The organism is Paenibacillus lycopersici, from assembly GCF_010119935.1.
Taxonomy (GTDB): domain Bacteria; phylum Bacillota; class Bacilli; order Paenibacillales; family Paenibacillaceae; genus Paenibacillus_Z; species Paenibacillus_Z lycopersici.
Genome location: NZ_CP048209.1, coordinates 1,931,886 through 2,045,232, shown reverse-complemented (window position 1 = coordinate 2,045,232; position 113,347 = coordinate 1,931,886). Strand labels below are relative to the sequence as shown.

The 113,347-nt window shown below is 58.4% G+C and carries 111 protein-coding genes, 7 tRNA genes, 1 pseudogene, 2 riboswitches and 1 other annotated feature (2 of these 122 only partly in view); of the genes and pseudogenes, 34 read left to right on the top strand and 85 right to left on the bottom strand.

Annotated elements, in window-relative coordinates; genetic code table 11:
• From dnaI to GXP70_RS08810, 4 genes are all read right to left on the bottom strand, one after another.
• Positions 1-930, bottom strand: the 5' portion of a protein-coding gene (gene dnaI, locus GXP70_RS08825) for a primosomal protein DnaI (protein WP_162360377.1). Its footprint begins 30 nt before the window's first position; only the first 930 of its 960 coding nucleotides appear in the window; it begins with the start codon at positions 928-930; its stop codon lies off the left edge, out of view.
• A 39-nt stretch (positions 931-969) separates the two neighbouring features.
• Positions 970-2,496, bottom strand: coding sequence for a replication initiation and membrane attachment family protein (locus tag GXP70_RS08820; RefSeq protein WP_162356101.1), 1,527 nt, complete (start codon positions 2,494-2,496; stop codon positions 970-972).
• Between the two features lie 123 nt (positions 2,497-2,619).
• On the bottom strand, positions 2,620-3,534 hold the full coding sequence (locus tag GXP70_RS08815; RefSeq protein WP_162356100.1) for an alpha/beta fold hydrolase: 915 nt from the start codon (positions 3,532-3,534) through the stop codon (positions 2,620-2,622).
• A gap of 115 nt (positions 3,535-3,649) precedes the next feature.
• On the bottom strand, positions 3,650-3,955 hold the full coding sequence (locus GXP70_RS08810) for a YuiB family protein (RefSeq protein WP_162356099.1): 306 nt from the start codon (positions 3,953-3,955) through the stop codon (positions 3,650-3,652).
• 166 nt (positions 3,956-4,121) lie between these two features.
• On the opposite strand from GXP70_RS08810, the gene hemQ reads away from it, so the two are divergent.
• A complete protein-coding gene (gene hemQ, locus GXP70_RS08805) occupies positions 4,122-4,868 on the top strand; it encodes a hydrogen peroxide-dependent heme synthase (RefSeq protein WP_162356098.1) in 747 nt (248 codons plus the stop codon).
• A gap of 97 nt (positions 4,869-4,965) precedes the next feature.
• On the opposite strand, the gene GXP70_RS08800 is transcribed toward hemQ, so the two are convergent.
• The gene (locus tag GXP70_RS08800; protein ID WP_162356097.1) at positions 4,966-5,223 is read right to left on the bottom strand and encodes a hypothetical protein; all 258 of its coding nucleotides are present in this window, start codon (positions 5,221-5,223) and stop codon (positions 4,966-4,968) included.
• The gene (locus tag GXP70_RS08795) at positions 5,223-6,416 is read right to left on the bottom strand and encodes an NAD(P)/FAD-dependent oxidoreductase (RefSeq protein ID WP_162356096.1); all 1,194 of its coding nucleotides are present in this window, start codon (positions 6,414-6,416) and stop codon (positions 5,223-5,225) included. Before GXP70_RS08795 ends, GXP70_RS08800 begins: the two co-directional genes overlap by 1 nt.
• Before the next feature lie 432 nt (positions 6,417-6,848).
• On the opposite strand from GXP70_RS08795, the gene GXP70_RS08790 reads away from it, so the two are divergent.
• Complete coding sequence (locus GXP70_RS08790; protein WP_162356095.1) at positions 6,849-7,862, top strand: NAD(P)/FAD-dependent oxidoreductase; 1,014 nt, start codon at positions 6,849-6,851, stop codon at positions 7,860-7,862.
• Positions 7,863-8,239: 377 nt separating this feature from the next.
• Here GXP70_RS08790 and sda read toward each other — a convergent pair whose 3' ends face one another.
• From sda to GXP70_RS08775, 3 genes are all read right to left on the bottom strand, one after another.
• The gene (gene sda / locus GXP70_RS08785; protein WP_162356094.1) at positions 8,240-8,383 is read right to left on the bottom strand and encodes a sporulation histidine kinase inhibitor Sda; all 144 of its coding nucleotides are present in this window, start codon (positions 8,381-8,383) and stop codon (positions 8,240-8,242) included.
• Positions 8,384-8,672: 289 nt separating this feature from the next.
• Positions 8,673-9,347, bottom strand: coding sequence for a YheC/YheD family protein (locus GXP70_RS08780; protein ID WP_162356093.1), 675 nt, complete (start codon positions 9,345-9,347; stop codon positions 8,673-8,675).
• Positions 9,348-9,601: 254 nt separating this feature from the next.
• Complete coding sequence (locus GXP70_RS08775; RefSeq protein WP_162356092.1) at positions 9,602-10,147, bottom strand: CBO0543 family protein; 546 nt, start codon at positions 10,145-10,147, stop codon at positions 9,602-9,604.
• 204 nt (positions 10,148-10,351) lie between these two features.
• On the opposite strand from GXP70_RS08775, the gene GXP70_RS08770 reads away from it, so the two are divergent.
• Both GXP70_RS08770 and GXP70_RS08765 read left to right on the top strand, forming a co-directional pair.
• Positions 10,352-11,146, top strand: a complete 795-nt coding sequence (locus GXP70_RS08770) for a hypothetical protein (protein ID WP_162356091.1) — start codon at positions 10,352-10,354, stop codon at positions 11,144-11,146.
• A 1-nt stretch (position 11,147) separates the two neighbouring features.
• A complete protein-coding gene (locus GXP70_RS08765; RefSeq protein WP_162360376.1) occupies positions 11,148-11,615 on the top strand; it encodes an MFS transporter in 468 nt (155 codons plus the stop codon).
• Positions 11,616-11,825: 210 nt separating this feature from the next.
• Here GXP70_RS08765 and erpA read toward each other — a convergent pair whose 3' ends face one another.
• A complete protein-coding gene (erpA, locus tag GXP70_RS08760) occupies positions 11,826-12,185 on the bottom strand; it encodes an iron-sulfur cluster insertion protein ErpA (RefSeq protein ID WP_162356090.1) in 360 nt (119 codons plus the stop codon).
• 138 nt (positions 12,186-12,323) lie between these two features.
• Positions 12,324-12,968 carry a PAQR family membrane homeostasis protein TrhA gene (trhA, locus tag GXP70_RS08755; protein ID WP_162356089.1) on the bottom strand — a complete coding sequence of 215 codons (645 nt, stop codon included), beginning with the start codon at positions 12,966-12,968 and terminating at the stop codon, positions 12,324-12,326.
• 386 nt (positions 12,969-13,354) lie between these two features.
• On the opposite strand from trhA, the gene mqnE reads away from it, so the two are divergent.
• Positions 13,355-14,458, top strand: coding sequence for an aminofutalosine synthase MqnE (gene mqnE, locus GXP70_RS08750; RefSeq protein ID WP_162356088.1), 1,104 nt, complete (start codon positions 13,355-13,357; stop codon positions 14,456-14,458).
• 178 nt (positions 14,459-14,636) lie between these two features.
• Complete coding sequence (locus GXP70_RS08745) at positions 14,637-15,704, top strand: NAD(P)/FAD-dependent oxidoreductase (protein WP_162356087.1); 1,068 nt, start codon at positions 14,637-14,639, stop codon at positions 15,702-15,704.
• Positions 15,705-15,771: 67 nt separating this feature from the next.
• On the opposite strand, the gene GXP70_RS08740 is transcribed toward GXP70_RS08745, so the two are convergent.
• Positions 15,772-16,041: a YuzB family protein gene (locus GXP70_RS08740; protein ID WP_162360375.1), complete on the bottom strand. Its 270-nt coding sequence runs from the start codon at positions 16,039-16,041 to the stop codon at positions 15,772-15,774.
• 90 nt (positions 16,042-16,131) lie between these two features.
• Here GXP70_RS08740 and GXP70_RS08735 point away from each other — a divergent pair, with 90 nt between their 5' ends.
• Positions 16,132-16,377: a NifU family protein gene (locus GXP70_RS08735; protein WP_048744982.1), complete on the top strand. Its 246-nt coding sequence runs from the start codon at positions 16,132-16,134 to the stop codon at positions 16,375-16,377.
• 245 nt (positions 16,378-16,622) lie between these two features.
• Here GXP70_RS08735 and GXP70_RS08730 read toward each other — a convergent pair whose 3' ends face one another.
• The 12 genes from GXP70_RS08730 to GXP70_RS08675 form a co-directional block, all read right to left on the bottom strand.
• On the bottom strand, positions 16,623-17,408 hold the full coding sequence (locus GXP70_RS08730; protein ID WP_162360374.1) for an SDR family oxidoreductase: 786 nt from the start codon (positions 17,406-17,408) through the stop codon (positions 16,623-16,625).
• Between the two features lie 26 nt (positions 17,409-17,434).
• Entirely contained in the window at positions 17,435-18,139 is a 705-nt protein-coding gene (locus tag GXP70_RS08725; protein WP_162356086.1) for a Cthe_2314 family HEPN domain-containing protein, read from the bottom strand.
• Positions 18,140-18,178: 39 nt separating this feature from the next.
• Entirely contained in the window at positions 18,179-19,114 is a 936-nt protein-coding gene (locus GXP70_RS08720; RefSeq protein WP_318652418.1) for a COX15/CtaA family protein, read from the bottom strand.
• Between the two features lie 246 nt (positions 19,115-19,360).
• Positions 19,361-19,708, bottom strand: coding sequence for a thioredoxin family protein (locus GXP70_RS08715; RefSeq protein WP_162356085.1), 348 nt, complete (start codon positions 19,706-19,708; stop codon positions 19,361-19,363).
• Positions 19,709-19,786: 78 nt separating this feature from the next.
• Positions 19,787-21,385: a copper amine oxidase N-terminal domain-containing protein gene (locus tag GXP70_RS08710; protein WP_225442727.1), complete on the bottom strand. Its 1,599-nt coding sequence runs from the start codon at positions 21,383-21,385 to the stop codon at positions 19,787-19,789.
• Positions 21,386-21,470: 85 nt separating this feature from the next.
• On the bottom strand, positions 21,471-23,120 hold the full coding sequence (locus GXP70_RS08705) for a putative polysaccharide biosynthesis protein (RefSeq protein WP_162356083.1): 1,650 nt from the start codon (positions 23,118-23,120) through the stop codon (positions 21,471-21,473).
• Positions 23,121-23,149: 29 nt separating this feature from the next.
• Positions 23,150-23,872, bottom strand: a complete 723-nt coding sequence (locus GXP70_RS08700; protein WP_162356082.1) for a ThuA domain-containing protein — start codon at positions 23,870-23,872, stop codon at positions 23,150-23,152.
• Positions 23,873-23,891: 19 nt separating this feature from the next.
• Positions 23,892-24,368: a DUF456 domain-containing protein gene (locus GXP70_RS08695; protein ID WP_162356081.1), complete on the bottom strand. Its 477-nt coding sequence runs from the start codon at positions 24,366-24,368 to the stop codon at positions 23,892-23,894.
• 7 nt (positions 24,369-24,375) lie between these two features.
• Positions 24,376-25,128 carry a Cof-type HAD-IIB family hydrolase gene (locus tag GXP70_RS08690; RefSeq protein ID WP_162356080.1) on the bottom strand — a complete coding sequence of 251 codons (753 nt, stop codon included), beginning with the start codon at positions 25,126-25,128 and terminating at the stop codon, positions 24,376-24,378.
• Between the two features lie 408 nt (positions 25,129-25,536).
• On the bottom strand, positions 25,537-27,585 hold the full coding sequence (locus GXP70_RS08685) for a peptidoglycan D,D-transpeptidase FtsI family protein (protein ID WP_225442726.1): 2,049 nt from the start codon (positions 27,583-27,585) through the stop codon (positions 25,537-25,539).
• A gap of 24 nt (positions 27,586-27,609) precedes the next feature.
• Positions 27,610-28,785, bottom strand: coding sequence for a transglutaminase domain-containing protein (locus GXP70_RS08680; RefSeq protein WP_162356079.1), 1,176 nt, complete (start codon positions 28,783-28,785; stop codon positions 27,610-27,612).
• Positions 28,786-28,851: 66 nt separating this feature from the next.
• On the bottom strand, positions 28,852-29,295 hold the full coding sequence (locus GXP70_RS08675) for a hypothetical protein (protein WP_162356078.1): 444 nt from the start codon (positions 29,293-29,295) through the stop codon (positions 28,852-28,854).
• Positions 29,296-29,506: 211 nt separating this feature from the next.
• Here GXP70_RS08675 and GXP70_RS08670 point away from each other — a divergent pair, with 211 nt between their 5' ends.
• Both GXP70_RS08670 and GXP70_RS08665 read left to right on the top strand, forming a co-directional pair.
• Complete coding sequence (locus GXP70_RS08670; RefSeq protein ID WP_162356077.1) at positions 29,507-30,721, top strand: MFS transporter; 1,215 nt, start codon at positions 29,507-29,509, stop codon at positions 30,719-30,721.
• Positions 30,722-31,104: 383 nt separating this feature from the next.
• Positions 31,105-31,479, top strand: a complete 375-nt coding sequence (locus GXP70_RS08665) for a toprim domain-containing protein (RefSeq protein WP_162356076.1) — start codon at positions 31,105-31,107, stop codon at positions 31,477-31,479.
• A 761-nt stretch (positions 31,480-32,240) separates the two neighbouring features.
• Here the strand turns inward: GXP70_RS08665 and GXP70_RS08660 are convergent.
• The 3 genes from GXP70_RS08660 to cyoE all read right to left on the bottom strand — a co-directional run bounded on the left by GXP70_RS08660 (position 32,241) and on the right by cyoE (position 34,821).
• Positions 32,241-33,185 (bottom strand): AEC family transporter, encoded by a 945-nt coding sequence (locus GXP70_RS08660; RefSeq protein ID WP_162356075.1) that lies wholly within the window; start codon positions 33,183-33,185, stop codon positions 32,241-32,243.
• 5 nt (positions 33,186-33,190) lie between these two features.
• On the bottom strand, positions 33,191-33,811 hold the full coding sequence (locus GXP70_RS08655; protein WP_162356074.1) for an SCO family protein: 621 nt from the start codon (positions 33,809-33,811) through the stop codon (positions 33,191-33,193).
• 146 nt (positions 33,812-33,957) lie between these two features.
• A complete protein-coding gene (gene cyoE / locus GXP70_RS08650) occupies positions 33,958-34,821 on the bottom strand; it encodes a heme o synthase (protein ID WP_263864106.1) in 864 nt (287 codons plus the stop codon).
• Positions 34,822-35,049: 228 nt separating this feature from the next.
• On the opposite strand from cyoE, the gene GXP70_RS08645 reads away from it, so the two are divergent.
• On the top strand, positions 35,050-35,472 hold the full coding sequence (locus GXP70_RS08645) for a cell wall hydrolase (protein WP_162360371.1): 423 nt from the start codon (positions 35,050-35,052) through the stop codon (positions 35,470-35,472).
• Between the two features lie 41 nt (positions 35,473-35,513).
• The gene (gerQ, locus tag GXP70_RS08640; RefSeq protein WP_162356072.1) at positions 35,514-36,098 is read left to right on the top strand and encodes a spore coat protein GerQ; all 585 of its coding nucleotides are present in this window, start codon (positions 35,514-35,516) and stop codon (positions 36,096-36,098) included.
• Here gerQ and GXP70_RS08635 read toward each other — a convergent pair.
• Positions 36,073-36,372, bottom strand: coding sequence for a hypothetical protein (locus tag GXP70_RS08635; RefSeq protein ID WP_162356071.1), 300 nt, complete (start codon positions 36,370-36,372; stop codon positions 36,073-36,075). The genes gerQ and GXP70_RS08635 overlap by 26 nt on opposite strands.
• A 169-nt stretch (positions 36,373-36,541) precedes the next feature.
• On the opposite strand from GXP70_RS08635, the gene GXP70_RS08630 reads away from it, so the two are divergent.
• The gene (locus GXP70_RS08630) at positions 36,542-37,528 is read left to right on the top strand and encodes a metal-dependent hydrolase (protein ID WP_162356070.1); all 987 of its coding nucleotides are present in this window, start codon (positions 36,542-36,544) and stop codon (positions 37,526-37,528) included.
• Positions 37,529-37,767: 239 nt separating this feature from the next.
• Here GXP70_RS08630 and GXP70_RS08625 read toward each other — a convergent pair whose 3' ends face one another.
• Positions 37,768-37,995, bottom strand: coding sequence for an alpha/beta-type small acid-soluble spore protein (locus GXP70_RS08625; protein ID WP_162356069.1), 228 nt, complete (start codon positions 37,993-37,995; stop codon positions 37,768-37,770).
• 118 nt (positions 37,996-38,113) lie between these two features.
• Here GXP70_RS08625 and GXP70_RS08620 point away from each other — a divergent pair, with 118 nt between their 5' ends.
• The gene (locus GXP70_RS08620; protein WP_162356068.1) at positions 38,114-38,290 is read left to right on the top strand and encodes a DUF5325 family protein; all 177 of its coding nucleotides are present in this window, start codon (positions 38,114-38,116) and stop codon (positions 38,288-38,290) included.
• Positions 38,291-38,420: 130 nt separating this feature from the next.
• On the opposite strand, the gene trpS is transcribed toward GXP70_RS08620, so the two are convergent.
• The gene (gene trpS / locus GXP70_RS08615) at positions 38,421-39,407 is read right to left on the bottom strand and encodes a tryptophan--tRNA ligase (RefSeq protein WP_162356067.1); all 987 of its coding nucleotides are present in this window, start codon (positions 39,405-39,407) and stop codon (positions 38,421-38,423) included.
• 45 nt (positions 39,408-39,452) lie between these two features.
• Positions 39,453-39,705: a binding site (T-box leader), on the bottom strand.
• 624 nt (positions 39,706-40,329) lie between these two features.
• On the opposite strand from trpS, the gene GXP70_RS08610 reads away from it, so the two are divergent.
• Positions 40,330-41,334, top strand: a complete 1,005-nt coding sequence (locus tag GXP70_RS08610) for a YihY/virulence factor BrkB family protein (protein WP_225442725.1) — start codon at positions 40,330-40,332, stop codon at positions 41,332-41,334.
• Positions 41,335-42,131: 797 nt separating this feature from the next.
• On the opposite strand, the gene GXP70_RS08605 is transcribed toward GXP70_RS08610, so the two are convergent.
• The gene (locus tag GXP70_RS08605; RefSeq protein ID WP_162356066.1) at positions 42,132-44,045 is read right to left on the bottom strand and encodes a beta-propeller fold lactonase family protein; all 1,914 of its coding nucleotides are present in this window, start codon (positions 44,043-44,045) and stop codon (positions 42,132-42,134) included.
• 49 nt (positions 44,046-44,094) lie between these two features.
• Entirely contained in the window at positions 44,095-46,122 is a 2,028-nt protein-coding gene (locus tag GXP70_RS08600) for a hypothetical protein (RefSeq protein WP_162356065.1), read from the bottom strand.
• 217 nt (positions 46,123-46,339) lie between these two features.
• Here GXP70_RS08600 and GXP70_RS08595 point away from each other — a divergent pair, with 217 nt between their 5' ends.
• The 3 genes from GXP70_RS08595 (at position 46,340) to GXP70_RS08585 (ending at position 47,932) form a co-directional block, all read left to right on the top strand.
• The gene (locus GXP70_RS08595) at positions 46,340-47,266 is read left to right on the top strand and encodes a permease (protein ID WP_162356064.1); all 927 of its coding nucleotides are present in this window, start codon (positions 46,340-46,342) and stop codon (positions 47,264-47,266) included.
• Between the two features lie 13 nt (positions 47,267-47,279).
• On the top strand, positions 47,280-47,606 hold the full coding sequence (locus GXP70_RS08590; protein ID WP_162356063.1) for a DUF1980 domain-containing protein: 327 nt from the start codon (positions 47,280-47,282) through the stop codon (positions 47,604-47,606).
• Between the two features lie 113 nt (positions 47,607-47,719).
• Positions 47,720-47,932: an alpha/beta-type small acid-soluble spore protein gene (locus tag GXP70_RS08585; protein WP_162356062.1), complete on the top strand. Its 213-nt coding sequence runs from the start codon at positions 47,720-47,722 to the stop codon at positions 47,930-47,932.
• A gap of 190 nt (positions 47,933-48,122) precedes the next feature.
• On the opposite strand, the gene GXP70_RS08580 is transcribed toward GXP70_RS08585, so the two are convergent.
• From GXP70_RS08580 to GXP70_RS08570, 3 genes are all read right to left on the bottom strand, one after another.
• On the bottom strand, positions 48,123-48,524 hold the full coding sequence (locus GXP70_RS08580) for an O-methyltransferase (RefSeq protein ID WP_162356061.1): 402 nt from the start codon (positions 48,522-48,524) through the stop codon (positions 48,123-48,125).
• A gap of 320 nt (positions 48,525-48,844) precedes the next feature.
• Complete coding sequence (locus GXP70_RS08575) at positions 48,845-49,504, bottom strand: SGNH/GDSL hydrolase family protein (RefSeq protein ID WP_162356060.1); 660 nt, start codon at positions 49,502-49,504, stop codon at positions 48,845-48,847.
• A gap of 12 nt (positions 49,505-49,516) precedes the next feature.
• Positions 49,517-50,482 carry an acetylxylan esterase gene (locus GXP70_RS08570; RefSeq protein WP_162356059.1) on the bottom strand — a complete coding sequence of 322 codons (966 nt, stop codon included), beginning with the start codon at positions 50,480-50,482 and terminating at the stop codon, positions 49,517-49,519.
• A gap of 134 nt (positions 50,483-50,616) precedes the next feature.
• On the opposite strand from GXP70_RS08570, the gene GXP70_RS08565 reads away from it, so the two are divergent.
• Complete coding sequence (locus tag GXP70_RS08565) at positions 50,617-51,513, top strand: polysaccharide deacetylase family protein (RefSeq protein WP_162356058.1); 897 nt, start codon at positions 50,617-50,619, stop codon at positions 51,511-51,513.
• 178 nt (positions 51,514-51,691) lie between these two features.
• On the opposite strand, the gene GXP70_RS08560 is transcribed toward GXP70_RS08565, so the two are convergent.
• The 6 genes from GXP70_RS08560 to GXP70_RS08535 all read right to left on the bottom strand — a co-directional run bounded on the left by GXP70_RS08560 (position 51,692) and on the right by GXP70_RS08535 (position 58,624).
• Positions 51,692-52,558, bottom strand: a complete 867-nt coding sequence (locus GXP70_RS08560; RefSeq protein ID WP_162356057.1) for a 3D domain-containing protein — start codon at positions 52,556-52,558, stop codon at positions 51,692-51,694.
• A 102-nt stretch (positions 52,559-52,660) separates the two neighbouring features.
• A riboswitch (cyclic di-AMP (ydaO/yuaA leader) is annotated at positions 52,661-52,855 on the bottom strand.
• Between the two features lie 54 nt (positions 52,856-52,909).
• On the bottom strand, positions 52,910-54,058 hold the full coding sequence (locus GXP70_RS08555) for an ATP-binding protein (protein ID WP_162356056.1): 1,149 nt from the start codon (positions 54,056-54,058) through the stop codon (positions 52,910-52,912).
• 84 nt (positions 54,059-54,142) lie between these two features.
• A complete protein-coding gene (locus GXP70_RS08550) occupies positions 54,143-54,790 on the bottom strand; it encodes a TetR/AcrR family transcriptional regulator (RefSeq protein ID WP_162356055.1) in 648 nt (215 codons plus the stop codon).
• A gap of 664 nt (positions 54,791-55,454) precedes the next feature.
• A complete protein-coding gene (locus GXP70_RS08545; protein WP_162356054.1) occupies positions 55,455-56,141 on the bottom strand; it encodes a CAP domain-containing protein in 687 nt (228 codons plus the stop codon).
• A 198-nt stretch (positions 56,142-56,339) separates the two neighbouring features.
• The gene (locus tag GXP70_RS08540; RefSeq protein WP_162356053.1) at positions 56,340-57,710 is read right to left on the bottom strand and encodes an HNH endonuclease; all 1,371 of its coding nucleotides are present in this window, start codon (positions 57,708-57,710) and stop codon (positions 56,340-56,342) included.
• A 35-nt stretch (positions 57,711-57,745) separates the two neighbouring features.
• The gene (locus tag GXP70_RS08535) at positions 57,746-58,624 is read right to left on the bottom strand and encodes an AraC family transcriptional regulator (RefSeq protein ID WP_162356052.1); all 879 of its coding nucleotides are present in this window, start codon (positions 58,622-58,624) and stop codon (positions 57,746-57,748) included.
• A gap of 232 nt (positions 58,625-58,856) precedes the next feature.
• Between GXP70_RS08535 and GXP70_RS08530 the strand changes: the two genes are divergently transcribed.
• Positions 58,857-59,744: a CAP domain-containing protein gene (locus GXP70_RS08530; RefSeq protein ID WP_162356051.1), complete on the top strand. Its 888-nt coding sequence runs from the start codon at positions 58,857-58,859 to the stop codon at positions 59,742-59,744.
• Between the two features lie 31 nt (positions 59,745-59,775).
• On the opposite strand, the gene GXP70_RS08525 is transcribed toward GXP70_RS08530, so the two are convergent.
• Positions 59,776-60,693 carry an AraC family transcriptional regulator gene (locus GXP70_RS08525; protein WP_225442724.1) on the bottom strand — a complete coding sequence of 306 codons (918 nt, stop codon included), beginning with the start codon at positions 60,691-60,693 and terminating at the stop codon, positions 59,776-59,778.
• Positions 60,694-60,877: 184 nt separating this feature from the next.
• On the opposite strand from GXP70_RS08525, the gene GXP70_RS08520 reads away from it, so the two are divergent.
• Both GXP70_RS08520 and GXP70_RS30420 read left to right on the top strand, forming a co-directional pair.
• A complete protein-coding gene (locus GXP70_RS08520; RefSeq protein ID WP_162356050.1) occupies positions 60,878-61,711 on the top strand; it encodes a phytanoyl-CoA dioxygenase family protein in 834 nt (277 codons plus the stop codon).
• Positions 61,712-62,105: 394 nt separating this feature from the next.
• A pseudogene (locus tag GXP70_RS30420) lies at positions 62,106-62,248 on the top strand (transposase); the annotation flags it as partial.
• A gap of 139 nt (positions 62,249-62,387) precedes the next feature.
• On the opposite strand, the gene GXP70_RS08515 reads toward GXP70_RS30420, so the two are convergent.
• Both GXP70_RS08515 and GXP70_RS08510 read right to left on the bottom strand, forming a co-directional pair.
• A complete protein-coding gene (locus tag GXP70_RS08515) occupies positions 62,388-63,407 on the bottom strand; it encodes a Gfo/Idh/MocA family protein (protein WP_162356049.1) in 1,020 nt (339 codons plus the stop codon).
• 88 nt (positions 63,408-63,495) lie between these two features.
• On the bottom strand, positions 63,496-64,263 hold the full coding sequence (locus GXP70_RS08510) for a sugar phosphate isomerase/epimerase family protein (protein ID WP_162356048.1): 768 nt from the start codon (positions 64,261-64,263) through the stop codon (positions 63,496-63,498).
• Positions 64,264-64,421: 158 nt separating this feature from the next.
• Between GXP70_RS08510 and GXP70_RS08505 the strand changes: the two genes are divergently transcribed.
• The gene (locus GXP70_RS08505) at positions 64,422-65,219 is read left to right on the top strand and encodes an AraC family transcriptional regulator (RefSeq protein WP_162356047.1); all 798 of its coding nucleotides are present in this window, start codon (positions 64,422-64,424) and stop codon (positions 65,217-65,219) included.
• A 7-nt stretch (positions 65,220-65,226) separates the two neighbouring features.
• Here the strand turns inward: GXP70_RS08505 and GXP70_RS08500 are convergent, their stop codons facing one another.
• Positions 65,227-65,682 carry a VOC family protein gene (locus GXP70_RS08500; protein WP_162356046.1) on the bottom strand — a complete coding sequence of 152 codons (456 nt, stop codon included), beginning with the start codon at positions 65,680-65,682 and terminating at the stop codon, positions 65,227-65,229.
• Positions 65,683-65,969: 287 nt separating this feature from the next.
• Here GXP70_RS08500 and map point away from each other — a divergent pair, with 287 nt between their 5' ends.
• Positions 65,970-66,716, top strand: a complete 747-nt coding sequence (gene map, locus GXP70_RS08495) for a type I methionyl aminopeptidase (RefSeq protein WP_162356045.1) — start codon at positions 65,970-65,972, stop codon at positions 66,714-66,716.
• A 143-nt stretch (positions 66,717-66,859) separates the two neighbouring features.
• Here map and pyrB read toward each other — a convergent pair whose 3' ends face one another.
• The 3 genes from pyrB to GXP70_RS08480 form a co-directional block, all read right to left on the bottom strand.
• Positions 66,860-67,804 (bottom strand): aspartate carbamoyltransferase, encoded by a 945-nt coding sequence (gene pyrB, locus GXP70_RS08490; protein ID WP_162356044.1) that lies wholly within the window; start codon positions 67,802-67,804, stop codon positions 66,860-66,862.
• A 77-nt stretch (positions 67,805-67,881) separates the two neighbouring features.
• The gene (locus tag GXP70_RS08485) at positions 67,882-69,246 is read right to left on the bottom strand and encodes a TrkH family potassium uptake protein (protein WP_162356043.1); all 1,365 of its coding nucleotides are present in this window, start codon (positions 69,244-69,246) and stop codon (positions 67,882-67,884) included.
• Between the two features lie 105 nt (positions 69,247-69,351).
• Positions 69,352-69,729 carry a hypothetical protein gene (locus GXP70_RS08480; protein WP_162356042.1) on the bottom strand — a complete coding sequence of 126 codons (378 nt, stop codon included), beginning with the start codon at positions 69,727-69,729 and terminating at the stop codon, positions 69,352-69,354.
• Positions 69,730-70,014: 285 nt separating this feature from the next.
• Here GXP70_RS08480 and GXP70_RS08475 point away from each other — a divergent pair, with 285 nt between their 5' ends.
• On the top strand, positions 70,015-71,121 hold the full coding sequence (locus tag GXP70_RS08475) for a glycoside hydrolase family 172 protein (RefSeq protein WP_162356041.1): 1,107 nt from the start codon (positions 70,015-70,017) through the stop codon (positions 71,119-71,121).
• 135 nt (positions 71,122-71,256) lie between these two features.
• Here GXP70_RS08475 and GXP70_RS08470 read toward each other — a convergent pair whose 3' ends face one another.
• The 14 genes from GXP70_RS08470 to GXP70_RS08405 all read right to left on the bottom strand — a co-directional run bounded on the left by GXP70_RS08470 (position 71,257) and on the right by GXP70_RS08405 (position 80,865).
• Positions 71,257-72,909: a response regulator gene (locus GXP70_RS08470; RefSeq protein ID WP_162356040.1), complete on the bottom strand. Its 1,653-nt coding sequence runs from the start codon at positions 72,907-72,909 to the stop codon at positions 71,257-71,259.
• Positions 72,910-72,920: 11 nt separating this feature from the next.
• Entirely contained in the window at positions 72,921-74,705 is a 1,785-nt protein-coding gene (locus tag GXP70_RS08465) for a sensor histidine kinase (protein ID WP_162356039.1), read from the bottom strand.
• A gap of 125 nt (positions 74,706-74,830) precedes the next feature.
• Complete coding sequence (locus GXP70_RS08460) at positions 74,831-75,718, bottom strand: carbohydrate ABC transporter permease (protein ID WP_162356038.1); 888 nt, start codon at positions 75,716-75,718, stop codon at positions 74,831-74,833.
• 24 nt (positions 75,719-75,742) lie between these two features.
• Positions 75,743-76,642, bottom strand: a complete 900-nt coding sequence (locus GXP70_RS08455; protein WP_162356037.1) for an ABC transporter permease — start codon at positions 76,640-76,642, stop codon at positions 75,743-75,745.
• 63 nt (positions 76,643-76,705) lie between these two features.
• A complete protein-coding gene (locus GXP70_RS08450; protein ID WP_162356036.1) occupies positions 76,706-78,472 on the bottom strand; it encodes an extracellular solute-binding protein in 1,767 nt (588 codons plus the stop codon).
• A gap of 166 nt (positions 78,473-78,638) precedes the next feature.
• Positions 78,639-79,136, bottom strand: coding sequence for a hypothetical protein (locus tag GXP70_RS08445; RefSeq protein WP_162356035.1), 498 nt, complete (start codon positions 79,134-79,136; stop codon positions 78,639-78,641).
• Positions 79,137-79,348: 212 nt separating this feature from the next.
• A tRNA-Leu gene (locus GXP70_RS08440) sits at positions 79,349-79,430 on the bottom strand.
• Positions 79,431-79,481: 51 nt separating this feature from the next.
• Positions 79,482-79,554: transfer RNA gene (locus GXP70_RS08435), tRNA-Lys, on the bottom strand.
• A 73-nt stretch (positions 79,555-79,627) separates the two neighbouring features.
• Positions 79,628-79,702 (bottom strand) — tRNA-Glu (locus tag GXP70_RS08430).
• A 209-nt stretch (positions 79,703-79,911) separates the two neighbouring features.
• Positions 79,912-79,996: transfer RNA gene (locus tag GXP70_RS08425), tRNA-Leu, on the bottom strand.
• A 42-nt stretch (positions 79,997-80,038) separates the two neighbouring features.
• Positions 80,039-80,113: transfer RNA gene (locus GXP70_RS08420), tRNA-Glu, on the bottom strand.
• Positions 80,114-80,184: 71 nt separating this feature from the next.
• A tRNA-Ser gene (locus GXP70_RS08415) sits at positions 80,185-80,275 on the bottom strand.
• A gap of 6 nt (positions 80,276-80,281) precedes the next feature.
• A tRNA-Asn gene (locus GXP70_RS08410) sits at positions 80,282-80,357 on the bottom strand.
• Between the two features lie 28 nt (positions 80,358-80,385).
• On the bottom strand, positions 80,386-80,865 hold the full coding sequence (locus GXP70_RS08405; RefSeq protein ID WP_162356034.1) for a SprT family protein: 480 nt from the start codon (positions 80,863-80,865) through the stop codon (positions 80,386-80,388).
• Between the two features lie 110 nt (positions 80,866-80,975).
• On the opposite strand from GXP70_RS08405, the gene GXP70_RS08400 reads away from it, so the two are divergent.
• Both GXP70_RS08400 and cmpA read left to right on the top strand, forming a co-directional pair.
• The gene (locus GXP70_RS08400; protein ID WP_162356033.1) at positions 80,976-81,329 is read left to right on the top strand and encodes a hydrolase/acyltransferase; all 354 of its coding nucleotides are present in this window, start codon (positions 80,976-80,978) and stop codon (positions 81,327-81,329) included.
• A gap of 116 nt (positions 81,330-81,445) precedes the next feature.
• On the top strand, positions 81,446-81,580 hold the full coding sequence (gene cmpA / locus GXP70_RS08395) for a cortex morphogenetic protein CmpA (RefSeq protein ID WP_162356032.1): 135 nt from the start codon (positions 81,446-81,448) through the stop codon (positions 81,578-81,580).
• 230 nt (positions 81,581-81,810) lie between these two features.
• On the opposite strand, the gene GXP70_RS08390 is transcribed toward cmpA, so the two are convergent.
• The 4 genes from GXP70_RS08390 to GXP70_RS08375 form a co-directional block, all read right to left on the bottom strand.
• A complete protein-coding gene (locus GXP70_RS08390) occupies positions 81,811-84,087 on the bottom strand; it encodes a Tex family protein (RefSeq protein WP_162360368.1) in 2,277 nt (758 codons plus the stop codon).
• A gap of 31 nt (positions 84,088-84,118) precedes the next feature.
• Complete coding sequence (locus tag GXP70_RS08385; protein ID WP_162356031.1) at positions 84,119-84,751, bottom strand: MBL fold metallo-hydrolase; 633 nt, start codon at positions 84,749-84,751, stop codon at positions 84,119-84,121.
• 4 nt (positions 84,752-84,755) lie between these two features.
• Positions 84,756-85,322, bottom strand: a complete 567-nt coding sequence (locus tag GXP70_RS08380) for a thioredoxin family protein (protein WP_162356030.1) — start codon at positions 85,320-85,322, stop codon at positions 84,756-84,758.
• A gap of 110 nt (positions 85,323-85,432) precedes the next feature.
• Positions 85,433-86,041: an undecaprenyl phosphate transporter UptA gene (locus tag GXP70_RS08375; RefSeq protein ID WP_162356029.1), complete on the bottom strand. Its 609-nt coding sequence runs from the start codon at positions 86,039-86,041 to the stop codon at positions 85,433-85,435.
• A gap of 363 nt (positions 86,042-86,404) precedes the next feature.
• Between GXP70_RS08375 and GXP70_RS08370 the strand changes: the two genes are divergently transcribed.
• Together GXP70_RS08370 and GXP70_RS08365 are read left to right on the top strand one after the other, a co-directional pair.
• On the top strand, positions 86,405-86,842 hold the full coding sequence (locus GXP70_RS08370; RefSeq protein ID WP_162360367.1) for a cupredoxin domain-containing protein: 438 nt from the start codon (positions 86,405-86,407) through the stop codon (positions 86,840-86,842).
• A gap of 182 nt (positions 86,843-87,024) precedes the next feature.
• Complete coding sequence (locus GXP70_RS08365; RefSeq protein WP_162356028.1) at positions 87,025-87,342, top strand: dehydrogenase; 318 nt, start codon at positions 87,025-87,027, stop codon at positions 87,340-87,342.
• 132 nt (positions 87,343-87,474) lie between these two features.
• Here GXP70_RS08365 and GXP70_RS08360 read toward each other — a convergent pair whose 3' ends face one another.
• The 10 genes from GXP70_RS08360 to yyaC form a co-directional block, all read right to left on the bottom strand.
• On the bottom strand, positions 87,475-87,834 hold the full coding sequence (locus GXP70_RS08360) for a hypothetical protein (protein ID WP_404822322.1): 360 nt from the start codon (positions 87,832-87,834) through the stop codon (positions 87,475-87,477).
• Between the two features lie 142 nt (positions 87,835-87,976).
• Positions 87,977-90,304 carry an O-antigen ligase family protein gene (locus GXP70_RS08355; protein ID WP_162356027.1) on the bottom strand — a complete coding sequence of 776 codons (2,328 nt, stop codon included), beginning with the start codon at positions 90,302-90,304 and terminating at the stop codon, positions 87,977-87,979.
• A 92-nt stretch (positions 90,305-90,396) separates the two neighbouring features.
• Positions 90,397-91,110, bottom strand: coding sequence for a PilZ domain-containing protein (locus GXP70_RS08350; protein ID WP_162356026.1), 714 nt, complete (start codon positions 91,108-91,110; stop codon positions 90,397-90,399).
• Between the two features lie 84 nt (positions 91,111-91,194).
• Positions 91,195-91,288: riboswitch (cyclic di-GMP riboswitch) on the bottom strand.
• A gap of 41 nt (positions 91,289-91,329) precedes the next feature.
• Positions 91,330-92,412, bottom strand: coding sequence for an HD-GYP domain-containing protein (locus GXP70_RS08345; RefSeq protein ID WP_162356025.1), 1,083 nt, complete (start codon positions 92,410-92,412; stop codon positions 91,330-91,332).
• Positions 92,413-92,444: 32 nt separating this feature from the next.
• A complete protein-coding gene (locus GXP70_RS08340) occupies positions 92,445-93,134 on the bottom strand; it encodes a GGDEF domain-containing protein (RefSeq protein WP_162356024.1) in 690 nt (229 codons plus the stop codon).
• Positions 93,135-93,152: 18 nt separating this feature from the next.
• Positions 93,153-94,826 (bottom strand): histidine kinase N-terminal 7TM domain-containing diguanylate cyclase, encoded by a 1,674-nt coding sequence (locus GXP70_RS08335; protein WP_162356023.1) that lies wholly within the window; start codon positions 94,824-94,826, stop codon positions 93,153-93,155.
• Between the two features lie 113 nt (positions 94,827-94,939).
• A complete protein-coding gene (locus tag GXP70_RS08330) occupies positions 94,940-96,148 on the bottom strand; it encodes a class I SAM-dependent methyltransferase (RefSeq protein WP_162356022.1) in 1,209 nt (402 codons plus the stop codon).
• A gap of 3 nt (positions 96,149-96,151) precedes the next feature.
• The gene (locus tag GXP70_RS08325) at positions 96,152-96,826 is read right to left on the bottom strand and encodes a DUF6483 family protein (RefSeq protein WP_162356021.1); all 675 of its coding nucleotides are present in this window, start codon (positions 96,824-96,826) and stop codon (positions 96,152-96,154) included.
• A gap of 154 nt (positions 96,827-96,980) precedes the next feature.
• Positions 96,981-97,826 carry an alpha/beta fold hydrolase gene (locus tag GXP70_RS08320; RefSeq protein ID WP_225442722.1) on the bottom strand — a complete coding sequence of 282 codons (846 nt, stop codon included), beginning with the start codon at positions 97,824-97,826 and terminating at the stop codon, positions 96,981-96,983.
• A 175-nt stretch (positions 97,827-98,001) separates the two neighbouring features.
• On the bottom strand, positions 98,002-98,577 hold the full coding sequence (gene yyaC / locus GXP70_RS08315; RefSeq protein ID WP_162356020.1) for a spore protease YyaC: 576 nt from the start codon (positions 98,575-98,577) through the stop codon (positions 98,002-98,004).
• 162 nt (positions 98,578-98,739) lie between these two features.
• On the opposite strand from yyaC, the gene GXP70_RS08310 reads away from it, so the two are divergent.
• Entirely contained in the window at positions 98,740-98,967 is a 228-nt protein-coding gene (locus GXP70_RS08310) for a DUF1128 domain-containing protein (RefSeq protein WP_225442721.1), read from the top strand.
• Between the two features lie 196 nt (positions 98,968-99,163).
• Here the strand turns inward: GXP70_RS08310 and GXP70_RS08305 are convergent, their stop codons facing one another.
• Positions 99,164-99,622, bottom strand: coding sequence for a hypothetical protein (locus GXP70_RS08305; RefSeq protein ID WP_162356018.1), 459 nt, complete (start codon positions 99,620-99,622; stop codon positions 99,164-99,166).
• 231 nt (positions 99,623-99,853) lie between these two features.
• Between GXP70_RS08305 and GXP70_RS08300 the strand changes: the two genes are divergently transcribed.
• Positions 99,854-100,984, top strand: a complete 1,131-nt coding sequence (locus GXP70_RS08300; protein WP_162356017.1) for an ROK family transcriptional regulator — start codon at positions 99,854-99,856, stop codon at positions 100,982-100,984.
• 87 nt (positions 100,985-101,071) lie between these two features.
• Here GXP70_RS08300 and GXP70_RS08295 read toward each other — a convergent pair whose 3' ends face one another.
• From GXP70_RS08295 to GXP70_RS08275, 5 genes are all read right to left on the bottom strand, one after another.
• On the bottom strand, positions 101,072-102,259 hold the full coding sequence (locus GXP70_RS08295) for a hypothetical protein (RefSeq protein WP_162356016.1): 1,188 nt from the start codon (positions 102,257-102,259) through the stop codon (positions 101,072-101,074).
• Positions 102,260-102,282: 23 nt separating this feature from the next.
• On the bottom strand, positions 102,283-103,575 hold the full coding sequence (locus GXP70_RS08290) for a DegT/DnrJ/EryC1/StrS family aminotransferase (RefSeq protein ID WP_162356015.1): 1,293 nt from the start codon (positions 103,573-103,575) through the stop codon (positions 102,283-102,285).
• 240 nt (positions 103,576-103,815) lie between these two features.
• Positions 103,816-105,393, bottom strand: a complete 1,578-nt coding sequence (locus tag GXP70_RS08285) for a UDP-glucose--hexose-1-phosphate uridylyltransferase (protein WP_162356014.1) — start codon at positions 105,391-105,393, stop codon at positions 103,816-103,818.
• Positions 105,394-105,467: 74 nt separating this feature from the next.
• Positions 105,468-106,451, bottom strand: a complete 984-nt coding sequence (gene galE, locus GXP70_RS08280) for a UDP-glucose 4-epimerase GalE (protein WP_162356013.1) — start codon at positions 106,449-106,451, stop codon at positions 105,468-105,470.
• Positions 106,452-106,509: 58 nt separating this feature from the next.
• The gene (locus GXP70_RS08275; protein WP_162356012.1) at positions 106,510-107,682 is read right to left on the bottom strand and encodes a galactokinase; all 1,173 of its coding nucleotides are present in this window, start codon (positions 107,680-107,682) and stop codon (positions 106,510-106,512) included.
• Positions 107,683-107,919: 237 nt separating this feature from the next.
• Here GXP70_RS08275 and GXP70_RS08270 point away from each other — a divergent pair, with 237 nt between their 5' ends.
• Together GXP70_RS08270 and GXP70_RS08265 are read left to right on the top strand one after the other, a co-directional pair.
• On the top strand, positions 107,920-108,789 hold the full coding sequence (locus GXP70_RS08270; protein ID WP_162356011.1) for an AraC family transcriptional regulator: 870 nt from the start codon (positions 107,920-107,922) through the stop codon (positions 108,787-108,789).
• 134 nt (positions 108,790-108,923) lie between these two features.
• Positions 108,924-109,820 carry a phosphoribosyltransferase gene (locus tag GXP70_RS08265; RefSeq protein WP_162356010.1) on the top strand — a complete coding sequence of 299 codons (897 nt, stop codon included), beginning with the start codon at positions 108,924-108,926 and terminating at the stop codon, positions 109,818-109,820.
• A 15-nt stretch (positions 109,821-109,835) separates the two neighbouring features.
• Here GXP70_RS08265 and GXP70_RS08260 read toward each other — a convergent pair whose 3' ends face one another.
• The 3 genes from GXP70_RS08260 to GXP70_RS08250 form a co-directional block, all read right to left on the bottom strand.
• Positions 109,836-110,246, bottom strand: a complete 411-nt coding sequence (locus GXP70_RS08260; protein ID WP_162356009.1) for a helix-turn-helix domain-containing protein — start codon at positions 110,244-110,246, stop codon at positions 109,836-109,838.
• Positions 110,247-110,385: 139 nt separating this feature from the next.
• A complete protein-coding gene (locus tag GXP70_RS08255) occupies positions 110,386-110,547 on the bottom strand; it encodes a DUF1328 domain-containing protein (protein ID WP_162360364.1) in 162 nt (53 codons plus the stop codon).
• A 207-nt stretch (positions 110,548-110,754) separates the two neighbouring features.
• On the bottom strand, positions 110,755-111,834 hold the full coding sequence (locus GXP70_RS08250; RefSeq protein ID WP_162356008.1) for an asparaginase: 1,080 nt from the start codon (positions 111,832-111,834) through the stop codon (positions 110,755-110,757).
• 237 nt (positions 111,835-112,071) lie between these two features.
• Here GXP70_RS08250 and GXP70_RS08245 point away from each other — a divergent pair, with 237 nt between their 5' ends.
• Positions 112,072-112,284, top strand: a complete 213-nt coding sequence (locus GXP70_RS08245; RefSeq protein WP_162354581.1) for a hypothetical protein — start codon at positions 112,072-112,074, stop codon at positions 112,282-112,284.
• 413 nt (positions 112,285-112,697) lie between these two features.
• Positions 112,698-113,347, top strand: the 5' portion of a protein-coding gene (locus tag GXP70_RS08240; RefSeq protein ID WP_162356007.1) for an NAD(P)/FAD-dependent oxidoreductase. It continues 595 nt past the right edge of the window; the window shows 650 of its 1,245 coding nt (coding positions 1-650); the start codon lies at positions 112,698-112,700; its stop codon lies off the right edge, out of view.

The following is a 113,347-nucleotide window of genomic DNA, read 5'->3' as shown; positions in this document are numbered from 1 at the left end:
CGTGACATGCACCGGCTGCACGTAATGACGGATCCGGTCCATCAGCCGCTGGCCTCTATGCTCGTCGTCGCCGTCCTTGTTCGTGAAGCTGAAATGCTGCTCGATATCGTCCAGGCTGTAATTCGACGTGTAGAAGGTCGGCTTGCGGTTCATCCGGTAGTTCAGGATCGCGCCAAGCACATGATCCCGCACCCACGGATTTAAGTTCTCCGCCCCGATATCGTCGAAGATCAGGAGATCCGTCTCCTTCAGCATATCGACCGTTTCTTTCACCTTGCCCTGCTCCAGCATGAGCGTCTTCATGTCCTCGACGAATTCCGGCATGTAGACGATCGCGCCCGTAAGTCCCGTTTTCGCCAGCTCATGCAGCATATAACACATCAGGAACGTCTTGCCCGTACCGAACGAACCGCTCAAGTACAGCCCTTCCGGCTGCAGTCCTTCTTCCTTCGTCCGGTCGATATAGCTGATCACCTGAAGAACGGATTTCATCCGCTCGGCGTCCCGGGAGAAGATCTCGTCCACGGAATAGCCGTGCGACAGCGCCCGTTCATCCATGTAGAAGCTGCGAATCCGGCTCCGAATCCGGTCTTCGCTCTGCCTGGCAATCAGCTTCTTGCACGTGACCTTGCGGTCCGTCAGCTGCACGAGGCCGCCGACCGTCTCGCAGGACAACTCGGTATAATGGCCTTCGAAATCGTTCGGGCACTGGTCGAGTCCTTGGCAATTCGAACAATTGCGGTATTCCTGGGTACATTGGTAAACGCGGTTCATATTGAGCCGGATCGTCGACTCGTCCAGCTCCGGGTATTTCGCGCGAAGCTTCGCGACAAGCGGGTCCGCAAGCAGGTCGGCCATCAATTTGTCCGCATGCTGCCGAATATTCCTGCCGCCCGGCATCGCCTTCAGCAGATCGCCCAGCGACTCCATCGCCATGTTGGCTTCACCTCTTCCCTTCTGCTTCGAATTCTATTTGCCATCCAGCTTGCGCGTCAAGCGCCGGATCTCTTCCATTTCCTCATCCGTGAGCGCCGCGCCGTTCGTCGTTTCCGGCACCATCGGAATAAGCGGCTTGCGCCTGCCTTTCGCGGCCGCGGCGCTTCCGCCGTTCCTTCTGGCGCCCGCCGGCGCCGCGTTCCCGCTCTCCCTGCGCCGTTCCTTGTCCTGGTCGACCTGCAGCTGTTTGCGCACGTAGCCGACCGCCTGCTCGAACGTTTCGACGCCTTGCACGAGCATGTTGTTCGCAATCGAATCGATAATGCCTCTATTGAGACGGTCCGCATCCAGCAGGCCGAAGACGTAATGAATGAGTACGTTAATCACGGCGCCCTGCATGCGATAGTTCAAATCGAACTTATCGAACTGCCGAATGAAATCGTCCGGCACGGCGCCTTTGAAGAAGCGCGCGATAAACCGGGTGTGCGGCTCGTTCCGCATCAGCATGTTGTATTGATGAATATCGCAGCGGCCGGCAAGCTGAGCCGGCACGTCCATATAGAATTCCGCCAGCACGCCCACTTCGTCCGGCATCTCGTCCGCGGCGCCTTCCTTGGCATTATCGGCTCTGAGCGACTCCATCCGGCCGTACAGCCGTTCGCGCTCGTCCTGGCGCTTGCGGTCCTGCCGGAACATCTGATTGCCCCGCAGCTGCAGCTCGTCGATCTGCAGCTCTCCTTGCGGGGAGAACGCATGGTCCTCGTCCAGCAGCCGGCAGACGTCAACGACGCTCAAGCTGTATTTGTACGCGACGTAATTCAGCTGCGCCATCGCTTCGTCATTGCCGCGAAGCCGTTCGACATGCTGCCGGTTGCGCGAATTGCGCGGGAAGCGCATGATGATCTCCCCGTACTGCATGCCTGCCGTTTCCGCGGGCTGCTGCTTCGGCGCGGCCTGCCGGGATGGCGCGACTTCCGTCAGCGCCTGCTCCAGCTCGGGGTCGAAGCCTTGCGTGTTCAAGCGGAACAGCTCGTAGAACGGCACCGTAATGTCCTCGCGCGTCAGCTCCGCGCCCGCCAGCTCGTCGGACTCCTGCGAATAGAAGGATTCCCGAAGCGCAATGACGGAATGCTTGCCGACCTTATCCCGCAGCAGCAGCGTCAGATGCGGACTATTGAAGAACTCGTCCGGAGACAGCGGCTTGACCACTTCGTATTCGTACACGACATCGTCATTGTCCGGCACTCCGAGCCGCGTCGCCTGAAGCAAGCCGACAGCTTCCAAACGCGATGCCTGATTGACCAGCTCCTGCCGCCCGCGCTCATGCATCTCCAGACCGAGCCCGAGCAGCAATTTGCGCTGCGGCTCCAGCTCCGAGTAGCCGACGCGGTCATCCGCCACCTGCTGATAGAGCAGGTGATAGAGCCCCACGGCAAAAGCGCCGATCATCGATTGATAGATCAGCCCGATCATTTTACGGTCGACGGCGCTTAGCGAAAAATCGCGAAAGGTGTAATAGCGGTGATGTTCCGTAAATTGGTGCATATTGCCGATCCGCATTTCATGTTCGACTCCATCCGCCTTGTATTCTTGTTTACTAGTCTATCATAAAAGAGGTCCGTTTTTCAGGACGCAAAAAAAGAAAATTCCCCCTTGCGAAGGGAACTTTCCCTCTCTTCTTCCTTAATGCACGTAGGAATTTCGAAGCGTCTGCGCGTGAGTCACGCTTCCCTCCGCGCCTTCCTTGACGCCATGGTCGGAGAGCTCCCGAAGCAGCGCCTCCCGCTCGTCATGCGTATCGGCAAGCTCCGGATGCTCCTGCTTCGCCATCCAGCGAGACATGACGAACGATGTCGTCACCGGCTCGTGCGTCGCCAGCTGGCCCTTGGCGCCGTTGATGCCGAACAGCTCGCTGTTCGGGAGCAGCCGGTGCAGACGCGAGGCGTATATGCCGCCCAGCGAATCCTTCGCCCCATAGAGCAGCAGCACCGGCTGCTTGATATGGCGGACGCGGCGTTCCAGCCCGTCCTCCAGGCATGCCGCCGCGTAGTCCCTCCACCTGGCCGGATCGCCCAGCTTGGCTTCCGTCCGCAGCTCCTCGAATTCCGTCCGCGTCCGCGCCTCGCTCCAGGCCGCCTTGAAGGCGATGGGCTCCTTCGGCGCGAGCATGCTCGATATATAAGCGGCCTGCAGCTTCGAGCGGCTGCGAATATCGGTATACGCCGCGCTTCCCGACAGCAGCATGCCGCCGACGAACCGCTGCGGATGCAGCAGCAGCGCCGCGAGCGCCGGGAACGAGCCCGCCCCGTATGCGCACACGTACGCCCGCTTCACGTCAAGCTTATCGAGCAGCAGTCGCATATCCTCCGCGATCATCCCAAGCGTCATGCGGCTGTTCCCGCTGTCGCTGAACCCATGACCGCGTATATCCCAGCGGATCAACCGATGCGTCGCGCCCAGCTGATCCTCGATGCTGCCGAACAGCCTGCTCGTCAAGCACGGCGGGTGGACGCAGATGACGGTTCCCTCCCGGCCCTGCCCGCCGGCGGCCGGCTCCTGTACGTACAGCCCTACATCCCCAATATGAAAAAACGGCACAGCGCATCACCTCGGTAACCGCGCGACCGACGGAAGCGTTGCCCGGCTTTCTCCGTGCACTTCCGTCAGCCCGCGTTTTCCTTAGTATGGCCGTACCGGTAAACGATCTTGCATGCTAGAACATTTTGTAGCCGCCGCGGCGCAGCAGCCGGATCGTCGTGCCGCTCACGTAAGCGCCGATCAGCGCGCCGATGCCCGGCAGGATATCGACGAACGTGAAGGACGTGAAATTGCCGCCGAACGATTTGGTGTTGTCCCACGTTTGCCAGATGAAGATCGGCACCAGAACGATAATGAATAAATAAATCGGAAAAAAGGTCGTCTTGAGCAGCATGTTCAAAATAAACCCGATCCCGAACATCATCACAAAAAATAATACAGTCGCGATAACCAACTGCAAAATGTTTACGTCCGTATTCATGTGGAAACTCTTCCCCTTTCGCTACAAATAGTGTAGTAGATGGCCGAATGGAAGTCAATTTGTAACGCAATGTTGTCACAAGACCGCCATTTGCTCTCGTTCCTTCCGTTACGATACAATGGATGCGACATACGTCTCGCAAATCGTTGAATAGGGAGAGATGACCATGAGTGAAGCGGCTCAAACGCTGGAAGGCTGGTATGCGCTGCACGATTTCCGTTCCATCGATTGGATGGCTTGGACGGCGGCGGAGGAAGCGGAGCGGCAATTGGCCCTGGACGACCTCCATTCGTTCCTGAAACAATGGCAGTCCATTGAAGATAACAAGCAAGGCAGCACGGCGTTCTATTCGATCGTCGGACAGAAGGCGGATTTCGTGCTGATGCATCTGCGCGAGACGCTCGAGGAGCTGAACGCCATCGAGAACGCGTTCAACAAGTCCGCGTTCGCGCAATTTACGATCCCCGCCCACTCGTACGTAAGCGTCGTCGAGCTGAGCAACTATATGGGCCAGCCCGGCACCGATCCGCTGCAAAATCCCGAGATCGTCGCGAGATTGAAGCCGATCCTGCCGAAATGGAACCATATTTGCTTCTATCCGATGAACAAACGCCGTTCGGGCAACGACAACTGGTACATGCTGTCGATGGACGAGCGTAAAGCGATGATGCGCAGCCACGGCATGATCGGCCGCACGTACGCGGGCAAAGTGAAGCAGATCATTACCGGCTCCGTCGGCTTCGACGACTGGGAATGGGGCGTCACGCTCTTCGCGGAAGACGCGCTCCAGTTCAAGAAGCTCGTCTATGAAATGCGCTTCGACGAAGTAAGCGCGCGCTTCGGCGACTTCGGCGACTTCTACGTCGGCAACCGCCTGACGGAAGAGAAGCTGGCCGAGCTGTTCAGCGTCTAGGCTTTAACGCCGGCATGCCTAATCGATACGCAGCAAAGAAGCGGATGGGGCGCCTTCGGGCCCTCCATCCGCTTCTTATTATCCTTCCACCTCTATCTTAATCCTCGTCGTTGTCTTCCTCGAGCAGGCGTTTCATTTCCAAATACGCTTCCGTCTGGCGGTCGCGCTCCCTGCCCTTCTCCTTCAGACGCTCGATCGCGGGCAGAATGAGAATATCGACTTCCTTCTGAACGGTATACGCCAAATCATAGCGGTTCTGCGACTCGAGGAACGAACCGACCTCCATGAGCGCGTTATACCGATCCAGCTCCTCGCGCAGCAGCAGCCCCCGAACTTGCACGCTGCAGTGCCGCATTACAGGAACTTGCCTTTGCGGATCACGAGCGGGATGCCGCCGATAATGTATAGATAACGGATATCGATGGCTTTCTTCAGCCATGCGGCGACGCGGCCCTTGTATTTCTTGCCGAATGCCAGACCGACCGCTTCGCCTCTGCCCAAGGAAGCGACGGTGCCTTTGTTCTTGAACTCGAATTTCTTCAGCGGCTGGTTGCGGATGGAGGCTACCAGATTATGCGCGCAGACGACGCCTTGCTGCATCGCGATTTGCGCGGTCGGCGGATACGGACGCCCTTCCGGGTTGAACATGAGCGAGTTGTCGCCGACGACATAGATATGCTCGTGGCCCGGAACGCGAAGGAACTCGTCGATCTTCACGCGTCCGCGCATCGTTTCGATGCCGGCTTCCTCGATCAGGCGGTTGCCCCGCACGCCTGCGGCCCAGATGACCGTCGCCGCGCGGATCTCTTCGTTATCGCCGACGATAACGCCGTCCGGCGTGCACTCCTTGATCGGCGTTCCGATGCGGAACGTGACGCCTTTCTTCGTTAACACGTCCATCGCGTACTCGACAAGCTCCGGATCGAAGCCCGGAAGCGCGGTCGGCGCGGCTTCCACGTTGTAGATCTTGACGAGGGACGGATCCACGTCGTTCTGCTTGCACAGCTCCGGCATGCGATCCGCCAGCTCGCCGACGAATTCGATGCCGGTGAACCCTGCGCCGCCGACGACGAACGTCAAGTAATCCGTGCGGTGCGGCTCGCGCTTGTAGCGGGCGAATTGGTATTCGATATGTTCACGGATCAGACGAACCGAGTTGATGCTGCGGATGTTCATGGCGTGCTCCAGCATGCCCGGAATACCGAACGTTTCGGGTTCGCCGCCAAGGCCGATCACGAGATAGTCATAGGAAAGCGTGCCATCCTCGAGGATCACTTTCTTATCCTGCGTCCGGATTTGCACGACGGTCGATTTTACGAAATCGATTTTGAACTCATCGATCAGCTTCGAGATGCTTACGCGCGCATTTTCCGTCTTGTCCGTTCCGGCGGCGGGCATATGCAGATGAGTCGTGAAGTAATGATAGTCGTGCTTGTTGACGAGCGTTACGTCGGCTTCGTTGTAATTCAGTTCCTTCTGCAGCCGAAGCGCCGTCAGGATGCCGCCGTAACCGGCACCCAAGATAACAATTTTCGGTATGTTGCTCATCCAGAATCCCATCCATTCGTTAAGTCTTTTCTTTTTCTTTTTTGTGTGAATGATAAACAAAGCGTATGGTTTCGCTGTACTTTGCTTCTACTTCTGCGAGAGGAAAGCCGCCGCCGAGATAGGGCGGTGCCGGCTATTCCGGCCCATGAATGTGAAAATTTACACAAACACGCCAAAACAGACAATAATTTTATCATTTCTTGCCTGTAGTGTGTGATTCTCTATCTTCAATTATTAATGAAAAAGGCCCGCCGTCTTTCGACATACCTTTGCTAATATCACACATGATACAAATTTTTTCTGAAAACATCAAGGGTTAAAATATACGAAAAACTTTAGAATAACATCCAATTTTCTTCTTTAAAAGCGGCTTGTCGCCCCCGTATAATGAAGGGATAGAACGGCTTCCTTTCACTAGCGATTTGCATACTGATGGAGGTGTCAACCGTGACCAGCTCAGTGGATTCCCCTCAAGTCGATATCGCGATCGTCGGCGGCGGCCCTGCCGGCATGTTCGCCGCATTCTACGGCGGGATGCGTCAGGCGTCCGTTACGATTATCGAAAGCATGCCTCAGTTAGGCGGCCAGCTCGCGGCGCTGTATCCGGAGAAGCAAATTTATGACGTTGCCGGTTTTCCGAAAATAACGGCGGGCGAGCTCGTCGAGCAGTTGAAGAAGCAAATGGACCACTTCAAACCGAACGTCTGCCTGGAAGAAAAGGTGCTCGAGGTCGTGAAGCGTGATGAGCGCGACTTCGCGATCGTAACGGACCGGAGAACGCATTATGCCAAATCCGTCATCGTTACGGCGGGAGTCGGCGCTTTCGAGCCGCGGCGGCTCGAGCTTGACGGCGCAGACCGCTTCGAGAAGAGCAACCTGCACTACTTCGTCGGCGACCTCGGCCGGTTCAAGGACCGGCATGTCCTCATCAGCGGCGGAGGCGACTCGGCCGTCGATTGGTCACTGATGCTCGAGCCGATCGCCGCAAGCGTAACGCTCATCCACCGCCGGGATAAATTCAGGGCGCACGAGCACAGCGTCGAGAACCTCCTGAATTCTAGCGTCAAGGTGCTGACCCCGTACGAGCTGACCGCCCTGCAAGGGACGGACAGAATCCACGGCGTTACGCTCCGGCATGCCAAGACGGCCGCGGCGACGCAGCTCGCGGTCGATGACGTCATCGTTAACTTCGGGTTCGTCTCCTCGCTCGGCCCGATCTCGCAATGGGGGCTGGAAATCGACAATGGCGCCGTCGTTGTCGATTCGCGCATGGAAACGAGCATCTCCGGCATCTTCGCGGCAGGCGACATTACGACTTACCCCGGCAAGTTGAAGCTCATTGCCGTCGGTTTCGGCGAAGCGCCGACCGCCGTCAACAACGCGAAAGTGTACGTCGATCCGACGGCCAAGCTTTCGCCCGGCCACAGCAGCAGCATGAAGCTGTAGAGGCAAGGGGCTGCGATCGTTTGATAAACGTAAAAAAGGGTATCCTACCGTTAGCCGACATCCGTGAAATCCACGCCGGACGGCTTAAGGAGGGTACCCTTTCGTATGCTATGTCCCGTTTGCAACGGCTTGGAGCAGCTTGCGGTTCAATGTCCATCCTGCGCGGCGCAATCCGCAGATTACGGGCGGACGGTCGATTTTACCGCTCCGTATGCTCCCTATCAGCCGGACATTGACGAAGCGGCGATGACATTGTCTGACGTCGATCCGGCGGTCTCAAGCTGCAGTCATGTCGCGTGCTGCCCGTCATGCGGCGCAGTCTTCGAAATCTATGTCCGGAAATGGCGGTAGTGCGTTTAAGCGGGGACTATCGGCGCTTAAGCCGAATTGCGATAGGCATCCGGACTGATCTGTCTACGGACCAATTCCGCTTTCAGCATCTCGATAAAATCCTGCTCCAATTGGTATTGGTTCGCGGCGATATACGCATCCAGCAGCAACTCATCAGACAGCTGTTCCATATGCACAGCCCCCCTTCCTCTTACTTCCAGTTCATCTTAGCATGTCCTAGACTTATAGAACAAGCGTTCCGATTATCCACATCCCGCTGTGGACAGCATGTGTGCAGAATGTGAATAAAGGTCGAAAAAACAGGAAATATCCGTGGGAATATGTGGATAGGATTATACACAGGCTGATGGTAACCGATCCCAATAAAAAAGTTTAATAGGAATTGGTAAATCTATCAATCGCCTATAGGATAGGTGCAATGATCGCTAGTTTCGCGTTTACAGCACGCGATTCGCGATATTATTGCGGTCTTGTATTGACTTCGAAGATCCAGATTTTGCCGCTCGTATCGATGCCGTAGTCGAAGCCCAGCTGTCCGATCCCCGGAAACCGGCTCTCCAGCACCTGTGTCGACAATTGCGTCAGCATGCGCATTTCCCGTTTCTTCGGCCCGACCTTCGCGCTGGAGAACGAACGGCGAATGCCTTCGGAACCGCTGAGCAGCGTGCCGCCGCGGCATATATTCGTCACGAACAAGCCCGGTTTGGCGAGCCGCCCGACGATCGCCGTGATCGCCCAATGCCCTTCCGGCTGCTTCACGTACTTCACCCGGTAATCGATCGGCCTGCCGCCGATCGTCGCGAGGCGAATGCCCTTCTGAATCAAATACCGGCGGTTGCCGCGCTTCCCGTTCAGCGATTGATAGAGTCCGTCGAAGCTTTGGAACCGGTTCGTTTTCGAATAATACGTGTACTTGTACCCGCTTCCTTCCCGCACGACCTTGATTACGCCGTGCCCGCCTGCTCCTTTGACCGGCTTGATGACTACCATGCTGTGCTGATTCAGCATGCTGTTCAGATTGCTCTTCGTGAACAGCCGCGTCGGCGGGATATGCGGCGCAATCTGCGAATGCGACAAGAGCGCCTCCGTCTTTGCCCACTTGCTCGCAAGCTGTCTCCCAAGTTCGTCACTCATTCCATGGTCCTCCCCTTCGTAAGCGTCCTATAGGACAGCATATGCCTCCTAGCTCTCTATCTCTTGGATGATTGATATGGTCAACTCGCCTGATTTAGTAGCTGGTAGAGAAGGACGATTATTCCCCGGGCAATGGACGGGTGACAAAACCTCCCGAACTCATGTCAAGGATCAACATAAGTCCGTGAGGTCCCGTTACGGTAACGCAATCAAGCGCCATGAATCGCTGCTTCGCCACGAGTACGGTAAAACTTTCATTTACGGATTCGAAGAATAATAAGACGCGCTAATGAACTTGCTACGATATAGAACAAAAAGGAATAAAAGAACTTCCACGTATTTAACTGATAATACCCGATCCATACGAAAATTGGTTCAGCTACGAATGCTATGACAGCTCCAGTTAAGATGTTGGCGATAATGAAAGTTCTCCATTGGGATGAAAACAACTGATAGACGAGCATTAAGATAATCGGCACTAAAATAGAATCAGCGGTCAATAGCGGAGGGATCATTGGAATTAATTTTATTGGGTATCCCCACCATGAAAGATCAGTTCCAAAATCGTCTAGAATAACTGCCATGATGTTTATCATGCATCCATAAAAGGCGATTTCATAAACCCTTTTTTTGTCGACGATCCCCCACCATATAATCAGTGGAATTATAGATAACCCAACGAGCAGCCACCATTCCCATGTAAAAACGGCTTCATGTTTCCACTGATGAACGGTGAGCTGATGCAGCTTATCCCTTGCTTGCTGCACTTCCTTATAAGCTTCAGTTAAATGGTTTACCATCACATTGCTCCTCAGTATTTTTTCGTTCATACCTTTTCGTTTATACCTTTGAGTTTTTTGTTTGTCCAATCCCCATTATCCAATAGCATTTCCCCGGCAACATCCAGCTTATTCCTAGATCGAAACCATATCGGCTGCGCATATTCGACCCTAAACAGGCAATAATAAAAAATACATAATTTAGAATAAGAGGAAGAAATATCAGTGAATAACTTTGAAAATATTGAAAATAAATTCCGCCGCTACAAAGCCCATGTCAGCATTGCCGGAACAACGCAATTTCATTTGCGAAACCCTTACGTAATCGCATGGTGGTCGGCAGCCTTTCCGGGTTTCGGTCATCTTTTGCTAAGTAAGTATTTACGAGGGTTAGTGTTGTTCATGTGGGAAGTGACAGTCAATTACAATGCAAAAATCAACTTGGCGATGGTGCATACATTTTGCGGCAATATCGATCTGGCTAAAGAAACATTAGACACCAGATGGATGCTCATGTATATTCCCGTTTATATATTCGGCATTTGGGACAGTTATCGAACATGCGTGGATATGAATAAAGTTTACTTGCTTGCGGAGCGGGAAGAGGCGCCTTATAATTCCTTTAGCATCGGAGCCCTTGAAATCAATTATCTGGACAAGCGGAAGCCCATTATGTCCGTCATCTGGTCTCTATTCATGCCAGGACTCGGGCAGCTGCACATACATAGACTCTTAACGGCATTCTTCTCGCTTGTCTGGACGATACTCTTTTTATATCTCTCCAAGACGCTTGTTGCCGTTCATTACATATTCCTTGGGGAGATATCGCAAGCGACAGAAGCTTTGGATAAACAATGGCTTTTGTATATGCCTTCTATGTGGGGATTTGCCGTTTTCGATTCGTATATGAACACCGTGGAGAATAATAAATTGTTCGACTCCGAACAAAAAACATATCTCATAAAAAAGTACCAACATCCGCAGTTTAAGGTTAAAAGGGGACGAGTGGCAGGTGAATAAGATGATCCAAATTTTCTCCACTTTTGAACACTCGACGAATTTAGAGCTCGCTATTCGTTCTTTAGAGAAATGCGGTATCGATATAGAGAATATCTTCGCAGTCCCTTTAACGAATCGAAAAACCGAGCGAAAAATGTTTGACAGTATTCACCGCTCAGACGGGATTTCGCTTATCAGCACAGGCGCAATATTAGGCACTGCATTGGCAGTTATAGGAGCGAGCGTTGGTTTTAAACTTGCGTGGGGGCCGATTTATTGGGGACTTATCGGCACTGGAGCAGGCTTCATTCTAGGGCTTTTAATCGATTTGTTTTATTATAAAGTCATAAAGAAACAACAACGCCTTTTGCGCGGCAAAAATTCGGAGGTTATCCTAATCGTAGAGTGCGAAGAGAATACAAGCGACCTTGTGGAAGACATCCTATGGCATCACTTTGCTCTAGGTACGGCGAGAATCATGCCGTCATAAGCCCTGAAACCAACATAAAAAACCTCCCGGAACCGTGTATTGGCATCAATACACAACTCTGGAAGGCCATGACCCATGCAGCACCATTGCATGATTGCGAATTGTCGATTTAACCCTTGCAATCCACAATCCACTACAATCAACATGCTAAAGAACGATTGAGCTATTCACAAACCGACTAATCGCCCAAAACCCGCACCACTTCTCCGCTTAGCAAGGTTCCGCTGCAGGATTACCCGCTTCCGTCGCCGTTCTGAAGCTGCTGCCGCAGCCGCAGGTCGCCGTCGCGTTCGGATTCGTGATCGTGAAGCCGCCGCCCATGGCGGATTCCTTGAAATCGATGATGAGCCCGTTCAAGTATTTGATGCTTGCTTCGTCCACGACGACTTTAAGACCGTTCAATTCCATCGCCTTGTCGGTGTCGGCCTCTTCATCGTCGAAGCCCATATTATAGGAGAAACCGCTGCAGCCGCCTTCCTTCACGCCGACGCGCAGGAACAGCTCCGGCGAAGCCTCGGCCTCCAGCATTTCTTTGATTTTCTCGTTTGCCGTCTCGCTGATCGTAATCATGATATTCCCTCCTCGGTCATTCGATCGACTTACTTTCGTTTCTATAGTATATAGTATACTGCACATCCGGACTTGACTCAATAAGCAGGGTGTCTCGTTTCATGCGGTCTTGCGCGAATAACGCGCTTCATGCTTGCGTTATCTCGGCAGGACGTACAGCATGATGGCGAAGAAATGGAGCGCCGAGCCGCCGAGCACGAACAGATGCCATACGGCATGATGATGCTTGAAGCTCCGCCAGACATAGAACACCGTGCCGACCGTGTACAGGAGCCCGCCGGCCACGAGCAGATGCATGCCGCCTGGCGCCAGATGCGCCTTGAGCGGCCCCCAAGCGAAGACGATCATCCAGCCCATGAGAATGTACACGAGCGTGGACGTGAACAGAAACCGGGAGGCGTAAAACACTTTAAACACGACGCCGCACAGCGCAAGCCCCCAGACGAGGCCGAACAGCGTCCAGCCGGCTGTGCCCTGCACCACGTGAAGCACGATCGGCGTGTACGTCCCGGCGATAAACAGATAAATGCAGGCATGATCCATGATTTCGAAAACCCGCTTGGCTCTCCCTTCCGGAAAACTGTGCACGAGCGTGGACGCGACATACAGCAGCAGCATCATGGAACCGTAAATCGTAAAGCTGACGACATGCTCGGCATTTCCTTTCAGCGCGGCGAATACGACGAGCAATACGAGCGCCGCTACGCTCAGCAGCGCGCCGATGCCATGCGTGATCGCGTTTAGCGCTTCCTCCCTGCGGGTATACGTGTACGTGTTTGCCATTCTGGCCGTTCCTCCTCTTACGTGACTTGCGGCGTTCTTGATTCGTATTTGTCTATCATGCAGACCCCGACGAACCGCCATCTATTCAGATCGATCGCCTGGCACCGTACAAAATCAACCGTACGAGATCATTGTACTGCATTTTCGGCCGGTTACCAAAACTAACGAGCTCGGCTAACGGATTTCAAGCCCCTTCCAGCTCCTTGGTGCTCTGGTATGAGTTAATGGTTGCCGCCCTTCGGGATGAGGTTTATAATGAAAACAGTTATGTCTGAGGTTTTTTGGGGAAGGAATAAGTAATTTTTTTCACAAAGTAGCAGCATTCTTTATCTAAATTCATCACCGGACCTGCTAACGCGCGCCCGGCGGACGAGGAGGAATCCGTCATGAATGTGGCGATACCGACAGAAGACAAGCAAATGCAAGCCATTATCGAGAAGGTGCGTTTTGGCGAGCGTCTGACGCGGGAGGACGGAGAGTTCATGTACCGCTCCGACGACCTGCTGTCGATCGGCCAGATGGCCAACGAGGTTAATCTCAGGAAGAACGGACGCAAAGTGTATTTCATTGAGAATATGAGCTTGTATTTCACCAACGTGTGCGAAGCGCATTGCGCGTTCTGCAACTTCCGCAAGGATCAAGGCCAGGAAGGCGCATATACGCTCAGCGGACCCGAGATGATCGCCTATGTGGAACAGCATATTCATCCGGATGTCCGCGAGTTCCACATTGTCGGCGGCCATAACCCGCATGTGCCGTTTCAATATTACGTCGACTCGCTGAAGGCGTTGAACGAGCGTTTCCCGGAAGTTGCGCTCAAGGCCTACACGGCGGCCGAAATCGATTTCTTCTCGCGCATCAGCGGGCTGAGCTACAAGGAAGTGCTTCAAGAGCTGATGAAAGCGGGCTTGCAAAGCTTGACGGGCGGCGGAGCCGAAATTCTGTCGGACGAATACCGCAAGAAGATGAGGGTCGACAAGGCGGACGTTTCCCAGTACCTGGAGGTGCATCGCACGGCGCATAACCTCGGCCTGCGGACGCATACGACGATGCTGTACGGCTCCGTGGAGAAGAAGGAAGACCGCATCAATCACATGCTTCAGATTCGTGAACTGCAGGATGAGACGAACGGCTTCCAGGTCTTCATTCCGCTGTCCATGCAGCCGATCAGCCCGAAAGCGAGCATTCGCCGCCGTAATTCCGCCTTCGACGATCTGAAGGCCATTGCGATCAGCCGGCTGATGCTGGACAACTTCCAGCACATCAAGGCGTATTTCATCAACATCGGCACGCAGCTTACGCAAGTGTCGCTTACGATGGGCGCATCCGACGTTCACGGCACGATGGTTAAAGAACGGATCAGTCACGCAGCCGGCGCGCTGACCCCCGAAGGCATTACGCGCGAGGACCTGATCTGGCTGATCAAAGGCGCCGGCCGCATTCCGGTGGAACGCGATACGTTCTACAACGAAGTGCGCGTGTACGAATAAACAAGGAATAAGCAACGACTAAGCTTCGACTCAAATACGGCTAAACTAGGTTAAACATCGATTACCATGACCTTCGCGGAGAGATGTTCTCATCGCGAGGGTCTGTCATGTGCATACTACATGATAAATAACAAACAGCAAACATGCACTTATCGCATACAGAAGGTTGGGATTTAAAATGAAACGATTCGTTATTCTTGGCGGCGGCTACGGCGGGCTTACGGTTGCCCACTCGCTGCTCGAAGGCGAGCTGCCCGACGATACGGTCGTCGTGCTGATCGACCGGATGCCGTATCAGGGACTCAAAACGGAATATTACGCGCTGGTTGCCGGCACATCGCCGGAGATCGATTTGCGGGTTGCCTTCCCGTCCGATCCGCGCCTGATCGTCACCTACGGCGAAGTAACGGACATCGACCTGGACGAGAAGCATATCGTTCTGGCCGGTCAAGAGCCGCTTAGCTACGACTGGCTCGTCGTGGCCCTCGGCTGCACGGACAAGTACCACGGCATCGAAGGCGCGGAGCTGTATTCGCACAGCATTCAGACGATGTCCGCCTCGCGCAAAACGTACATGGCGCTCAACGACGTGAAGCCTTACGGCCAAGTGTCCATCGTCGGCGGCGGCTTGAGCGGCGTCGAGGTGGCTGCCGAGCTTCGCGAAAGCCGGCCGGACCTGAACATCCGCATTATCGACCGCGGCCCGAGCATCCTCTCGGCGTTTCCGGTCAAATTGAAGGAATACGTGTCTTCCTGGTTTATCGAACACGAGGTGGAAATGCGCGGGCATGTCTCCTTGCATAAACTGGAAGACGGCGTACTCTACGATGCGAATTCGACGAGTCCGATTCTATCCGATGCCACGGTGTGGACGGCGGGCATTCAACCGGTTCCGCTCGTGCAGCGCATGAATCTGCCCAAGGACAATCAGGGCCGCCTGATTATCAACGAGTACCATCAGCTGCCGGATTACAATGATGTCTTCATCGTCGGCGACTGTGCCTCCCTGCCCTTCTCGCCAAGCGCGCAGGCCGCGGAAGGCCAAGGCAAGCAAGTGGCGGAAGTCATGCAAGCGACCTGGAGCGGCAAGACGCCGAAGCTTGGCAAAATCAAGCTGAAGGGCACGCTCGGTTCCCTCGGCAAGAAAGACGGTTTCGGCCTGATGGGCCGCACGACGATGATGGGACGCGTGCCGCGTCTGGTCAAGAGCGGCGTCTTGTGGATGTCCAAGCATCATTTCGGATAAAACCGGCCATACTTGGACGTATGCGCGGGTGTTCGGCAGCTCGGTCAGCCGGCGGTATGCAGCAGCCTTACATATCGTCTATGAGCCGATCGAGCGCTTCGCGCAAGGCTTGCTCCTCCTCGATCTCATCCATGATTTTCGTTTCCAATTCCTCGACCGTATCGGCCGAGACGATCTGTCCGTTCACCATGCCGAACGGCGCAAGGTAGCATTCGCCGCAATTGCCCAGGCAGCCGTACTCGATGACTTCGTAATCCGGATTCTCCTCGAGCTTCTTCATGAGCTTATCCGTGCCGTGATGCATATTGCTGGCGCAAAATTCGACCATCGGTTTCAACATGTCGGTTTCACCTTGCCTCTAGTTACTGATATCCATTTTCAATTGCTTTGCTTTGTACTATAATAGGGGAGAAAGGAGTGGATTGCAATGAGCGAAAACGCACAAAGCACCATGTATGATGAAGTACTGGACGTTCTCGATAAGCTTCGCCCGTTCCTGCAGCGCGACGGCGGCGATGTCGAACTCGTTGATGTAGAGGATGGCATCGTTAAACTCCGTTTGATGGGTGCATGCGGCAGCTGCCCGAGCTCGACGATCACGCTGAAAGCGGGCATCGAGCGCGCGCTGCTCGAGGAAGTCGAAGGCGTACAAGAGGTTATGCAAGTATTCTAATCTTGCTCCCGCTTGCCCATTATTTACATGAAAGCGTCTTGCCGCTGGCAAGACGCTTTTTGTGTTGCTCATTGTCTCTTATTGCTCAATATTTGCTCCGAGAATGGTGTAAAAGTGACCGGAGGTTGGAATGAAGTCGGAAAAACGAAGTGGTCGCCTTTGTAGTCTGATTTCTACCGATAGTCTCCTATATATTCAAGAAATCAGAACTACAACAGCGATTGGAGACTCATTCCGACCGCAGGTCATGCCTTTGATTTTATCGACGTCTTGATCGGGTCGAACCCGCCCGTGACGTCGACGATGTTGCCGGTCATATAATCCGACTGCGGCAGGCAGAGAAACGCGATCACGCGCGCGATATCTTCGCCGCTGCCGGGCCGGCCGCGAGGCGATTCCTCGTCCCGCTCTTCGGATACTTCGGCGATCGTACGCTCCTTGTTCAGGCCGCGAATATCGCCGGGGCAAACCATATGGACCGTGATGCCGTTGCCGGCCTCCTCGACGGCGAGCGACTTCGTGAAGGACACGAGCCCCGTCTTCGCGGCCGCGTAGACCGCCCGCTGCGGCCAAGCGCGCCCTTCGCCGGCATGACCGAAGCCGAAATGAATAATGCGCCCCCACTGCCGCCCCCGCATGCCCGGGAGCATGTGGTGATCGAGCAGCATGACGCCGAGCAGATTGCCGTTGACGAGCCCCGTAATATGGGCGGCGTCGTAATCCGCGAACAGCCGCCGTTCGCGAATGAACGGTCCCGCGTTATTGATCAGGATGTCCACGCTGCCGGTTTCCGACCAAGACAGCGCTTCCGAAGCAAGCCGCGCGACATCGTCGCGGACGGCGATATCCGCGCGGACCGCGGTCGCCCTCACGCCGTGAAGCTGGCTGATCTCCGCCGCCAATTGCTGTGCTTCCCGCTCGCTCGTCACGTAGTTCAGCACGATATCGCAGCCCATCGCGGCGAGCGTAAGCGCGGTCATTTTGCCTAAGCCTTTGGCACTTCCGGTAATTAGGGCCGTTCTTCCTTTCAGCTCCATGACATCCTCCTAGGTCAGCGTCATTTCTTCATCTGGCTGTAGGCGTGATGAAAGGTCAGCGTCAGCGTATCGAGCAGGAGATCCATCATTTGCGCGAGATCCTTCGTCTGCTGCGACAGGTTTTCAAGCCGGTGCGGTTCGAAATACGCTTCATGATTCTGCTTCAGATCGTCCTGCATCTCGGAATTCATGTAGTGGATTTCCATGTTGCGCCGTTTCCGCAGCCGATTCATCGCCTCCCTGCCCTCTTCCTTCAGCTTATGCAGAGGTTCGGTCAATTCAGGATAGGCGTTTCGTTCCGCCATTCTGCGCAGCACGGTATAGTAGCTGAAATGCGGCTTGACCCGCTCCGTCTCCAGATGCAAATATTCGTTCATCAGCGTACCGAGCTTGTCGAGCAGCGAGAACAGGCGGATGAAGGCGTTCTTGTCGAAATACACATACCGTCGGTAATTCAGCGTTTCCGCCTCGGTCATCCCCTCGACGGTTTCGGACGTGACCATCGATGCGAATTTGCCCGCCGCATAGGCGCTCTCTTCCAGCTCGTCGAGCGAAGAGAGCAGGCCCAGCGTATAAATCTCGTATTTGCGGAGGTTATGGTCACTGTCTTGTCCTTGCTCGATGCGCTTGTTCAGCAGGGCGGCGTACCGCTCCATCGCCTGGATCGCCTCGAGCAGCTTGCCTGAATCCTTGCGGGGCGGTTCGCCAAACAACATACGGAGCATCGTCATTCCTCCCGTGTAGCGCGAGTTAGAAACATCAAGTTAGGCCCGCAGCCGCTCCGGACGCCATTTCCGGGCCCGGATCATGAAGTCGCTCAAGATGCCGAACAGGCCGGATACAATCATATTGTGCAGAATACTCGTAAAAACAAACCAATCTTCATCGCGAAGCGTCACCGTAAGCAGCGCCCCGCTCAGCACCTGGCAGCAGACGAGCGCGAACGTAACCGTAAGCGCTTTGCGCATGCCCGGGTGATCGGCGCAAACGCGGTGGACGTAAAGCGTCAAGGCGCCGACGAGGATGAGCAGAACGGCTGCAGCGACGCGATGCAAGAAGACGTACAGCGTCGCCCCGTGCAGATCCGGCACGAATTCGCCGTTGCATAACGGCCAGCCGACGCAGCCGCCGGACGATTGGGTATGCCGGATATAGGCCCCCAGATAAATAACGAAATAACTGTAAACGAGAATCGCGAGCGAGAACCAGAACACCGTCTGCGGAATGGCGGAGGCCGGCTTCCGCTCTGCCGTTCCGTGCTTCACGCGGTATGCCCAAATGACGAGCAGGAGCGTGAACATGAAAGCCAATATCGAGATGCCGAAGTGCAGCGCGAGCACGGCGGGCGTCGTCGGCCATACGACGGCGGCGGCGCCGAGCAGCGCCTGGAGCACCGTGAACAGGCCCGCGCCCGCCGAGTACGCGATCGGCTCTTTCTCGTTGCGATACAGCTTCAGCGTTGCGATGAACGCGGCAAGGACGAGCAAGCCGACCCCGCCGCTGATCAGACGGTGCGAATATTCGATTAACGATTCGACGGTATACGCCGGAATGAATTTGCCGTTGCACAGCGGCCAATCCGTGCCGCAGCCGCGGCCGGAATCCGTATTGGTAACCAATGCCCCGGCAATGAGCACGAGGAACATGCCGATGCAGGTCAAGACAGCGAGCACGCGATAACGTTTGGCATTCAATTGCATCACCTTACTTCCGAAAGAATCACCTCCCATTATAACGAACAAATTCGACAAATACCATGTTCAAACTGTGAACGCAGGAGCGATGCAGAAAGCCCGCCAATCGGCGGTTCGGCCGTATGGCGGGCTTCATGGGAAGGCATCGAACGCGGCGGATGCCGCCGCCTTGCGGACGGCGCCCCGCCTTCGATCATTGCGGTATGCAGGCATCAGGACCGGGCTGACGCGTCGACGTTCCCTTCTGCACGCTTAGTTCGCCAAAGCGTCCGCGACCTGCAGCGCGCGATCCAGGAATTGCTCGATCTCCTCGCGCGTCTTGCGCAGCTTGCTGACGAATCGAACGAGCTCGCCGCCTTGCTTGAAGGCGATAAAGCTTGGAATGCCCAGGATGTTCAGCTCGCTGCAGCAGAGATCCGGCAGATCGTCGCGGTCGATTTGCACGAAGCGGATTGTCCCTTCGTACTTCGACTCGACAGCCGGCATGAACGGCTCGATATAATGACAATCCGGGCACCAGGTCGTCTTAAACACCGCGACCGTTACGCCTTCTCCCTGAATGGCAGCGCGGAAAGCGTCATCCGTCGTGATCGATTCCATATGCGGTCATCTCCTTTATAGATCCGGATGCCGGCGATCGCGCGGCGCGCAGCATGCCGATGATCGCCTGCCGCCCGACTACGGCTCGCGAACCAGGATGAGCAGCTTGAAGTCGTCTTCATCGGCTTCCCAGCTGATCTGCGCGCCGAGCGCCTTCGCGAAATCGCGGGCCGGCACGTACGTCTTATTATCGACGACGGTCATCGGGAAGGTCCATTTGACCGTCTTCCCGTTAATAATCGCATTGCTGCTTCCCTTTTTCAAGAGGAGGCTCGTATTGGTCGCGCCGTCCTGCACGCGGATCGAACCGTCCTTCTCTTCCTTCACCGTTGCGCCGAACGATTCGGCAGCATACCGGAGCGGTATAATCGTCACGCCGCCCGGCGTAATGATCGGCGCATTGCGGCTGAATTCCGGGCTCATGACCAGCGTCTGCTTGCTGATATGCGCCTGATTGCGCAGCAGGTCGTATACGTCCGAGCCCTTGTCGAACTGGTTAAGCACTTCGTAGCCTTCCATGTTCATGAGGCTTTCGGCGTCCAGCACCGGCTGGCTCTTCGACGGCTGTGCCGGCTGAACGTCACCGTTGACGTTCCAGCGGTCCGTCGTCACTTTCATCCAGATGCCTTTAAACGGCGACTGTTCCTGCAGCTCGGCATTGCCCGGACCAAGATCCACGGTGCCCGGAGCAGTAACTCCTTCCAGCGAAACGGCGGCTTCGATAGCCGCTTTGCGAATGTCCAGCTTGCCGTCGACGAACAAATCCCCCTTCACGTACGTGCCGTCGTTCAAGAGGGCATCCATCTCCTCCGCATCCTCCTTCTCGGATTGCGCGATCGTATCCTTGAATTGCTTCAGCGCGTCCGCGATTTCGTCGGCCGCCTTGTTCACCGCTTCTTGCTTCTCGTCTTCCTTCGGCAGCGATCCGAACAGGCTGTCCGCCGGCGACGCTTCGATCGCGCCCGCTTGGCTCTGCAGCGTCTCCAGCAGGGACGACAGCATGGACTTCAAGCCTTCCTTGTCGGCCATGAGCGCGTCGACGTAACCTTTCAGCCAATCCAGCAGCTCCCTGCCCTTCAGCTCCGCGTGCACGTTCATGCCGGTGACCGTATCGCCATGCACGGTCTCTTGACCCGGCTTCACGCTCAGGTTCGCCGGGTTCGGCAAGTTGTCGATCGCGTAGCCGCTGACGGCGTCGACGATCTGCTTCCCTGCCTTCATGATCGCCTCGTCGTCGGTCGAAGCGGCCGCTTCCGCTTCCGGATCCGTCAATGACAAGTAGAGCGGCTTCTTCGCCCCGTCCAGCTTCAATTCGGCCGCCTCGTTATTGATCATGAGCGCGAACGGAATATGCTTGGCGCCCAGGTCGAGGCTGCCCTCGGCCGACATGCCCTTCCGCTCGTCCGTCTTCACGTCGGTCAGCGACAGCTTCACGTTGGCAATCAAGTTCATGATCTCCGCCTCTGCGCCGCTCAACCCGGCTTCGGCCCCGTCGTTCAGGAGCAGCTTGAATTCGACCGTCTCGCTGCTCTCGTACGATGTCGTGCCGAGCGATTGCTTCAGCATTGCATTGAAGTCTAGTCCATTTAACGCTTGACAACCCGCCACGACAATTGCAACCAGCGCGATGACTGTCATGCCGATAAGCTTCTTGCTTCGTATCCATGCCTTCAACAAATGAAAAAACCCCTCTCGTAGGTAGAAAGACCATGGCCTATTCTACCATATAGAGGGGAATCTGGAAACTAGAATAGCTGCTAGATTAGCTGCCGGAATTGACGCCGCGCCGCGCAACGACGCGCATCAGCGGGTTCAGCAGCCGGCGCAGCGGGCCCGGGAATTGCTGCACGTCTTCCTTCGTCACGACCCGAAGCAGAACGAGCAGCGCGACATATAGCCCAAGCGAGACGAGGCCGACGACGATGCAGGCGAAGGCGTAGGTCAATTTGACCGGAATGCCGCCGACGTACATTCTGCAAGCGTAATCGATCAGCCAGCCGGCTCCGGATGCGATGGCGATCGTCAGCACATAGCCCGTCCAGCGCGTCCCGAGAATGTTCAACCGGATTTCCTTCCGGATTTGGCGGAAATTCAGCGACGCGATGAACATGAAGCAGATCGTGGACGACAGGATGATGCCGTACACGCCGAGAATCGGCGCCAGGATCAAGCTCGTCACGACTTTGACGATGATCCCGAATATCGCGTGGCGCATCGGCAGCCGCGGCTTGTTCATGCTTGTCAGCACCGTGTTGCTCGTCATCATCGTAATCTGGAAGATCGTCCCCGCGGTCAGCGCGGCGACGGCGCCGCTGCCGCCGGTGCTGGAGAACAGCAGGCCGGTGATGGAGACGGCGGCGACCGTCATGATCAGCGAGGCCGGCACGCCCGTGAAGACGACGATCCGCATGACGAGCGACGCCTGCCGTTCGACCTCCTTCATGTTCTTCACCTTGTAGGCGGCCGAAATGACCGGAATCATCGACTGGCTGAGCGCGATCGCCAGAATCGGCGGAATGCCGGCCAGCGCCTGCGCCTTCACGCCGAGCCAGTCGAGCATTTGATCCGCATCCGCGGTGGCGTAATACCCGTGCGTCAGCTTCATGAAGAACGACGTATCGAAGAAATAAATGAATTGCACCGTCATCGACGTAATGACGATCGGTACCGAAATCTTGAACAATTCCCTATAAATCGATTTGAATGACAGCGTAGAACGATTGGAGCGGGCTTGCGCGAAGCCGGATCCCGCCGTCTCTTTCACATCCTGCCGCTTCAGCCTGCGGGCATACGACAGCATGACCAGGAACGCGCCGACGCTGCCGAACACGCTGCCGAACGTCGCCGCCGCGGCGATCCAGTCCTGTCCCCAGTCCAAGCCGAAGGCCAAATAGCCGAGCCCGACCGCCGTAATGACGCGCAGAATCTGCTCGACGATCTGCGAGACGCCGCCCGCCGCCATGAACTGACGGCCTTGGAAATAGCCGCGCATCATCGCGATGACCGGGAAGAACAGCAGCGCGGGCGCGATGGCCCGAACGGCGAGCTCCGCTCCCGGCTTCTCGGCGATATGCGTCGCGTAGAACGGCGCGAAGACGAGCAGGAGCACCGTGATGAGCACGCCCGTGACGGCGCCGAACAGCAGTGCCGCCTTGTAGATGCGCTGCGCTTCGTCGGGGCGCCCGAGCGCGTAGCGCTCCGACACCATCTTGCTGATCGCGCTCGGAATGCCGCCCGTCGCGACGATCAGCAGCATCAAATAAATATTGTTCGCGACGGTGAAATAACCGCCGCCGTGGCTGTCCGTCATGTAGTCGAGCGGGATGCGCTGGAAAATCCCGAGGAACCGGGCTACCAGCGCGGCCGCCGCCAATATGATCGTGCCTTTGATTAACGAGTCTTTTTTAACCATGAGCTGCCGCTTGTCTCCTACTCCGATGCTTATTTCGCTTTGATTTCCTCAAGCGGCTTGTGGTTGCCGCGTACCGGCTTGGCCGCTCCCGAAGGCGCAGCCCAGCGGATGCCGTTGCGGATGACCTGAAGCACGTTCGGATTATAGTACGTCGGGAACGTTTCGTGCCCGGGACGGAAATAGAATACTTTGCCTTGTCCGCGGAACCAGGTGCAGCCGGTGCGGAACACTTCGCCGCCTTCGAACCAGCTGACGAATACGAGCTCGTCCGGCGCCGGAATATCGAAGTGCTCGCCGTACATTTCCTCGCGGTCCAGGACGAATTGCTCCGGCAGGCCTGCGGCGATCGGATGCGCCGGATTCACCGTCCAGATGCGCTCCTTCTCGTTCGCTTCGCGCCATTTCAGGTCGCAGCCCGTGCCCATCAGCTTCTTGAAGATCTTGGAGAAATGGCCGGAGTGCAGGACGATCAGGCCCATGCCTTCCATGACGCGGGCATGCACGCGCTCCACGATCGCGTCTTCCACTTTGTCGTGGCCCATGTGGCCCCACCAGATCAGGACGTCCGTGTTCGCCAACACCTCGTCCGTCAGCCCGTGCTCGGGTTGATCGAGCGTGGCCGTCGACACCGCGAAGCCGTCCGTGCCGATTCCCGCCTTCAGCGCCTCGTGAATGCCGTTCGGGTACACCTCTTGTACGGCGCCGTGCTCCTTCTCATGTAGAAACTCATTCCATACGGTTACTTTGATCACCGTTATCCGCCTCCTCGCGTTATAACCAAATCAAGAAAATAACGATCATTGCGCCTTGCAAAATAAATTTGACGACCGTGCTCGTGAACAGGCCGACGACGGCGCCGAGCCCCGCTTTCAGCGCCTTCTCGAGATTCGCCCCGGCGAACAGCTCGCCGATGACGGCGCCGATCAGCGGGCCGAGAATAAGCCCGAACGCCGGAATGACGAACGGGCCGACCAGTACGCCGATGGTACTGCCGACTACGGATGCCTTGGAGCCCCCGTACTTCTTCACGCCCCAAGCGCTGACGGCATAGTCGGCGACGAACAGCACGATGACGATCAGCGTCTGAATCGTCCAGAACCAGAAGCCGAAAGACGAGAACGAGATGAAGAAGCCGTAGACGAAGAATGCGGCATAGATCGCCAGCGCTCCGGGCAAAATCGGAAATACCGCCCCGGCCATGCCGATCGCAAACAAGGCAATAACGACTATCCAGCCAGCGATTTCCATGCCGGACTCACCCTTTCAGCACGTAGTCTTGCATCAGACGCGCGACGGCGTCTTCCTCGTTCGTCACGTTTACGGCATCCGCCGCCGCCTTCACTTCGTCCTGCGCATTGCCCATGGCGACGCCGAGGCCGGCCTCGCGGATCATGGCGATATCGTTCAAGCTGTCGCCCATGGCGGCCACCTCCGACATCCCGATGCCCAGCAAGGCGCACACCTCGCGAAGCGCCGACGCCTTCGTCACGCCTTCCGGGTTCATTTCCAGGTTGCTCGGCGATGAATTCGTAATCTCCAGACCGCCCCAGGCCGACGTTTCCTTCAGAATCGCTTGCAGCGCGGGCTTGTCTTCCGTGTAATAGCCGAACTTCAGCCAATGCTGCTCTTCGACGGCCGATGCGATCTCGCTCCAATTTTCTTTGTTGTAAACGTTCATCGTCGTGTACGCCCAGTACCAGCATTCCGGATTCTTCAGGGCGAGCTCGTGAAGCCGTTTCAGGACCGGCAGCGGCAGCAGCGACCGCTTGTGCAGCACGCCCGGGCGCGCCCAGACCTCGCCGCCGTTGACGGTAATCATCGGCCCCTCGAGCCCGAGCTGCTCAGCGTACGGGAGAGCGCTCTCGTAGCCTCTCCCCGTGGCGAAGCTGACGACGATGCCGGCATCGAGCGCCTTGCGAATCCACTTCGCGTTCTCCTTGCTCACTTCCTGCCGGTCATTGAGCAGCGTTCCGTCCATGTCCAATGCAACTAGTTTAATGGTTCCCATGATGGCCTCCTTGCCCAAGCTGACAGGCTGCCAGCAGTGCCTGCGTACAGCCCGCTAGAGCAATTTTAGCACAGAATAGGAAGAATCCAAACAGCCCGCCCGCTTAAATGCCGAATATCGCGCCGGCCAGAAACAGCGCGGCGTACAAGAACCGGCGCAGCGCGCGATGCTTGCGCAAGCTTCTCCGCATGACAATCCCTCCCCGGCTGCCGTTCATAGTTTAGGTTATGCAAAAGTGTTGCTTCGGTGCAACATTCGGCCAAGCCGAATCAACGAAAAACAGGCCTCCGCCGGCGGCGGCAAGCCTGTTCCTCGAATCCGCTATCGATGACACGCGATGCACGGCGCGTACCTGCTCCAAGCGCCTGCACGGCCCGAAGCCGATTTATCGGGACGCGGTCCCTGTCTTTACATTCCGGCGGCGGCATTCCCTGCTGCGGTATTCCCAGTCGCTGCATTGCCTGCCGGCGGCGCAGCCGGTTTCTTCGGCACGCCGTACATGCCGATATGATCGTCGTACGCGTTTAGAATTTTACGCGCGACCGGCGCGGCGCCGTCGGCGCCGAAGCCGCCTTCCGGGATGACGACGGCCACGGCGATGACGGGATCCTCTGCCGGCGCGGATGCGATGAACACCGAATTCTCCACCGTCTTGCCGCTCACCTGCTGTTGGGACGTCCCCGTCTTGCGCAGCACTTTGTACGGCAGGTCGTTGAAGTCGGCCAGTTTGACGTTCAGCATGCCGGTCTCGATTTCTTTCCAGTACGCGTCCGGGAACGTAATCGCGTTCAGGACCTCCGGCTGGAATTTCTGCACGACGTTCCCGTCCGCATCGCGGATTTCCTTCACGAACTGCGGCTTCATCCGCTTGCCGTGGCTGGCCAGCGTCGCCGCGTACTGCGCGAGCTGCAGCGTCGTGTACCTGCCCATCTGGCCGAACGAGGCCAGGATGAGCGCGGATTGCGAACTGGCGGCCTCCTGCTCGTGAAAGTAGCCGATGACGCCGCGGCTCTCGTTCAGCAGGCCGCTGCCCGTATCGACGCCCAGGCCGAACTGCTTCACGTACTGATCCCATATATCGACGCCGTTCTTCGGATCCTTGCGGTACAGGGCGTCGCCGATCATTTTGGCCATGAACGGGTTGGACGAGCGGGAAATCGCCAATGCCGGATCCAGCTTGCCGTATGCATGGCCCTTCGCGTTGCCGATCCGGCGGCGCGTCGGGCCTTCCTTGCCGTAAAAGAACGAGCCCGTGTCGACATAAGTGCTCGTCGTCGTGAACAGCTTCTCGTTCAGCCCGATCAGCACGGAAAGCGGCTTCTGGGTCGACCCCAGAAACACGATGGACGACGGATGCTTGCGCTGCTCCTTCGGATCGTCGTAGGGTCCGATGACCGAGCTGATCGTGCCGTTCTGCAGCACGTATTTGATCGCGTTGTAATCTTCCGTCGAGATGCTGCCGCCTTCCCAGATGTTCGGGTCGTAATCGGGCATGCTCGCCATCGCGATCACTTTGCCCGTCTTCACTTCCATCGCGACGGCATACCCGGTACGGGCATTCGGCGCGCGCTTGTCCGTCGGCGTCGTGCGGAGATATTGCAGCTGATCCATGATCGCCTTCTCCGTCTCTTCCTGCACTTCGCGGTTGATCGTCAAGTAAATATTGTCGCCCTTCTCCGGCGTCGTCACGACCGGCGGACCGATAATCCGGCTCACGGCGTTCACCGGGTACACCTTCAGCCCGTTCTTGCCGCGCAGCACGTCCTGGTACATGAACTCCAGCCCGTCGTAGCCGACGTCTTCCTGCTGCAAATATTTCAGCCTGGCATCGTCGGTCTTCGCTTTATCCTTGTACAGCCCGTTCTCGGCGCCGCCGCCGAACTTCTTCAAGTAGCCGACGAGCTGAACCGCCGTATGGGACGTATCGTAATGCCGGATGCTCTCTTCGACGATATCGATGCCTTTGAACAAGTCGCGGCTCTCCATGAAATACGCGATCTCGGCCGGCGTCAGACCGCTCTTGATCCGCCGCGGCACCGACACCGTGTTCTTCTTGTAGTCCAGATCCATGTTCTTGACGATCTGTTCGAGCGTCACTCCGACCGCCGGGTCTCCGCGCTTCTGGAACACGTCGAACAGCTTCTGCGCCGTCGCGATGGAATCTTCCTTCTTCTCGCCCGGCTCGATGCTGTAATACAACGACTGCGTCGACGTGGAGTACGCGATCGCCTTGCCGCCCGAATCGTAGATATTGCCGCGGATCGGCGGAATGAGCACTTTCGTCGTGCCCCGTTTCTCTTCTTCCTCGCGGAGCGACGGCCCTTCGACGAATTGCAGGATCGCCAGCCGCACGATCAAGACGCTGAATAAGAAGAAGGTAGAAAAAAAGAACATATTCAAGCGAAACGAAAAATTCCGCCGGCGCGAAATCTCCCGCTTCTGCGGATCGTTCTCCAATGCGATAACTCCTTTCCGTGATCCTTAAACGTCGCGAATATGCGACTTCGAGAAGCCTTGCGGATTGAACCAGTCGCCCGAGGATGCCCACGTCGCATCGAGCGGTATCCATTTGCCGCCGGCATCCGCCAGCTTCACTTCGTTCCAGGCGTGCGGGCCGTACCCGCCGTTCCCCGTCGCGCCGACGCCGGTCACGACGCGTACCTCCAGGCCGACGGAGCGCGCCATCACCGCATAAAGGCGGGCAACGTCGATACAGACGCCTTTCCGCGTCGCGAAGGTATCGGTCGGCGTCTGTTCCTTCCAGATGCCGCGTTCCACATAGTTATCCGCTTTATCCCAATCGTACGCGATCCGCGTGCCGACCCAGTCGTAGAGCGCACGGGCCTTCTGCTCGTCCGTCGGCGAATTTTTCGTTACCGCTGCCGCGGCGGCCTCGATGTTCGGCGGTATCGCCGCGTCGATCACATCGTACTTCCGCTCCAGCACGCGGCGGAATTCCGCTTCGACGGCTTCCGTGAACACGGGCCCCCGCTTCAGCACGTCGCCCGCCACGGGATCGAGCAGCTCCGACGCCGTCTTATTGTACAGCGCGGAGTCGCGGATGATGTCGGTGCCGAACGCATTCGGCAGGATGGACACGTAGACGAACAGGCACGCCATCGCGATGAACGCGCGTCCGCCGCCGAGCAGCGCGCCGAGCATGGCGCCCGTCGTCCGGCTGGCCGTGCCGGAGATGAACGGCATCGTTCCGCTTCGCTCCGTCCGTCGCATGTCGCGGCCGCGCGGCAGCAAACCGTCGACCAGTCCGAAGACGATTGGCTCGACCGCGTGCAGCAACAGCCGTAATAACGCGTACAGGAGCAGGAAGAGCGCCCCGAAGCGCAGCAGCTCGAAATCGCGCAAGCTCGTGATCGCCGTGTACCAGAACTGCTTCAGCCCGCCCATCTCTTCCCTTGGAATCGCGATGCCGCGCTCCACCAGCCAGTCCCGCACGAACGGCGACGCATACATCGCGCCGCTGCCCGCCAGGAGGAGGGAAACGACGACCGCCGCCGCCTGCCAAATAAAAAAGAAAAGGTGCTTCGCGGAACCCGACGCACCTCTTCTCATTCCCGTAATCAAGGAGACAAGCAGGATAAGCACCGCCATGAGCGCAACCGGTTCCGGTTTGAGCAAGGTTTGAACCCATGCATGCATGATGAAGCCTCCTTCGAAACCATTATTGCGCCATGCTCTCGGCATCCTGCCAAGCGATCGGCGAAGCTAGACGTTCTTCTTCGCCTGATCGATCAATGCCTGGATCGCCGCATCGATTTTCCATGTGCCCAGCGGCGTGCCGCCGAACACCACGTCTACTTTGCCGTCGCCGGGCGTGCCGGTCAGCTCGAGGTTCTTCGTCTTGACCGTGAACGTTCCGTCGCTGTTATTCGTAAAGGTCGCATCCTTCGCTTCGCCGGCCATCGCCGATATCGCTTCCTGCTTCACGCTGTCCGCCACTTTCGTCGTGATGGACTTGACGTCTTCAAGCGAATAACCGCTATAGATGACGACGCCTGCCAGAATCGCGACGACGATCAGCCATTTCACGACCGTCTTCACAATGCGAATGACCAGCAGAAGCACGACGAGCGCAATAACCAAGAACAGCCAGTTATCCTTAAAAAATTGCACCCATGTATCCGAGTCATAGTTAAAATCAAAGCTCATTTTGCGCGCACCCCTCAATTATACCGCCAATCGGCCATTATACCAAACATTATAACCCATGTCCCTGGGAGCGTAAACCAGGACGCGCCGGCAGACATAACGGGGCTTCGAAACGCGTACAAGTAGTAACAGTCATGTCCATGCGCCGAGAAGGCTTGCTTCGCGACCGGCCGAACCGCCGATCATTATACGCCAAAGGAGTCGTGATCCGTTGAAAACCGCCATCTGGCTTTACCTGTTCCTGTTCGTCGCCTTCTTCGACCTGCACGCCCAGTATCCCATCCTTACGCCGTTCGCCGTGTCGCTCGGGGCCGCGCCTTCCTTCATCGGCCTCATGATGGGGCTGTATTCCATCACCCATCTGCCGGGCAATCTGCTTGCCGGCTTCGGCGTCGACCGGTTCGGCAGCCGCCTGTTCATCGTCTTCAGCCTCGGCGCCGCCGGCGTCATCCTGCTGCTGCAATCGCATGTGACGAATCCGTGGGAGCTCCTGACGCTGCGGTCCATCAGCGGCTTCGTGCTCGCGTTCCTGTCTCCGGCGTGCATGTCGCTGCTCGCGCGCGTCGCCACGAGCCGCGTCAGGCAGCGCAAGCTGATGGCTGGCAACGGTCTCGTGCATACGCTCGCCTCCGTCGTATCGCCCGCCGCCGGCGCTTACTTGGTCGCGCAGATCGGCTTCGCGACCGCCTTCAACGTGCTGGGCTGGGTGCTCGTCGTGACCGCGGTCTGCGCCTTGTTCTTCATCCGCGACGTTCCGGCGCAGCTCGCGCAGCCGTTAGGCAGCCTTCAGCTGGCCAAAGCCCAAGCGGAGCTTGCCGGCATGCGCGGCGAGGGCGCCGAGCCGGACGCGAAGCCGGAACGCCCGACCGCGATTCCTTGGCTCATCTTCCTGCTGCCGATCGCCATGAGCTGCGCCCAGGGCATCCTGTCCTTCGAGCTGCCGCTCATGTCGACCACCAAAGAAGGCATGATGACGACAGGCCTGCTCTTCTCCATCGTCAGTCTCGGGGCGCTGCTCACGCTCAGCCTGCTGTTCCTGAACAAGCTGTCGCCGTTTCTGCGTTCGTTATGGGGCGCTTTCCTGCTCGCGATTACGTACTTCGCCATTGCCGCCGGGGCGCCGCTGCCGTTCTACGCGCTGCTGTTCGTGCTCGGCATGGCCAAGGGGATCGTGTTCCCCGCGCTGTCCTCGCTCCTGATCGAACGCAGCGGCGGCGAGCGGTACGGCCGCGTCTTCTCGATTCTGTCCATCGCCTTCTCCATCGGCGCTTTCTTGGGGCCGATGCTTGCCGGGCATCTGCGCGATTTCGTCTCGCCGTACTATATCGCCTTCGTCGGCTTGATGATCGCCGTCGCGGTGCTGCCGCTCTTCGCCGATACGCCGCGCACGCGCGACGCCGGCGCCCATTTTTCCCATTCTGGGTAAAGGCACAGGGCTGATATCATTCCGGGGCATACATTACAGAGTGGCAAGTGGTCGCGATGCTTCCGGCACCGCGATCGAAGCCCTAGTCCTCATTAGGCGAAAGAGGGGTGACTTCACAATGTCTCAATGTGTAGAGCCAATCCACGGTGGCCATCACCATGGCCTTACGTCTCCTGCCGCAATTCTCGTCCTTTTCATCCTGCTGGTAATCGTACTTTGCGGTTGCTTCTGCTAATTGCCGAGTCGCCATAGCAAGAAGAACCGGCTGCGAGCCTGGGACGGCGCGGCGTGCTTCTTCGACCAAGACGGTCTGCCGGATCCGGCGGGCCGTCTTTTCGTTTGGCCGGGAACTCTGCTAAGATGGCGGAAGAGGTGAGTCAGCGATGACGGATATCGTCTTGATTGTGGAGGGCAAGAACGACCGCAGCCGGCTGCGGCGCGTGCTGAGCGAGGAAGTGCCGATTCTGTGCACCTACGGCACGCCGGGCACGGAGCAGATCGACAAGCTTCGCCGGCAGGCCGGCGACGGGCAAGTGTACATATTCACGGACAATGACGCTTCCGGCCGGCGCATCCGCGGCATGCTTCGCGACGCGTTTCCCGACGCCGAGCATATTCATACGCGCCGCGGCTATCCGGGCGTGGAGAAGACGCCGGAGGAGTATTTGATCGAGCAACTGGAAAAGGCGGGGCTGGAGGCGTATATTATGTATCCGCCGCAGGGTGCCGTCCAATGGAGTAAGGAAGATGGACTGTAATATGAAAGGCATGCCCTGCGGTGCGTGGTGGGTCTCCGATCGCCTTTTGCTGCCGGATAATTTGGATTGAATTCAAATAAGTATATTATCCGGCTGCAAGGGCGACCACTTCGTTTCTCCGACTCCACCTCGCCCCTCCGGGCACTTATTAAAATTCCGGTCCACTTGAGCGTGATGCAAGTGGAAATCTAAAACATTTTAAGGCATGCCCTCCGGTGCGTGGTGGGTCTCCGATCGCCTTTTGCTGCCGGATAATTTGGATTGAATTCAAATAAGTATATTATCCGGCTGCAAGGGCGACCACTTCGTTTCTCCGACTCCACCTCGCCCCTCCGGGCACTTATTAAAATTCCGTAAGGATCCCCCGCTAAGACAAGCGGACAGACGTTCCGTTATTTTGGCAAAATCGTGCTTTTGAGGCAGTGCACGGACACAGGATCCGTTAATGTCCCCCGATGACATCGAAAACAGGTTAATCAGCCGCTATAACGGATCTCCTGTCCGCGAGCACACGGAAAAACGTGATAAAGCAGCGAATAACGAATCTCCTGTCCGCTTCCTTGCATCGGCGGACGAACCGTGCACCAGCCGTCAAGAAACCGGCTGGTTCGAAACGGACACGGCCGTCCATGACACGCCGGCGAAGCGCCAACAGGATTTTGTTCGTGCTCCAAGGCGCTGTTTGCCGCGGGCCTGCTCGAAGCGACGTCTAGTTCTCGACAATCTGAAAGCATGCCTCAGCGAAGGCATGCTTTTCTTGTTTAGATATGCAGAAAATAAATGACGCAAGTTACCGTAATGATGCTTATCGTCGTGGACAACAGCACGACCTGAGAGGCGAATTCCGGTTCGTTGTCGAATTCAACGGCCAGCAGAACGCTGGATAACGAGGTCGGCACGGACGATGACACGATCAGCGCCTTGGCCATCAGGCTGTCGATCATGGTGACGTTGTTCGTGCGCAGCAGCCAGACGACCGCCGCCGCGAGCAGCGGGCCTCCGATCAGGCGCAGCGCGCAGGACACGAGCACGTCCTTGATCTTCGGATGGCGGAACGTCAGCTTCATGCTGCCCAATTGCACGCCGAGCGTAATGAGCGCGATGCCGATGAAAGCATTGGCCAAGTAACCGAGCGGCGTGGACAGCGCCAGCGGGATGGGTACGTGCAGGTTGTGCAGCAGCAAGCCGAGCGGAATGGCGTAGATGACCGGCTGGCCGAGGATCGTCCGGCCGATGTCCCGCGCTTGCAGCTTATGCGAATTCACGTTGTAGATCCCGTATGTATTCGGCAGGAGCGACTGCATCATCATGATCAGCACCTGGACGGACAGCGTGTACGCATTGGAGGCGAACGCCAATTGATTGAGCGGGATGCCGTAGTTCGCGCTGTTATAGAACAATACGCTGTTGCGCACGGCGCCCTTCATCGCCCTGGGCGTCTTCCGGATGCGGATGGCCGCTTCCACGCAGCCGTAGAGCAGCGCCATGAACAGGAAGAAGAACAGCAGCACCTTGAACAGGACGTTGACCGGAATGTCGGTCGTATACAATAAATTAAAGATCATAGCCGGAGAGAACAAATAAAAGTTAAGCTTGGACAAGGTTTTGATATCCAAAGAAAAAACCCGATGCAGCGTGATGCCTAAAGCAATCATGACTGACAACGGGATTACATTGTTCCAAAGTATGGAGATGAATATGGTCATCGGCGTTATTCTTTCACGAGCGCATCGATGACGTCCGTGATCTTGTCCGCGTTCTGCGTCTCGTCGATCGAACCGGTCATGTATTTGCGCACGACGCCTTTACGGTCAATGAACGTAATCGTGTCGGTATGCGAGAAGGTGTTCGCGGCCTCGTCCTTCAAGAGCGCGAGCCCGAAATCCTTCATCAGCTTCTCCGTATCTTCCGCGCTGTCCTCGCGCAGGAATTTCCAGCCGTCCTGATCAATGTCGAATTTGGTCGAATACGATCGGAGCGCCTCCGTCGTATCGCGTTTCGGATCGAACGTAACCCACAGAAACTCGACGTCCTTGCCGAACGTCCCCTTGTCCTTCAGCTTGTTCTGCACTTGCGTCATCAGATAGGTCGTCGGCGGGCAAATGTCCGGGCAGTTGGCGAAGAAGAAGTACACGACCCTGACTTTGCCGTTCGTATTTTGCAGCGTGACCTGGTTATTGTCCAGATCGCTCAGCGAGAAGCTCGGCGCGTCCATGATGTCGTCCAGCTTGACGCTCGAGCCTTTCGAGGAAGAAAGGTATAGATAAAGTCCCATCGCGGCGCACAGCAGCAGCACCGCAATCGCAAAACCGTATTTGCGCACAACTTGCACGTCTTCGTCCTCCCCCTGGATGCATGGGCGAGCAGTTCCGCGTCAGCGGAACGACCAGCCCCGGTTGCATGGGCGAGCAGTTCCGTTAGCGGAACGACCAGCCCCGGTTGCATGGGCGAGCAGTTCCGTTAGCGGAACGACCAGCCCTAACCGATCATGCCGTTCGTATCCGCGATCATGATCAGGAATACGACCATCAGATAGTTAATGGAAATGAGAAAATTCGTTCTTGCCCACTTGGTCGTATCGCTCGCGCGCAAGCCCATGAACGTGTGTACGAGCCATACGATGCCGAGTAACAGCGAAATGATCAGGAACGTGTATCCGACATAATCGTAAGCGAACATTAGGATGCCTGTCGGAATGAGCAGCAGAATGTAGGGCTGCATTTGCAGCTTCGTCCGCGGAATGCCCTTCACCACCGGCAGCAGCGGAAAGCCCGCCGCGCGGTATTCTTCGACTCTCCGGATCGCGAGCGACCAGAAATGCGCCGGCTGCCACAGGAAGAGCAGCGCGAACAGAATCCAAGCGCCTTCGTCGACGACGCCCGTTACCGCGCAATAGCCGATGACCGGAGGCATCGCCCCGGAAATGCCGCCGATGGACGTGCTCCATGTCGACGTCCGTTTCAGCCACATCGTGTAAATAACGACATAAACGAAGAAGCCGAGCAGTCCGAGCCAGCCTGTGAGTGGATTCACAAGCGCGAACAGCACAAGCTCGCCGATAATGCCGAGCGCGATCCCGTAAATCAGCACGTTGGTCGGCTTGAGCCGTTGCGTCGGGAGCGCGCGGTTCTTGGTACGTTCCATCTTCTTGTCCAAGTCGCGGTCCCAGTAGTTATTGATCACGCACGCCGATGCCATCGTCAATGCCGATCCGATCAGCATGTACAGCAGCAGCAACCAATCGATATCCCATTTGGAAGCGACCCAGAACCCGCCGAACGCAGCGATCGCGTTTAGTCGTATGATGCTCGGTTTTGTCAGGGCCACATAATCTTTAAGCACAGCCAGCCTCCCCGCTTCCGATCCCGATGAGCGATAGATTCGCCCATTTATTTTATTTATTTTGTCTTTAAAATCGTTCTTAATCATACCGAAAAAACAGGCTCTTGACAATGTTCGAGGTTCCAGTTCATGAATTTGACACCGGTTGGAACCATTTTGCCCAGCTCTCAATACACTGTCAATGTGGTTCATGGCCCAATCGAACTGAAAGGAAGGGAAGGTTCGGCAATGGCAGTCATCAAAACCAATTCGGAGCAAACGAAGCTCTTGGCACGTCTTCTTCGCGCCGAAGCGGAAGGCGAGGGCAACCTCGGCATGCTGATGGTCGGCAATGTCGGCGTCAACCGCGTTCTGGGCAACTGCATGGATTTCAAAAACATCCGCACGATTCAGCAGATGGTGTTCCAAAGCCCCGGCGGATTCGAAGCGACGCAGAAGGGTTACTTCTATCAGTCTGCCCGGGACAATGAAATCAACCTTGCCAAACGGGTCATCAACGGCGAGCGCCGGTGGCCGGCAACGAATGCCTTATGGTACTTCCGCCCGGCGAACAGCTGCCCGGCGACATGGTGGGATCAGCAGCTTGTCGACCGCTTCAAAGCGCATTGCTTCTATGCGCCAACGGCTTCCGATTGTCCTGCAGTTTATTAACGAACCGGCAACAAATTCATGAAAGCGAGGAATTACGAGTGATGTCAAACGGTTACGGCTACAACACAGCGGTAAGTCCAGCAAGTACGGGAGGCTTCCCAGGCTACGGCTACGGCGGCGGTTTCCAGCAGCCGGTCGCGACTCCTTTTCCGGGAACGCAAATGCCAGCCCAGATGCCTGCGCAAATGCCGATGCAAATGCCGATGCAATCGCCATTGGTAGCAGGCGCGTCCACGCAGCCTCCAACAACAGTACCTAGCGGTTCGTTCGTTACGCCTGCCGGCGGCAACATCGTCGCCGTTCCGGTAACGGAAGAATCTTACGTCGAGAACATCCTGCGGATGAACCGCGGCAAAATGGCGACCTTCTACATGACATACGAGAACAACCGCGAGTGGAACGCCAAAGTATTCCGCGGCATCATCGAAGCTGCCGGCCGCGACCATATCATCATCAGCGACCCGTCCACGGGCATGCGCTACCTCTTGCTGACGCTGAACCTGGACTATGTGACGTTCGACGGACCGATCAACTACGAATATACGTTTGGCGGCGTCACGATCACCAACAACACGGCATTGCCGTCGACGGGCACGACGACTAACACAACCCCGGCCGGCCGTTAATCGGCTTGAACGTCCAGGCATGGATTTTGGCGCTGCCGCCCGGCACCCAGTCCGCCATATCCAGCCAAGAAGAACGCTCCCCGCAGCGTTCTTTTTTTATGCGTTCCGCTTCCTCGCCGTCCTCCGCCTCCCACACCTCGACGAACAAGAGCGGCTGGTCCGTTCCTTCATACAGCTTGAAATCCGGGAATTCGGCTTGCTTCCCCGCGATCCAGTCCCGGTAACGGCGTTCCGCCGCCGCTTCGATGCGGTACTCCACGAAACAAATAAACATGAAATTCATCCTTCCGTTATAAACGCCCACGATTCGGAAAATACTTAAGCGTACATATAGATGAAGCGGCTGCTGCCTTCCTCTTGGCGGCGCGGCGCGTTTCATGCATTAGCAATATGAGCCAGTATACCAGAATTCCACCATCGCATGCATAAGGAGGTTCTAAGCTATGGATAGCGGAACGCATTTGGTCTTCGGCCTCGGGCTGGCCGGCCTCGCTACGATCGACCCGGCCGTCGCCTCGGACCAGACGCTCTACGCCGCCGTGCTGGTCGGCACGGTGCTCGGATCGCAAGCGCCGGATATGGACGGCGTGCTGCGGCTGAAGAGCAATGCCGCCTACATCCGGAATCATCGCGGCGCCTCGCATTCCATTCCCGCCGTCGCGCTGTGGACGATTGCCATTACGCTGCTGCTCGAAGCGATTTTCCGGTTTCGTCTGCCCTGGGTTCATCTGGGCGGCTGGGTGCTGCTGGCCGTATGCGTCCACGTGTGCTCGGATTTGTTCAACACGTACGGAACGCAAGCCGCGCGGCCGTTCACGCAGAAATGGATATCATGGAACATTATCCATATTTTCGATCCCGTCATCTTCGTCTCCCATCTGATCGCCATCACGCTGTGGGCGCTTCGCCTGGGCGATCCGACGATTATTTTCCCGCTGCTGTACGCTTTCCTGATCGTGTACTATATATGGCGCACCGTGACCCACAGATCGCTTCAGGCGCGGCTCTTCCGGCTGGATCCGGACCACGGCGAAGGCGACCGGTATATTCTCATTCCGACGATCTCGCTCTACGATTGGAACGTGGTCAAACGTCGGCCGGACGGCCGTTTTTTCATCGGCGACTTCCGCCGCGGCAAGCTGCGCTGGATCGACAGCGCCAAATGCGAGGAGCATCCGGCCATCGATCGTTCGCGGAACGACCCGTCCATCCGGGCTTTCCTGTACTTCTCTTCCTTCGCCTGCGCCGACGTGCAGGAGCGCGCCTGGGGGTACGAGGTTCGCTGGTCCGACGTCCGCTACAGGCACCGCAAGCAATATCCGTTCGTCGGCGTGCTGCTCATGGACAAAGAATACAAGACGCTCGGTTCTTACGTCGGCTGGTTGAGCGACGAGCGGCTGCAGAAGCGGCTGCGCATGAATACGTACTGACGCTGACCTCCGGCACCCGTGCGGGCCATCCTGCGGCCCGGAGGGAATAACATGCTAACATGCCCGGAGGGAACCGACTTGACTCCGCGTGCCTCTTCTTGCACAATAGAAGAGGCTTTTTTGCGCGCTGCTCGCGCGACTCCGTCTCCATGCATGTACGGCAGCGCTTCGGCAAATAAGCAGAAGCTCAAGGTTTCCCTTGAGCTTCTGGATGGTTTTTCTGAATATCCGGTTATGGATTAACGGAATTGCGAACCACCGGACAGTTGTTGCTCGGCGATTTGGACAAGTTTACGCGTGATGTATCCGCCGAGAGAGCCGGCGTCACGAGTAGAGAAGTTGCCATAGTAGCCGTCTTGCGGGATTTGAATGCCCAGCTCTTGTGCTGCCTCGTACTTCAATTGGCTAAGTGCTGCGCTTGCTTGCGGTACAACCAACGTATTGCTGTTGCTGTTACGTCCTGCCATGTTGAGATTTCTCCTTTCAACTCTTACGATGGTGTGTTGCAAACTTATTATGATTCGTTCGCGAGTAGAATATGCTAAACTCGCTCAAATATTTTATCGCGTGAAGGAGTAGGTTCTCATGTCCAAGCCGATGGCGCTGTTCTTCTCGATTTTCTCCGTGCTTCTGATGTGCGCCACAGCCATTTCCATTAGCTATAACGGGTGGCTCGCGGCGCTTTGCTTCCTCTTGACGATTTGCAGCATCGGCGCCGGTTTCATCGTTAACGCCAAAATGAGACGCCGCAGACAGGGTTGATCCCTGCTGCGGCGTTCGTCTTGTTCCCCTATGCGGCTATATCGTGCTTCGTATGGTTCGTGCGGCGTTTCGTAACGGCGATTCATAAACGGCTGCTCTGGCGGCTCTGACGGCTGCCTGGCCGCCTAGATTAACGTGGCAGCAGGAAGCCCATTTTCTCCTTCGCGCTGCGCAGGATTTGATTCGCGACGGTCGACACGTTCTCCGCGCCCTGCTTCAAGATGTCGTGGATCTCGCCGGAGCTGCGAATCTCCGCATACCGCTTCTGCAGCGGCTCCAGCTTCGAGACGACGGCCTCGGCCAAGTCCTTCTTGAACGCGCCGTAGCCCTGCCCCTCGTATTTCGCCTGAATTTCCTCCAGCGTCATGTCCGCGCAGTGCGCGTAAATGCTCATCAGGTTGCTGACTTCCGGCTTCTCGGCCGGGTTATAGATGACGTCGCGGCCGGAGTCCGTCGTTGCGCGGCTGAGCTTCTTGCGGATGACGTCCGGCGGGTCGAGCAGCGCGATGTAGCTCGCCGGGTTCGGATTGCTCTTGCTCATCTTCTTGGACGCGTCGTCCAGCGACATGATCCGCGCGCCGACTTTCGGAATGTACGGCTCGGGAATCGTGAACAGATCGCCGAAGCGCTGGTTGAACCGCTGCGCCAAGTCGCGCGTCAGCTCCAGATGCTGCTTCTGGTCGTCTCCGACCGGCACGAGATCCGCGTTGTACAGCAGAATGTCCGCCGCCATCAGCGTCGGGTACACGAACAAGCCCGCGCCGACGGAATCCTTGCCCGTCGACTTGTCTTTGAATTGCGTCATGCGCTCCAGCTCGCCCATGTAAGCCAGCGTCGTGAACAGCCAGCCCAGCTCGGCATGCGCCGATACGTGGGATTGCGCGAACACGCTCGCTTTCGCCGGATCGATGCCCGCCGCGATGAAGAGCGCCGCCACCGATTCCGTCTGCTCCCGAAGCGCAGCCGGCTCCTGCGGCACCGTGATGGCGTGCAGGTCGACGACCATGAAGAAGCATTCGTGCGTCTCCTGCAGCTTCACGAAATTTTGAATCGCCCCGATGTAGTTGCCCAGCGTCAGCTGACCGCTCGGCTGAATGCCCGATAACACGCGTTTCATTGAAAAACCCTCCTTCGAAATTGAACGCAAAAAAAGCCCTCCGCCGCAAGGGACGAGGACCGTGGTGCCACCCTAATTTGTTTGCTGCGCGACACGGCAAGCGCTGTGCGGGCGCGGCAAACCTCCAAGCTTCTTAACGCGAAGCGATCACGGCGATCCATACGGAGCTCCGTACGAAGCTCTTTCCTGACCGCGCTCGGGGATCCATTCGGCCCTCGGACGTCTGCGCCGGTTCGCACCATCCACCGGCTCTCTGAAGCGTTCATCCGCGCTTACTTGTTCCCGTCATTGCTTTAGGACGATTATACCTTGCAGGCGGCTAATGTCAAGGGGGAGGCGGCCTATCCCCCAAGGTGGACCGCAAGAGCTCCTGCCTGGGGGAGCGGAACTGGGCTCTCGAAATCCTCCAAGGTGGACCGCAAGGACTCCTGCCTGGGGGAGCGGGACTGGGCTCTCGAAATCCTCCAAGGTGGACCGCAAGGACTACTCCTGCCGGGGGGAGCGGGACTGGGCCCCCGGAATCCCCCAAGGTGGATCGCAAGGGCCTCCTGCCTGGGGAGCGGGACTTGGCCCCCGAAATCCCCCAAGGTGGACCGCAAAGGCCTCCTGCCTGGGGGAGCGGGACTGGGCCCCCGGAATCCCCCAAGGTGGACCGCAAGGACTTCTTCACGGTTGCCGACCGAACGCCCGCATATTGGTCCGTTCCCACGGCATCGGCGCTTGGTGGGTCTCTTCGAGCTCATGCTCGTTATTGTCGCCTTCGGGACAACTGTCGGCGCATTCGTGGTCGGCGCATTCGGTTCTGCAGGGACTTCTTTTTACCACCGACAAGACTTCGCCCAACCCCGCATAGCATTGTAGTAGAGGTTCGTCCATTTAAGGGCTGGTTATAAGGTAGTAAAGCTTGGAAGGAGGGATTCCGATGACTACTCCCTGGTCCCGTTCCGGTTCCGATCCTGGCGAGACGCGCGGAGCCGGATCCGCGCCGCCCGTCAAGTCGCGTTCCGTGTCGGCTGCCTCTCCTCCTCGGGCGCGGCGAATGGGCATTCTGTCTTTTTCGAAACATTTGTACTGCCGCTTCCAGGATGACGACGTGCAGGCGATGGGGGCGCAGCTGACGTACTACTTGATTCTGTCCTTCTTCCCCTTCCTCATCTTCATCATCGCGCTGCTCAGCTTCGCCGACTTGACGGTGAAGGACGTGATCGACCGTATCGCTCCCGTCATGCCGCAAGTGTCGGCGCAGACGATCGGCGATGCGTTCGCCGAGATCCAGAAGGCGCGCAGCGGACCGCTGCTGTCGTTCGGGCTGCTTGTCACGATCTGGTCCGCCTCGAGCGGCGTCGGCGCGGTCATAAAGGCGCTGAACAAGGCCTACGACATCGAAGAAACGCGGCCGTTCTGGAAGGTCAAAGCGTATGCGCTCCTCTTTACCGTCGTTCTTGCTCTCGTAATCGTGTTCTGCCTGGTCATGCTCATCTTCGGGCGCGTTATCGGCGATATGCTGTACCGCTACGCGCGGCTGCCGGGCAATTTTGCCGCCTTCTGGCAGTTCGCCCAGTTCGCGTTGCCGATCGCCGTCATGGCCATCGTCTTCGCCGCCCTGTACTTGTACGCGCCGAACCTGCGCCTCCGCTTCCGGGAAGTCTTACCGGGGGCGCTGTTCGCGACATTCGGCTGGATCGCCACATCGCTCGCGTTCTCGTTCTATGTCAACAATTTCGGTAACTACTCCAAAACCTACGGCAGCATAGGCGGCATTATCGTCCTGCTGACCTGGCTCTACCTGTCGAGCATCGTCATCGTGCTCGGCGGCGAGATCAACGCGGTGCTCCATTTCGACCGCAACGGCAAGACGAAGGAAACCAACAAGCAGTTTGCCATTCCAATCCCCTTCTTCAATCGGAACAAGCAGAAGCGACGTTAACTACAGTTGAGCCTGAGGCTAGGCGAGACTATAGTCGACCGACCGATTTGTAGTGCCGGTCATGCGTCCGCCCGGAGCCTTTCCGCAACGGTATGGCCAACTAAGGATGATGAGGGATGATGAGGATTGTGCGGAGCTCTGATTTCCTGCCTTCAGGAAGGAATTGGCGTCTTTATTTATGAATTCCTGCCTTTGGGAAGGAATTCGCCGCTTTGCTCCACGTGAGGCTGCGAATTTCTGCCTCTGGGAAGGATTTCACGGCTTTTCACGACCGTCTTCGGCGGGCAAAGTTGTCCGAATGACAACTTTATTGGCACTTTTGCAGATCTTCGGCGGGTAAAGTCGTCCGAATGACAACTTTATCGACACTTTTGCAGATCTTCGGCGGGTAAAGTTGTCCGAATGACAACTTTACCGGCATTTTTGCAGGTCTTCGGCGGGTAAAGTTGTCCGAATGACAACTTTATCGACACTTTGCCGGTCTGCGGCGAGTTAAGTTGCCCGAATGGCAACTTTTCGACTTTTTTGCTATTCTGCAGCAGGTGTGTAAGGTTCTTTGCAAGCCTACTGACTTTGCTCGGCGCGGAGCGCTGAATTCCTCCCTTCTGGAAGGAATCTGCGACTTTCCTCGGCGTGAAATTGGCAATCAAACCCGAAAGACCTCATCCCCCACTGTGCAGCGGAGTTCGAGGTCCTTTCGCGCTTTAACTGGGATGTTCCTATGTCATGCGAAACCGAATTGGATAGCCGCCGGGAGCAGACAAAGCCGCAGCGTACGTACGCTGCGGCTTCTCCCGTTATTGAATTTGCTTCAAATACGCCACCAAGTCGCTGATTTCCTTGTCGGACAGATCAGACGTGTGCCCGTGCTCGTCGCCGGCACGTTGGATGACGTCCTCCAGCGTCGGGGCGCTGCCATCGTGCAAATACGGCGCCGTCGCGTACACGCCCCGCAGCGTCGGCGTATCGTACATGCCCCGCGGGCGCGTGTTCTTGAACGCCCCGCGGGCGTCTCCGCCGTAGTCGACGTCCGCGCTGTTAACCGTTCCGACGTTGTGCAGGTACGACGTGTTATCCGTCGTCAGCTGCCCGTCGCCTCCGGTCGCTTTCGCGCTGTCGGTCATGACGTCCGTCGCATGGCACGTGACGCACTGCGCCTTGCCTTCGAAAATCGCTTTGCCGCGCTGCGCAGCCTCCGTCAATTGCCCGTCCTCGGTCCGGAACGGACTTTGCGGCACCGGGAAGGCATCCGGCATGCGCATATACGCTTCGAGCGCGTCGAACAGCTTCTTCGCGTCATCCGGCATCGGCTTCGCCGGATCGACGTCGCTCAGGCCGCCCATCTCGCCCTGCACCGTATGAATGTAGTCGTAGAAGTCGTCGCGGCTGCCGTCCCACATGAACAGACCCGTCTCGAACGCGAGGACGTTGCTCGGCACGTTCCGCGGCCCTTTGGCCGTCATGATCGACATCCGGTCGACTTCGCCGTCGGAATGGCAGGACGCGCAGCTCATCCAGTTGCTGCCCACGAGCGCGTTATCGTCGGTATTGGCGCTGTAGAACAACGTCTTCCCGAGCCGCTGCTGCGCGTTCAACCGGTCTTGCGCGATCAGCTTGAGCGGCTTGCCGTCGACGCGCGCCTGGCCGCCTTCTTCGTCCGCGGGCGGAAGGTTGACGACGGTCAGATCATGCGAGCTGGCATTGTGGATATACAGCTTGCCGCCGTCCTTCGACATGACCATGCCGATCGGCAGATCGCCGGGCAAATGATGGATGATCTGACCCGCTCTGCCGCCGCGGGCGATGTCGAACACGAGCAAATCCTCGCTTCCGCCCATCAGCGCGTACGCTTTCTCGCCGTCGGGCGAGAACACGATATCGGTCGGATTGGAGACGATGATCGTCTTGCCGAACTTATCCTTCACGTCGATCGCCTTGAACAGCTCCTTGCGCGATTTCGTGTCTTCTTCGCCGGTTTGCGCATCGACGACCGACAGCGCCGGAAAAATCACTTCCTCGAACTGTACCGGCGTATCCGTATTCGTGAGCAGATGCGCTTCCCACAGCGATTTGCCGTCCGGCGTCAGACGCAGCTGCTCCACCGTGTTCGGCGTGCCTTGACTCTTCTTCCGGTCCGGCAGGTCGGGCGACGGCGCAAGCGCCTTGTCGCTTACCCGCTTCATGGTCGCCGTGTCATAGATCGACGTTGCGCTCGTCAAGTAATCCGACACGTACAGCTTGCCGCCATCGGCGGCTAATGCGATCGCGCGCGGATTCGTTCCCGCCTGCACCTGCTTCAGCACGGCGCGCGTTTCGGCATTGAGCACGGACACGGTGCCGGACCGGTAGTTCGTGACGTACAGCAATTTACCGTCCGGGCTTCCCACGATGCCGTACGGCTCGATGCCCGTCTTCACGGAGCCGAGCACGGTGCCGCGAGCGATATCGACCCATTCAACCGAGTCGGCATACCGGCATGTGACATAGAGCATGGAACCGTCGGCGGACAGCGCTAGCTCCCTGGGCTCCTTGCCGACGGGAATTTCTTTCTTCACGCTGAGCTTCTTCGCATCGACGACGGACACGGTATTCGTATCGTTGTTCGCGACGTACAGCGTGCCGCCATCCCGGCTCATGACGATGCTGCTGCCGGATTGCGGCCCGCGGACTTCGTCGCCGTCGTCATGCGAGCATGCGCTTAACAACGCCATAACGGCGAGTGCAGCCGCACCCGCCGTTAATCTGATCCCCCGCCGTCCGCTACTTGCTGATCGTAACCGGAAGAAGAATCGGAGCAATGCCATGATCACCATGTCCCTTCTGAAGCTGCGGCACCGTATCGCCATCGGTGTTGCCGGAATCGTCGCCTTCCTTGTACACGTCCCCGGTATCCCAGAATTCGCTGGCCTGCATGCCTTCGTCCAGCTTCGGCCCGTTGACGACTTGGCGGAAGAACGTTACGTAACGGTCCTGGATCGCGCTCTGGTCGAGCGATTTCGGCGCTTCCGCGTCGCCGCTCGTATTCTTCAGATGCTCCAGCGCCAGACGGAAGACCGCCGATACGCCGCCAGCCGTGAACGCGTCGTACTTCGCTTCTTTGCCGCTCGTATAATAAGCCTTCAAATCATTGCTCCAAAGCTTGTCGTCCATCGCGGCATACAATTTGCGCGCCGCATCCCGGTACTTCTCGTCCTCGGTGACGAGGAAGGCGGACGTCAAGCCGCGAATGGCGCCGATTTGCGCTTGCAGCGACGTTTCTCCGCTCGTCTTGCCCTTGGCCGTATCGTACCCGGTCTCGGCCAGGCCGTCTTTATTGATCAGCGTATTCAAAATGAAATCCGCCTGTTTCCGAATCATTTCCTTCGCCGCCGCGCCTTGCGCCGTTTTCAAGCCTTCGGCCGCCTCGCCGTTGGCATAGCCGACCGGCAAGCCGTCGATGGCCCGCTCGAACATGCGCAGCGCTTCGATCGTATAGCCCGCCTGGAACGTATCGACCTGCGTGCCTTGCTTATCGCCGTCCGACTCCGTCATGAACGCGCCCGCCTGCTCGTTCCAGTGGCGATTCTTCACGTTGTCGAACACCGAGAGCAGCACGTCGCGGGTAACGGTGTACGGATCCGTGGAGGCGATATCGTTGCTGTCGTCTTCATCGACGTTGACCGCCGGCGCTGCCGGGAACGGATCGCCGTCGAATACGCGGGCGAATGCCGGATTGCGGTTCGGGTTCGCCGTGCGCTGGTCGGTCATGCCGAAGAACTCCGACGTCGGCCAGAGCATCAGCCATTGATCCTGCAGCAGGCTGCGGCCGTCGCTTACCTTAAGGCTCTTGACGTCAGTGAAATCCTTGTCGCCGTTCTCTTCGACGTCGATCGCATGCGGCAGATAGCCGCCGGAAGCGTTCGCCAGCGTGCCAAGGCTCTTGGCCGCCGGATTATAGAACAGATTGTCGCGGACATACAGCAGCTTATTCCATACTTCATCGGTCAAAATCATGCCCTGCATCCCGTCCACCGAGCTGACGCCGAGTTTCAAGCCTTGATCGGCTTCAGGTCCCGCTTTGGCCGTGGAAGCGTCCACTTCCTCGTCGCTCTTCGCATCATGCAGGTTGCCGAGGAAGTCGCCCGCCCACAGCGATTGCTTCAGCATCGTGCCGCCGTAAGCCGCGGGAACGAGCTGTTTCTTCATCTTGTCGCGGTTCCAGCGGAGCGAAGCGAAGTCGACTTGAAAATTCGGGATATACGCGCCGTCTTCGCCGTCCGCGTACTTCGCGGTATCGATGTCCTGACCGTATTGCGGGTCGCCCGACGCGTATTCGATAAACGTCGGGAACATGTTCTGCTGAATATCTTCCGCCGGTTGTCCGACGCTCTCCGCCATATGCTGGAAGCGCGAAGCGAGCAGCTCGTTGTTGGATACGCCTGCTTGTTTGGCCTCCGCCGCCGTTGCGGGTCCGTTCACCAAATGAAGGCCAAGCCCGGATTTCTCGACGACCTCGTACATCGCCTCTTCGGAGTATTCATAGGATTCGATGCCTGCTTTGTAGTCGAACGCGGTCGGCTGATCGATCTTGCCCGCATCCAGTACGTCGAGATCGACGCCGAGCGATTCCGCGAGCGGCTCGCCGGAAAGCTCGAATTCCGCGTAGGCAAACATATTCCCTGCCGTATCGAAGCTGTAGTCCGACACCTTCACGTGCACGTCGTCGTTACTGCAGCCCGTCACGGCAGCAGAACAGGCCAACAGAGCGGAAATCGCCGCATAGCCGGTTGTTTTCTTGCGCCAGTTCATTTGATTGAGGTCCCCTAACTGAAATAATATCAATGAGAATCATTATCACACAAAACGAATTCTACTCCTGTTTCAATGGGTTGGCAATCTTTTTTTGAACGGCCGCCTGATTTGCCGTTCCAGATTGTCCTGCCCGCGAACAAGCCCGCATACGTTATAGATAGCAGCCGTCGTCAGCGGCGGCCGCACAGGCGTTTCGCGCAAAGGAGAGCCTCCCATGCATGAATTCCAGCATATATTCATCAGCATCATTATTGAAGCGTTTCCGTTCATCCTGCTCGGCGTCCTCGTCTCGGCCTTGCTTCAAGTATTCGTCTCGGATGGGTTGATCGCCAGACTGACGCCGCGCAACCCGATCGCCGGCGTGCTGTTCGGCAGCCTGCTCGGCCTGCTGCTGCCCTTATGCGAATGCGGCATGATCCCGATCGTGCGCAGGCTGATTCGCAAGGGCATGCCGCCTTATATCGGCATGGTGTTCATCTTCGCGGGACCGATTCTCAATCCGATCGTGTTCGTCTCCACGTTCAACGCGTTCCGCGCCGACCCGGCGATCGCTTACGCCCGGATGGGGCTTGCCCTTGCCGTATGCGTCCTGCTCGGCCTGCTGCTGTTCGTCTTCATGAAGCGCAGTCCGCTCAAGCTGGGCCTTCACGCCTTCGTCTCGCAAGGCTCCCGGACGCCGGATGACGAACATTACCAGTATAATCACGGCCATGCCGGCGGCGGACTCCAAGACCGCATCCAGGCAACGTTCACGCATGCGTCCGAAGAATTCTTCGATATCGGCAAATATTTGATCATCGGCGCCTTCATTACCGCGCTCGCCCAATCGGCGCTCGATCCTTCGCTCCTTCAGGACGTAAGCGGCTCGCCTGCGCTGGCCTCGCTCTTCATGATGGCGGCGGGGTTCGTCCTCTCGCTCTGCTCGACCTCCGACGCCTTCGTCGCTTCATCGCTGCAGGGCGTTTTCGGTCCCGGCGCGCTGCTCGCTTTTCTCGTGTTCGGCCCGATGGTCGACTTCAAGAGCTTGCTGCTTCTCTTCGCTACCTTCCGCAGCAAAGTCGTCGTCGGCATCGTGGCATGCCTGATCGCCGCCGTATGGATCGGCTCGCTGCTGACGGAGCGGCTTGTATTCGGAACTTGAGGAGGCCTGGACCATGTCGACCAGACAACGCAGAATGATCATCCACCATCTCGTCCGGTGCTGCATTCTCGGCGCATTCGGACTCTATATCGTGTCACTGACCCGCTCGGGCACGCTCCTCCTCTTCGTCGAGCCGAATCTCGCCGTTGCGGTGAAGCTGTCCGCCATCGGCCTGTTCGCAACGGCGATCTACCAGCTGCAGGCCGCCGTTCAACAATGGCAGGGCGTCGACCCGGCCGCCTGCGACTGCAATCATGAGCCGCCGCGCTCGCTGCTCGCCAACCTGCTGGTATACGCGCTGTTCCTGCTTCCGCTCGTGTTCGGCCTTCTGCACGGATAACCTCCCGGCTGTATAAGTCCGGCTGGAAATAACTGCATGCGATCCTGCCTTCGCCGCTTTGCATAAACGTTTCCAGCGTATCCATACTAAGGGTACGGAAGGAGGTGACTGCAATGGCTTCCAACAACACCCTGGTCGTCCCTCATGCGCATGCGGCGCTCGATCAAATGAAATACGAAGTCGCGCGCGAAATCGGCATTGCCATTCCGCAAGACGGATATTACGGCGACATGGCGACCCGAGACGCAGGCGCGCTCGGCGGCAACATCACTCGCAGACTCGTGCAAATGGCCGAAATGCAGCTTGCAGGCAGAGCTTCCCGTTAAGGACCACGCGGCGCTCTCCGGGCGGCCTATCGTCCGAACACGAAGAGACGCAGCGGCAACGGCCGTTGGTTCATGACAGCGGAACGCGTTTCAGACCGGAGGACCTCAACGCCGGAGAAATCGAAACTTGCTTTCTTGTTGGCAAAGAAAAAGCTGCCCCTGCGAGCCGAGGCAGCTTCTTTGCTATGTATCAATTGGTTTCGCGCAGTGCCTGTTGATTGAATTTCGGCGTGTAGCGGAACATGTTGGCCAAATTATAATTGCTCTCGAAGAGGATGCTTGCCGACCACGTACCGGAACGGACGGAGAAGTCGTACATGATCTCGCCGTGCGTCCAGTTCCGCTTCAGCTTGATGGAGTCGACCGCCATCTGCCGGAAAGCCTGCACCTGTTCGTGCGACATCCCCTGCTCCGATTGGCCGATCCGGCCGTTCTTGCTCTCGATGGGGTTGTGGCGGACGCCATATTTCCCGACAACGTTGTTCCGAATTTGGATGATGACCGTTCCCGCCATGGAATGCAGCAATTCTTCTTCCAATTGTTTAAATACGTAATCAACTTGCCGAGTCAACGCCATTGCACCAATCTCCATCTGTCTCCCGCCTTTGCATATCCTATTTAGGATGGATTTTCCATATCATCCTACAGACCCATTATAGGACAGCCCTTTCCAGCTTACAACTATTTTTTACAAAAATCTTACACATTTTTAGTTCCTTCGACATCTTTTCTCGAGAACCTTACAGTTCTTTCGATGCGTTATCTCTTCTCGCTCATCGCGATACGGACTTGCCTGCCGTGTAAACAACGCAAAAAAGCCGCAGGTCCGAGACCGATGCGGCTTGATAAGCTGCCACGGCTTGAGGCAAGCCGTCGCTTCTATAATGTGGTTCTGTAATCCAATGGGCGCTTCTACAAGCCTTTGTCGTACTCGTACCCGATCGCCTGCAGGAAGGCGCGCGCCAGCACGGCATGTCCGGCCTGGTTCGGATGCACGCGGTCCCATGCGAGCGAACCGGAGTAGAGATGCTCCAGCACGCGGTTGAACGCCGCCTGCGTATCCACGAACAGCGTGCCGTACTTGGCGGCGATCCGCTTGACTGCCGCGCCGTACAGGTCCATCTGCGCACGCATCCGGTCTTCGGCATTCGGCTCGATGAAGAACGGCGTCATCAGGACAAGCCCCTTCAGCTGCGGCAGCGTCGCCGCGACCAGACCATCCAGCGTTGCCTCGTACTCCTCTAGATACACATGCGCTTCCGTGATCGTCGGCGAGTCGAACTGGCGCCAGACGTCGTTCGTCCCGATCATAATGGAGAGCCAGTCCGGCTTCAGATCGAGGACGTCGGTCTGCCAGCGTCCCTTCAGGTCGCGGACGGTGTTGCCGCTCGTGCCCATGTTCACGACGCGAATGCCGCGTTCCGGATAACCGGCCGTGATCAGCGCGTCTACGACGCCGACATAGCCTTTGCCGATCGCGCCGAACAAGCCTTCCCCGACCGGTCTCGCGCGCTCGCAGTCCGTAATGGAATCGCCGATCATGACCAGTTTCTCCTTGTTGCCAATACGCATGGTCCTCGCCTCCTATTCGTTTCCGTTCAGGAAAAATTGAATGGTCTTGTCATTGAAGCCCGGCAAGCCTTCGTGCCCGAAGTCCGGGTAAATCTCCAGCCGCTTCGGAGCGGTGATCTTGTTGTACGCCGCGAATTGCGTGGACGGCGGGCAGATCGTATCCATGAGGCCGACGGCCATCATCACTTCGCCTTGAATTCGGTTCGCGAGATGCTGGATGTCGATATATCCGAGCTTCGTGAAAATCTCGTCCTCGCGCTCATGCTGCGGATCGAAATGACGGAAGTACGTTCTCAGCTCCGCATACGCATCCTTCGCCAGATCCATCTCCCAGACGCGGCGGTAGTCGCTGAGGAACGGGAATACCGGCGCAAGCTTCTTGATGCGCGGCTCCAGCGCGGAGCAGGCGATCGTCAGCGCGCCGCCTTGCGAACCGCCCATCGCGTAGACGCGCTCCGGATCGACTTCCGGGCTGTCGATCGCGATGCCGGCCAGCTGCGCGCAGTCGAGGAAAATATGGCGGAACAGCAGGTTGTCCGGATGCCCGTCCAAGCCGCGGATAATATGGCCGTTAAGCGTATTCCCGACAACGCCCCCCGTGTCCTCGGAATAGCCCCCTTGACCGCGGCAATCGAGGGAGAAGATCGAGAAGCCGAGCGAGACGATGCTCAACTTATCGGCCCATTCTCCCGCATTGCCGGAATAGCCGTGAAACTGCACGACGGCCGGATGCGGCTGAGGCGCGCGGCGCGGTCTTGCGTATTTGGCATGAACGCGCGCCCCTTTGACGCCGGTGAAATAAAGATCGAAGCATTCGGCCGTCGGCGTTTGGAACTTGCTCGGCACGAGCTCGATCGCAGGGTCGACGCCGCGCATTTCGGTCAGCGCCCGCTCCCAGTAATCGTCGAAGTCGGAAGGCTTCGGATTAATTCCTGTATACGCTTGCAATTCGTGAAGCGGCATATCGATGGCTGGCATTTGCTCTCCCCTTCTCATCGGTTTTCTTCCTTATGTTACGTTCTCGCTCAGGCGCTGTAAAGTGCCCAGTCGAACATTTTGGTGAATGTTCGCCGCGATAGAGGGAACAATGACATCATCGAGGAGGGAAGACCATGCGGATGTTTCGGAGACCGCGCAAGCTGCTGCTGCTGGTGCTGATGGGAGCGCTGCTGGCCACTGACATCGCGGATGCGTCCAATCACGGCGCCTCCGCTCGAGCCGCGGCGGATACGGCTTGGAGAGCTTCTTCGGCCGGCGGTGCACAGCGTCTGCAGCCCTCCGCCGAAGAGGATGCCATCGCCGTTCACGGGCGCAAGCGCAAGAAGCGAAGCCGCGCCAAGCCGATTTCCTGGGTGGCGCTGCAGCAGCGGTATCCGGGCTCCTTCGTCATATGGGGACCGCGCCGCTACCGCAAAGTCGCCTTGACGTTCGACGACGTGCCCGATCCCAGATACACGCCGCAAGTGCTCGAAGTGCTCGCCCGGCATAAAGTGAAGGCGACGTTCTTCGTCGTCGGCCAGCGCGCAGCCGCCCATCCCGCCCTTGTGCGGCGCATGGTGAACGAAGGCCATATTATCGGCAATCATTCGCTGAATCATCCCGTGTTCTCCAGAATCTCGCTGTACGCGATGCAGCAGCAAATCCTGCGGACGGATTGGACCCTCCGTACGCTGACCGGTTATAGTCCGCGTTACGTCCGGCCGCCCTACGGAGAGATTATGCCTGCCCAAGTGGAATGGCTGCGCAGCCGCGGATACACGGTCGTGAATTGGGATGTCGATTCCGAGGATTGGCGCAGCCTGGACAGCCAGACGATTCTGATCAATATCAAGCGAACGCTGCAGCCCGGGTCGATCATCCTGCAGCATGCCGGCGGCGGAACGGGACAGGACCTGTCGGGAACGATAGCGGCGCTGCCCAAGCTGATCAAGCTGCTGCGGAGCAAAGGCTACGACATCGTCACCCTGCCCGAGCTGCTCGGTCGTCCCGCCGGACGCAAGCTGCAATGAATGCGGCGGCCCGATCCGCTCGTTCGTCCGGCATGCGCGCATCAGATTGACCGGCATGCCGTCGCGCTCAGAGCAGGCGAGGACGGACTGAGCAGGCAGGGCAGGCCGAGCCGGCCAAGCAGGCGGCAAGCATAGCGAGAAGGCAGCCCGCCGGGGCTGCCTTCTCGCTATGCATGTATTAATTAAGAATGAATACTTTGACGTTCTGGAATCCGAATGCGCTCGCGGACTCTCGGGACTGCGGAACGAAAATATCGATCCGGTTGCCGTTGATCGCGCCGCCCTGATCGGTTGCGACGGCCAACATGCCGCCGGAAGGCAGGCCGTTGTAGTCATAACCCGTAATGTACACTTTGCTGCCCATTGGAATGACGTCCGGATCGACCGCGATCGTGCCGAGCTTCAACGGGTTTCCAAAGTAATCGACCGGTCCCCAGCCGTTCTCCGAGGCCGCAGCCGTATATGCGCTTGCTTTTGCCTGCACGACGTCCTTGAACGCGTACGATTTGCCGTTCACATCAATGCGGTTCTGCTGTGTCTTTGCCGTTGCTTTCTTGGCCGTAGCTTTCTTGGCCGCCGTTCTGGTGGCGGTCGTTTGCTTGACGGCCGTTTTCTTGACGGCTGTTGCTTTCTTGACGACCGTCTGCTTGACGGCTGCTTGCTTGGCCGCCGATTTCTTCGCCGGCGCCTTTGCCGCCGGTTTGGCAGCCGGCTTCACTTGCTTGGCCTCTGCCGATTCTTCCTTGGCCGGCTCCGCCAGCGCTTTCGCGGCCTGAATCGCGACAGGTCCTTCGACTTTCGCGGAAGCCGCCTGCGCCGCGGCAGGAATTACGAGCTGAAGCCCCGCGTAAATGTTGTCCGCATCCACGAACGGGTTGGCTTGTATGAGCGCATTGACCGTTACGCCGAATTCGTTCGACAGCTTCCAGAACGTATCGTCGTCATTCGCCTTATACAGCCCTTGCGCATGCGCGCCTTGCGTCTGCGCGAGAATGGCAATGCCAAGCGTTGCCGCGGCAATGCCCTTCTTCCAGATGTTATTCATGTTGTCGGTTGCCTCCTTTGAATTTACGCTTGGATCGGAATGGCGATCTATCGCGTCATTACGAGGATGACCGAACCGCTGAATGAAGCGGAACACAGAAGGTCGTCATCGCATGCGGCCTGCGAGGTTAGTTGTCGGATTCGGATTGAGGAGTTCAACCCTACGCATGAATTGCGATTCACCCCAGCGCCAGAGCGCGGCGAACCCGTCATATGTGATGAACATCAGATGACGGGAACGGAGCTGCACAGCTCCAAAAGATCCCCCGTACGTATATCGTTTCGGCTCGCGTTATAGGATAACATAGCGTTCCTGCCAATCCTACCGGAAAATTCGACCACCCGCGCCGAATCAGCCGTTCTTGGGCAAGGTGATCGTGACCGTCGTCCCTCTGCCGGAAGAGCTGGAAATGTCGATTTTGCCATGATGGCCCTGGATAATGCGGTAGCATACCATCAGTCCGAGACCGGTTCCGCTTTCCTTGGTCGTGAAGAACGGACCGCCGAGCAAGGGCAGCTGCTCCTCCGGGATGCCGATGCCCTCGTCCGTGATCGACACGGCGAAGTTTCTGGCTCCCGCCGACTTGAGCGTGATGGACACCGTCCCGCCTCTGGGCATCGATTCGATGGCGTTCTTGAGCACGTTGACGAACACCTGCTTCATCTGATTCTCTTCGCACAGCAGCATGGCCGTTTCCACGCGGTATTCGGCCTTCAGCTGCACGTTGTTGATGATGGCCTGCGTTTCGAGCAGCGTCAGCACGCTCTGGATGATCTTGATCAAATCGTGATGACGGAAATGATTCGCCTGCGGTTTCGCGAGCGCCATGAATTCCTGCACGATGGAATTGATCCGGTCGAGCTCGACGAGCATAATATCGAAATAATCGTGGTAGCTGTCGATCCGCGTCTTCAGAAATTTGGAGAAGCCGATCAGCGACGTAAGGGGGTTGCGGATTTCATGGGCGATGCCTGCGGCCATCTGACCGACCACCGAGAGCTTCTCCGACTGAATGAGCGCCTCTTCTTCCTTCTTGCGGTCGCGGATATCGCGGAATACGCTTTGGATAACCGTCCCTTTGCCCGGATAATTGCGGATCCGAATGCTGGACGCCTCGACGTCGATCACTTCGCCGGTGGCGCTGAGCAGCTTCGATTCGACGAAATCGCTCGGCTCATCGGTTTCGAACACTTGCGCGAGCCTGTGCTTCGCCTGCTCCCGATAGTCGGGATGCAAATAATACTTCACGTAGGGATTCGAGAGCAGCTCGGCTTCCGTCAATTCCAGCAAGCGAAGACCGGCCTGATTGGTGAAGAGAACCGTCACGCCGTCATGCACGAAGATCGGTTCGGGCAAATACTTGATTAAGCGCCGATAACTCATAAAATCCGGACGAAGATCGTTCGCGGTTTCTTTCATCGTGCTGCCTGCCTTCAAGTTCAATCTTCGTTTCAATGACAAAGCGAGCGAGCGATTGCAAAATACGGCTTTCCGCCTCATGTCCCAACCTCCGAAACGATTCTCCAAGTAAAGTTCGCGTTCGTCGGCGTGAATCCCTTCGATTGGAAAAACAATTAAATATTTTTAATTCAAAAACGCGCCGTCTTGTCTCATACCTCGCGTCATGATGACAATGCCTTCATGAAAGACCGGCAGTACCCGCGCCAGCAGGCTCTCGGACGGTTCCGCATGGTCGGTGTACGTACTGACGAAGCCTTGCACATAATAGAACAGCACCCGCGCGCGGTTCAGCATCGCTTCCCCGCCGTCGTTCTCCGCCTGCGGCGGGGCGACGACGAGCTGCAGCGCCTTCATGAGATGCCCGAAGAGCCGGTTGCGGATAACGTTGATTTCCAGCGTGGGCGCGGGATCGTCCACCCGCACGGAGCCCGACATGAACAGCACCGTCTGCAGGCTGCCATTGCTCAGGCAGAAGACCGCGAACCGGCTGCATACGGCCAACAGGCGGTCGATCGGCGCGGCGTCCCGCTTCGCCAGCTCCGCCAGGAACGCCTCCTCCAGCTCCAGAAGCGACGGAATGGCGATCTGCTGCAGCAGCTCCTCCTTGTTCTTGAAATACAAATAAATCGCCGTATGCGAGCAGCCCGCCTGCTTGGCGATCTCGCGCATCGTCACGTACGGATAGCCCTTCTCCGCGAACAGCTCCGCCGCGGAACGGCGAATCGCCGTCTTCATATCTTCGGTTAACTGTTTCCGTTTGGTCGTCGTCACTTGCTTCAGCCCCTCTGTTTATTTCTATAACCATTGGTTACATCATAAGCGACGCCTGCCGCTAAGTAAAGAAAAGCGGCCCGTGAAGGACCGCTCAGATCGTTGAGTAACCTATTCGCTGCTTCGAGCAGGCTCGTGACAACATGCGCCTGGCGCATGAACTGATGCGTTGCCGATTCGCCGGCATGGCACGGACTGCTTGTAAACGTTTCGAACGAAGCACCGGCTTCATGACGGCAGGTTCACGGTGCGTACGTCGATGCAGGGAAGCGGACAGGAAATCCGAAACCTCTGTCCGCGAGTCTTGGCGGGGGATCCTTTACCTCGTGCGGATCCCCCCGTGCGAGGTGTGACGGCGCGTGACGGCTGACAACCTTACCAATACATGCGGCATATGCGGTGTTGACTGCCCGATTTGCAAAGGGCTGGAGCCAAGATAAATCTTTGGCGTTATTGCACATCGACGTTTCCATTTCAAGCAGGGCTTGTTTCATAAACGGGAATTCATCCATGACGCGGAACGAAACCTCTTCACGCTTACACGTAAACCAAAACCAATGAAAAAAGAAACCCTCCGTTTTCAAAAAACGCGGGTTTCTCTTTTCATTACATTCTGAGCGGCCCGTGAAGGGCCGCTCGAGGAATGGCGATGCGAGAAGGCGGATCAGGACGTGAATTCCTGCACCCACTCGCCGTTATAGTACGCTACGCCGATTTTGCCGTAATGGCTGTTCAGGATGTTCGCTTTGTGACCGGCGCTGTTCATCCAGGCCGTCATGACTTCCTGCGGCGTGCGCTGCCCCTTGGCGATGTTCTCGCCCGCATAAGAATAAGCGACGCCGTAGGCACGCATCATATCAAATGGCGAACCGTAGGTCGGAGAATTATGATCGAAATAATTGTTGGCATACATATCCTTCGCTTTATCCAGCGCGACTTTCGTCAGCAGCGTATCGGATTTCAGCGCAGGCAAGCCCGCGTTGGCGCGCTCCTTGTTCACGAGCGTCACGACCTGCGCGGCGAACGTGGTCTTGTCCGACGTATTCGTCGTTGTCGTACCCGCCGTTCCGCCGGACGTCGAACCGCCGGTGCTCGCCGCGGGAACGTTCACCGTCATGCCGGCCCAGATCATGTTCGGGTTCGCGATGCTGGGGTTCGCGGCGATCAAGGCGCTGAGGCTGACGCCGTATTTCTTGGCAATGAGGTACATCGTATCGTTGTTCGTCACCTTATACGTCAAGGAGTTCACGGAGGCTGCTTCTGCCTTCGGCAGTGTTGCTCCGGCTCCGAGAACGATCAAACTTGCTGCGAGTACGCTTGCGACACCTGTGCGAAATGGTTGCATCTTCATGATAAATCCTCCTCGTGTAAGCTGTCAGAATTGCGTAAGCCGATTGGCTGCCAATCGCATCGCAACTCACCCGTTCACGGCCGCCAGACCATGAATGCGGCATTCAGCTGTTGAATGATGGCGCCGGTCGTTCCGACGCCCCTCATGGTATCACGGGAGGTAAGCCATTTCACCCCATAAAATCTTCCATCGCGGCTGCTACAGAAACTGCTGCAGCACGTCATCGTCCACGTAATCCAGGCTGTCCGCCTTCTTCAAATTGCATTCGGCGCAGGCGCAGACGCAATTCGCCGGCGTCGACAGCCCGCCTTTGGACTTCGGCATAACATGGTCGATCGTATCGCCGAAATTGCCGCAATAGCGGCAAATGTAATCGTCCCGCTGCAGCACGAGCAGCCGGAAATCGGCCTTCGTGTACAGCTTGTGGATCAGGCCGGGATGAATGATGCCCGCCGCGCCTTCTTCGACCATCCGGATCGCCATGTCCGTCGGAATTTCTGTCGACCAGCGCTTGCCCGTTTCGCGTTTGCCGCGCAGCCGGATCATCCCGCGGCCGCGGTCGTTCAGGAGCGACGTCTTGAACGAGAAGTTGCCTTTGACGGGAACGATCGCCCGGTTCGGCGGCCGCACGGAAGCCGATTCCGCCGATTCCGCTGATTCCGCTGCCGGCTTGCGCTTCGCGGACTTGCCGCGCCCGCGGCGGCGTTTGCGCTTCCGTTTGCGGGACGAAGCCGCCTCGGATTCCAGGTCGGACGCGCCGCTCAAGACGAGACGCTCGACGGCTTGCGCAGCCGCCGATGCCGCGCCGCCGGCTGCGGCCGGCGCCTCGTCGGCATTCGCCGCCGGACTTGCTTTCGGCGAGTGGTTCGCTAACGAAGCCATGCCGGCAGGCATGCCAGCCGGCGCAGACGCGCTTGCTTTCGATGCCATGCCAGCTGGCGCAGACGCGCTCGCTTTCGATGCCACGCCAGCCGGCGCGGACGCGCTCGTTTCCGAGGCCGCATCCGGCACATCCTGACGACGCAGCTCCGTCTGCTTCTTCCTTCTGCGGCGGCGATTGCGCTTCCGCTTCGGCGTTATCGCGCTGATCTCCGCGGCAAGACCGGGTCCGTGACCCGAATCGGCGGCCGACTGAGCCGGACTGGCCTGATTCTCTTCCTCCGGCTCCTCGTCCGGTTCTCCGGACGTTCCGCCAAGCACAAACACGTCCGCTTCGTCCTGCTTGTCCTCGCGGCGCTGATCGGCCTGCTTCTTCTTCCGGCGCCGCCGCTTGCGGCCCGGCTTCGGCACTGCCGCCGCGACGGCGGAGCCGGCTTCCTCGTCCGTCGAAGCCGCAGCGGCTTCGACGGCAGCCCGAGCCGCCGCTCCCCTCTTGCTTCCGGACGCGGAAGCGGCAGCCATTAACGCCTGCGCTTCCGCAGCCCGGGCTTCGGCAGGCGGAGCTTCGTTACGCTTGCGCCCGCGCAGGCAGGTCCGGCACGTGCCGCGCCTGCCGCCTCCCGACCGCTTCACAAAGGCGGAGAGCGGTTTCTCCAGGCCGCAGGCCATGCATGCTTTCAACTCGATCATCTAGCTTTCGCTCCGTTCGTAATCGTTGGTCTTGGTTATATCAAGAGGCCGTGCAGCTTGCGAAACTGCTCCGGCGTCATGCCTTCCGCTTTGCCGAATGCCGCGATGAAATGGCTCGAATCCCGGTAACCGGACAATTGGGCGATTTCTTTGATCGACAGCTTGTTGTCGCCGGAGCTCATCATCTCCTTGGACTTGATGATCCGCAGCCGAATCAGATAAGCATAAGCCGTAATGCCGAACGCTTGGCGGAACAGCGAATTCAAATAGCGCGGGCTGATCTCCAGCTGCTCCGCCATATCGGGCAGGCCGATCTCCGGATCGCCGTAATGCTCGTCCAGCCAGTGCAGCAGCGGGTCCAGCTTCTCCAAATATTGATAGACCGAAGAGCGCCCGCCCTTCTGCCCGTATATTTTGATCATCGTCAGGAATCGGTACAGCGCCGCCGAAGCGTTGAGTCCCGTCCGGTCGTCGTCCTTCTGGATCTGCTCGATCATGCCGAGCAGCTGCGAGGTAATCGGCGCATCCTCGTTCCAGTGCAGCCATTCCGTATGGCGGATGCCGAGCGATGCCAGCATGGAAGCCGCCAGCTCGCCGCCGAACGTAATGTACAGCGTCGACCACTTCTTCCCGCCTTTGGCCGCGTACGAATGGGGCACCCCGGGGAATAGCAGCGACCCACTCCCCGCCGGCAGCGAATAACGGCGGCCGTTCAGCATGAATTCGCCTTCGCCTTCGATCGTCTGCAGCCAATGGAAATTCGGATAGCCCTTCGTGCGGTCGATGGATTCCTGATCCGGATTGAAGCCGATGCTGTCCATGTAGAGGGGCAGGTCATACTCGCCGAGCGTAAACATGTAGCGGCTCATATAACCGTTGATGACGATTTTCTTATGCCCTTCCAGCTGTTCCATATTATCATATCCTGCCAATCGTATTTTATTGATCCATTACCTTCAGCTTACCATAAAGCCCAACGATAATCACTATTCAACATGAAGGAATCCGCCCGAAAACGCCTTCGTTATCTCAGCCCATAATGTTATATGGCAAAGGTTGTCGTCCCTTGATCTTCCTCGCCTCGCCATCGCATAGCCCCTTTTGCCGCTGAACATATTAGTGGGTAGAAAGGAGCTTGATACTCAGATGAAACGATTTTTCGGAACGCTGCTTGGATTAGTGCTTGCTTTCGGCGTCGGGGCGATCATCTACAACTCCGTCCGCGACACGAACGGAAAGTACCACTCGGCCAGCAACGAAGCCCACCGAATCAGAACGAATACGGTCGACCGGCTGCCGACGTCTTCCACGCGGAACTTCAACGCCAACAACGATCGCACGAACAGCACGAATTTCAATGCCTACAATTATGACGGCACGATGCGCGCAAAAAACTTGAACAACGTCGATCTTAATCCGTTGAACGACTGGCTGCGCCAGATGTACCCCGGAACCGGCAATTATTATACCGGCAATAACGGCAACACCACCGGTAACGCGGGCAATTATTACGGCGGCGCGGGCAATACCGGCAACACGGGCAATACCGCTAACACGGGCAATACGGGCTACACCGGTAATACCGGCAACTACAACCGCAATACCGGCACAGGCACGAATGCCGGAGCGGGCGCCGGAACGGCCGCCAACTCCGACTTCGCCAATCAAATCTTGGCGAAAGTAAACGCGGAGCGCGCCAAAGCGGGCGTACAGGCGCTCACGCTTAACGCCGCTCTGAACAAAGTGGCGCAGGCCAAATCGGCCGACATGCGCGATAAAGGCTACTTCGATCACCAATCGCCGACGTACGGCAGTCCGTTCGATATGATGAAATCGTTCGGCGTGAACTATTCCTACGCAGGCGAGAACATCGCGGCCGGCCAACAATCCGTCGATGCCGTCATGACGGCTTGGATGAACAGCCCCGGCCACCGTCAGAACATCCTGAGCGCCAACTACACGCAGCTTGGCGTCGGCTATGCGCAGGGCGGCAGCATGAGTCCGTACTGGACGCAGGAATTCACTCGTCCTTAACCAATAGCGAACTGCATGCGCGGCTCCTTCCTTACACGGATGGAGCCGCATTGTCGTGCCCGTTATGCGCGTTGTCGGCGGCTTTGCGGAAGGCGCCCGGCGTCGTTCCCGTTTCCTTCTTGAACATTTTCGCAAAATGGTGAATGTCGGCGAAGCCGCAATAGGCCGCGATTTCCTCCATGCCGTGCGCCGAGTCCGCCAGCAGCTCCTTGGCATGCTGGATCCGGAGCCGAAGCAAGTAACGATGCGGCGCGACGCCGAATTCTTCCTTGAATTTGGCGCTGAAGCGGGACGGGGACAAATTCGCTCTCGCCGCCATCTCCCGGACGGTCAGCGGCTCCGACAGCCGGAAGGAAATGAACGAGGTGATCCAATTCATCGGCTGCGGCGCCGATTTCTCCGTCAGCCGCAAGTCCTCCGAATGATCCTCCAATATCGCGTGGAGTACCTCCGTTCCGAGCGTCTGCGCCCGCAGCTGCATGAGCGGATTGCGATGCTGCCAGCAGTCGACCATCTCCAGGAACCGGTCGCGCAGCTGAATCGGCTGCTTCGGACGCAGCCGGACCGGGATATCGATGCCGTGCAGGTCGTTCAAGCGCGGCTGCAGCAAATGCTTGTACGGCGTAATGTCGATCTGCCCGGGACGCGTCGGGAACCGTTCTTCGCGCGCTTCGTCGTAGAACCAGTCCAGATGGGCGAACGGCGTAATCGAATTCGTCTTGCCTTCCAATACGGTCAGACTGCCCGGTTGAATCAAACAAAATTCCCCGCTGCGAAATTCGTAGGCTATGTCGTTCACGTGAAAGAGGCATTCCCCTTCCTGAATGTAGACGAGCAAATAATCGAGCAGCCGCCTCGCCGCCACGGTCCACGGCTTCCGTACGGCAAAATCGCTCTCGCGGATATAAGGCACAATAGGATGCTTCGCCATCAATTCAGACAAATACACGCTTCGCTCATCTCCTTGACGCACCGTACATAGATACGATTGAGTATAACGGATGACAGTCGTTTTTGACAAAAAAATCAGGAAATTGTTACAAAGATTCCGGTGAACCGCCGTCCTATAATGAAGGTGTTCGAACATTACTTCAAGCATCCCGGCGGATGAACGCAAAGGAGACATCATTATTATGTCAACGTCAGCCAATTACGCGCAGCTTCCATCGCTGAACGAGGATTACGCGCTCACGAACGAACAAATCGCTTCCTACCAGAAGAACGGCCATATCTTGCTGCGGAACGTAGCTACTCCCGACGAGATCAACGCCTATGAGCCGATCCTGTCGGGCGTCGTCCGGGAGCATGACTACAATACGAAGCCGGTCGAAGAACGCGACACGTACGGCAAAGCATTCATTCAAATCGGAAACCTGTGGCAGTTGAACGAGGGCGCGAAACGTTTCGTCATGGCGTGCCGCTTCGCCAAGATCGCCGCGGAATTGATGGGCGTCTCGGGCGTGCGCATCTACCATGATCAGGCGCTGTTCAAGGAGCCCGGCGGCGGCCACACGCCTTGGCATCAGGATCAAATCTACTGGCCGCTCGATACGCCGAATACCATTACGCTCTGGATGCCGCTCGTGCCGGTATCCGAGGAAGTCGGCTCGATGACGTTCGTCGACGAATCGCAGAAGCTCGGCTACCTGTCCCGCCAGGAAATTTCGGACGAATCCCACAAGACGCTCGGCTCGTTCATCGAGGGCAAGCAGCTGCCGACGACGAACTACGGCGCCCTTGCCGCCGGCGACGCCACGTTCCATGCCGGCTGGACGCTCCATTCCGCGCCGGGCAATCCGACGGAAGCGATGCGCGAAGTCATGACGATCATCTACATCGAAGACGGCGTGCGCATTGCGGAGCCGGATTCGAAAGCCCGCGCGAACGACCTGCGCGGCTGGTTCCCGGGATTGAATCCGGGCGACATCGCGGCCTCGCCGCTTAATCCGCTCGTCTACAAAGCGTAACGCCGGTAAGGGGCTTCCCATAAGTCATTGCTAGATGACCGTGGGAAGCCCCTTCTTAAGGGATGGATTCTTCCCCCGATCCGCAGGTTGTCGAGAAGGCTTCGGGGCGAGGCCCACGGCTGACAGCGTTACTACGCGGGCAACATGTATCGTCAGACGTGTACCGCCTCCACGAACAGACATAGGCAGGCTGGAGGAGGACAGAGGATCCGCTATTTGATCGAAATCGGCATTTTGGAGGCAGCGATCGGACATAGGATGCGTTATGGGCTCCGGAATGCAGCAAAAAACCGGCTTTCGGCAGAAATAGCGCATCTCCTGTCCGGCAGCGCGCGAATAACGATGCATACGAGCAAATAAAGGATCTCATGTTCGTTTCCCGGGGCCCTTTTCCAGAGGGATGCATGAGCTGGAACATGTTGTTGGACAACTGAAGCGTAACTGGGGATCCAGCAGCTCCTGCTTCGAGGCTTGCCCAAAGTAAGCTTGGAGGTCGGGCGGATTTCGATCGCCCACAATCGGCTCCAGATGGCAGCGGTCGATGCACAAAGACCCAAGATGATGCAGAGTCAGGTCTGCCATCTTGGGTCTTTGTGGTTTTTGTGCGGTTTAGGGCTGTCCCCGAACTTACTTTCGGGACAGCCCAATGTCCCGATGCTGAAGATCAATCGTACACTTACAAGTTGATGACTTTGCCTGTCGCCTGCGATTCGAACGCAGCCAGAATAACGGCCAGCGATTTGCGGCCTTCTTCGCCGGAGATGGCAGGCTTCGCGTTCGTCGCGATCGACTCGACGAACGCGTCGATGACGCCGCTCGTTTCCTGCTTCTCGTTCGTGCTGATCGCGCCGACGTTGTACTTCTCCACCGTGCCGTTGCGCAGCTCGACGATGATTTGATCCTTCGGATCCGTGCCGATCTTCATGACGCCGTTCTCGCACCACAATACCGTGCTGTTGTCCTCGCCCTTGTAATACGTCCAGCTCGCGACGAGCGTGCCGATCGCGCCGCTCTTCATCCGCAGTATGCATGTCGCGTTGTCGTCGATGTCCGTATCCTGCTTGTCCAGCGTACCGATGAAGCCCGTTACTTGCGCGACTTCATCGTCCAGCAGGTAGCGTATCAGATCGGATTTGTGAACGCCGAGGTCGCCCATCGCGCCCATGATCGCTTCCGGCTTGCGGAAGAACCAGCTGTCCCTGCCGTCTACGCTCCATGCTTCCGGACCCGGGTGGCCGAACGACGTGCGGAACGTCAGTACGCGGCCGAGCACGCCGGACTTCAGGATCGCCTTCGCTTTCACGTGCGGCGGCATCAGGCGCTGATTGTGGCCGACCATCAAGTGAACGCCGTTCTTGCTTGCCGCTTCGATCATCGCCGCGGCTTCCTCGTCCGTCGAAGCCATCGGCTTCTCGACCAGCACATGCGCGCCCGCATTCGCGGCCGCGATCGATACTTCGGCATGCAGGTAGTTGGGCGTGCATACGCTGACGGCATCCGGCTTGATTTTCGCAAGCATGTCTTGATAAGAAGCGAACGCTTCGGCGCCGAATGGATCGGCGATCTTCTGCGCGCGCTCCAGCAGCGGATCGACGAAAGCGACCAGCGTCACATTCGGATTCCCCGCATATTCAGGAATGTGCCGGCGCTGCGCGATCGCGCCGCAGCCGACGACGGCTACACGAATAGTAGACATAACGGTTAAAGCTCCTTTACGAATGAAGGTAGGAATGAATCGGAATCGTTCGAAGCGTGATTGAAATTAATTTGAAATTAAATTGAAATTACGCTTTATGGCCGTTCGCTTTCAGCCACTCCATGCTCGTCTGAACGGATTCGAGCGGCGGATTCGCGCATGTATCCTGCTCGACGATGAGCCATTCCACGTTCGCTTTGTTCGCGGCTGCGATAATGTCGTTCAGCGGCAGATCGCCGCGGCCCAGCTCGACCGTGTCGATCGGACCCGTGCCATCGCCCTGGCGGAAGTCTTTCAGGTGAATAAGAGGAAGGCGGCCGGCATACTTCGCGATATACGCGAGCGTGTCCTGCTTGGAGTATTGCACCCAGCCCATGTCCATTTCGACCTTGAGCAGATCGGCAGGCACTTTGGTGTACATGGCGTCGAATACGAACTCGCCGTCGATTTTGGTCTTGAATTCGAAATCGTGATTGTGGTAGGCGAATTCGAGGCCCGCTTCCTTCAAGCGTTTGCCGAAGCCGACGAATTGCTCGATCAGAGAGCGCCAGAACGACTCGCCTTCCGCAACCTTGTCGGCCGGAATCCATGGACATACGACGTAGGATGCGCCGATCGTCGTCAGGTACGCGATTTCTTCCTCCATCTTTCCTTGCAGGTTATCGAGGCTGACGTGGCTGCCGAACGCTTCCAGGTTCAGTTCTTTCAGCAGGTCGCGCATTTCTTCCGCGGGCACGTCGCCATAGCCGGCGAATTCAACGCCTTCGTAACCCATGGCCGCTACTTTGCGGAGCGTGCCTTTCATATCTTTCGCCGTCTCGTCGCGAAGCGTATAAAGCTGCAATCCGATTCTCATTCAAGCTCATCCTTTCGAATCGCGTCCCGGCGCAGCTGCGCCGCGAACGCCTTGTTAGTTTACCGATCTGACACTCATTATAGTGGATCATGAGCGATAACACGATGTATTATATAACAGTGACATGTCCAATATTGCTGCAAAGTGGGTGAAGAGCCTTGTTCGCCGAAATTATGAGCTGCGGCTATTCCTATCATGCGCAGCCTTTCCAAATGACGAATCCCGAAGGGCTGCATGCATACTTGTTCCGTCTGCAGACGGAAGGGACATGCGAGGCGCTCGTCGACGGACGCATGCAGCGCATCGAGGCCGGCGACCTGCTCATGTTCAAGCCCGGCGATTCTTACAATCTCAACGTGTACGCGCAGCAGTCGGACGAGGCGCCTTCCGGTGCCGGCGTCTCGAGCGGCGATTATTACGTCATCTGCCGCGGCGAATGGCTCGACGAATGGTGGGGCCGGCACGACCGCAAGCAGCGCGTCAAAGTCGTCCCCGACGAACGCTGGCTGTCGATCTGGCAGGCGCTTATTCTCGAGAAACGCCGCTATGAAGCGGAGAACCGGGAGCTCGCCGATTATTTGCTGCGCGCGCTGTGCCTGGGGCTCGACCGCGCCATCGATACGCAGTCCGAGCTGCAGGGCAAATCGTTCATCGCCACCCGCATGAAAAACTTCATCGACGAGCAGGCCGCGAACAGCTTTACGATCGCGGACGTCGCCGCCCATGTCGGCCTCAGCGTCTCGCGCACCGTCCATCTCTTCAAGGAATGCTACGGCTTGACCATCATTCAGTATACCCAAAACGTCCGATTATCCATGGCGATCGAACGAATCAAATACAGCGGCATGACGCTCGAGCAGGTCGCGGAAACATGCGGCTTCGGCAGCTACTCGTACTTCTTCCGCGTCTTCCGGAAGAAGTACGGCGTGCCGCCGGCGGCATACCGGATGACGTAACGCCCGCTTACTTGTCGTTCTCCAGCAGCTCGATCAATACTTTCAGTTCGTTGAACGTATCCACGTAGGCATAGCGCCCGCCGACATACTCGCCTTTCTGCATCAGCGGCATGCCCCTGCCTTCCAGCAGGGTGATCTTCTCCTTCATGCCTTCGATCACGAACGCGATATGATGCGGGCCTTCGCCGTGCGCGTCCAAATATTCCCGCCAGGTGCTCGGGTGCTCGTCCGGCTCGATCAGCTCCAGCTGCAGCGAACCCATATTAATGAAAGCAAGCTTCGCCCGCGCGGGCGTCGACTCGCCCCGATTCTCCGTCTGCGCGATTTCGAACGGGTCGGTGGTTATAATGTTCGGTTTGTCGATGCCGAAGAAATCGGCGTATTTCCGACTGACGGCTTCAATGTCATGGACGAGAATGCCGATCTGCGTAATGAAATTGTTCCCCAGTAATCCGTTGCCCATCTTCACAAGCACGCTCCCGTCAACTCATTTGATATTGGCCTGGCGCAATCCCGCGGACCGTTCGGATACCATGACGACAACATTCGGCGCCATTATTTTGATAACGCTTACACGTAATCGAAAACGCCTGTTCCGGCCGGATGCGAGCGCCCCAGATCATCGTAGCAGAACGCCGGCTTGCGCGTCAAACAATCCGGCAAACGATCCGCTCGATCTATCGTACGGGAGGCCCGTTTCTTTACCTTGACGATATTTTTCTCTATAATTAACGATTAAAGAGGTGTGACATGATTATTCTAAAAACCAAAGACGAAATCGAACAAATGCGCAAAGCCGGCGAAATCCTGGCGGCCTGCCACCGCGAAATCAAGAAACTGATCCGGCCGGGAATCACGACGAACGAAATCGACCAATTCGTCGAGAAATTCCTGAAGCAGCATGGCGCGACGCCGGAACAGAAAGGCTACAAGGGCTATGCGTACGCGACCTGCGCGTCCGTCAACGACGTGATCTGCCACGGCTTCCCTTCCGCGGTGCCGCTGAAGGACGGCGACATCGTCACGATCGACATGGTCGTCAATCTGAACGGCTGGCTCGCGGACTCCGCGTGGTCCTATCCGGTCGGCAACGTCTCCGAGCAAGCGGCGAAGCTTCTGGCCGTCACGGAAGCGTCGATGTATAAAGGCATCGAGCAGGCCGTCGTCGGCAACCGGATCGGCGATGTCTCCAACGCCATTCAGAAGTACGCCGAGAGCAACGGCTTCTCCGTCGTCCGCGACTTTATCGGTCACGGCATCGGCCAGGACATGCACGAAGAGCCGCAAGTGCCGCACTATGGACCTCCGGGACGCGGCATCCGGCTGAAAGCGGGCATGGTCATGACGGTCGAACCGATGCTGAACACCGGCGCCTGGCAGAGCAAGATCGACAGCGACGGCTGGACCGCGCGCACGATCGACGGCGGCCTGTCCGCGCAATACGAGCATACGATCGCGATTACGGATGACGGTCCGATCATCCTGACCAAGCAGTAGGCACGGGAACGCCAGCTCCCCGCTGCCCTTCTTCCGCCGCTTCGATCGGCTGCAGAAAAGGCCTTTCCGCAACGACTGCGGAAAGGCCTTTTCTTGTTCTTCTTGTTCCCGCGCGTTCTCACGCGCATGATGCCGTTCTTCCCTTAACCTTCGCCGCCCTGCCGTTCGCCGCCGAGGCATTGCTCGATCAGCGCCATCCGGATGTACAAGCCGTTCTGCGCCTGGCGGAAGTAGGCCGCCCGCGGATCGCCGTCGACCTCCGTGTCGATTTCGCCGGCGCGCGGCAGCGGGTGGAGAATAAGCGCATTGCGCTTCATCGCGTCCACCAGCTTGCGGTCGATAATGAACTTGCCTTCGGCTTTGCTGTATTCCTCCAAGGAAGGGAACCGTTCTTTCTGAATGCGCGTCTGGTAGAACACGTCCGCGCTGCCCGCCAGCGCCTCGAGATCGGACGATTCCTCGTACGCGACCCGCTTCTCTTCCAGGTACTGCTTGACGTAGGTCGGAATCCGCACATTGTCGGGCGAAACGAACGAGATGCGGACATCCTTGTAATTCGCCAGCAGATAGCTGAGCGAATGAACGGTCCGGCCGTAAGTCAAATCGCCGATCATGGCGATATGGACGCCGTCGATGCCGCCGAATTCCTTCTGAATCGTATACAGGTCGAGCAGCGCCTGGGTCGGATGCTCTCCCGAGCCGTCCCCCGCATTGATGACCGGCACGCCGGATACCGCCGCCGCGCGCTTGGCCGCTCCGATCTCCGTATGCCGCATGACGATCAGGTCGCTGTAGCCGGCGATAATCCGGATCGTATCCTCCAGCGTCTCGCCTTTGATCGTCGACGAGAACTGGCTGGCGTTCTCCGTTCCGATGACGCGGCCGCCGAGCCGATGCATCGCCGATTCGAACGAGAAGCGCGTCCGCGTGCTCGCTTCGAAGAACAGCGTACTCATAATCTTGTTCGGGTAACGCTGGATGCCTCCGCGTACGGCTACCTGCTCCATTTCTTTCGCCGAACCGAACAGCCTGTCCAATTGCTCCCGGTCGAACTGCTTTGCCCCAAGCACGTGATATAGCGTACTCATCTGTCGCGTCCATTCCCTTCCTGCCCTTGAATTCATTCCATCTGATTATAATGGGACGCCTGCCGGAAGACAAACGGTCAGCCGATGATCAGCTTCTCTTCCGGATACTTGACGTTCGGCTGCTTCCTCCGGCTCGTGAACAAGGAGATGAACAGGAACATCCCGATCCGGCCGAAGAACATGAGCAGCATCAGCGTCACTTTCGACGCCGGATGAAGCGCCGCCGTTATGCCGGTCGACAGCCCGCAAGTGCCGAAGGCGGAGGCAACCTCGAAGAGCGCGGCGGACACGTCGTAATGATGGGTTTCCGAGACGAGCACGGCGAAGACGCCTGCCATGACCAGCAGGATCGACAGCGTGAAGAACACGAAGCTCTTGCGCACGTCCTCGCCCGCTATGGAACGGCGGAACGCACGAGGCTGGGTCTCGCCCCGGAAGAACATGACGATGGTCAGCGCGATGACGGCAACGGTCGTCGTCCGTACGCCGCCGCCGACGCTCGACGGGCTTGCGCCGATGAACATGAGACCGGACACGAGCAGCAGCGTCGCCTGATGCAGCGTCGAGATGTCGATCGTCGTCAAGCCGGCGCTGCGCGAGGTGATGGACAAGACCAGCGCATTCATCAGCTGGCCGCCCAGCGATTTGCCGGCCAGCGAATTCCCTGCTTCCGTCAGCCAGATGCCGATCGTCCCGCCGACGATCAAGACGGCATGCGTCACGAGCGTCAGCTTCGTAAACAGCGAGAACCGGAAGCGCCCTTCCTGCTTCTTCGTCCAGCTGCGGACGTAACGCCACGTCTCGACCAGCACGGGAAACCCGACCGCGCCGAGCACGATCAGCGCCATGGTCAGCACCTGCACCGGCGCATTGTCGGAGTAGCGGATCAGCGAGTCGCCGAACAGGTCGAACCCGGCGTTCGTGAACGCGGATATGGAATGAAACAAGCCGTAATAAGCCGCGGTCGCGAGCGAATCCGTGTAACCGGACGCATAGATGAACACCGTGAACAGCAAGGTGCCGACAAGCTCGATGGCGAGCGTCAGTATGAGCACGATGCGCATCAGCTCGACGAGGCCCGCCAGCTTGTTCTGATTCTGGTCGATCATGATGAGCTTGCGCTCCAATAAGCCGATATGCTTGCCCACCAGCATCCAATAGAAGCTGCCGATCGTCATGATGCCGACGGCGCCGAACTGAAACGCCAGCAGCAGCACGGCGACGCCGAAGCCGTTGAACGTCTCGCCGGTGCTCACGGTCGTAAGGCCCGTCACGCTAATCGCGCTTACGGAAGTGAACAAGGCGTCGAGCGGCGAGACCGTCGCCCCTTCCCGCCAGCTGATAGGGAGCATGAGCAGCAGCGCCGTAAGCACGATGACAATAAAATAGGCGCCCGAGATGAGCTGCGCCGGAGATAATACTTTTAACAGCCGTTTGATCATGGATGCGGTTTCCCTTCCCTCATCATCTGTGTGAACGAAGCGCCTGGGAGGCATACCGTTCTGTCGACCGATCCCGCCCCGTTGAGGCGGCTGCACCGCCTGCGGTCACGGATGCGGGACGACGTAGACCGCGCTGCGCGGACTCGCCGCATACGCCCTGATCAGCTCCTCCCGCTTGCTGTCCATATAATAGTACGGATCCGCGATATATTCGCCGCCCGACGACGCGAGCTCGATAACCCGCGCCCTGATCGCGGCCATCTCTTGCTCCGGAATGAAGACGCTGCCTTCTTCCGTGTCCATCGCCCATACCCAGACGATCGAGCAGGGCGAAGAAGCATCGTCCGCTTCGCGCAGCAGCTTCTCGATCGCTTTGAAATTGCGCGTTTCCAAATAATAATCGATCAGCGCCGCCCGGAGCAGCTTCTCCGGTGCATCCTCCAGCAAGAAGGCCAGATCGGACATTTTCGAGCTTGCCGGCATCAAGCAACCACCTATCCGCGGGATAAGGTTATATGCGGTTTGATTTCTGATTTTTCTCATGCTCATTTGATTGTAAAGCTATCGCTCCCGATCCGCAACCATCGCCGCCGCATCGCGATGCATTGTGATCTCGCGGCGACCGCAGCAGGGGCGAATGAAAGCAATCTCTGTTAAAAAGACAGCTGCTTCTGATAAATATTTGCTCGTCCCCGTTCTATATAATGAAGCTAGTTACGCCGTCGTTAAGCAATTCAAACGAGGTTATTAGAAGGAGGAGCCAGAAGTATGTTGGACAATATTAGCAAAATGCAGCCGGGCATCAAAACGAAACGCATCTCGAGCTACGACCGGACCGGAGGCAACGCAGACTTCATTAGAATCGCCGCAGGCGAGACCGCCGATCTGGCCGTCATTGCCGGAGCCGGCAAGATCAAGCATATCTGGATTACCGTCAATGCGCCCGACTCGTTCATTCGCCGGAACGCCGTCATCCGCATGTATTGGGACGGCGAAGAATCCCCCAGCGTAGAATCCCCGCTCGGCGATTTCTTCGGCCAGGGCTGGGGCGAGGAATACAATTTCGCATCGCTGCCGCTCGCGGCCGCGCCTGCCAACGGAAGAGCGTTCAACTGCTACTTCCCGATGCCGTTCGGCGACGGCGCGCGCATTACGCTCGAGAACCAGTCCGGCGAGCCGATCAACAGCTTCTATTACTATATCGATTTCGAGGAGCATCCGTCGATCCCTGCCTCGGAAGGCAGATTCCATGCGTGGTGGAACCGCGAAGTGACCGGCGTTCACCCGGATGAAGGGGAGACCGAGTGGAGCGTCATCGCGCCGCAATCGGCGAATCCGACGACCGAGCATAACTACGTGTTCGCGGATATCGTCGGCAGCGGGCAGTTTGTCGGCATCAACTACTTTGTCGACAACCCGGGCCCGATGTGGTACGGCGAAGGCGACGATATGTGGCTGATCGACGGCGAAGATTGGCCGGGCTCCCTGCACGGCACGGGAACGGAGGATTTCTTCAACAGCTCCTGGTGTCCGAACGAGGTGTACGCGCATCCGTACTTCGGCTATGCCAAGGTGCCCGCGAAGCTGGGCTGGATGGGACGCACGCACTGCTACCGCTTCTTCCTGGAAGACCCGATTCGCTTCGAGCAATCGCTGCATGCCAGCATCGAGCACGGCCACGACAACAGCTTGACGCTTGACCTGTCGACCGTAGCGTACTGGTATCAAAGCGAGCCGCATAAGCCGTTCCCGGCGCTTCCGCCGAAGGAGGAGCGGGGCAACATGCCCGAGATCGGCGTCGTGGACGTTCATAAATGGCGGCATGCTTGGCGCCAAGCGAAGGGCAGCTCGCCGACATTGTGGGGCAACGAATAAACGGCAGAAGAGAAGACCGTGCGCGTTCGCGCAGCGGTCTTCTCTCTGTTCTGCAAGGCTATATGTATCGCGCATCGGTTTCGAGCAATCAACAACAGCGAGGAAGGCGGCAGCGGCCAACCGGCAGCCCGCCGCCTAGTCCTGCTTGACCGCCCGCGGCGTCCAGGTGTCGCGGTATTCCTGCGGCGTCATATTCGTCTGCTTCTTGAAGAAGTGATTGAAGTACGGCGAGGAATGGAATCCGAGATGAATGCCGATTTCGTAGATTTTGCGGTTCGTCGATACGAGCATTTCCTTGGCCATGCCAAGCTTGACTTCCGTAATGTAGTCCGTCAGGCTGCGGCCCGTCTGCTGCTTATACAGCCGGGACAGGTAGAACGGCGTCAGGAAGACGATCTCGGACAGCCTGGCCAGCGACAAGTCGCCGTCGATATGCTCGCGGACGTAGCTCTGCACCCGCTCCACGACCTCGCTCGTTTCCCGCCCGCTCTCGTCCTCCACCTTCTCGATGATCAGGTCCGCCAGCTCGCCGAAGAAGCGCGCGGCGTCCCGCCATGCCGCATGCTCCTGCGCGCCGAGCAGCTTGTTCATGTCGATGCGCTCGGGCAGCGATTCCAGCAGGCCGCTGCGGTTCATCAGCTGCAGGAACGATGCGGACAACGAATAGAACAGCGTCAGCGCCATGCCGGAACGAATCGCTTCCGTCTCCCCGATGGCGGATGAAATATCGGCCAGCCGGCGATGGAAGCCGATGTCGTCTTTCCGCTCGAGCGCCTGCATGAGCTGCGTGACCTCGCGCTCCTGTACCCGCGCCGCCGTGTCATTCGTCGCCGCAGGCGACGGGCTGGCATCGGACAGCAGTATTTCGCGCCCCAGGCCCAGCCCCCGCGTCAACAGGAAATCGAGCTGGCCGAATTTGCGCGGCAGCTCTTCCCAGCAGCAAGGCTCGCAGCCCGCGACGAACGAGCAGGGCAGCTTCAGATACGTGCGGCACGCGGTCTGCGCCGACTCGACGATGCCGAGAATGCGCGACTGGCGCTGCATCGCCGTCTCGCGCTCCGTCCCCGGCTTCATCTGCAGCAGCCAGAGAAACCGGTCGTTGCCGTACGTCACGAACACGATCCGGCAGCCGCCTGCAAAATGCTCCTCGATGACGTTATGGACGCCGTACAGCAGCAGCGACTTGTCGCCGGGCCGAATGTCGCCTTGCCATTCATCGACGCGGCCGATGCCCAAGTGCACCGGGGCGCCGGCGTCGAGCGGCAGCCTCAGCTCGGCGAACCGGGCGGCCCGGCCTTGCGGGGAGGTCCGCTCTCCTTCCAGCAGCTCCAGCACGTATTCCTTGCACAGGATCGGGAGCGCCTGCGTCCATCTGTGCCGCGCATCGCTCAGCAGACGGGCATGCGAATGCTCTTCGGCGATCGCGTCCGCGCCCCGCGTGACGGCTTCGATGATTTTCGCGTCCATCTCCATCTTGAGCACGTAATCGAACGCGCCGCCGCGCATGGACGACTGGATCGATTGGAAATCGCTGTGGCCGGTCAGGAAGACCGTCTTGCATTTCGGCCACAGCAGCTGCACCGCTTGCTGGAGCTCCAAGCCGTTCATGCCGGGCATTTTCAAATCGGTCAGCAGCAGGTCGACGCGTGCCCGCCTCGCGATCCCGAGCGCCTCTTCGCCGTTGTACGCCTTGTACACTTCGAACGCATGCGTCGTCAGCTGCAGAAATTTATCGAACAAGCCCTCCACGATAATCGGTTCGTCGTCGACGATCAGCAGTCTGTACATGGCTGCCCCCTCTAGGCTGTTTTGTCCGTTGCCGCGCCTTCCGTCAGCGCTTTTTCCTGAACCTCCAGCTGGATAGCGAGCGTGACCTTCAAGCCTCCGCCATCGCCTCTCGCCACCGTAATGCCGCTCTCTTCGCCGCACAGCAGCCGCAGCCGCCGGTGCACGTTGATCATGCCGGTGCTCTCGTCCTCCGCCCAGGTGCGCTTCAGCTTGTCCGCAAGCGTCTCGAGCCGGGCATCGGTCAGCTGTTCGCCGTTGTCCTCGACGTCGATCAGCATGCGATCCGCCGTCCGCTTGAACGCCATGCGCAGCACGCCGCCCGAGACGCGCGGTTCGAGCCCGTATTTGAACGCGTTCTCGACGATCGGTTGAAGCACCAGCTTCGGCACGTAGATCGAACGGCAATCGTCGGAGAGCGGCTCGACCTCGATATCGAAACGGTTGAAAAACCGCATGTTCTGAATTTCCAGGTACGTCAGCGTATGCCGGACTTCCAGCTCAAGCGGAATCGTATCCTCCTTGTGGCGGGTAATGAATTCGAAATACTCGCCCAAGTAGCGGCTGAACCGCCCGATGCTCTCCAGATCCCCGAACTCGGACAGCCGGTAGAGAATGAAGTACGTGTTGTACAGAAAATGGGGATTGATCTGCGACTGCAGCTGCTTGATCTGGGCCTGCTTCGCGCGCAGCTTCTGCTCGTAATTGTCGTGAATGAGCGTCTTCAGATGATCCACCATGCGATTGAAATGCAAATACAGATAGCGGAATTCGTCGTTGCCCTTCGTCATCGGCACCTGCTCCAGCCGGCCGTCCTCGACGCGGCGGAACGAGTAGATCATTTCGCGAAGCGGTCTGTGGATCGCCCGGAAGATCCAGCGCGAATAGAGCAGCACGATCAGGATCGAAGCCCCGGTCAGCAGCCAGATGAGCATGCGGTAGGAATTGATCTTGCCGAAAATTTGATCCTGCGGAATGTAGAGGCACAAATACGCGTTCAGCGACACCGAGTATTGGCAGGCCGTCTGCATGTCGACGCCGCTCAGCTTCATCGGGCCGCTTAATCCGTTCATCGCCCCTGCCTGTTCCTTCTGCTTCAGGAACGCCTTCAGCTGCTTCGTGACGCCGCCCTCGTCCTCCGCTCCGCCGGATTCCGTCACGAACCATTGCCCTGCGCGGTCAATGATCGCGGCGCCGGCCCCCCCGTAATTCGCCATGTTGGCGAGCATATCCTTCAGCTCGCTCCGGTTGATCTCGACGGCGAGCACATAGGAAGGATCGACGAAGCCTTTCGGGAACAGCTGCCGGATGAAGATGCGGTCATGCCAGGCGACCATCGAAGGATTATCCGCTCCTTCGATCGGCTTGACGGCTTCGTACGCGGGATCGATCGTATCGGACACGCCGGTCGTATCGTGGATCGTCCGGCCGAGCGTCAGCAGATGAACGCTGGCGTTCTGCGCGTAGAGGCTGGAATCTCCGATCAAGCGCAGCTTCTCCTGCACGCGCTTGACCGTTTCCGACCATTCGTACTGCGACATGATGCCGGAGAGCACGCTCAGATGGGACAAGTCCGCGTCGTTAATATTTTCGGACAGCATATCGAGAATATGGCGAAACTCCAGCTCGAGCGTGTTCAGGTAGAACACCGTGCGCGAATTCATCGAATTGTTCCATTCGCTGCGCACGCTCTCCTCGCCCATCCGGTTCATTTTCAAGCCCAGCATAAACAAAGGAATGATCACCGCCAGGAAGGCGATGACCAATTTAGGGAATATTCCGCCGAACCGCTTGTTCATTGATGATCACCCGGCCCTTGTATGTCCTGGATATCGCTCGTGGATATCGCTCCTCGGCATCGCGTCTCGTTCATCACTTAAGTTCGCTGTGCAAGGCCAAGTTCCTGTCGAAGCCTGTTCGCTACTTATTCTTTGACGCTGCCAAGCACGATGCCCGACATGAAGTACCGCTGCAGGAACGGGTACACGAGGAAGATCGGGAGCGCGCCGAGGAATATTTGCGCCGCTTTCACGGAACGGTTGTTCAAGCCCGCCAGCTGCTGCAGCATGACCGGATCCGTCGTCAGCGCAATGTCGCGCTGCACGATGACCGTCTGCAAATAACTGGCCAGCGGATAATGCTCCGGCTTGTTCATGTAGATCAGCCCGTTGAACCATTCGTTCCAGTGCCCGACCATCGTGAACAGGCCGATCGTCGCGAGCGCCGGCTTGGACAGCGGCACGGCGATGCTCCACAGCACCTGCCAATGCGTCGCGCCGTCGATATGCGCCGCCTCGGTCATCTCCTTCGGCAGCGAGCGGAAGAAGTTCAGCAGCAGAATCATGTTGAACACCGGCACGGCGCCCGGCAGCACGAGCGACCAGATCGAATCGAGCAGATGGACGTCCTTGATGATAATATACGTCGGCACCAGGCCGCCGGAGAACAGAATCGTGAACACGAAGAGCCATACGTAGCCGGTCCGGAACCGGAATTGGCTGCTCTCCTTGGAGAGCGGGAAGGCGACGATGATCGTCAGCAGCATATTCACGGCCGAACCGAGCGCCAGCCGCTCCAGGGCGACGAGCACCGAGCGCAGAAACTCCGGCGTCTCCGCCACGAAATGATAGGACCGGAAGGTGAAGCCCTTCGGCCACAGCTTCACCAGATTCGCCGACACGTAGTACGACTCGCTGAACGATACGGCGAGCACGTTGATGATCGGCAGGATGCACAGCAAGGCAAGCGCGGTCAGCGCCGTATAATTGAGAATGATAAACAGCTTGCGGCTTGCGCTGTAGTATTCAACCATCGCGATGCACCTCCTCGCAGTCAATTAGAAAATCCGATAGTTGGCGAAGCGGTAAGCCATCAGATAGGATGCCGATATGAGCACGAGGGACACGGCGGACTTGAACAGTCCGACCGCCGTCGCTACGCCGAAATCGAAGTTTACGAGACCAAGCCGGTACACGTACGTGTCGAGGATGTCCCCCGACGAATAGACGGACGGGCTATAGAGATTGAACACCTGGTCGAAGCCGGCGTTCAATACATTGCCAAGGCTGAGCGTCATGAGCAGCACGACGATCGGCACGATGCCCGGCAGCGTGACGTTCAACGTCTGCTTCCACCGTCCGGCGCCGTCGATGACGGCCGCTTCGTAGAGCGCGGGATTGATGCCGGTCAAGGCGGCCAGGTAGACGATCGTCCCGAACCCGAATTCCTTCCAGACGTCCGTCCCTACGAGAACGAACGGAAACCACTTGTCGTTGCCGAGGAAGAAAATGCGGTCGAAGCCGAGCCAGGCGATGAAATCGTTCAGCAAGCCGAAATTCGGCGACAACACGTCAATGAGAATGCCCGACAGGATGACCCAAGACAGGAAGTGCGGCAGGTAGATGACGGTCTGCACGGTCCGCTTGAACGCTTTGACTCTGATTTCGTTCAGCAGCAGCGCCGTCGCGAGCGGCGCAGCCAAACCGGCGATCAGCTTCATGATCGAGATGAATACCGTATTGAAAATCACTCTTCGCGTATCCGGCAGGCTGAGAATGTAGTGAAAATTATCGAGCCCGACCCAGGCGGAGCCGAACAGCCCCTTCGTCGGAACGAACTTCTGAAAGGCGATGACAAGCCCCGCCATCGGGCCGTATGCGAAGATTAATATGAAGACAAGCCCTGCCCAAACCATGATATGAAGCGGAAGGTCATTCGCCCACCATCTGCGCAGCATTGCTCCCTCTCCCTTCCGAATTCGGAAACGGGCGGAGCGCACGCCCCGCCCGAGACCGGACGCTTACTTGTGATCCTTGTACCAGTCGTTCACTTCCTGGATGATCTGGTCGCCGCCCTGCTTCTTCCAATCCGCTGCGAATTGGTCGAAGGAATCGAGCGGCTGCTCGCCCATGATGATCTTCGTGAACGTCTTCACTTCCAGGTCGCGGAGCGCCGGACCGTTGCGGACCATCGTTTCCGTCGGCGCGCCGAGGAAGGCGTTGGTCATGAACGCGTCGTTCTTCTTGTATTGGCCGAGGATGCCGTACGTGGACGTATCGTCGCCGCCGAACAGCTTCTCCATCGCCCAGCCCTTCATATCGCCGCTGCGGTACGAAGTAATGCTGTCGTAATACGCCTTGGCCGTCGGATTCAGCTTCGAAGGATCGTTCGCCTTGAGCGCGTCCTGCACGGAATAGTAGTCGTCCTGATTCGTCTCCGAGAATCCGCCGGTTACGGGAGACAAGCCGAACACGCCGATCGTTTCGTCGCCGTTCTTCTGGCTGTGGTATTTCTCGTCGCGCGTCTCCCCGTAGTTCTTCTCCATGTAGAAATTAAGAATTTTGATGGCCGCTTCCGGATGCTTCGCTTTCTTGCTGACGACGGTGAACGATGCCGGCACGATGTTGTTGCTGAGCGCCTTCACCGGCTGATCGTCGGCCGAGACGAGCGGATACACTTCCCAATCGACGGTCTTATCCTTGGCGATCATGTCGTTGATCGGCCATGTCGGAACCCAGAACGCGCCGTACGTCATGCCGACTTTGCCGGCCGTGGCCAATGCCGCGCTCTTCTCGCCGCTGTCCACGCCGAACTCCGGATTGATCGCGCCGGCTTTGAACAGCTCTTGCAGCTTGCCGAGCGCCGTCTTCACTTCCGGCTGAATGTCGGCATAGTCGAGCTGGCCGCCTTTATCCATGAAGACCAGGTTGAGACCGGTAGAGTTCGGACCGCCCGGATTGAACGGATAGGCGTGATAGCCGTTGAAGAAGCCGTCCAGGCCGGACCAGCCGTTGAACAGATTGTAGTCGAGGCTGAGGCCGAACGTGTCCTTCTTGCCGTTGCCGTCTGGATCGTCGTTCGCGAATGCCTTGGCGATATTGATGACGTCGTCCATCGTCTTCGGCGGCTGCAAATTCAGCTTCTTCAGCCAATCGGCGCGGATATAGAGGAATTGAGCGTCGTCGCGTCCGCCGCCGCCGTTCGGAATGGCCATCAGCCGTCCGTTGACGGAAGCCGCCTTGCGGGCGATGCCGTCTCCGTTCTCGATCGCTTTCTTGGACAGGTCGCTTGCGTATTTATCGAAAATATCGGTCAGATCCGCGATTTGATCCGCTTCGATGAGCAGCTGCAGCTGCTGCAGGTTAACCTCGAAGATGTCCGGCAGATCGCCCGCCACCATCGAGACGTTCAGCTTCTTCGGATACTGCTGGTCGTCGACGATCCAATCGTTCTTCATCTGAATGCCGAGCTGGCTCTTCAGCTCGTTCGTATAGATATTGTTGTCCCAGCCTTCTCCGGGAAGGAACTTGAGACCGCTGTTGAACTTGCGCACGGTGGATACCGTAATCGGCGGGTCGTACTTAACAAGCGGGCCGTCTTCCGTCGCCGCGGCCGGCGTATTGGCCGATCCGTTAGTGCCGGTGCTGCCCGTCGCCGGTTTGCTCGCGTTATTCGCCGTCGGCGCGTTCTCTTGCTCGCCGTTGTTATTGTTGCCGCAAGCGGTCAACGCGACGGATAAGGCAAGAACCCCTGCCGCCGTCATGGCGGTCATTCGTTTACGCTGCATCTGTTTACCCTCCCTGAACGAATCTTTCTGTTCGAACAGTTCCCATTATGAGCCCGGCGATGCATAACGTAAATATCGATCTGATGATGTTGATTGCGTTTTCATATCTTGACCGGAAGCGCTGCGGCAAGAAGCTATGAGAACGATATCGAAAGGCAAAGTTGCGCTATTCCTCTCCCGCCGGTTTCGCCGAAGTTTTCGAATCGATAAGGGGCAATAGAGGAAACGCCATCCTGTCAATCGTATCTGTAGCTTCTCTGATCCTATCTCCGTCTTCGGTGGGTTCGTATCTATCCAAGAAAGCGTTCACTAATTCCCTTGCGTTTCGAAAGCCGCTCTCCGATCTGGGCAAAAGCGTTTTTATACGATATCCAATAATTTTGTCGGTCAAACTATCCACCATCATTTCCTGTCTAAAATCCATTTGATTGACGGTAATGATATCTTCCTGCCGTATAATACCCCTATTCTTATCGTATTCGCCAAGCGAATCCGTTATTTGTAAAGTAACTAGGGCCTCTTCGCGTGGCTGTAGAAAAATGGCCCTATGCTCCTCTACACGATTGAATAGTTTTGTGTATTTTGGCGTTCCATTCGTACAAGAAGTAGTGAAAAGCACAAGCGCAATCATTACACATGCGAGAATCGCCCATTGTTTCTTCAAGAATGTACACCTGCTTTCAATTGTTCATCCAAATCTCCGTAATACCGAATTATTCCTGCCCATAACATATAACCTATTGCTAGTACTGCCACTAAACCGTCTCCATCCGGGGTCGGTCCGTCCCCAAGCAATGAAATTCAACACTTTTTCAGGATGCTACAGGTAATTATAAAAACAAAAAAAGCCTTGATAATCAAGGCTTTTCTCTAGGATGCGGTCGGCGGGATTTGAACCCGCACGCCTTGTGGGCGCCACCCCCTCAAGATGGTGTGTCTGCCGTTCCACCACGACCGCGGAGTGAGATATGAAATGGTCCATATCGAAATAAAAAATTGAAATAAAGAGTGAGCCATGTAGGACTCGAACCTACGACACCCTGATTAAAAGTCAGGTGCTCTACCAACTGAGCTAATGGCTCATAACCGAGCTTACCGAATCCCCGTAAAGCGACCGGCATAACCTGCCATGATGGCTTGCTTACCGAGGGAATTTGGTGACCCGTAGGGGACTCGAACCCCTGTTACCTCCGTGAAAGGGAGGTGTCTTAACCACTTGACCAACGGGCCTTATTTTCGTCGTTTTTCGACAAGCTTTTCAAACGACAAGTAATAATATATCAGACCCGAAGACGAATGGCAAGACATTTTTTCACGAATAGCTGCGCCGCCATGAACGGACAGCCGCCTGTATCTACCCTATTGTGCACGGAAGGCCGAACCGTTATGCCGACAAAAAAAAGTCCCTGATCGGAATCAAGGACTTGTTCGTGTAAAGTTGGTGCGGTCGGCGGGATTTGAACCCGCACGCCTTGTGGGCGCCACCCCCTCAAGATGGTGTGTCTGCCGTTCCACCACGACCGCGGAGTGATATGCGATTATGCATCCATATCGGAATTGAACTTTTGGTGACCCGTAGGGGACTCGAACCCCTGTTACCTCCGTGAAAGGGAGGTGTCTTAACCACTTGACCAACGGGCCGTTTCAAACATTCTCTCGCTGAGGACGAGAGTTATTAACAGATAAGGCCGTATGGCCAATCGCCATACAAATGGCGGAGAAGGAGGGATTCGAACCCTCGCACCACTTACGCAGTCTAACCCCTTAGCAGAGGGTCCCCTTGAGCCACTTGGGTACTTCTCCATGTAATGGCTCCCCGAACAGGACTCGAACCTGTGACAACTCGATTAACAGTCGAGTGCTCTACCAACTGAGCTATCAGGGAATAGCAATTAGTGACAAGAAATAATGTATCATGTCTTAGAAATGAAGTCAAGCTTGTACAGCAATAATTGTCCGCGGCATTTGCCGCATGCGTAGCGGCGCGGATCCGTCTTTCTTTTGCGCAAATATTCCGTGCCGCAGCTCTTGCACAGCAGCTTGAACCGGTACGGTTCCGGCTTGCGTTTCTCTCCGGCCGGCAGCGCTTTGCAGAACCGCGTCCCTCCGACCTGGGCGAGCAGGCGCTTGAAATCCTCGTCGCGATGATTGTAGCCCCGCTTCATAATATGGAGATGATAGTGGCACAGCTCGTGCTTGATAATCTTCTCCGTCTCTTCCTCGCCGAAATTGCGCAGCTGATGCGGACTGATCTCGATATTGTGCGACTTCGTGAAGTAGCGGCCTCCGGTCGACTTCAGCCGGCCGTTGAACGTAGCGCGATGACGGAACGGAAGCCCGAAAAACTGCAGCGATACCCGCTCCACCCATTCCTGCAACAATTGATCCTGCATCCTTCAATCTCCTCACGCGGTTATACTTGAATTTTAAAGGACGAATACGCTACACTGTCAAGAGGTATTCATCGGATGTTAAGGATGTTAAGAAAGGGGATCATTCAGAGATGGCTATTATGCGGTATATCATCATGAAGAACGGACAGGAGGTTTCGTTCGTCGAGATGCCCGCCTCGCACGCGTACCAGCTGAGCGCGCTGAACCTGCGCCTGCATAAGGAAATCGACAAGCTGACGGCAAGCAGCGTACCGGCGCTGCCTTATGCGATCGCGGAATGCGACAACGTCGAGCTGCACGACAGATCGATCTCCGTCCAATCCGGGCTGGCGTACATGAATCAGCTCGAGAAGGATTTCGCGTCGATCGAAGAGAAATCGTACCCGCTTATTTCGCTCCTCACGGAAATCCGCGCGCTGCAAGCGCAGCTGGAGCAGTGGTACGAAGAAGAATTCGACATGTAAATCGCCTTAAACCCGATTTTTCTGCATGCGCCGCCAGTTGGACCTGCACAGGCATCCGCCCTCCTCCATACACTACTTAGTACAACAAGCGCAGACTGGAAGGAGGGCGAGGGGCGATGCCGCAATGGCTGTGCAACCAACTGATGCGGGCTTTCCTGAAGAAAGACCGGCGGCAGATTCGGTTGTTGAACGACTGCTGGTATTTCTATCGTACCAGTCAACGTCAGGGCGACGATTCCGTAACCTTATAATGCAGCGATTCCCAAGGCGCAACGGCTGTCTCCTTCCCGTGGACGGCATGCGCGTTTCATGCGGGAGACATACAAGCCGATTTATATGACGAACAAGTATCTATTCGACGATACAAAAGGGTGCTATCTCCTTGCAGCGACGTCTTCGCAAGACGCGGGCCGCTCGGAGATAACACCCTTTTTGCCGTTGCCCGGCGGCGTACGATCGCCGCTCGCGCCTGAACCGGCCGTTAACCCGGTTTGCGCATCGTCAGGCTGACGCGCCCCTTCTTCAAATCGACGCCAAGCACCCATACGGTCACATTATCGCCGACGGAGACGACGTCCATCGGATGCTTGACGAATTTGCCGCTCAGCTGCGAGATATGGACGAGGCCGTCGTTCTTGATGCCGATGTCGACGAACGCGCCGAAGTCGATGACGTTGCGCACGGTGCCCTGCAGCTCCATGCCCGGGGTCAAGTCTTCGATGCTCAGCACGTCGGTATGGAAGATCGGCGCGGGCAGCTCCTCGCGCGGATCGCGCCCCGGGCGAAGCAGGCTGTCGACGATGTCGCGCAGCGTCGGCACGCCGACGCCGATCTCCGCGGCGACGCGGTCCGTCTGGATCGACGACAGCGCCGCGCGGAACGGCTCGGTGCCCAGCTGCTCCAGCTTCAAGCCGAGCACGCCGCACAGCTTGTCGACGACGGCGTAGGACTCGGGATGAATCGGCGTCCGGTCAAGCGGGTTCGCGCTCTCGGGAACGCGGATGAAGCCGATGCACTGCTCGTACGTCTTGGCGCCGAGGCGCGGAACCTTCTGCAGCATTTTCCGATCCTTGAAAATTCCCGATTCTTCCCGGAATTTCACGATATTCTTCGCCGTGGTCGCGTTGATGCCCGCGACGTAGGACAGCAGCGACGGCGAAGCCGTGTTGACGTCGACGCCGACATGGTTGACCGCCGATTCGACGACGCCGCCGAGCGTTTCCTCCAGCCGCTTCTGGCTGACATCGTGCTGGTACTGGCCGACGCCGATCGCTTTGGGCTCGATCTTCACGAGCTCCGCGAGCGGATCCTGCAGCCGTCTGGCGATCGACACGGCGCTGCGCTCGGCGACGTCCAGCTTCGGAAACTCCTCGGCGGCCAGCTTGGACGCCGAATAGACGCTCGCGCCCGCTTCGTTGACGATGATATATTTCAGCTCGCGCCCGCTTTGCGCCTTGTCCGCCTTGCGCTTGCCGAGCAGCCTCGCGATGAACTGCTCCGTCTCGCGAGAAGCGGTTCCGTTGCCGATGACGATCAGCTCGACGCGGTAACGGTCGATCAATCCGTTGATCAGCTTCTCCGCTTCCGCGACCTTGTTGTTCGGCGGCGTCGGATACGAGACGGCGACCTCGAGCAGCTTGCCGGTCTCGTCGACGACGGCGAGCTTGCAGCCGGTCCGGAAGGCCGGATCGACGCCGAGCACGACATTGCCCCGCACCGGCGGCTGGAGCAGCAGGTTGCGCAAATTCGCCGAGAAGATGCCGATCGCATGCTCTTCCGCCTTCTCCGTCAGTTCGCCGCGCACTTCGCGCTCGATGGAAGGCGCGATCAAGCGCTTGTACGCGTCCTCGATCGTCGCGAGCAGCGCGGCGCGCACGCCGGCGGCCGTTCCGACGCGAAGCAGCTGCCGGTCCATGTAATCGTGGATGCGGTCCGCCGACAGGTCGAGCGAGACGCGCAGCACGTCCTCCCGCTCGCCCCGGTTGATCGCCAGCGTGCGGTGAGGCGGCAGCTTCTTCAGCGGCTCCTGGTAGCTGTAGTACATCTCGTAGACCGTCTCTTGCGCGGCGTCCTTCGCTTCGGTGCGCAGAATGCCGTTGTCGAACGTATGGCGGCGCACCCAGGCGCGTATTTTGGCATCGTCCGCAAGCTGCTCCGCGATAATGTCCTTCGCGCCTTGCAGCGCATCGTCCGCCGTCTCGACGCCTTTCGCGGCGTCGACGTACTTGGCCGCCTCCTGCAGCGGCTCGCCTTGGCGCGGCTGGGACAGCAGCCAATGCGCCAGCGGCTCGAGCCCCCGCTCGCGGGCGACGCTCGCGCGCGTCTTGCGCTTCTGCCGGTACGGCCGGTACAGGTCCTCGACCTCCTGCAGCTTCGACGCCGATCGGATGGCGCCGCGCAGCTCGTCCGTCAGCTTGCCCTGCTCGTCGATCAGCCGGATCACTTCGCGCTTGCGCGCTTCCAGGTTGCGCATGTACTGCAGCTTCTCTTCGATCGCCCGCAGCTCGTTCTCGTCCAGCTCGCCGGTCATTTCCTTCCGGTACCTGGCGATGAACGGGATCGTATTGCCTTCGTCCAGCAGCGCCGCGGCCGATTTCACTTTGCCAAGCGGCAGGTTCAGCTCCGCCGACACCCGCTTGACGATGGCCGCTTGCTCCGCCGCCTGCTCCTCCGGCGTCAGCGCGTTCGCGCCGGAAGCTCCTTCCGTCTCTTCATCCTTCAATCGCTGCTTCGTCTCAGCCACATGCGATTCCTCCATCAAGAAAGAATAGAACCCTTCGTACCGGCGGTTAAGCCGGCACGTAAGGGTTGTTTGCCATTTCAAATCCGATTGTCGTTTGCGGGCCGTGTCCGGGATAGACCCGGACCGCGGGATCCAGCTTGTACAGCTTCATCCGAATGGAATCGAACAGGTCGCGTTCCTTGCCGCCGGGCAAATCCGTGCGTCCGACCGAAAGCTTGAACAGCACGTCCCCGCTGATCAGATGCCCGTCGCACAGCAGGCTCACGCTGCCGGGGGAATGGCCCGGCGTATGCATGACCTGGAACGTATGGCCGATCAGCTCCAGCTTCTGGCCATCCGACAGCGCGAACTCCGCAGGCGCCGTGGTGAGCGGCGCCGTGACGTCGGACCAGCGCGCGGAGCCGTTCTTGCGCGCGTCTTCCAGCCAGTCGGCCTCTTCATCATGCAGATAGACCGGGCAGCCGAATGCCTGCCGCATGTCCTCGACGCCGGCCATATGATCGAAATGCGCGTGCGTCAGCACGATCGCTTCGATCGTCAGCCCGCGCTCGCGGATGCGCTCGATCAAGCGCTTCGGCCCCATGCCGGGGTCGACCACGAACGCGCGCTTGCCAGTGTCCTCGGTGATGAGGTAGCAATTCGTCTGCAGCGGACCCAGCGTAAACGTCTCGATGCGCATCGTACTAGACGGACGCGAGCAGCTCGCGGAGCTCGGCTACGATCAATTGCTGGTACGCCGTGCCATCACCGTAGCGGCGTCCGATTTCTTGACGGGTCGCGGTCAGGTTCTCTTGATAGTCCGCGGCTTCGCGGTCCGGGTTGGCTTGCTTGAACGCGACCATCGGCTCTTGGACGTAAGTCGGGCGAGGGCCCCACTGGCCGAGTACGGCGCCGCCCGTATCGACGATCAGCACGACCGGAATCGAACGGCCGCCGAGCGTCAGAAATTCGTCCATCGTGTCCAGATGCTGCTCCATGATGAGCACTTCCACCGGCATGCCGGTCAGCTCCAGCGCTTGGAACACGACCGGAACGTTGCGGACGACGTCTCCGCACCAGTCGGCGGCAATGATCATGCAGCGCAGATCGTCGCGGTTGTTGATCGACTCGAAAAATTCGCGGTCCTCCGCGTTCGCCCACTCGAACCGGCTGCCCCAGTCCTTGAACGCGTCCTGGTTCTTCGTCATGGCATCGATAAACTGCTGCGGGCTGATGCCTTTGCCCAGCTTGTTCGCTACGTTTTTACCCATTATACAAGTCCTCCTTGTGCCCCTGAGGGGAGAAATGGCTGATTATCGCAATGGCGCCGATTGCCTCTATTACCGATTGTATCAAAACGGGTTCGCCGCGCACAAACGGATTAGATGGATTTTCCGCGCCGCTTGAGCACTTTGTACAGCACGTACACGATCAACGCCGCGATGGCGATAAGGATGGCCGGCTGCACGTAAGGCGCCGCCTTGTCGTCGATATCCTCCCAGTTCTCGCCGAGGGAGCGTCCCAAATAGACGAACAGCACCACCCACGGAATGGAAGCGAGGCCCGTCAGGAACGTGAACCGCCAGAAGGACATGCGCGCGATGCCGGCCGGAACCGAGATGACCTGGCGCATGACGGGAACGAAACGGGCCGTGAAGACGATGCCGTTGCCGTAGCGCCGGAACCAGCTTTCGGCGGTATCGAGATGCTTGGGGCTGATTTTGATGAATTTACCGTATTTCTCGAAGAACGGCCGGCCCGCGAAACGTCCGATGCCGTACAATATCCATTGCTGCGCGACGGCGCCGACGAATCCGAACAGCAGCGCGCCGGGCATGGAAATGGTGTGCTGCGATACAAGGTAGCCTGCGTAGCCTAAGACGATTTCGCTTGGAATAATTTCAATCATCAGACCGATCAAGATGCCGAAATAGCCAAGGCCTTCAATCCAATCCAGCAGCGTATTGACCAAATCATGAAACCAGCTCATTCTTCATCTCCTATCATTCTCTTGTAGAGCCGCCGCATGAGCGGGTCCGTCTCTCTTACGGTATTCTAGCATATTTGAAGACATGCCTTCCAGCGCGGACCGTCTATGATGCCGGGTCATGGAGGCGCGTGGATGCAAGAGAAGGATTATAGGATGAGCGGGGGCGATATGGCTGGTGACGCTGAGGCGGATTTGAGGAGCGGGGGCAGGCGAGATGAGCCGTGGGTATGCTTGAGGACGACGATGGGCTGCGGAGGCGGTGAGCTGTGTGCGATTGGCGGCTGGCATCGGAGGCCAAGCCCCCGCATAGACTGGCAGTAGTCCAATCCTTGTGCGAAAAGGAAGTGAAGCGCCTTGTCCAATATGTTCGTAGTCAGCAAAAAACAGCTTCGTCTCGTCTACCTGCTCGTGCTCGTCATCGTGTTCGCCGCCGTCCTCCTGCGCTGGAACCAGACGCGCGCCGCCATGTCCGTGCCGAATGAAATGAAGGTATTCGAGCTCGTGACCGGCGAGTTCAAGACGACGATCGCGAACGGCAAAGAACTCGAGGTGTACCGCTGGGACCCCGCCTCCATCGTCGTGCATAAAGGGGAGGTCGTCGAGCTGCGCATCACCGGGATCAACGGCGCCTCGCACCCGTTTGTCATCCAGGAGCTCGGCATCAAAGGCGTCGTGACGAAGGGACAGACGACGGTCGTCCATTTCAAGGCGGATCGGAAAGGCACGTTCGCCATCGAATGCCTGACGCATACGTCGCTCGCGAACGGCGGCCCGATGGTCGGATACATTACCGTGCTGTAGGCTGCTCGATGGCGGTGGCGGCGAATCGGAATCCGCAATGTTCGTGCAGGCGTATCAAGGCATAAGCGATGCCGCGTACATGCGGGAAACCGGCAGGAAACGGCTGCGTCGTACCATCGCCGCCCCCTGTGACGCATGGCCAGATGGACGCATATATAGGTGGTAGAGAGGAGTCGGTTCCGATGAAACCTTCCGCCGCCGCCCAGAAGCACGCGTCCGCCTACCCCAACGCGCGTAAAATCAAACGGGCTTGCGAGAACGAGCTGTACCGCACGATCAAACGACTGGGCGTCTACCTTCCGCCGGAGAAAGTGGAGCTTGCGGAGAAGCTGTATGCAGCCAAGGTTTTTATGAATATTCAATGGATCCACGAGCATGCCAGCAACCGCAAGCTGCTGTCCGATTGGTGGGACGAGAACGTCAGCGCCGAAGTCGCGGCTCTGTGGGACGTCGACCGGGAGAAGCTGTGCAAGGCGTTCCGGGATGCTTTCGGCGGCTGAGCGGCTTGCCTGTCGATGACAGCCTTCCGTCCATGCTTGCGCGCGAATGGCTGGAGACGAAGAAACGGCAGCAGGGCTCTTCTGCTTCGAGAGAGCCCTGCTGCCGTCGTCGCGAATGAGGGATCAGCCAGGTCAGCCAATGATCGCGAACGTTTCGACGCCTGCGGGAATGAACCGCGAGCGGAACAGGACGCCGTTCGGGCTGAACGTGCGAATCGTGTACGAGACGTCCGTCAGCGTGCGGATATTGTCGAAGCGCACGACGCCGAAGCGGTCGAAAGCGGCCGTCGCTACGATGCGGTTGTTGCGGACGAGCTGGGCGAAGAAGCCCGTCGTATCGAACGGCACGCCGTTGGCTGCCACCCAGACGACCGTCAGCCGGCTGAAAATAGGCCCCGCTTGCTTAATTAAGTTCAGCGGAACCGAACGCTTGATCACCTTGCCGGTGCCCGTTGCCTTGTACTTTGGTTTTACGCGCGTAGCTGCCACCATCATCGCTCCTTTAGCAGATGTGTTGGTTCAGCATATTCGGCGCGCATACGAACGGCGTGGACAATCCCACCAGTGAATTCGCCTAATGTTGGCCGGCATAGCTGCAGAACAGATGAACAAGCCGCCAGGATGCACCGATTTATCAATCCGCCGAATCACCGATTCCCCCCGGCGGCTTGTTTGGCTGCGCCTGTGCTTGCGCCTGATCCAGGGACAGGCGGACGGCAAGGCGACGGCATTGCTCCGCGGCCGCTTCGGCTTCGGCCGTCATCGTAAAGCGCCGCCCGCCCGGCGCATGGCGATCGGCGAGCGCCTCATACGCCGCATAGAAGGCATCGGCTTCATCGGCCGCAAGCCAGGCCTCTTCCCGGCGGTCCCCGGCTCGCATCGTCTGCGCGAGCCGGGCCATCGTCACGACCGCTTCCGTCTGCTTCGCACGGTCGAAGCGGTCACGCTCCAGCGCGCGGCGCATCCAGCCTGCGGCGCCGCGAACGTCCCCGCGCTCGGCGGATTCGCGGCCGAGCGCCCACATCAGCGGCACGGACTGCGGTTCGTCGCGCAGTCCGGCCGCCAGCAGCGCCGCCCGTTCCGGCGGCGGCGCAAGAGCGGCCAGCTCGAGGCGAATCCGCGTCCAGTACGGATTCGCCTCGAGCGCCGCGCGGAGCGCGGCCGTGCGTGCCGCGCCGGAGGCGGCCGCGGCCGTCTCGCGGTGCCGCACGGCGGCATCGAACCGCCAGCCGAGGATCGCGGCGGCGGCGAAACAGCCGGCAGCCGCGGCCATCAGCGCGGCTCGCCAGCTTCTCCCGTCAGCTATCCGGCGGGCTGCACGGCTGCTTCTCTCCGCCACCGCGGCCATCATTACACGGCCTCTGCTGCTTCCTCCACCGCTTGCCCCCGCCCTTATACCTCCGACCGAGTCACCTGCCGGCTCGCCGCTGGCATAATAGACAAGCCAGCTCACGATAAGCAGCCAATCATAGCCGAACGACAAGTCGAAATCGATCAGCGCATGGAGGAGCAGCACGCCGATCGGCAGGAGCCCCGTCCGTTCTCGCTTCCACACGGGAATAAGCGCCGCAGCCAGGACAAGCATCGCTGCTAGCAGTCCGATGAGACCCAAATCGAGTACAAGCTCCAGCAACCCGCTGTGCACTTCATTTCCGACGTACGGCTGCGACTGAACCTCCTTGAAGAGGCTCCGCCAGGCGTCGCCTCCTCTGCCGAGCAGCGGCGCCTCCCGGATCAGCTTCCAGGCGTCGCGGTAATAGAGCCCTCTCGTCGCAGCCGTCGCATAGGAAGCGCCGCCGCCTCCCAGCCTGCCGTACACCGCCGGCGGGAGCAGCTGCGTCATCCCGACAACGGCGGCGAGCCAAGCCGCAATGGACAGCCCCGGAAGCAGGCGCTCCCGGCAGCGGCCGATCCACGCCCGCATACCGAGCAAGCCGACCGGTGCGGCGCAGAAGACCGCCAGCATTGGCAGCGCCGCCGCAACGGCCGCTTCGGCGCCGGTCCCGCCTGCCGCCGCATGCGGCCAGGCGCCGATTACCGCGCGGCAGGCGGCACTGCCGCAGACGAGCGTCCAGCCGCCATAGAGCAGCCAAGCGCAGCGTTTTCTGCCCTTCAGCAGCAAGCAGCCCGCCAGCCAGGCCAGCGCGGCAGCGGCCCAGGCGCCTCTGGACTCCGTAAGCAGCATGACGAGCAGATACGGGACGGCTCCGGCCGAAACCAATGCGAAGCCGGCCAGCGAACGGGCGCGCAGCAGGAGCAGCCAGCTCCAGAGCAGATAGGCGGCGGCGACCGCACCCAAGAAATTCGGATACTGTACGAAGCCCGCCAGCCGGGCGCCGACGGCAGTCAGTCTCGCATCGCCGCTCGTCATGACCATGGACGGGAAAGATAACGCGCCCATCCATCCCGCCAAGGCGCAGCCGGCGACGGCGAGCCCCGATGCCTGCAGGGCGGCAGACAGCCAAGCGCGTCTATCCGGCGCAGCGAAGCTTACCTGCAGCAGCAGCGCAAACCCCGCGAACGCGCAATACCGAAGCGTCTGCTGCAAGCTGCCGAGCACGGACGCCGGATGGACCAGAAGCGCCGCCCCATACAACAGCGCAATCAGGAGCAAGCCCAATACTAGCAAGAAGGAAGGAGAATTCCCTTCCTGTACTCGTCCTTGCATTTGCCCTTGCATTTGCATTTGCATTTGCTCTTGCATTTGCTCTTGCTCTTGCCCTTGCTCTTGCTCTTGCATTTGCCCTTGCCCTTGCATTTGCCCTGCCTGCATTCGCCCTCGCCGCGCCAACGTCCGTGCTCGGACGACTCGCATCCCTATGACGAGCAGCGCCGACAGGCAGATCAGTCCTTCCCACCTGTAGAACGCCTCGTCGAAAAACATTCCGTATCGGAACGCCGCCCCCGTCAGCGCCGCTGCCGTCAGCAGCGTTCCCAAACCAAGCCGAATCCTACGCAACATTCAAACCTTCCCTCGGCAGCCCAATCGGCATGCCATACTTTGAAAAAAGGAAGACGCCACCGTTGTCCGGTCAGACGTCTTCCTTCATCCCGCTATCGTTTCTTCTTCTCGTTCTTCATCCGGAAATAAGCGCCTACCTGCTTGTGGATGACGAACGCCCGCAAGGCACGGCGCTGCTGCTCGTCCAATTCCAGGAACCGCCCGCCGTATGTTGTCCATTCGGCGCCTTCGTCCTTGCGGATGATTTCCACCTGGCATTCGAACGGCGCCTCCAGCTCAAGCGTTACGCCGACAATATCGCCGCTGCTCAGCTTCGGGCCGACAGCCAGCCGGAAAGCGATGCCCGAGTCGCTAATGTTCTGCGTGATCAATTCGAAATTCTCTTCGACTTCGACGCTCATCGATTCGCCGCGAACCGTCATCTCGCGGGACAGCGAATACGTCATCGTCCCTTGTACGGCGGCATCCACGCGAGGCGATTCGCGCCGCTCTTCCAGTCCGGCGAATGAACGCTCGGGGAACAACACCGCGAGCGCGCCGTCCGCTTTCGCTATGATCGTCGAACGCATGCGATGAATGCCGACCGGCGAATAGAAGGTTAACTCGACGGGTTCGCCCAATGCGAACTGTTTAAATTCCGACAGCTCGATTTCAAGCATGTCTCCCTCGGCATGGGCTAAAATGCCGGTTGAGACGTAACCTTCCTTCTCGACGACCGTTCGGCTGTGCAGCAATGATTTGACGGCGAATTTCGGCTTCTCGCTGACGTAGATGTCCCGGTCCTTCGCTCTTGTCCCTCCGGTCATGCCGTTTCCTCCTCTAAAAATGAAAAAAAGCGCTTCCTTCATACCGGAGCCGCTTGCAGGCCCTGACAACCGTCAGGGGTCCATTTCGGCAGCCAGGCTATCAGTTATTCGTCATTGACGAACCTTAGACCCTGTGGCTTTGCGTCCTTGCCTTTCGACAAGTTTGCCAGTTTCGATGTCTATGAAGTTGATTGGATACGCGTTCGATCGGATGCTTCATTACACTTCTTTGACAATAACGAGGCTGGGCTCGTCTTTCAGATCGATCTGATAACCCGACGGCGGAAGCGTTCCGTCCTTCTCCCGGATGACGCGCACGATCGGCCGATGGACCGCCAGCGGATTGTTGACCGCAACGACCGCGATCTGCCCGGAATTGAGCAGGACCGTCGTGGCAACGGGATAGATCGAGATATGCTTGCAAAACACCTTGATCAAATCCAAATCAAAATATGTATTGCCCGCCGCGAACAGAAATTCGATCGCTTCCGAGGGGGTGAACCGCTTCCGATGCGGCCGGGTCGACGTCAACGCGTCGTATACGTCCGCGATCGCGACAATTTGGGCGTATTCATGAATCTCGTCCCGCTTCAGCTTCCGCGGATAACCGGAGCCGTCGTAACGTTCATGATGCTGAAACGCGCAATGGGCCGACAAGAGCGAGATATCATGCTGGGCCCGGATGATGTTGAAGCCTTCCTGCGTGTGCTTCTCCATCTGCGCACGCTCGGCCGGCGTATAGATGCCGGGCTTCTTCAGCAGTTCCTTCGGTATTTTGGTCATGCCGACATCGAACAGCAATGCGCCCATGCCAAGCTCTTCCAGCTGATTTCGATTATACCCTTTTGCCAGCCCCATAATACCTGACAGAATCGCAACGTTAAGCGAGTGATTGAACAGATAGCTGTCGGCGAAGTTGATATTCGATAAACTGACCATGACTTCTTCGCGTCCCATGAGATCATGTATGATCTCGCTGAACACTTTACGGAACGTACGGCCAAGCTCGGGGGCGATCGTTCTCCCTTTAATGACCGGCTGATCCATCAGCGTGGTCATCGTCTTATAGATGGCGTCCCTCGCTTGCTTGTGCGTATCGTCCCGAATGGCGGAAGTCGGCTCCAGCCCTTCGGTCATCGGGTCGTCCACGAATAACGTTTCGATGCCAAGCCCCATTAACCTGTCAATGAAACGCTGGTTAAGCTCAACGCCGACGCCGAGCAAAACATTGCCATTCTCCTGCAAAATAGGGCGGGCAAGCTTATCTCCCGGAGCTACGGAGTTTATGTCGGTTTTTCTCATAGGTGATTCCCGCCTTTATCGCGTGCTTATCGTCATGCCTGCAGCGCTGCCGGTTCGGTTTCTTGCGTCTTGCACACATGCTTGTCTCCGTACATTTTCTTATCGGCCAGATTCACCAGCTGGCTCAAATCCTTCCCTTGATCCGGGAAGACCGCGCAGCCGATCGCAACCGATAGACGAAGACCAATACGTCTGGAGACTCCGAGCAGCTGTTCATGTATGCGGCTCGAAATCCGGTCGACCGCCTTCTCGTCCGCATACGGACAAATCATGATGAACTCGTCTCCGCCCCATCTGCCTACGAGCTCGCCGCGGTCGGAGCAGCTCCGCAGCGTCTCCGCGATCATGGCAAGCGCCATATCGCCTTTCTGATGGCCGAACCGGTCGTTCACTTCCTTGAAATCGTTGACATCGAGCATGATCACCGACATCCGCTTGCGCTTGCGGTGCGCCTGCTGCAGCAGCTTCCGAAACAGCGTCTCGATGAATCTCCGGTTGTAGATGCCTGTCAGGCTGTCCACCGTCGATTCGACTTTTATTCGGTCGTAGCTGCGGCCGAACAGCCACGCAGACGGAAGCGCCACGGCCGCCAGCGCGGCAAGTCCGATCTGAACGGGAAGCAGCAAATGCCCTCGGCTCGATGAAAGCAAGCACAGCGCCGCCGCCGCCGCCGTCATTCCCAATGCGGCAGCAGATGCGATCCATCGCCCGCGCGTTGACATTTCGCTGCCCCCCTCCGCTTAATAATTGACGATTCGGTTGCGCCCGTCGTCCTTCGCCCGATAGAGCGCCGAGTCGATGTTATAGAACAGTTCTTTCAGGTACTGCTTGACGTCGTTGACCTGCAAATCGGTCTGTTCCTCCACCACATGTATGCCCATGCTGATCGTAACGGAAATCGGAGATCTGCCGCGCCCGGTCGGAATCGTGTTGGATTCCACGACTTCGCGTATGCGCTGCGCCAGCCGCTCGGCCTGTTCCAGGTTCGTATGCGGCAGGTAGACGGCGAATTCTTCGCCGCCGTAACGGGCCAGAATATCCGTCCGCCGCAGCGCTCCCCGCACCGCTTCCGCCGTACGCCGGATAACCTCGTCCCCGACGACATGGCCGTAGGTATCATTGACCAGCTTGAACAAGTCGATGTCGAACAGAAAGACGGCGAACGGTATGCGATACCGTAAATTCGTCAGCACCTCATGCTCGAGCTGCTGCATCAGAAACCTGCGGTTGAAGCAGCCCGTCAAGCTGTCCGTGACCGCCATCTGCTCCAGCTTCCGGTTCGCCTGGAACAGCTCGTCCTGCATGTAGATCAAAGCGCGGTTGCGTTCTTGCAGCGAAATGTTCTGCTCCTGGGACTTCAAGATATGCAGCTTCAGCTCCGTAATATCTTGAAGGGTTATGACTTTGCCGAGCAAGCTGCCGCCGACCAGGATCGGAGCCGCATGCATCGCCAAATACTGCTTCGGCTCGCCCTTCGCGCCCAATACGAGCTCCGTATGCGCCCGTTCGCCGGATGGCATGCGGAATGCCTTCAGGAAGCCCGGCTTCGCGTTAGCTTCAACCAGATGGGCATCAAGAAGCGCTTCCAATTCGAACGGCCTCCCGATGGTGACGGGCAGCTTCGGACAGACATTGCGATTGACTTCGATGACGATGTCATGCTCGTCCAGCACGATGATCCCGACCGACAGCGTATCCACGACATCCTGCTGCGCGATTTTGACCAGATCGAGCGAGCGGTGCTTCCGCAGCGCGTACAAGAAGCAAACATCCGAGGCCAGAATGCCGAGCGACGTAATGCCCGGAATCACCTGGAGCCATGGATCCAGCAGGACGTTCACCAGCAGATCGAGCATCGGAAACCCGGCCATGACGACAATGCCGACGAACGCATGCTTCAATCGCGCGCGTTCGGCTTGGTGCGTCTGCATACGCGCCTTATCCCTGACGAGGCGCAGCGAATATAGAAAAGAAGCGACGAGCAGCAGAATCATGCACCAGAAGAGCGGTCCGTATTGCCGCTCGCCGAAGTCGCCGCCAACGGGGGCGACGAACAGATTGGCAGGATTCCAGATCATGGCGACGGACAAAAGAAGCGAAGGCGCGAGCAGCAGCAGCACGACGTTCCGGCTCGGCTTGTAGTACGCTCCGAGCGAGAGGAACTTCATAAACAGCATCCAGCCGAAGCCGAGCATCGATAAACCGACAAAGGATAAAGTGATATAAAAAATCTGAAGGTGTGGACGATCTGTCGTGTGGACGCCGACTTGGCCGATCGGCCAAATCATCATGAAGAAGTGGAAGAGCAGATATACTTTGTACTGCGCAGTTATGGCGTTCTTAACGAACACATAGAAGAAGATGGACACTAAGCCGACGAGAACGCCTAAATCGATACCAATCGTAAGTCCCATGTACTCCACCTAAATTACCAGTTAATTTTGCACGACCAAAGACCTGGGACAATCTGCATATGCTTTTCCATTCTATCACACTGTTCAGAGATTCGACAATAAGTCGAGCCACCTTATTTAGCGGATCCTACGGCTTGTTTGAGCCGGTCTTCAAGCGCGCGCTCCAGGTAGGGATCGGCGTTCAGCATGTCCCGAAACGCCTCGTATTCCTCCCACTTCCGCCCGGCATCGCCGCCGCTTCCGGCCATCCTGACGGCGCGGATCAGCATATTCTTCGGCGTATGCTCCGGATCGATGAATTCCAGCAGCTGCGTGCGGTAGCCCAGCACGTCCAGCAGCTGGCTGCGAATGGCGTCCGTGGCAAGCGCGGCGAACCGTTCTTTCAGCAGCCCGTGCGACAGCAGCGGCTTCATCGTCTCGTTCGCGATCTGACGGAACAGCTCGTGCTGGCAGCAAGGCACGGACAGAATGACGGAGGCTCCCCATTCCACCGCCTTCGCGAGCGCGGCGTCCGTCGCGGTGTCGCATGCGTGCAGGGTAACGACCATATCGACCTCGGTCTGTTCCTTGTAATCGGCGATGTCCCCCACTTGGAAACGAAGACGGTCGTAACCGAGCTTCTTCGCAAGCTCCGAACAGAACGCGATCACATCCGCCTTCAGATCGAGACCGACGACCGAAATCCGGCGTCCTTGCTGAACGGCGAGCAGATGGTAGAGCGCGAACGTCAAGTACGACTTGCCGCAGCCGAAATCGACGATCGTGATTTCCCGTCCTTCCGGCAGGTGAGGGAGCACGTCGGTCACCATCTCAAGGAAACGGTTGATTTGGCGGAATTTGTCCTGCTTCTTCGCGATCACCTTGCCGTCCTTCGTCATAATGCCGAGTTCCACCAGGAACGGCGCCGCTTCACCCTCCTGCACGACCCGCTGCTTCTGCCGGTTATGCGCGAGCGTTTCGTTCTTCGCGGCGGGCGATAACGAAGACGGCTTGCTAAGCACCGCCGCTTTGCCTTTCTTCGAGAACAGCACTTGAACGTCGGCGTCGTCCGTGCGGATCAGCGCCTGCCGGTAATGCTGTACGAGCCATGCCGCCATGCGCTCCGCCGCTTGATCCTGCGGCACGTTCTCGTGCGTCACTTTATTATCGATGTAATATTGAAACTGGTAGTGGAGCGCGCCTTTCAGCTCGATCGGCCGGATGACCGTCTTGGCGGGTACGCCGCCTTCCTTGCGCCGGAGCTGGCTGAACGTCGCTCCTCGCAGGCTTCCCTCCGCGACCCACCGTTCGACGTCGCGCTGCCATTGTTTCTTGCTTTCCATGTGCTATCCTTCAGCTCCTAAACCGCTTTCGATGTCTTCCATGATCCGTTCCAGCCCGTCCACGACTTCGTCGCGCGGCAATCCGCCCGCTTCCAGCGATTCGTCCGGCAGCAGCAGCAGCCTGCGATAGAACTCCGCCGCCTCTTCCCGAGGAACCATGCCGTCTTCCAGCAGCTCGTGCAGGACGTTCTCGGCTTCGTCGTACCGCTTGTCTCCTTCATGCCATTCCCACATCAGCAGCTTCGTTGCGCGCGGCAGCTCGTAGCCTTCCAGCTGCGACGCCAGATCGGCGGCTTCCTCCGACGGCGTCCGCAGCATGGCGGGCGCGTCCAGCAGCGACAGCCGCATGAACAGGTGGAACGCCTTCAGCTGAAGCGGATAGCTCTGCTCCGTCCGGCCGAGCTCGTTCAGAATCGCCGCTTCTTCTTTCATGAGCAGCGCAACGCCGCTTAAATTCGCGGTCTCGACGACGCCGTTCGTCGTCATCATCCGGACGAGATCTGCATCGGACAGCTGACGGATCAGCTTGCCGTTCATGCGAAACCGCTTGTCCAGCAAATCGTCGATCACCTGCAGCGCTTCCTCCTGCTTACGCTGCTGGCGCAGGCCCAGAATGGCGCCCGCGGCTTCCCCCATCTCCTGAATCATGCGCATAAAAAAATCCCGCTGGAACACCATCGCCGTTTCCTCCCCCTGTCGACAAACGCGAAACGCGGATATGCCGAATGACGGCTTTTCCGATATCCGATATCCGCCATCTTCCATGTCCGCTTGCTAATTGGCTCAACTCATTATTATAGGACTGCCTCCGCATCGAAGACTCCCAGGTTCATCATAATCGGCTCAAGAACGCGAGCATTTCCTCCGCTAGGCGCTGCGGCGCTTCCACCATGCTCATATGCCCGCTGCCTTCCAGCAGCGCCTGGGTAACCTGCGGGCCATCCGTCGTGAACGTGCTCGCGGGCGGAATAACGCCGTCCTCCGAGCCCGCGACGAGCAATCGCGGCACGGACAGGCCGTCCAGCACGCCCGTGCGGTCGGGGCGCGCCTTCATGCCGAGCGCGGTCGCCGCCGCGCCTTCCGCGTCCGTTCCATAGCCGACATCGATCATGCGCTTCACTTGATCGCTCATCGATTCCCGGTGAGCCGGCGCGAAGAGCTTCGGCACCAGCCCTTCCACGAACGGCGCGATGCCGTCCGTACGCAGCGCATGAGCCGCTTTGTCGCGGTTTCCTCTCGCCTCTTCGCTGTCCGGCTTCGCCGTCGAATGCACGAGGCCGAACGCGGCCAGCTTGTCCGGATGCCGCTCCGCGAATGCAAGCGCGGCGTAGCCGCCGAGCGAATGGCCGAACAGCGTGACGGCATCGGTGTTCGCATGGTCCAGCAGCTGCGCCAGATCCGAGGCAAAATCCTCCATCGCGTAGACGGGCTGCCGCGGCGCGGAGCTGCGGCCATGGCCGCGAAGATCCGGCGCGATGACCCGGCCGGCGCCTTCGAGCTGCGGAATCACCCGCTCCCAATAGGAGGAGCTGCCGCAGAAACCGTGAAGCAGGACGATGATGCGTCCCGGCTTTCCGCCTCCTTGAGGGTTCGAATCGTAATACGCAAGCGTTGGTCCGCCGGACAGCGCGAACGTCGAATTTGCAATGGAAATTGTGCCCGTAGTCGTCATGATCATGTTCCTTCCCTTCCGGTTTGGCTGGTACAGCATGGTCGAGCGTCGATTCGCGCAGCTTCTTGCTTTCATGTCTTATTGCCTTCATGTGTTCTTGCCTTCATGTCTTCTTCATGTCTTCAAGCAGAACAACAATATCCGCAACGGTCCTTATAATCCTATCCTTAAACGCGCAGCCTCATGATCGAAGCCGCATCGCTTCCACTTCCGGCCGGCCCCATGCCGCTTGAACGGCGCTGGCCAATGCCCGGGCCATGCCGAGCACTTCATGCAGCGACGCATGCTGGATGGTCCAATACGGCTTCACGCTCTTCGGCCCCACGATCCCGGCAATGCTGTAATGTCCCGCGGGGGACAGCCGCTTGCCGACCGCATGTCCCGGGTAGAGCGGTCCGTCGCCGACGATATAGCCCGGCTCCGCTTCCTTGACGCCGAGACAGGCGTCGATCGCGATCGTCAAGCACGATTCCGGGATCGACGACTTGAGCGATTCGTACCGGTCGGCGTCGCAGGGATCGTCCAGCGTCCCGATCACCCGGCGCCAGCCTGCCTGCTTCAACAATGTGCCGACAAGCGGCCCGAACGAATCGCCGGTCGAGCAGTCCGTTCCGATACATAGGAAAGCAACGCGGGCCCGGTCCGGCTGAACGGCCGCCGCTTTCCGCAGGAACGCTTCCGCCCCTTCGATCGCGACGCGCTGCCTGACCACGGAATCTTCAGTCCGCCCTCTGCGCGCTTTGGCCCGGTTCCCCATCGGTTCTCGCTTCCTCCTCGTTCCAACTTTCCTCATTGTAACCAAATCGCTGCGCCGCTTCAAATCGGTTCATCCATGCGAACGATAGTGGCGAGTCTGCCTCAGGCATGCTACAATACCCTACAAAACCAAACAGCCCGCACGGGCGGGAGGAGCGTAACAGTGAGAAACTTGGAAGAAGCGAACATCGAGAACGTCGCCTATATGATTGAAGCGATCAAGAGCAAGCTGCGCATGGCTTCGGGAGCCGCGATGCAGGCAACGAACTTCAGCCTCGATAAATACGACGATTTGCGCGATGTCTACGAAATCGTAGCCGGCAAGGACAAGTTCAGCATCAGCGAGGTCGAAGCGATCGTTTCCGAGCTCGGTCAGCTGCGCGATAAGTAACGCCTGCGCGTCGCGATAAGCAATGCCTATACGCTAAGCAAGCCTGATTGCATTATTACATTTAATTACAGTTCCCGACATAGTATGACATTATAAAAACCGGGCGCGACTCGCGCCCGGTTCTTGTTCGTTCCGCATCTATTCCATGCCTCTTCCCATTCATCCTCTTCCCGCAGGCAGCCGGATCGCTTACCCGTCAGCTGCCGCCGTCTGCCTCATCCGCTTCCGGCGCCGGGCTGCCCGAGGCCGAGATCGACAGCTTGACGGACACCGTCTTGCGCTCGCCCTTCAAGAAATACGCGAGGCGTTCCAGCTTCTCCGCGAGTTCGGGGCCGCTTAACGTCACGTTCAGCTCGTAGCCGAATTGATCCTCGGGGACGGAACGACCGCCGGCCGCCGGGATGGACGAATACGCTTCCGCGGAGCTGCGCGACATCAGCAGCTGCTCCGGCGAGAATTTATCCGATTTGTTCACGACGCGCTCGTAGATCCGCAATTTCTTGAGCAGCATGTAATACTGCGCGGAATGCTTGAAGCCCCAGGCATCGCGAATGTCCTTCAACGTGTAATCCATCTTCCACTGCTTCAATTTCTCGACTTGTTCTTCGGTCTGCAACGCAAGAAATTCATCAATCGGCAAAATCGGCTGCGGCATTTATAAATTCCCCCCGAAATCTAGAAATTCGTTTCTGATTCATTTATTTTCGCCATAACGATCAGTTTTCCTTTTTATACTATAAATATATTCCAGTTATTCATGTTGATCGCGATTATCTTCGTATTGCTTCTTGCTGCAACGACGACATTTTCGCGCAATGATTGACATTATGTACGACAAACATGATAATTCAACTAATAAATTAATTAACGAGCGAGGTGTGCCTGCATGGAGTTGACCGCATCCGAAAAAACCATTCTGACCGCTATCGGCGCAAATGACGGCATATCGCGCAAGGAACTCGCCAAAGCGACGGGGTTGTCCCCGGGTTCGGTCACGCTTCTGACCAAGGCGCTGCTTCAGGGCGGCTATATCGTCGAAGGCGAACGGATCGGCGCCGGGCTCGGAAGGAAAGAAGTGCTGCTTCACGCCAATCCGGACAAGTTTTATTTCCTCGGCATCGATATCGGCGGCTACCGGGTGCGCATGGCCGTCTCGGACAATCGCTTCGCGATTCTGCACGAGGCCGAATTCTTGATCGCCGACGTCGACGAAGACGCGCCGAAGGAAGCTTGGGTCGTCGCATCCGCGGTCCGTTTGATGGAAGATATCGGGATGGATACTTCGGCGATCGCCGCAATCGGCATCGGGGTGACGGGCATCGTCGATGCCGGCAGGTCGCTCGTCCTGAGCATTCCGAACGCGAAGCATTGGGAGCGGCTTGATTTGCCGCAGGCGTTCCGGCAGTCGTTTCGCTGTCCCGTCTACGTGGAGGAAGGCGGCCGGACGATGCTGCTGGCGGAGAAGTTCATGGGGAAAGCGAAGGACGAGGCGGATTATATCGTCGTCCACAGCGCGTACAGCGTCGTGGCCGGCATGATGATTGGCGGCCAGACGCTTCGGGGGGCGCGCAACGCGGGAGGCCTTCTCGGTCATATTACGGCGGATCCGAACGGCACGCGGTGCACATGCGGCAACTACGGCTGCCTCGAGAATATCGTCACGTACCCGATGCTGGAGCACGAGTACAAGAACCGGGACGGTCAGTATCCGTCCTTGATCGAGGCGTACCGGCTGAACGACAAAACCGCGATCGACGTCTGCATCGAAGCCGGCCAAGCGTTCGGCATCGCGCTCAGCAATGTCGTCAATCTGTTCAATCCGGTATCCATCTATCTGGGCGGTCCGATGTTCGACGACTTCCCGATCCTGTTCGAGGAAATGAAGCGGACCATCACGCTGCGCGCCAACCGGTTCGCGACGCTCGGGCTGCAGCTTGAAAGAAGCTCGCACAATCACCGTCAAGGGCTGTACGGCGCCTTGATCCTGGCGAAGCACGAGCTTCTCTTCCCTTCCTAAACGCACGGCGGGCAATGGCTTGCGCGACTGGCGTCGAGCAGGGGCGGGAGGCGCCGCCGGCCGTCGGCGGCGCTTAAGCCGCTCCCGCTATTCTTGCAAGGCGGTCAGCAATGCTTCGACATCCGCGAGGAAACGCGCCTCGATCTCGTCGGCATACGGCGTCGTGTTCATCTCGTAGCCGCCCAGCCCGTCGTGAAACGCGCGGAAGCTCGGAATATAACCGGAGTACCCGTTCGCCACGCCGCAGGTTAACAGCACCGGAAACGGCGATCGCGCTTTGATGATCTCCGCGTAGGCATTGAACACTTCGCCCGAAACCGACAGGATCGCCAAATCCCCGGAAGCGATGCCCGAGAGCGTGACGGGAAATTCGCCGGCATGAAATCCGCCGCGCGTCTTGTACGCGCAATCGCGCTGCCGCGCCCGAATCGTTCCCGTGCGTACGCCGTCCGAACGCCGCAAGGCGTGCTTCAGCTCATCGCTGAATACGCGCGCGCCTTCGCGCACATGCGAATACGTATCTCCGGCATGCCCGCTGTCGCCGTACGCCGGGCAAATATCGCCCGAGAAGCCTTGCAGAAACAGCGCCACGTACCCTTCCGACTCCGCCTCCAGCTCGGACATCGCCAGTCCGACGATATCCGAGCTGATCCTGGACGTCGGGTTTCTGACGGCCGTCGGATGAACGGCGAAGTTGACCAGGCAGCCGAGCGGGCCGCCGTCCTCCTTGATGAGGCTGACGATCGTAAAATCCCGATGAATCGGAACGGAATGATCCGCATGCAAGCGCGGCCGGCGAAATGCCGAGATTTCGCTCTGCCCGCCGCTGACTTGCAGCGTCACGGGCACGAGCGCTTGCGTCAAGCCGGCGATAGCCGCCGTAATGCGGGACAGTGCCTTCTCGCCGAATTGCGCCGGCGCGGTATGCGTATGCGTGGGATTGACCGACACATGCGCCTCCGGCACGCCGGCCGCCGCGGCCCAGGATGCCCGCGTACCGGCCGGAAACGTCGGCACGAATTCGCGGTAAACGTCCGGCTTGCCGCCGGGATCGGCGACGTGAACGACCGCCTCGTTCGCCAAGCAGCAATCGACGCCGACGATGACGCTTCTTGCGGCTCCGTCATCCAGGATGAGAATGCGGGCGTATAAATCATCCAGCGTGTCCCGCTCCGGATCGGCGATATTCGCATCCGGATCGTACCCTTGCAGCGCAGCGGGCTCCTCGGGCGTAATCTTCACTTTGCCCATGGCCGCTTTCATCGTCCCTGCCATCTGTCCGTTCCCCTTTCCGCTCCCTATTGATGCTGCGCGGCCGCGCCGGCATCCGACTGCGCCATATGGGCCGCTACTTTGCGAATCGCTTCGACGACGTCCTGACAGTCTTCCTCCGTCAACGTTTGATGAATCGAGATGCTGATCGCCCGGCCGAGCAGGTCGAGCGTCCGGGGGCACATGTCCCGGTCGTACTGCACGCTGCCTTTGTAGCTCGCGCAGTTCCAAGGCGTGTCGTTCGGGGTCGCCCCTCGTTTATCGAGCACGTAATCCCAATTCACGTAGATATGCCGATCCGCGAATCCGTTGTTGTGGATCGTGCCGTTCGGGATGCCTTCCGCCGCCAGCAGCTCGGAGAAAGCGCGCGCCCGTTCGCCGTCCGGCAGGAAGAACACCAGGCTGTACGAGACGTCCCCTTCCGCGTCCGGCACGCGCTGCAGCCGAATGCCAGGAAGATCGGCAATGCCGTTCACGATCCGTTTCTTCGCGCTTCGCAGACGCGCCACCACCCCGTCGATCTTCCCGGACTGGGCAAGGCCGAGCGCCGCCTGGATCTCGCTCATCCGGTAGTTCTCGCCGGCGAACGATTCGATTCGGGTCGACGGCTCGACGCCCCAGAACAGCACCGCGCAATCATGGTAAACGCTTGCACGGGCGTGCAGCCCGGGGTCGTTCGTCACGACCAAGCCGCCTTCGCCCGACGTAATCACTTTGTATTGCTGGAAGCTGAAGCAGCCGGCATCGCCGATTCCGCCGAGCGGACGGCCTTTGTAAGAGCCGCCGTTCGCCTGCGCCGTATCCTCGATCACGATCAGCCGTCGCTTGCGGGCGATGGCCATAATCTCGTCCATCTGGCAAGGCGTCCCGCGCATATGAACGGGAATGACGGCTTTCGTATACGGGGTGATCGCCGTTTCGAAGGCAGCCGGATCCATCGTCAGCGTGTCGTCGATCTCGACGATGACCGGCACCGCCCGCGCGATCAGCACGGCCGCGGCCGTGGCGATGTAGGTATAGCCCGGAACGATCACTTCGTCGCCCGGTCCGATGCCCGCGCCGACGAGCGCGCTGACGAGCGCGGACGTGCCGGCGTTGACGGCCAGCGCGTAATCGGATCGCGTGCGCTGCCGATACAGCGCTTCCAGCTTCGCCGCCTCCGAGTCCTGGATGCCTTCGCCATAGAACCGGAAGACGCGTTTCTTCTCCAACACGCCCAAGACGAAGCTTTTCTCCTGTTCATCGAACTCCTCCGTGCTGATAAACGGCGGTACCCAAGGCTTCGTACGGACCGGGACGCCTCCATGCTTCGCTAACATTTGTTCATCTCCTCTACGTGATTAATCGCTTCGGTGACGCTAGGGCATATATTTTAACAATTAAATTATAATCCCTAAATATTAGCGTGTAAATGATTGTGATTAAAATATATTCGAATGTCGGAGAGACATCACCGGCAACGCGCGAGGCTCGATGCACGCCAAAAAAGGCGGCGCAAGGATGATCCCTGCACCGCCTCGGTCTTGCGCCTGACCCGATTGCCGTTATCGTGCCCTCGTTCAGCCTTGCTCGGCCAGCCCCAGCGACAGGAGGAACCGCGCGAACGCCTCCCGGCCTTCCGGCGTCCGCTTGAATACGCCGGCATCGCACAGCACGTCGAGGAATTTGCGGCCGACTTCGTCGCGCAGCAGCGCTTCCGCCTGCTCCGCGGACAATGCCATGCCATTCGCCGCGATCATCGCTTCGATCCAGTCGGCATGCTTGGCGAGCGGGCCGCTCTGTACGGCCGTCCCGTCGTACGCCGTCTCGCCCGTCAGCAGCCGCGCGATTTCTTCGAGCTCGGCTTTAAGCCGGCCCGGCAGCACGGCGAGCCCCATGACTTCGATCAAGCCGATGTTTTCTTTCTTAATATGATGCAAATGCCGGTGCGGATGGAAGATCCCGTCCGGGTGCTCCTCGCTCGTGCGGTTGTTGCGCAGCACGAGGTCCAGCTCGTACTCGCCGTTGTCGCGCAGCCGCGCAATCGGCGTGATCGTGTTATGCGGCACCTGCCCGCCGCCGCTCTCCGTGAAAGCAAGAACGTCGGCTTGCGGGTCGCTGTATGCCCGCCAGGCATCGAGCATGCGGGCGGCCGCCCGCAGCACGGCCGCCTTGTCGTTGCCGCGCACGCGCACGACGCTCATCGGCCAGGCGACGATGCTGTACGTCACCCCGTCGACGGCCGGATCGCGGAACGTCTTCTCGGCAGCCGCCGTCTCCATCGCGAACACGTGACGGCCGCCCTGGAAGTGGTCGTGGTTCAGGATGGAGCCGCCCACGATCGGCAAATCCGCATTGGAGCCGATGAAGTAATGCGGGAACGCGTCGACGAAGTCGAGCAGCCGCGCGAACGTCTCGCGCGAGATGCGCATCGGCACATGCTTGCCGTTGAACACGATGCTGTGCTCGTTGTAGTACACGTACGGCGAGTACTGGAGATACCAGGCTTCGCCTTGCAGCTCAAGCGGCACGACGCGCAAATTCTGGCGCGCCGGATGGTCCGCGCGGCCGGCATAGCCGACGTTGTCCGCGCAGAGCAGACATTTCGGATAGTTGCTCGGCGCCATCGTCTTCAGCAGCGCGATTTCTTTCGGATCCTTCTCCGGCTTGGACAGATTGACCGTAATCTCGAGCTTCCCGTAGCCGGTCGGCTGTTCCCAATACTGATTCTTCGCGATGCGGTCCATGCGAATATACGTGGAATCGATGTTGAGCCGGTAGAATTCATCCGTTGCCTTCATGATGCCTTCGCGCTCCGCCGTGCGGCGGAACCGCGCGGCCGTTTCCGACGGCCGCGGCATGAGCAGCCCCATGATGCGCGCGTCCAGCAAATCGCGGAACGTCATCGTGTTATCGGGAACGAGCCCGATCGAGGCGCCGTAATCGAGCAGCGGCTCGAGCAGCGATACCGGGCTGTCCAGCCGCTCCTCCGGCACTTCGCCTTCGTAGGCTTCGGTAAATCCGAACAGATCGATCAAAGCGTTGCGGGCGGCATAACCGTCGAGCGGCAGCTCGATCATGCCGCGCTGCGCCGCGAATTGCACAAGCCGCTCAATGAGCAGGAGCACATCGTTCTTGCCGGGCAGTTGTTGTGTCATGCGGTCTCTCCTTCTCTCCTATTAGCCTGCTCGGAAGCGGGTGTATGCATTTCCGATCACCCGGCGCAGACCGATTACTTGTACCCTTGCGGGTTCGCTTGATGCCAGGCCCAGGCGCTGCCGATGATGTCCTCCAGCTTGTGGCGGCTCGGCTTCCAGCCGAGCTCTTCGCGGGCGCGGGCGGACGAAGCGACGAGCACGGCCGGATCGCCGGCGCGGCGCGCTTCGATGACGGCCGGGATGTCGCGGCCCGTTACTTGGCGGGCGATGTCGATGACCTGCTTCACGGAGAAGCCGGTGCCGTTGCCGAGGTTGTAGACGGCGCTGTCGCCGCCCTTGCGCAGCCGCTCAACCGCCAGCACATGCGCGTCCGCCAAGTCGCTGACGTGAATGTAGTCGCGGACGCAAGTGCCGTCCTCCGTCGGATAGTCGTCGCCGAAGACGGATATATGCCGGCGCTGGCCGAGCGCGGTTTGCAGGACGAGCGGCACGAGATGCGTCTCCGGATTGTGATCCTCGCCGATCTTGCCGCTTGCGTGCGCGCCGGCGGCGTTGAAATAACGGAGCGCGATGTATTTCACGCCGAATGCGACGTCGTACCATTTCATCATTTTCTCCATCGCCAGCTTCGTCTCGCCGTACGTGTTCGTCGGAAGCGTGCGGTCCGCCTCGTGAATCGGAACGCTCTCGGGCTCGCCGTACGTCGCCGCCGTCGAAGAGAAGACGATGCGCTTCACGCCGTGCGCGTTCATCCGCTCCAGCAGGCAGAGCGTGCCGTACACGTTGTTGTGATAATATTTGCCGGGATCCTTCATGCTCTCGCCGACCAGCGAATTCGCCGCGAAATGAATGACCGCGTCGATCTCGTTCTCCCCGAACACCTGATCCAGGAAATCGCCGTCTCTCAGATCGCCGACATACAACTTGCCGCCAAGCACCGCTTCCCGATGCCCTTGCTGCAGGTTATCGACGACGACGATGTCCTCCCCGCGCTCGAGGAGCGCCGCGACCGCATGCGAGCCGATGTAGCCCGCGCCTCCCGTTACCAATACTGCCATGATGAATCTCTCCCTTCTCTATTTACGAATCCAAAGCCATCTATATCCGTTGCTGCCGTTACGCCAGTTGCTCCACGCCGTTGCCGATCGCGCAGACGTAGAAGTCCGCAACCAGGCCCGTCGCTGCCGTATACTGACGGCCGACTTCCGATTTGAACGTCTCTATGCTGTCCTTGTGCACCAGCGATACCGTGCAGCCGCCGAAGCCCGCGCCCGTCATCCGGGAACCGAGCACGCCGTCGACCGTGCGCGCCGCCGCAACCATCGCGTCCAGCTCGGCGCCGGTCACTTCGTACAGATCGCGGAGCGAATCATGGGAGGCGTTCATCAGCCGGCCGAACGCGGCGAGATCGTTCGTGCGCAGCACGTTCATGGACTGCACGACGCGATCGATCTCTTCGACGACGTGCTGCGCCCGCTCGCGGACGACATCGTCCTTGATCAGATGCTTGTTCGCGTTGAAGTCCGCCAGGGGCAGCTGGCCGAGCAGCGTCAGGTTCGGGAACGCGGCCTTCAAGTCCGCGACCGCCTGCTCGCACTGGCTGCGGCGCTCGTTGTACTTGGAATCGACCAAGCCGCGGCGTTTGTTCGTATTGCCGATAACGAGCTGATAGTCGCCGGAATTGAACGGCACCAGATCGTATTCCAGCGTGTCGCACATGAGCAGAATCGCATGGTCCTTCTTGCCGTTCGCCACCGCGAACTGGTCCATGATGCCGCATTGAACGCCGTTGAACTCGTTCTCGGATTTCTGCGACAGCAGCGCGATCTGGACGGTATCCGTCTCGCAGCCTTCCATCGTCAGCAAGCCGTAAGCCGTTACGACCTCGATCGATGCGGAGGACGATAGACCCGCGCCGTTCGGAATTTCGCCGTGGAAGAGCAGGTCGTAGCCGCTGCCGAACTCGACGCCGCGGTTCTGAAGCTCGTTCACGATGCCTTTCGGATAGTTCATCCAGTCATCCGCCTCGTCGTAGACGATCGGGGAAATCGGCAAATGCTTATGCTCCTGGAAGTTCGTGGACGCCAGGCCGAGCTGCAGGTCGCCGCGTTTGCGGATGAGCAGCGTCGTGCCGAAGGTGAGCGCCGCCGGAAACACGTAGCCGCCGTTGTAATCGGTATGCTCGCCGATCAGATTGACGCGGCCGGGGGCATGGAAGACCGCCAGCCGTTCGGATGATTCGCCGTATACGTTCAGAAATCGTTGTGTCAGTTCTTGCAAGTTCGCCATTGAGTCGCACCGCTTTCTTTTGGAAGGTATGGAGATCGAATTGAAGATGACTTGCGTGTCCGCATGCTGTGTCTTGCAGCGTGTTTCTAGCTTCAGTATAGCCGAAGGCATGCCTGCGCGAAATGGCTTGATGTGAGCATCGGATGGAATTTTGTGACCTGCTATCGAATGCCGGCGCATCCATATGCTACAATGTACGACAATAGAATGAATCGTAAATGAAGGAGTTTCCTCATTATGGAGCTGCGTCCGACCTATACGGTGCTGTCCAATCCCGAACCGAATGCGCATGGTGATTTATATGTCCTCTTCGCAGGCGAAAGCCAGACGAAGCCCGGCCATCTGATCGGTCCCAAAGTGTACGACTTCTATCTGATGCATCATGTGCTGTCCGGCTCGGGCAGCTTCACGTGCGCGGGGCGGCGGCATGAGCTGCGCGCCGGCCATACGTTCCTCATTCACCCCGATCAGCTGATCAGCTACGAATCCTGCGAGCGCGATCCGTGGCGGTACCGCTGGATCGCCTTCGAGGGCGGCTCGGCAGCGGCGCTCGTCGCGGAAGCCGGGCTGGAGCCGGGCGCGCCCGTCATCGACACGGGCCGGAATCCGCGCGTGGCGGTGCTCTTTCACCAGATGATGCGCATTTTCCGGCAAAGCGGCAGAGCGTCGCATCTGCGGGCGGCGGGTTATCTGCAGCTATTGTTCGCGGAGTACGCCGCCGAGCTGACGGCCGCCGAGACCGCGTCCCAGCAGCAGCGCGACGATGGCGAAGCCTTGACGCAGCAGGTGCTGCGGTACTTGTCCACCCAATACGCCGAACCGATCTCCATCGAAAATATGGCGGATACGCTCGGTTACAACCGCGCCTATCTCTCGCGTCTATTCAAAAGGCAGACCGGCGCGACGCCGGTAACGTTCCTGCTCAAGCTGCGCATCGACAAAGCGCATCTGCTGCTGCGCGAGCGGGAAGAGCTGACGATCGAGCAGATCGCGGCGTCCGTCGGATTCCAGGATCCGCTTTATTTCTCCAAGCAGTTCAGGCGGTTCTACGGGCAGTCGCCGACGGTGTACCGGGAAGCGATGAGGGCGCTGCGCGGGGAGGAATGACGGGCGGACAGTATGGGTGAGAAAGACTCGTTATGGGGATGAAAAGAAGGTTTGATCTCCACATTCGTTTCCGGTATTTAGACCGACTGCTATACTTGTACACGGTGAATCCACATGCCGAGGAGGGATTGTCCGTGCCGAATAGTCAAGCAGCGGAGCAGTTATTGAAGCGATTGATTGCAACAGGGGGCCTTGCGGTTAGACGCAGCGCCGACGACGAGGCGTTCTGGTATACGTCCGGCAAGCCGGGGCCTTTCTACATCAATACGGAGCAAATCGCCGGCCGGCAGCTGGCCCAAGACGTGCTGCAGCGCCTCGACGACGCGCTGATAACGGATGCTGCTGCGGAGCGGCGGGCACAAGCCATCTGGGGAATCCTGCATCAGGCGGTCCGTGCCGACGACCAATACGGAGCGGCTATCGAAGCCTTGACGGCCTATTACCTCGATCGTCATGCGAGGCCGGCCTTGATATCCGGCGGCGAACGGAGAGACTGGTTCTTCTCCATCCCGATGGCTGCCCGGCTGGGCGTCCCCCATGTCATGCTGTTCAAGAACGGCGAGCATCAGGTCACCGATCATGAAGGAAACGCCGTCCGGCTCGAGCTTCGCGGACAACGCGTCCTGCATGTCGCCGATATCATCAATCAAGCGAGCAGTTACGTGAACCGGTGGATTCCGATCCTGAACCGCGCCGGCGTTCATTTCGCCGAGACGCTGTCCGTCGCCGTGCGCAGCCGAGAAGGCATGGAGAAGCTTGCCGATCAAGGCGTGTCGGTCCTCTCCCCGCTAACGGTCGATCGGCCGTTGTTTAAGGAGGCGTACGAGCTTGGCCTGATTAATGCGTTCGCCTATCGCGAAATCTTGCACTATTACGAATCGCCCCTGGACTGGACCAGACACTATATTGCGGCGATGCGCCCGGCTCGCGAGCGCAGGCTTCCGGTCAAGGGCAGCGAGGAACGCGAGCGGCATTTCAAGGCGCATGACCCTTTCGGGCTGAAAGCGGAATTTCCCGCTTATTTCGTGTAATAGACGGGCGGGCTGTCAAGCTTTGCCCTGCTCCTCGCACTGCTTGCGGATGGATTCGACCGTATAGGTGAACGCTTCGGCGGCCTTGTAGGCATCGAGCGCTTTCTCCAGATGTTTGACCTGACGGGCAAACTCGGCCGGATTGTCGGCATGCTTGCCGAGCGTCCGCGCGCCGGACAACAAGTCTTCCTTCGCAGCCTTGAAGGCGCGGCGATGTTCCTTCTCGATCAGCTGAACGGCCATATACGTATAGATCGCGGAAAATTCCTTGTCCTCGATACGCTGCTCGCGCGCGGCAAGGTCGCTCTCGCTGATCTCCCAATCGCCGGAATCGGTCTTGGCGGCGGTCAATCGTCCGTCGTTGATCATGTTCAGCACGGTTTTGTAGTGCACGCCGAGCAGTACGGATGCTTCCTTCGCATTCATAGGGGGCTCGCTCCTTATCCTCATTTATCCCTATAGTAGTGGATATATAAGGATATGTAAAGCAATGAGAAACGGCGCTCCGGGAATATCCCGGCAGCGCCGTTTCTGTCGGAGCCAGAGACGATCATCGCGTTAGCCGCTAGACTCGTCTTCTGCCGAAAATAAACGAGATGATGAACAAGACGAGGAACACGAAGAACAGTATTTTGGCAATTCCCGCAGCGGCGGAAGCCAGCGTGAAGAACCCCAGCACCCCTGCCACTAATGCGATAATAAAGAAAAGCACGGCGTATCCTAACATAACCATCACCCTTTCCGTTTCTCGTAAACGCTGCTGTTTGTTCCAGCTTACTTGGCATATACACCATCGGCGTTCCGGTTGAAACGGAGACCTATGGACTGGCGGCTGCCGGACTGCAGGGCGAGTTATCGTGCATCAACGAGCGAACCCTCCGGTTCGCGCCGCCAGGCGGCGCTTTTCCGGAGGGTTGCATTTGGGTTCATTTGGTTAGCGGCCGATGTTCCGCCGCAGCTCCAGGCACGGTTCGCGCCGGCCCGTAACCTGGCCGGCGTCGTTGCGCATTTCCGGCGGGATCTGCTGCCGGATGCGGGCAATCAGCTCCCGGCCGAGTCCCATCTGCGCCAGCATGGCGCAGACCGCCTCCGGCCAGGGCGTTTCGGTGCCGTCGGCGAGCTTGACGACGCCGGCGATGCCTTCGCGGCCCAGGGCGAAGACGAAGACGCCCTGGGCGCCGCTCTTGGCGACGACGTTCCCGTCGCCAAGCATCGCGCTCGCCAGCCGGCCCGGCCCCTCCACCAGGGCCGGGTGGCGGCGCATCGCAGCGGCGATCCGCCCCGCCGCTGCCGCCATGGCTCCGCCCGTCGGCGCTGCCGCGACGGGCGAGTCCGGGCCGCCGTCTGCCGCGGCGGCGTCCCACGCGGCGAAGCGCGCGTAGATGAGCGCCAGCCGCCATAACGGCAGCGCGAATACGGGCAAGCCGCAGCCGTCGATCGCGCAGCCGACGGCTTCCGGCTCCAGGTCCGCGAGCGCGGCGACCGTCCGCAGCAGCTCCTGCTGCAGCGGGTGCTCCCGCTCCGCGTATGTCTCCATCGGCCAGCCGCGCACCTTGCACAGCGCGAGCATGCCGATATGCTTGCCCGCGCACACATGGTACAGCTTGCGCGGCTGCCCGCCGCGACGGATGACCTCGTCGCGCGCCTCCAGGTTCGCGGGCAGCTGCGGCGCGAACACGAGCTGCTCCTCCCGCACGCCGGTTTGCGCCAGCATCCGCTCCAGCACGGCGATATGCGCCGGCGTGCCTTGATGCGAAGCGCACATCAGCGCCACGGCGTCGTCTCCCAGACCGTACGCCTCGAGGACGCCGCCCATAATGGCTGGCAGCGCCTGCACCGGCTTTGCCGTCGAACGCATATACGTCCAGACCGACGCATTTCCCGCTTCCGCCATAATCGCGCCGTCGGCCGAGACGACCGCGGCATGGCCGCCGTGCACGTTCTCTATGACCCCTCCGCGGGTCGCGATCACGAGCGGCACGCCGAGCACGTCAGTCACTGTCGGTTTCTCCATCATCATATCCCCTGTCGTTCGCAATACGTTTGCTCTGATGCCAAAAGATCATTTTACCACGAAAAGCCGCCTTTACCTACCATCCCTCATTCCCTACTAGCCTATTCGCCCGCATCCGAATGCGCTTCTATCCGCCGCGGGTCTGCTTGGGCGATCCCCCGGCTGCATTCACCTGCGTTTCAATTCATCCTCGCGCGTGTAGTTACGTATAAGTCTCACGCAAAGGAGAAGATGACGATGACAGAAGTGAATCCGCAACGGGACGGGCAGCCGCAAGATTCGTCAGCCGGGCAGGCCGGGCGCAAGTCCGAGCCGATCGCGAAGGCGAAGAACGGCTCCATGGTGCAGGATATGCAGGATTTGAAACGGCTGGGCAACGATATGAAGCATATGAAAACGAACAGCGAGCTGCAGGAAGCCGGTCTGATCCCGGATCCGATTCAAGACTAGCGCGTGCCGCCATAATGGTTGATGGAGCAGCCTTCCGCCAATGTAGCGTACGTGGTACAACACAGGTCGATTCTGGCGTTTTCTCACCTATGTAGTGTACGTGGTACAGCACATCCGCTCATTCCGGCGTTTTCCCGCCAAAGTATTGTACGAGGTACAACACATCCGCTCATTCCGCTGTTCTTCCACCCATGTATTGTACCTGGTACAACACATCCGCCCATTCCGCCGCTACTCTTCGCTGACGGGTCTTTCCCGCCGGATCCCCTTCTTTCATCCATCCCTGTATCTATCTGCCAATCGCAGCACGCCAAGTCCATTACGACATCGATCTTCTTCACATTCACAAAGGCGATTTTCCCCTTCTTGTTTCTGTCTCGAACGGGCATAATATCCACGGGAGGCATGATAAAATGAAACATTTGCACGAAGGCCGTTTATACTGGCAGGAAACGCTGCCGAATCCGACTGCCTATCCGCCGCTGGAACAGGAGCTGCATGTCGACGCGGCGATCGTGGGCGGAGGCATGTCCGGCTCCCTGCTCGGCTACATTCTCGCCCGGAGCGGGCTGCGGACGGTGCTCCTGGAACGGGGCGAGGCTGCGGGCGGCAGCTCGCAGGCCAACACGGGCTTGCTGCAGTTCTGCAATGACGTGATGCTGACCGACCTCATCGACCAGATCGGCGAGCACCGCGCCGTCACGTTCTATAAGGCCTGCGCCGAAGCCGTGAACGACCTGGCGGACGTCGCGTCCTCGCTCCCTGTTGATACGGCGTTCGAGCGCAGCAGCAGCCTGTACTTGGCAAGCACCGAGCAGCATGTGCCCAAGCTGAGAAGAGAATACGACACGCTGCTGGCCAACGGTTTCGACGTGGAGTACTGGGAGCCCGAGCTTATCGGCGAACGCTTCCCGTTCCGCAAGTCCGGCGCCATCGTCACGCACGGCGACGCGCAGCTCAATCCGTACCGCTTCGTGCACGCGGTCATCGATGAAGCAGCGGCCTCGTTCGGGCTCATCGTTCACGAGCATACGGACGTCGTCGGCCTCCGCACCGATGAGAA

Bases quoted from the DNA above. Each gene is read 5' to 3' on its own strand.
- GXP70_RS08765 (WP_162360376.1), top strand. From the start codon at position 11,148: ATGATCCAAATTTTCTCCACTTTTGAACACTCGACGAATTTAGAGCTC.
- hemQ (WP_162356098.1), top strand. From the start codon at position 4,122: ATGAGTGAAGCGGCTCAAACGCTGGAAGGCTGGTATGCGCTGCACGAT.
- GXP70_RS08305 (WP_162356018.1), bottom strand. From the start codon at position 99,622: ATGCCGCAGCCGATTTTGCCGATTGATGAATTTCTTGCGTTGCAGACC.
- GXP70_RS08800 (WP_162356097.1), bottom strand. From the start codon at position 5,223: ATGCGGCACTGCAGCGTGCAAGTTCGGGGGCTGCTGCTGCGCGAGGAG.
- GXP70_RS08570 (WP_162356059.1), bottom strand. From the start codon at position 50,482: ATGCCAGCCATCGATATGCCGCTTCACGAATTGCAAGCGTATACAGGA.
- GXP70_RS08665 (WP_162356076.1), top strand. From the start codon at position 31,105: ATGACGGATATCGTCTTGATTGTGGAGGGCAAGAACGACCGCAGCCGG.
- GXP70_RS08635 (WP_162356071.1), bottom strand. From the start codon at position 36,372: ATGTTTATTTGTTTCGTGGAGTACCGCATCGAAGCGGCGGCGGAACGC.
- GXP70_RS08340 (WP_162356024.1), bottom strand. From the start codon at position 93,134: ATGTCAACGCGCGGGCGATGGATCGCATCTGCTGCCGCATTGGGAATG.
- GXP70_RS08510 (WP_162356048.1), bottom strand. From the start codon at position 64,263: ATGAGAATCGGATTGCAGCTTTATACGCTTCGCGACGAGACGGCGAAA.
- GXP70_RS08385 (WP_162356031.1), bottom strand. From the start codon at position 84,751: ATGCGCATCGAGACGTTTACGCTGGGTCCGCTGCAGACGAATTGCTAC.
- GXP70_RS08645 (WP_162360371.1), top strand. From the start codon at position 35,050: ATGGCAGTCATCAAAACCAATTCGGAGCAAACGAAGCTCTTGGCACGT.
- GXP70_RS08330 (WP_162356022.1), bottom strand. From the start codon at position 96,148: ATGGAAAGCAAGAAACAATGGCAGCGCGACGTCGAACGGTGGGTCGCG.
- GXP70_RS08535 (WP_162356052.1), bottom strand. From the start codon at position 58,624: ATGGAACAGCTGGAAGGGCATAAGAAAATCGTCATCAACGGTTATATG.
- GXP70_RS08345 (WP_162356025.1), bottom strand. From the start codon at position 92,412: ATGAGAAAAACCGACATAAACTCCGTAGCTCCGGGAGATAAGCTTGCC.
- GXP70_RS08300 (WP_162356017.1), top strand. From the start codon at position 99,854: ATGGAGTTGACCGCATCCGAAAAAACCATTCTGACCGCTATCGGCGCA.
- GXP70_RS08275 (WP_162356012.1), bottom strand. From the start codon at position 107,682: ATGGCGAACTTGCAAGAACTGACACAACGATTTCTGAACGTATACGGC.
- galE (WP_162356013.1), bottom strand. From the start codon at position 106,451: ATGGCAGTATTGGTAACGGGAGGCGCGGGCTACATCGGCTCGCATGCG.
- GXP70_RS08455 (WP_162356037.1), bottom strand. From the start codon at position 76,642: ATGCTGCGCAGATGGTGGGCGAATGACCTTCCGCTTCATATCATGGTT.
- GXP70_RS08375 (WP_162356029.1), bottom strand. From the start codon at position 86,041: ATGAGCTGGTTTCATGATTTGGTCAATACGCTGCTGGATTGGATTGAA.
- GXP70_RS08520 (WP_162356050.1), top strand. From the start codon at position 60,878: ATGTCAACGTCAGCCAATTACGCGCAGCTTCCATCGCTGAACGAGGAT.
- GXP70_RS08355 (WP_162356027.1), bottom strand. From the start codon at position 90,304: ATGTTGCGTAGGATTCGGCTTGGTTTGGGAACGCTGCTGACGGCAGCG.
- GXP70_RS08470 (WP_162356040.1), bottom strand. From the start codon at position 72,909: ATGTACAGACTGCTGATCGTCGACGACGAACCGATTATCGTGGAGGGC.
- trhA (WP_162356089.1), bottom strand. From the start codon at position 12,968: ATGGCAAACACGTACACGTATACCCGCAGGGAGGAAGCGCTAAACGCG.
- GXP70_RS08480 (WP_162356042.1), bottom strand. From the start codon at position 69,729: ATGCCGGCAAGCTCGAAAATGTCCGATCTGGCCTTCTTGCTGGAGGAT.
- GXP70_RS08705 (WP_162356083.1), bottom strand. From the start codon at position 23,120: ATGGTTAAAAAAGACTCGTTAATCAAAGGCACGATCATATTGGCGGCG.
- mqnE (WP_162356088.1), top strand. From the start codon at position 13,355: ATGAATGTGGCGATACCGACAGAAGACAAGCAAATGCAAGCCATTATC.
- GXP70_RS08575 (WP_162356060.1), bottom strand. From the start codon at position 49,504: ATGCGTATTGGCAACAAGGAGAAACTGGTCATGATCGGCGATTCCATT.
- GXP70_RS08625 (WP_162356069.1), bottom strand. From the start codon at position 37,995: ATGGCAGGACGTAACAGCAACAGCAATACGTTGGTTGTACCGCAAGCA.
- GXP70_RS08360 (WP_404822322.1), bottom strand. From the start codon at position 87,834: ATGGTGGCAGCTACGCGCGTAAAACCAAAGTACAAGGCAACGGGCACC.
- trpS (WP_162356067.1), bottom strand. From the start codon at position 39,407: ATGAAACGCGTGTTATCGGGCATTCAGCCGAGCGGTCAGCTGACGCTG.
- GXP70_RS08245 (WP_162354581.1), top strand. From the start codon at position 112,072: ATGACAGAAGTGAATCCGCAACGGGACGGGCAGCCGCAAGATTCGTCA.
- GXP70_RS08630 (WP_162356070.1), top strand. From the start codon at position 36,542: ATGGATAGCGGAACGCATTTGGTCTTCGGCCTCGGGCTGGCCGGCCTC.
- GXP70_RS08515 (WP_162356049.1), bottom strand. From the start codon at position 63,407: ATGTCTACTATTCGTGTAGCCGTCGTCGGCTGCGGCGCGATCGCGCAG.
- GXP70_RS08585 (WP_162356062.1), top strand. From the start codon at position 47,720: ATGGCTTCCAACAACACCCTGGTCGTCCCTCATGCGCATGCGGCGCTC.
- GXP70_RS08350 (WP_162356026.1), bottom strand. From the start codon at position 91,110: ATGACCGGAGGGACAAGAGCGAAGGACCGGGACATCTACGTCAGCGAG.
- GXP70_RS08820 (WP_162356101.1), bottom strand. From the start codon at position 2,496: ATGCGGATCGGCAATATGCACCAATTTACGGAACATCACCGCTATTAC.
- GXP70_RS08780 (WP_162356093.1), bottom strand. From the start codon at position 9,347: ATGAGTGACGAACTTGGGAGACAGCTTGCGAGCAAGTGGGCAAAGACG.
- GXP70_RS08320 (WP_225442722.1), bottom strand. From the start codon at position 97,826: ATGATCATGACGACTACGGGCACAATTTCCATTGCAAATTCGACGTTC.
- GXP70_RS08725 (WP_162356086.1), bottom strand. From the start codon at position 18,139: ATGCTCCGTATGTTGTTTGGCGAACCGCCCCGCAAGGATTCAGGCAAG.
- GXP70_RS08560 (WP_162356057.1), bottom strand. From the start codon at position 52,558: ATGAATAACATCTGGAAGAAGGGCATTGCCGCGGCAACGCTTGGCATT.
- GXP70_RS08500 (WP_162356046.1), bottom strand. From the start codon at position 65,682: ATGGGCAACGGATTACTGGGGAACAATTTCATTACGCAGATCGGCATT.
- GXP70_RS08580 (WP_162356061.1), bottom strand. From the start codon at position 48,524: ATGGAGATTGGTGCAATGGCGTTGACTCGGCAAGTTGATTACGTATTT.
- GXP70_RS08745 (WP_162356087.1), top strand. From the start codon at position 14,637: ATGAAACGATTCGTTATTCTTGGCGGCGGCTACGGCGGGCTTACGGTT.
- GXP70_RS08595 (WP_162356064.1), top strand. From the start codon at position 46,340: ATGCATGAATTCCAGCATATATTCATCAGCATCATTATTGAAGCGTTT.
- GXP70_RS08400 (WP_162356033.1), top strand. From the start codon at position 80,976: ATGGCTATTATGCGGTATATCATCATGAAGAACGGACAGGAGGTTTCG.
- GXP70_RS08660 (WP_162356075.1), bottom strand. From the start codon at position 33,185: ATGACCATATTCATCTCCATACTTTGGAACAATGTAATCCCGTTGTCA.
- GXP70_RS08270 (WP_162356011.1), top strand. From the start codon at position 107,920: ATGGAGCTGCGTCCGACCTATACGGTGCTGTCCAATCCCGAACCGAAT.
- GXP70_RS08675 (WP_162356078.1), bottom strand. From the start codon at position 29,295: ATGAGCTTTGATTTTAACTATGACTCGGATACATGGGTGCAATTTTTT.
- GXP70_RS08620 (WP_162356068.1), top strand. From the start codon at position 38,114: ATGTCCAAGCCGATGGCGCTGTTCTTCTCGATTTTCTCCGTGCTTCTG.
- GXP70_RS08485 (WP_162356043.1), bottom strand. From the start codon at position 69,246: ATGATCAAACGGCTGTTAAAAGTATTATCTCCGGCGCAGCTCATCTCG.
- GXP70_RS08475 (WP_162356041.1), top strand. From the start codon at position 70,015: ATGTTGGACAATATTAGCAAAATGCAGCCGGGCATCAAAACGAAACGC.
- GXP70_RS08540 (WP_162356053.1), bottom strand. From the start codon at position 57,710: ATGATCGAGTTGAAAGCATGCATGGCCTGCGGCCTGGAGAAACCGCTC.
- GXP70_RS08290 (WP_162356015.1), bottom strand. From the start codon at position 103,575: ATGTTAGCGAAGCATGGAGGCGTCCCGGTCCGTACGAAGCCTTGGGTA.
- GXP70_RS08600 (WP_162356065.1), bottom strand. From the start codon at position 46,122: ATGAACTGGCGCAAGAAAACAACCGGCTATGCGGCGATTTCCGCTCTG.
- GXP70_RS08720 (WP_318652418.1), bottom strand. From the start codon at position 19,114: ATGCAATTGAATGCCAAACGTTATCGCGTGCTCGCTGTCTTGACCTGC.
- GXP70_RS08285 (WP_162356014.1), bottom strand. From the start codon at position 105,393: ATGACACAACAACTGCCCGGCAAGAACGATGTGCTCCTGCTCATTGAG.
- GXP70_RS08255 (WP_162360364.1), bottom strand. From the start codon at position 110,547: ATGTTAGGATACGCCGTGCTTTTCTTTATTATCGCATTAGTGGCAGGG.
- GXP70_RS08545 (WP_162356054.1), bottom strand. From the start codon at position 56,141: ATGAAGATGCAACCATTTCGCACAGGTGTCGCAAGCGTACTCGCAGCA.
- GXP70_RS08250 (WP_162356008.1), bottom strand. From the start codon at position 111,834: ATGGAGAAACCGACAGTGACTGACGTGCTCGGCGTGCCGCTCGTGATC.
- GXP70_RS08810 (WP_162356099.1), bottom strand. From the start codon at position 3,955: ATGAATACGGACGTAAACATTTTGCAGTTGGTTATCGCGACTGTATTA.
- GXP70_RS08380 (WP_162356030.1), bottom strand. From the start codon at position 85,322: ATGGGTAAAAACGTAGCGAACAAGCTGGGCAAAGGCATCAGCCCGCAG.
- GXP70_RS08605 (WP_162356066.1), bottom strand. From the start codon at position 44,045: ATGGCGTTGTTAAGCGCATGCTCGCATGACGACGGCGACGAAGTCCGC.
- GXP70_RS08365 (WP_162356028.1), top strand. From the start codon at position 87,025: ATGAAACCTTCCGCCGCCGCCCAGAAGCACGCGTCCGCCTACCCCAAC.
- GXP70_RS08295 (WP_162356016.1), bottom strand. From the start codon at position 102,259: ATGGCAGGGACGATGAAAGCGGCCATGGGCAAAGTGAAGATTACGCCC.
- GXP70_RS08735 (WP_048744982.1), top strand. From the start codon at position 16,132: ATGAGCGAAAACGCACAAAGCACCATGTATGATGAAGTACTGGACGTT.
- GXP70_RS08390 (WP_162360368.1), bottom strand. From the start codon at position 84,087: ATGGAGGAATCGCATGTGGCTGAGACGAAGCAGCGATTGAAGGATGAA.
- cmpA (WP_162356032.1), top strand. From the start codon at position 81,446: ATGCCGCAATGGCTGTGCAACCAACTGATGCGGGCTTTCCTGAAGAAA.
- GXP70_RS08555 (WP_162356056.1), bottom strand. From the start codon at position 54,058: ATGAGGCGGAAAGCCGTATTTTGCAATCGCTCGCTCGCTTTGTCATTG.
- GXP70_RS08565 (WP_162356058.1), top strand. From the start codon at position 50,617: ATGCGGATGTTTCGGAGACCGCGCAAGCTGCTGCTGCTGGTGCTGATG.
- GXP70_RS08680 (WP_162356079.1), bottom strand. From the start codon at position 28,785: ATGCATGCATGGGTTCAAACCTTGCTCAAACCGGAACCGGTTGCGCTC.
- yyaC (WP_162356020.1), bottom strand. From the start codon at position 98,577: ATGGGGAACCGGGCCAAAGCGCGCAGAGGGCGGACTGAAGATTCCGTG.
- GXP70_RS08460 (WP_162356038.1), bottom strand. From the start codon at position 75,718: ATGGTTGAATACTACAGCGCAAGCCGCAAGCTGTTTATCATTCTCAAT.
- GXP70_RS08260 (WP_162356009.1), bottom strand. From the start codon at position 110,246: ATGAATGCGAAGGAAGCATCCGTACTGCTCGGCGTGCACTACAAAACC.
- GXP70_RS08695 (WP_162356081.1), bottom strand. From the start codon at position 24,368: ATGGAAATCGCTGGCTGGATAGTCGTTATTGCCTTGTTTGCGATCGGC.
- GXP70_RS08715 (WP_162356085.1), bottom strand. From the start codon at position 19,708: ATGGAATCGATCACGACGGATGACGCTTTCCGCGCTGCCATTCAGGGA.
- GXP70_RS08610 (WP_225442725.1), top strand. From the start codon at position 40,330: ATGACTACTCCCTGGTCCCGTTCCGGTTCCGATCCTGGCGAGACGCGC.
- map (WP_162356045.1), top strand. From the start codon at position 65,970: ATGATTATTCTAAAAACCAAAGACGAAATCGAACAAATGCGCAAAGCC.
- GXP70_RS08325 (WP_162356021.1), bottom strand. From the start codon at position 96,826: ATGGTGTTCCAGCGGGATTTTTTTATGCGCATGATTCAGGAGATGGGG.
- GXP70_RS08530 (WP_162356051.1), top strand. From the start codon at position 58,857: ATGAAACGATTTTTCGGAACGCTGCTTGGATTAGTGCTTGCTTTCGGC.
- GXP70_RS08790 (WP_162356095.1), top strand. From the start codon at position 6,849: ATGGAGGTGTCAACCGTGACCAGCTCAGTGGATTCCCCTCAAGTCGAT.
- GXP70_RS08405 (WP_162356034.1), bottom strand. From the start codon at position 80,865: ATGCAGGATCAATTGTTGCAGGAATGGGTGGAGCGGGTATCGCTGCAG.
- GXP70_RS08335 (WP_162356023.1), bottom strand. From the start codon at position 94,826: ATGGGACTTACGATTGGTATCGATTTAGGCGTTCTCGTCGGCTTAGTG.
- GXP70_RS08775 (WP_162356092.1), bottom strand. From the start codon at position 10,147: ATGGTAAACCATTTAACTGAAGCTTATAAGGAAGTGCAGCAAGCAAGG.
- GXP70_RS08450 (WP_162356036.1), bottom strand. From the start codon at position 78,472: ATGCAGCGTAAACGAATGACCGCCATGACGGCGGCAGGGGTTCTTGCC.
- erpA (WP_162356090.1), bottom strand. From the start codon at position 12,185: ATGATTACGATCAGCGAGACGGCAAACGAGAAAATCAAAGAAATGCTG.
- sda (WP_162356094.1), bottom strand. From the start codon at position 8,383: ATGGAACAGCTGTCTGATGAGTTGCTGCTGGATGCGTATATCGCCGCG.
- GXP70_RS08590 (WP_162356063.1), top strand. From the start codon at position 47,280: ATGTCGACCAGACAACGCAGAATGATCATCCACCATCTCGTCCGGTGC.
- GXP70_RS08465 (WP_162356039.1), bottom strand. From the start codon at position 74,705: ATGAACAAGCGGTTCGGCGGAATATTCCCTAAATTGGTCATCGCCTTC.
- gerQ (WP_162356072.1), top strand. From the start codon at position 35,514: ATGTCAAACGGTTACGGCTACAACACAGCGGTAAGTCCAGCAAGTACG.
- GXP70_RS08795 (WP_162356096.1), bottom strand. From the start codon at position 6,416: ATGAGCAACATACCGAAAATTGTTATCTTGGGTGCCGGTTACGGCGGC.
- GXP70_RS08690 (WP_162356080.1), bottom strand. From the start codon at position 25,128: ATGGGAACCATTAAACTAGTTGCATTGGACATGGACGGAACGCTGCTC.
- pyrB (WP_162356044.1), bottom strand. From the start codon at position 67,804: ATGAGTACGCTATATCACGTGCTTGGGGCAAAGCAGTTCGACCGGGAG.
- GXP70_RS08370 (WP_162360367.1), top strand. From the start codon at position 86,405: ATGTTCGTAGTCAGCAAAAAACAGCTTCGTCTCGTCTACCTGCTCGTG.